Below are 115,343 nucleotides of genomic sequence, written 5' to 3'. Positions count from 1 at the left end.
GGTGGCGCACGCGCTGCGCGTGCTTGCCGGCGAAAGCCGCGACATGCGCATGAACGCTGCCGAGAAGAAGGCCGCGGCCTTGCCGCCGAAGCTCACCGTGCCAATGATTCTGTTCTTCCTGCCGGTGCTGTTCGCCATCATCCTGGGCCCCGCCGGCATCCAGGTGAGCCAGCGCGGCATCTTCGGCGACCAGCCGACATCGAGCAGCCAATAGCCAAGGCGACAATACATGCGAAAGCCGCGATGCTGATGCAACGCGGCTTTGTATTTCCGGCATGTGATGAATTGAGGGAACTGGCCGGTTCGAAGCAAGGCCGGCGTAGTTAGTTGGTGGCAGGCTTTGCCTTGTCCTGGTCCTTGAGCTGGCTCCAGGCGTTCTGCTGGGCGAGCATCTGGCGAAGGTAAGCCACGTTCGCCTGCGCCTGGTCGGGCGAGAGCTCCTGCGAGGCGATCTTCTCGGCCTCGTCGAAGCGGCCCTGCAGGCCGACGACCAACGCCAGGTTCTGGCGGACGCGGCTGTCGGCGTTCGGCTGCTGGGCGGCCGAGCGCATATAGGTTTCGGCCGTGCGCAGATCACCTTCCAGCACATAGGACATGCCGAGATTTGAAAGGATCGAAGGTTCGTTCGGCTTGAGGTCAAGCGCCTTGCGGTAATTCTGGCGCGCCTCGTCTCTCTGGCCAAGCTGGTCGAGAATCGCGGCTTCCGCCGACACCAGCTTCCAGTCGGGATATTCCGGTGTCTGCGCGCGGCGCACCGCATCGAGCGCCGGCTCGAACTGCCCATTGGCGGCCAGTGCCTTACCATAGGCGGCGAGCACGTCGCGGTCCTTCGGCAGGGCGATCGCCAGTTTGCGCATCACGGCGAGCGATTGGTCGGCGTCGCCGTCCATTTGCAGCGCCGCGGCATAATTCGTCGCGATCCGCTTGTCGTTGGGGTTCTTGGCGTAGGACTGACCGAGCGCGATCGTCGCCTTGTGCAACTCGCCGGCCGACATGGTTTCCAAGGGTTTGCCGCTGGTACGTCCGATCGAGCCGGTTATCAACTTGCTGGTCCCGCAGCCTGCAACGCTTGCAGCGAGCGCTATTATGAGCGCCGTGGTGATCAGCCGCTTCCCCGTGGCGTTCGTCATGCGGTTGGTCGGCATCTGCACCAGGGCCTCCATTCGTGTACGTGGCCATTGCATGGCCATCTTCCCTCCCGCAGAAATATTCTGTTAACCCTAACGGACAGTTAAAAAAGCGCCGACTCGGAACCCGGAGGCCATCGAATGCCAGTCGAACTCATCGAGGGAAAACTGAAGACCACGCTGCCGGTTCACCTGGTGGCGAAGGATAGACTGGATGCAGCGGGCCTTGCCTCGTCCTCGCTCGCCTGGGCCAAGGCCAACGGCTTTTCCGGTGAGGCCGGCAGGACGCTGATCCTACCCGACGAAAACGGCGCGCTTGCCGGCGCCCTGTTCGGCACGGGCGATGGCGAAGGCGCGCTTGCCATCGGTGCGCTGGCGAGAGCCTTGCCCGAAGGCGACTGGCATTTCGCCTCGGCACCCGCCGAACCGGAATTGGTGGCCGTCGCACTGGCGCTCGGCGGCTATGTCTTCACCCGCTACGGCAAAAAACCCAGCAAGGCGCTGCGTTTTTCGCTGCCGTCCGGCGCCGATGCGGCGCGTGTTCGACGAACTGCCGATGGTGTCTTCCTGACGCGCGATCTGGTCAACACGCCGACCAGCGACATGGGACCTGACGAACTGGAGAAAGCGGTGCGGACGCTGGCCAGGACGTACAAGGCCGAAGTGTCGGCGACCAAGGGCGACGATCTGCTCAAGAACAACTTTCCGATGATCCATGCCGTCGGCCGCGCTTCCGTCGGTGCGCCGCGGCTGATCGACATGATTTGGGGACCGAAGAACGCCCCGAAGGTGACGCTGGTCGGCAAGGGCGTCTGCTTCGACACCGGTGGCCTCGACATCAAGCCGTCCTCGGGCATGCTCCTGATGAAGAAGGACATGGGTGGCGCGGCCAACGTATTGGGCCTCGCTTCGATGATCATGGCCGCCGGGCTGAAGGTCCGGCTGCGTGTGCTGATCCCGGCGGTCGAGAATTCGATCGCCGGCAACGCCTTCCGGCCCGGCGACGTGCTGGTGAGCCGCAAGGGCATCACCGTCGAGATCGGCAACACCGACGCCGAGGGACGGCTGGTGCTGGCGGACGCCTTGGCACTGGCAGACGACGACGAGCCGCAGCTGCTGATCGACATGGCGACCTTGACGGGGGCTGCTCGCGTTGCGCTCGGTCCCGATCTGCCGCCTTTCTACACCGGCGATGAAGCGCTGGCGTCCGACCTGACGGCGGCCTCTGTCGCAGTCGAGGATCCTCTGTGGCGCATGCCGCTGTGGAAACCCTATGACGCAAAGTTGTCGTCGAAGATCGCCGACATCAACAATGTCACGTCAGACGGTTTCGCCGGCTCGATCACTGCGGCGCTATTCCTGAAGCGCTTCGTTGAGAGGGCCGCCGCTTGGGCGCATTTTGACATCTTCGCCTGGAATCCGTCCGATCGTCCGTACGGTCTCGTCGGCGGCGAGGCGCAAGGCATCCGCGCGCTCGAAAGGGTCATATCGAAACGCTACGCTTGACGCTAGCGGTCCGACAGGAAGGTATCGAGACTGAAACGGAACCGAAACAATTTTCCGCCATGCTGGCCGGATGTCGATTTCGATGCGCCCGAGCCAGGCCTTGCGACTGTGGCAGCAGGTGATGCTGTCTCAGGTGCGCGACGACGCACCGGACCTCACCATGCGCCAGACAGCGATCCTGTTCACCATCTATCTCGATCCGCCGCCGCACACGGTGCGCGGGCTCGCCGCCCGCCTCAATGTCACCAAGCCGGTGATCACCCGCGCGCTCGACACAATGGGCGCGATGAAGCTGGTGTCGCGCCATCGCGATGAACTCGACAAGCGCAACGTGCTGGTCAAGCGAACCGTAGAAGGTGCTCTCTTTGTCGAGCGCTTCGGCGATGTTATCATCGCCAGAGCCCAGGAATTGCCCATCTGACCGAAACGCCATTCTGAACGAGTTGCCGATTTGACCGCCAGGGATGCTCGCCTTCACGCCTTCCGTTCCGATCTCGCCGATGCCAGGCTGGAGGGCGAGGTCGCCGCCGATCGCTTCGTCGCCGGGCGGCCAGCGCGGGTTTCAGCCGCAGTGGCCGATATCCGCAAGGCGCCGCGGCCGGATGCCGGCGTCAACACGCAAGCCCTGTTCGGCGACGATGTCCTCGTCTTCGAAGACGCTGAGGGCTGGGCCTGGATCCAAGCCGAACGCGACGGCTATGTCGGCTATGTCGCCGACACCGTGCTAAGCGCGCGGGACCATGCGCCAACCCATGTCGTCTCCGTGCCGCGCACCTTCCTCTATCCCGGACCGGATTTGCGGCTTCCGCTGAGCGGGCAGCTGTCGATGGGATCGGCGGTGACGGTGGAGGGCGCGGCCGAAACCCGCGGCACGCATTATGCGCTGCTGCCGTCCGGCGAGGCTGTCATATCAGGCCATCTCAGGCCTCTAGGAGAGCCGGCTGCCGACTATGTCGCGGTCGCGGAGGCTTTTCTCGGCACGCCCTATCTGTGGGGCGGCGCCTCCGGCTTCGGCATCGATTGCTCCGGCCTCGTGCAACTGGCGATGCACATGGCCGGCAGGCAAGTGCTGCGCGATTCCGACATGCAGGCGGCGACCATCGGTGAGCCGCTCGACCCGGGTCCGGACTTTGCCGGGTTGCGGCGCGGCGACCTGGTGTTCTGGAAAGGCCATGTCGCTGTCATGACCGACCCGAAAACCATGATCCACGCCAACGGCCACACCATGCTGGTCTCGCGTGAAGGGTTCAAGGAAGCCGTCGCCCGCATCGGCTACCTCTATGGCGGCCTGACAGGGTTTCGCCGGCCGTAGCGCCACAGCGGCCCTTCTCAAGCGAGGGGGAGGCGCTTCGATCACCTTTTGTTCTGATTCTTCTTGGCGATTGCGCGCCGCCGCGCTACCTCTGGCAGGTGACAGAGCAGCCGCGCCTTGCCGATCAGAATGCCGCCGTGCACTTGCCCGAGCCATTCCTCAAATGGTTCGCGGAAAAAGGTTGGTCGCCGCGCGCCCATCAGATCGAGCTGCTGGCAAGGGCCCGGGCCGGGCAGTCGGTTTTGCTGATCGCGCCGACCGGCGCCGGCAAGACGCTGGCCGGATTCTTGCCCTCGTTGACCGAGCTGGCAGGCCGGCCAAGGAGAAGGCCGGGACAGGCTCATCGCGGCATCCATACGCTCTATATCTCGCCGCTGAAGGCGCTGGCCGTCGATATCGAGCGCAATCTCGGCAGGCCGGTGGAAGAAATCGGCCTGTCGGTTACCATCGAGACTCGCACCGGCGACACGCCGGCGCACAAGCGCCAGCGGCAAAAGCTGGTGCCGCCCGACATTCTCCTGACCACGCCCGAGCAGCTGGCGCTGCTGATTGCGGCGCCCGACGCCAGGCGCTTCTTCGAGGACCTGCACTATGTCGTGCTCGATGAACTGCATTCACTGGTGACGTCGAAACGCGGGCATCTTCTGGCGCTCGGGCTGGCGCGGCTGCGCAGCTTCGTACCCGGCCTGCAGACGATCGGCCTGTCGGCAACGGTCGCCGAGCCCGACGACTTGCGCCGTTGGCTGGTAAGCCAGAATCCACCCAGCGCGATGGCAGGTCTGATCACCGTTGCCGGCGGCGCCAAGCCCGACATCTCCATCCTCGATTCAGAACAGCACGTGCCGTGGTCCGGACACTCGGCCCGCTACGCCATTCCCGAAATCTACGAGGCGATCCAGCGCCATCGCACGACGCTCCTGTTCGTCAACACACGCAGCCAGGCAGAGCTGCTGTTCCAGGAGCTGTGGCGGGCAAACGAGGACTCGCTGCCGATCGCCCTGCATCACGGCTCGCTCGATGTCGGTCAGCGCCGGCGGGTCGAAAAGGCGATGGGCGAGAATGCACTGCGCGCCATCGTCGCCACTTCTACGCTTGATCTCGGTATCGACTGGGGCGACGTCGATCTGGTCGTGCATGTCGGCGCGCCGAAGGGCGCGAGCCGGCTGGCGCAGCGCATCGGCCGCGCCAACCACCGCATGGACGAGCCGTCCAAGGCGATCCTGATCCCGGCCAACCGCTTCGAGGTGCTGGAATGCCGGGCGGCGCTCGACGCCAACTATCTCGGCGCCCAGGACACGCCGCCGCTTGTCAATGGCGCGCTCGACGTGCTGTCGCAGCACGTGCTGGGCAGCGCCTGCGCGGCACCCTTTGACGCCGACTTTTTATTCGAGGAGGTGCGCGGTGCCGCGCCCTATGCCGAGCTGGAGCGCGCAACCTTCGACCGTGTCATCGATTTCGTCGCCACCGGGGGCTACGCGCTCAAGAGTTACGATCGCTACACTCGCATCCGAAAGACAAGCGGTGGGCTGTGGCGCGTCTCGCATCCGCGCATCGCCCAGCAGTACCGGCTGAATGTCGGCACCATCGTCGAGATGCCGGAGCTGAATGTGCGCTATGTCAGGCAAGGGCGTGGCCTTGCCGGCCGCGGCGGGCCGGTGCTCGGCAAGATCGAGGAGTATTTCGCCGAGACGCTGCGCCCCGGCGACAATTTCATGTTCGGCGGCAAGGTGCTGCGCTTCGAGGGCATTCGTGAGAACGAGTGCATCGTCTCCAATGGCGCCGGCGCCCGCATCATCGTACCGTCCTATGCCGGCGGAAAGTTCCCGCTGTCGACCTATCTCGCCGACCAGGTGCGCGGCATGCTGGCCGATTCCAATCGCTGGCAGGCGCTGCCCGAACAGGTCGCCGACTGGCTGAGGTTGCAGAAGGAAAAATCGGTGCTGCCGAAGCGCGGTGACCTGCTGGTCGAGACCTTTCCGCGCGGCAACCGGCACTACATGATCGCCTATCCGTTCGAAGGCCGGCTCGCGCACCAGACGCTCGGCATGCTGCTGACGCGGCGGCTGGAGCGGGCAGGTGCGCGGCCGCTCGGCTTTGTCGCCACCGACTATTCGCTGGCCGTCTGGGCGCTGGATGACATGGCCTCGCTATTCAAGGCAAAGAAGCCTTCTCTGACTGCCCTGCTCGATGAAGACATGCTGGGCGACGATCTCGAAGCCTGGCTGAACGACAGCTGGATGCTGAAGCGCACCTTCCGCACCTGCGCTGTAATCGCCGGACTGATCGAGAAGCGTTTCCCAGGGCAGGAGAAGAGCGGGCGGCAAGTGACGGTGTCGGCCGACCTGATCTACGACGTGCTGCGCAGTCACGAACCGGACCATATACTGCTGCAGGCGACGCGGACGGATGCGTCGGCCGGCCTGCTCGATGTCAGCAGACTTGCCGAGATGCTCTCGCGTGTCCGCGGTCGAATCGTGCATAAGCATCTTGAGCAGATTTCGCCGTTGGCCGTGCCGATCATGCTGGAGATCGGCAAGGAATCGGTGAATGGCGGCGCCAACGAGACGCTGCTGATGGAGGCGGCGGATCTGGTCGAGGAGGCCATGGGTCCAGGAATGAGCTTGGTTTGATATGAATTTCGCGGCGAGGGCATCGGCATTCGCGGAGGCCGACCGGGTCGGCATCGCTGATGAGCGCGCGGTCTGTGATCCGCGCGGCGTGCTCTATTTCCCGGAGCTTCGGCTTCTGGCGGTGTCGGACCTGCATCTGGAAAAGGGCTCGTCCCTGGCCCGGCGCGGTACGTTGATCCCGCCTTATGACACGGGTGCGACATTGCTCCGGCTGCAGGCGGTGATCGCCGACTACCAGCCTGCGATCGTCATCAGCCTGGGCGACAGCTTTCATGACGGCGGCGGCGCGGCGCGCATGCACTCAAGCTTTCGCGAACGCCTGGAAGCGCTGATGGCCGGCCGCGACTGGTTTTGGGTTGCCGGCAATCACGACCCGGATGCGCCAGCCGACCTGCCCGGCGAGACGGTGCGCGAGCTGGCCGTAGGCTCTCTCGTATTCCGGCACGAGCCTTCGGCGGTGAGGGTGGAGGGCGAGGTCGCCGGCCATCTGCACCCTTGCGCCCGCATCGTGCAGCGCGGCCGCTCGGTGCGGCGGCGCTGCTTTGCCGGCGACGGCGGCCGCATGATCATGCCGGCCTTCGGCGCCTATACCGGCTCGCTTAATGTGCTCGACCGCGCCTATGCCGGGCTGTTCCGCCGCGAAACGCTGATGGCCTATATGCTCGGCGCTGAGCGCATCTTCGCCATTTCCCGCTCGATGCTGCGGCCAGGCTGAGCTGGTCTACCTGCCGTAGTAGAGAGTGACGGTGTGCTTGGCTTCGGCGAAGAACAGCCAGCGTTCGACCAGCATGCCGGCGAATTGGACGATTGCTGCTATTGCCGACAGCACCGCCGCATAGGGCCATGGCAAGGGGAACGCGGCAATCAGCAGCAAGACGGGCAGAGCGAAGGACAGCACTTGCGTGATCTGGCGCAGCCGCGCCTTGTGCTTGCGCGCGACGCGAAAGCCCATCTCCTTGAGCAGATAGTTTTCCTCGGTGTGCGGCCATTCCAGCGATCGCACCGTACCGCCGGCAAGCCCGGTGGCGGTGTTGGCGTTGGTCGGAATTTCCAGCCCGTCATTGTATCGCCAGGTTGCCAGCTTCCAGCCCCAGCCGAGCAATGTCAGCAGCACGCAAGCTGCCAGAAGGATGGTCGAGCCGAGGGCGAAACCCTGCAGCAGCGCGTTGAGAAGCACGCTGCCGCTCATCGCTGAAAAGATCAGATAGCCGGGCAGAGTGAAGCGGCTGTGCCACTGGGCGATGGGCTTCAGCGATGCATAGATCATGCCGGTGGTGCAGACGGTGGCGACCGCGCCGACCGCAGCCAGCAGCCCGGCGACGGCCACCCAGCCGTTTGTGCGGCCGAGGAACACCCAGCCGATGGCGAACAGTCCCGCCGGCACGAAGGTCGCGACCGACGCAATGCCTTCGCGCGAAAGCCATGAGCTGCGCCATTGCGAGAATGCCCTCCAGGCGCGTTCGGGCCGGCCGAGATGGCCGGCCGACGACAACAGGCCGGCCGAGATCAGGCCGAGCGCCAGGCCCATGCCGACGAGGCCGAGCCAGAAATCGGGCGGGACAAAACCTTGTCCGGCCAGCACGCCGAGCAGCGCGAGCAGGCCGTAGCCGGCGCCGGTGGCGGTGGTGAAAAAGACGACGGAGAAGGCTGGATGCATGGAGGCGCTGGTCAGTGCGAAAGCATGCGGTCGACCCAGCCGAGGAAACCGCCTTCGGCCCGCACCGGTTCGAGCGCCAGCGCCGGCACCGATGCCGCACGCTGCGTGTGGGCGCGCGGCGGCAAATATTTGTTGGTCGGGTGATAGCCGAGTTCGGGCATCAGGTCGACACCGCCGCGCTCGGCCACCAGTTGCGAGATCGCCGACGCCGGGTCGCCGAGATCGCCAAAATGCCGCGCGCTGGTTGGACAGGCGGCGACGCAGGCCGGCACCCGATCTTCTTCAGCCAGATTGTCGTTATAGATGCGGTCGACGCACAACGTACATTTCTTCATCACGCCGACATCGGTGTCGAATTCGCGGGCGCCATAGGGGCAGGCCCAGCTGCACAATTTGCAGCCGATGCACTTGTCCTCGTCGACCAGCACGATGCCGTCCGAGGCTCGTTTGTAGGAGGCTCCGGTCGGGCAGACGGTGACGCAGGCCGGCGTCTCGCAATGCAGGCAGGAGCGTGGGAAATTGACCGTGCGCCCGCCCATCTCCGTGATGTGCTCATAGCTGTGCACGCGGTTGAACCAGACCCCGTCGGCATCGCCGCCGTAGGGATCGATGTCGGTCAGCGGCGCCATGTGGCCGCCGGTGTTCCATTCCTTGCAGGCGGTAACGCAGGCCTGGCAACCGACGCAGGTGTCAAGGTCGATGACGAGGCCGAGCTTTTTGTCGGCATGGGCGGGGAGACAGGTCATGGTCTGGCGGCTTCTCTTTCCCGGCGAAACTCGGCGCCGAAACTGAGCTTGTCGGGCGAGGGTTCGAAATGCGGCGGCTGCCGGAAGCGCTCGAACTGCGGTTCGGTGAAGCCGGCTTCTTCAGCCGCGCATTTGACGATGCGGACACGCAGGTCGAACCATGCCGCCTGGCCGGTGACCGGGTCGGAATTCGAGTAGCGTTTGCCATTGGCATCGGCAGAGGTCTGGTCGCCGATAATGTGATTGAGCAGGAAACCGCGGTTGGATTCGGCGGCGTCGTCCTTCAGCCCCCAGCTGCCGCGCCGTTTGCCGATGGCGTTCCAGGTCCAAACCGTATCCGCGTTAACGCCGTCGACCAGCTTGATCTGTCCCTTGACCTTGCCGTTGATGCTCTCGATCCACACCCAGTCATCGTCGACAAGGCCGAGGCCGGCGGCGGTCCGGTTGTGCACGAACAGCCGGTTCTGGCTGGTGATCTGCCTGAGCCAGGCGTTCTGCGAGCCCCAGGAATGATACATGTGCATCGGCCGCTGCGTCAGTGCGTGCAGCGGGTATTTCTCGAGGTCGACAGCCGCCTCCTCGAAGGGCGTGTACCAGAACGGCAGCGGGTCCATATAGGTCTCGATGCGGCTGCGCTCCGCCTCCGGCGGCAGCACCCGCCCATGGCCGCGCGCGGCGAGGCGAAACCGCTGAATCGGTTCCGAATAGAGCTGGAAGACGATCGGCTCGGCTTTCGGGATGAAGCCCATGTTCTCGGCGAAGTCGAGATAGGAGCGGTTGGCCATTTTGTAGTAGCGCTGGTCGTCCGCAAAATCATGGTGCCAGAAGCCGCCATTGTCGATGTAGCGCTGAAGCTGATCAGGATTGGCCTCGCCTTTGCCGATCGAGGTTCCGTCCTTGCCGCGCCAGCCGGCGAGCGGGCCGATGCCCGGCGTGCGCTCATGATTGACGATGTAATCGGCATAGTCGCGGTATTTGGCCGAGCCGTCGTCGTCGACGAAGCCGGGCAGGCCGAGGCGCGCGCCGAGCTCGATCAGCACCGTCTGGAACGGCCTGACATCACGATCCGGCTCGACGACGGGATGGCGGATGGCGTCGCCCGGGCCGTCGGCGTGGCTGATCGGCCGATCGAGCAGGCTGATGCAGTCGTGACGCTCGAGATAGGTGGTGTCGGGAAGCACGAGATCGGCGAACGGCACGGTCTCGGAATAATAGGCGTCGGAATAGATGATGAAGGGGATCTTGTAGTTTCCGGCCTCGTCGCTGTCGGTCAGCATCGCCATCGTCTCGACGGTGTTCATCGACGAGTTCCAGGCCATGTTGGACATGTACATCATTAGCGTATCGATCCTGTAAGGATCGCCGGCCCAGGCATTACGGATGACCGTGTGCATGAGCCCGTGTGCTGCCAGCGGCGCATCCCAGGAATAGGCCTTGTCGATACGGATCGGCGTGCCGACGTCGTCGACCAGCAGATCGTCCGGACCGCAGACGAATCCAAGCGGCATGCCTTCGAGCGGCGTCATCGGCCTGACGTCCTTGCCCGCCGGCTTCGGCCCCGGCGGCGCCGACCGCGGATAGGGCGGCTTGAAGCGAAATCCGCCGGGCACGTCCACCGTACCCAGGAGTACTTGGAGCAGGTGGATGGCGCGGCAGCTATGAAACCCGTTCGAATGGGCCGAGATGCCGCGCATCGCGTGCATCGACACCGGCCGGCCCTTGATCGTCTCATGCCGGCGGCCGGCCCAGTCGGTCCACTCCACCGGCAGTTCGATCGCCTGTTCGAAGGCGACATGCGCCAGTTCGGCGGCGGTCCGGCGGATGGTGTCGGCGGGGACGCCGCAGCGTTCGGCGACCGCATCGGGAGAATAGCTCTCCTGCAGATAGCGGTCGGCAACGAGCTGGAAGACCGGAACGCAGCGGCGGCCATCGACCTGGAAGTTGCCGGTCAGCGCCGGCTTTGCGTCGGTATCGGTGACGCTGACGGGCACTTTCGCCACCCTGTCCCAGGCCAGCGGATTGCCGTTACCGTCGCGTGCGAACAGCCCATCGTCGGCAGCATTCGGCTCCTGGATGACGAGGACATGAGCATTGGTGTAGCGCAGCAAATAATCGAGATCGACGCGGCCGGCCTTCAGCAGTTCATGGATGAGGGCTAACACGAACAGTCCGTCGGTACCGGGCCGGATGCCGATCCAGTCATCGGCAATGGCGTTGTAGCCGGTGCGGCACGGATTGATCGAGACCACCTTGGCGCCGCGCGCCTTGAGCTTGCCGAGACCGATCTTGATCGGATTGGAATCATGGTCCTCGGCAACGCCGAACAGCATGAAGTATCTCGTGTTGTCCCAGTCGGGTTCGCCGAACTCCCAGAACGAACCGCCGATCGTATAGAGCCCGCCGGCCGCCATGTTGACCGAGCAGAAGCCGCCATGGGCGGCGAAATTCGGCGTGCCGAACTGGCTCGCCCACCAGCCGGTCAACGATTGCGACTGATCGCGCCCGGTGAAGAAGGCGAGTTTCTTCGGATCGGTCCGGCGGATTTTCGAAAGTCGTTCCGTCGCGATTGAGAAAGCCTCCTCCCACTCGATCTCACGAAATTCTCCCGAGCCGCGCGGACCTGTGCGCAGCAATGGTTTCTTCAACCGGGCCGGACTGTAGTGCTGCATGATGCCGGCACTGCCCTTGCCGCACAGCACGCCGCGATTGACCGGATGGTCCTTGTTGCCGTTGATGTAGCGGACCTTGCCGTCCTTGATGTGGACGTCGATGCCGCACCGGCAGGCGCACATGTAGCAGGTGGTCTTGGCGATGCTGTCGGAGATATCGGGCGAAGTATCGACGCCATCGCCCTCGTCGGGCGCGCGCGTGTCGGCAAGCGACCGTTGGGACGGTGCGGAATTGGCGCCGCGCAGCGGTCCGTGGCTCATGATCTGCTTTTGTGGTCCGAGTATTTGGCTCGCGTTTTCGGCCCGGGGCCGCGCATGTAATGCTCTTCCGGATGATAGCCGTTGCCGGTGAGCCGCCGCCGCAAGCTGCGCGTCCAATGGGAAAACAGGGATTTGAACCGCCCGATCACTTTCTGCCTTTTGCGGACTGGCCGCGATATTTTTCCAATTTCCTGCAAAAACTTAGAACAAAACGATCGATCTGTCTAACAAGTTGCTCTTGTAATTCCAATCGAATTTCTTTCTTAATTCTCTCATGACCCTGGACCAATTGCGGATCTTCGTTGCTGTCGCCGAACGAGGACACATGACCAAGGCAGCCGAGCTGCTGGGTATTTCCCAATCGGCCGCCTCGGCCGCCATCCGCTCGCTCGAACGGCAGCATGGCGTCCAGCTATTCAACCGGGTCGGTCGCAACATCGAGCTGGCGCAGACCGGGCGCCGGTTCCTGCCCGAGGCCAAGGCCGTGCTTGAACGGGCGACTGCCGCCCACGACGTGCTGGAGCACGTCTCGCAGACGATCACCGGCAGCCTTTCCATCGCCGCCAGCCAAACCATCGCCAGCTACTGGCTGCCGCGCCGGCTGGCCTCCTTCCACGAGGCCTATCCCGCCGTCAGGCTGAGCGTGACCATCGGCAACACCAGGCAGGTTGAGACCACCGTACTGGACGGTACGGCTGATTTTGGCCTGGTCGAGGGGCGCACTGATTCGGACATATTGCGGCGCGCCAAGGTCGATGTGGATCGCCTGATGCTGGTCGTGGCGCCTTCGCATCCCGAGATCGCTGAAGTCTCGCGCGGGCATCCCGATATCAGCGAGCTCCGCTGGATCATCAGGGAGGGCGGGTCGGGCACCCGCGAGGTGCTGGAAGATCTTGCCCGCCGCGAAGGGATCTCGTTCGCGGAACTGCGAATATTCCTGGTGCTGCCGAGCAACGAGGCGGTCCGTCAGGCGGTCGAGGCTGGCGCCGGCGCCACCATCATTTCGGAACTCGTTGTCGAACGCGCCGTTGCCGAAGGCAGCTTGCGTTCCGTGCAGATCGATCTGCCGAAACGTGATTTCGCCATGATCACGCACCGTGACCGGCAGGCAAGTCTGGCCCAGATGGCGCTCAAGGCGCATCTGGGCGCGAAGGCCGGCGAGACCGTCCGTGGGTAAGCCGGGTCAGCCGAATTTCCGCTGCGCATCGAGCGCCAGCCCAAGCCCGACCGAGCCGAACATATCACCTTCGATGACGGACGCCTGCGGCACCAAGGCTAATATCTGCTGCCTTGCCAGCGGGATGGCGGTCGATCCGCCGGTCAGGAACACCGCGGTGATGGCGGATGGTTTCACCTGCGCATCGCGGATCGTCTCGCCAACCGTCGCGGCCACCCGTTCGATATCCCTGGCAATCGTGGCCTCGAGCCCGGCGCGGGAAATTTCTGCCGCGAAACTCGCTCCGGGCAGCGCGACTACGACATCACCAGAAAGTTGCTGCGTCAGCGCGATCTTGGCCCTCTCGACCAAAGCGGCCAGTGCGTGACCGTAACGATGCTCGACGATGTGGATGAAACGGTCGACCAGGTCGGCGCGTTCCGCCTCGTAGCGGATCTGGCGCAGATGGGTCATCGCCCTGGCAGTGTAGACCAGATTGATGCGTTGCCATGTCGCCAGGTCGATGAAGTAGCTGGCCGGCAAGTTGCGCTTGCCGTCCTTGGTCGGCGAGAGGTAGCCGAGCTGCGGCATCACATGGGTGATGCTCAACAGCCGATCGAAGTCGGTGCCGCCGATGTGGATGCCTCGGCTCGCCAGGATGTCGTCCTTGCGATCGAGGGAGCGGGCGCGCTGCGGCGAGACCCGCACGATCGAGAAGTCGGACGTGCCGCCGCCCATGTCGACGATCAGCGCCAGTTCTTCCCGCGTGACCTTCTGCTCGTAGTCGAGCGCCGCCGCGATCGGCTCGAACTGGAAGGCGATATGCTTGAAGCCCTGGGTGCGGGCCGCGTTTTCGAGTTCACCTTCGGCCTTGGCATCGGCCTCGGCATCGTCGTCGACGAACTGCACGGGACGACCGAGCACCACGCTTTCAACCGTGTCGTCCGCATCCCCTTCCAGCCTTTTCCTGAGATGGCCGACGAACAGACCAATGATCTCGGTGAAGGCGATCGATCGGGACTTGATGCGCGTCTTTTCATGGACAAGCGTACCGCCGAGTACGCTCTTCAGCGAGCGCATCAGACGACCATCGATGCTGTCGGTATAGTTGGCGATGGCGCGGCGCCCAAAATAGGTGCGGTTGTCCTCGAAATTGAAGAACACCGCGCTCGGCAGCGTCACCTCGCCGTCTTCCAGCGCCACCAATCGCGGCTGCCCGTTCCTGATCACGCCGACGGTGGAATTCGAAGTGCCGAAGTCGATACCGCCGAATGCTGGTCGCATGGCAAAGTCCTATATTTTTGATTTGGGGAGCGACAGCCGGTGTTCGGCCTGGCCGGGGTCGCGGTCTAACCCACGAGCGTAAAAAGGGGAACCGCCTTTTTGAAGAGAGTTTAATCCTTCCGGAAGACGAGCCTTCCGAGCCACCCTGTCAGCATGGCCAACGACACCGCGAAGACGCCATACAGGAAAGAATAATCGTGGGCGACGCGGAAGATCGACTGTTCGAAACCGGACTTGCGGATTTCGAGCTGGGCGGAGCTTTCCTTGATGAACAGGCCGCTCTTGAACAGGAACGCGCGGGCCTTGTGGGTGCCGACCGGAACGTTGGGGGCGAGCCTGACGGTGGCGCGGAACAGGTTCTGCGACAGGAACTGCACGCCGCCGACATTCACGCTGTAGAGGCCGGTCGCCGTCTTGCGCTCGCGCAGCGCTGCGGTGAACTCCTGGATGGTCGCCGGACTGTCGTCATCGTCGGCCGGCTGCATGTAGATGTTGGCGGCGCCGAGCGACAGTTGCCTGTAGCTGTTGGGGTCGGTGACGTCCTGCAGCGGCCGCGTCGTCGCCACCGAATAGGACACCGGCACATTCTTGAAGGTTTCGGACTCCAGATTGATCCAGATGCCGAGCACCCTGTCCTTGCGGCGCACGACGACCTTCCGGGCCGGACCCTCAAGCACGACGACGATGTCGTAGCGCCCTTGGCGGGCGACACGCGGGTCGGCATTTTCCAATGAGCCGAAGATGGTAAGGTCGGCACCGGAAAACCCGGCGGTGATTGAGACATAGTCGGTGGACAGGCCGATCTGGATGTTTTCGGTAGCCGGCGTTTGCGCTCTTGCCGGTGACGAGGCGGCGAACAGCGACAGGGAGGCAGCGGCCAGGAACGGCTTAAAGCGCGCCATCAGGTCGGATCCGCGCCGGACAGGGAATACAGGCTGGGCGGTGTCACGAACAGATCGATGGCGAGCCGGAAGGCAACCGCCAGCACCAGCAATGCGAGCAGCGCCCTGAGCTGCTCGCCGCGCAGCCTTTGGCCGGCCTTGGCGCCGTATTGCGCGCCGGCGACGCCGCCGGCCATCAACAGAAAGGCGAGCATGACGTCGACCGTCTGGTTGGTGGTGGCATGGACCAGCGTGGTGTAGGCCGAGGTGAAGATGATCTGGAACAGCGAGGTGCCGATGACGACGTTGGTCGGCACTTTCAAGAGATAGATCAGCGCCGGCACCATGATGAAGCCGCCGCCGACGCCCATGATCGACGACAGGAAACCGATGCCGGCGCCAAGGCCGAGCACCGGGATGACGCTGACGAAAAGCTTCGAGGCCCTGAACCGCATTTTTAGCGGCAAGCGGTGGATCCAGTTGTGCTGGCCGGATTTCTTCAGCACCGGCGCCGCGCCGCTGCGCGTGGCGCGCAGCGCATTGACGCTCTCGACCAGCATCAGCCCGCCGACGGTGCCGAGCAGCACGACATAGAGCAGCGAGATGAACAGGTCGAGTTGGCCGAGCCGGCGCAAGAAGCCAAAGACAAAGATGCCGCCGGTCGAGCCGACGATGCCGCCTGCCAAAAGCACACCGCCGAGCTTGAAGTCGAGCGTGCCGCGCTTCACGTGCGACAATGCGCCGGAGAAGGAGGAGGCGATGACCTGGTTGGCGCCGGTAGCGACCGCGATCGCCGGCGGAATGTTGTAGAAGATCAGCAGCGGCGTGATGAGGAAGCCGCCGCCCACTCCGAACATGCCCGAAAGGAAACCCACCGCCGCGCCCATGGCCAGCAGCACGAAAATGTTGACGGAAATTTCCGCGATCGGGAGATAGATGCCCACCCGTCAGTCTCGATCAGTTTGCCTCTCGACGAATGCAACCGTTGCGGGCATTTCGCGCCTAAAAGCCTATCTCGTTCTTGCGCCGGCCGGGCGGCGAAGTCAAACCTCGCCACGCCGCCGAAACAAAAAACAACTCAATCAGTTAACAGGCAAATGTGTGGCAAAGGCGTCGCGGAAACGACGCATCTGACGTTATTTGCGCGCAAGCAGCGCCTTGACCAGTTTTTCGTCGACCGCGCCCGTCGGCTTCAAGTCGTTGTCGGTCTGGAAAGCCATGATGGCATCCTCGGTTTTCTGGCCCATCACGCCGTCGGCATTGCCGGCCTCATAGCCGTTCTTGTTGAGAATGCGCTGGATGTTCTGAACGACCTTCTTCATGTCGACGCTGGCGGTTGTCTGCGGCGTGCCGTCCTGCCACGATTCGGGAATGTCGGCCGAATTGGCCGCAGGATCGAGCGGCTTCGCCTTCCACAGTTCGGCGGCGGTACGGGCGCGTTCGAGCTGCTCGGGCTTGAGCGCCCTGGCGATCTCGTCGCGCTTTGCCGCCGCATCCTTGTCGCCGGTCTTGGCAACGAGCGCGAACCATTTGTAGGAATCTTCGAGATTCTGCTTCATGCCGACGCCCTTCGCCGCCAGGATGCCGAGATTGAATTGGCTGTCCTTGACACCGAGATCGGCGGCCGCCTGGAACCAGTGCGCGGCCGATTCATTGTCGGTCACGCCGTCCGCAGCCATGGCAAAGAGCACGGCGAGATTGTGCATGGCGCTGGCGTTGCCTTGCTCCGCGGCGAGCTGGTACCACGTCTTCGCCTTCTTGACGTCGCGCGCGACGCCGGTGCCCTTCTCATAGAAGTTGCCGATGCGGTATTCCGCCGGCGCGAAGCCGAGCTCGGCGGCCTTTTCATACCATTTGGCGGCCGCTGCCATGTCTTGCTTGACGCCGCGCGATTCGGCGTAACGCGAGCCGATCTCGAACAACGCCTTGGCGTCGCCGCCGGCCGCTGCGTCACGCAAGGCAGCCGGGCCGGCATCGGCTGGGATGTCGATCTTGGCAGCGGCCGCCGTCGTCGAAGCATCCGCGGGCGTGACCGTGCCGGTCATGTCCGGGGTCGCGGGCGTGGCGGCCGGCGCTGTGGCCATTGGCTCGGTGTCCGCAGCCGTCGGGCCCGCATGTGCCGAGGCTGTCACGTTCGCCGCCGCCTGATCGGGCGACGCCGTTGGAGTGATGGGCGCAGGAACAGGTTCGGCCTCGGGTCCGATTTCCATCGGCGTTTCGGCGTCCGACGGCGCGGCGAGGGCGGTCTGCGCCGGCATGTCGTCTTCGGTTACCGATTCGGACGGCTCTGCCTGCCGGACGACGCGGGCCGGCGCGCTGTCCTGCGCTGCAGTTTGCGCGTCCGTCTTCGGCTCGCTGGCGGTACCGGCCGACGCGGTTTTCGCTGGCTGCGCGGCCGCGATCGGCGCCGCATCGTTGCTCGCCATTTCGACGGGGTCGGAGAAAAAGGCCGCGCCCAGTTGCAGGCCGGCGAGCGCCAGCATGACTGCGGCGGCCGCCATCAGGATCGGCTTGCGCCGCGCCTTGAGCAGGTCGCCGATCCTGAGCGCCTTCACCGGGCCGCTCATCTTCGATTGCCGCTTGAGAGCGTCGGCCTCGGCGGCCGCCGCTTGCGCCGCGCGTCTGGCTGCGGCGATGAAGTCGGCTTTCGATGCATCGGCACTGCCGGGCCTGACCGGCGGTCCGCGTTCGTCGCGCACGCGTTTCATGATGGCGTTGAGGTCGGGTGGGCCGGAGCCGGGCTCCAGCGGCCGGTTGGCAACCTTCGGATCCAGCGGCTCGTCGAGATCGACGCTCGGTATCTCGACATCAGGCGCCGAGCCGGCAAGCGGTGGAACGTCTGCCTCCTTCTTACCCTTGAAGACGCGCGCCAGTCCGCCGAGCATCGACTTCCGGCCGCCGGGCTGCTCACTTTTCTCCGTCACAGTATCCGAACCAAGCGCCGCCATGGCCGCGGCCGCAGCGGCTTCGGCCGGCGTACGCGTGCCCGGTTCGCTACGCGAACCTGGTTCATTGCGCATGATGGCCGTGGCATGGCTGTCGAGGTCGGCCATGTCACCCGTCAGCGGCAATGGCTGGTCGATGTCCATGGACGGCGCGTCACGTACGGCCATCTTTGACGATCGCGCGCCGCGCCAGCTGTCCGGCTCGGCCGATTGCGTATTCAGAAGTTCGCTCACCGCGTCGGTCGGCTCGCCGGTTTCCAGTGAGCCCAGCCGGTCGACGATCTTGAGCAGGGTGTCGTGGATGGCCTCGAAGGTCCTCGAATTGCGCTCGTCGGAACGGCGCGTCAGTGATTCGAGCGTCTTCAGATCCTGGGCGAGGCCAGAAACGGCCGCCGTGTTGGCACTTGAGTCGGCCAGTGAGCGGACGGCGCTCTCGGCTGCCTCGCGCGCAGCGCTGAGGATGGAATCGCGGGTGCCAGCCAGCGACTTCTCGATTTCGTCGAGACGAGGGCTGATGTCCTCGAATTCCGGCAATGGCGTGCCGGGCTTCGAAAGATGCGCCGACAGAGCCGCGACTTGCGTCTCCAGGCTGCGGATCAGGGCCGGGTCGATGCCGGCGACTTGTGCCGCCGATGAATCCAGCCGGCTTGAAATATCTTCGAGGCGGCCTTCCAGGCCACGGATCGCCGCTTCGCTTGCGGAATCGGGAACGCGCGTTTCCATGCGCTGGGCCAGCGCGCTGAAGCGGGCGTCGATGGCATCCATGATGCCGGCGCCGTCGATCTGCGGCATGCGCTGGTCTAGCCTGTCGACGACTTCGTCCAGCCGGCGCTCGAGATCACGAAACAGCAAGTTGCCTTGTTCGATCGCGTCGCCTTGGCGGCGCTCCATCATGCCGGACAGCACGTCGAAACGTTGCTCCAGCCCCTGGAAGATATAGTCGGCATCCGGCATTGCAGGCGCCCTGTCGATCTTGTCGGCAATGAGCGCGATCTGCTTGTCGAGACGCTCCATCGCCTGCTCCGGCAAATTGGCCCGGCCGGCAAGATCGTCGACCCGGCTGGACAGCATGTTGAGGCGGTCGATGACCTCGCCGCTGGGGTGAACTTGCGTGACTTCCTCGATCTGCTGGGCAAGCGAGGCGATCCGCTTCTCGATGCGTTCGAAGGGTTCGGGGTCGAATGAATTGGCCTGCGCGGCGACGGTGGATGCGACGATAGCGCGGGAAATCTCGTCCAGCCGCTCGTCGATCATACCGAATGTGCTGCTGCCGCGATTGTCCTGCTGCCTGGCGAAATGATCGACGGCGCTGGCAAGCGTGCGGACCTTCTCTTCGATCGACCGCAGCGACAGCGACTCCGGCAAATTGTTGACGGCGTTGCTGATCTGCTCGAGCCGGTCGGTCAGAATCGAAAGACCGGGTGCGTCCGACCGCTTGCGGTGATCGGCATCGACACGATCCTCGAACGCGGTCCAGCGGCGGTCGAAATCGTCCCAGCGGCGGCCAACCGCCTGCACGCTCTCCTCGCGCGCCAGCGTGTCGAGCGCGGCCTTGACCTGCTCCAGTTCGAGCCGGAGCATGTTGACGCTTCTGTCGTCGCTCCTTTCGGCCAGAGTCTGGATGGCGCCGGAAAGCCGCTCAAACTCGACGCCGCGTTCGGCGCTGCCTTTGCCGCCTCCCGATTGACCACCCGGCTCGGCGCTTGCCTGGAAAGCCCGCTCGATGTCCTTGCGCAGCGCTTCGAATTCGCGCTGCAGGCCGGCGGTCATCTGGTGGCGCAGTTCCTCGCGCAGGCCGCGCAATTCGCCGGCGATCTTGCCGACCACGGCGACGCCGTCTTCTTGGCCGCGCACACGGTCGATATCGCGGGCGATCGCCTGGTAAGTCTGGTCAAAGGCAGCCGGCTCCGGGCTTTTCGGCGGCTGCGCCGGGCGCGGATCCTCATAGGGCCGGGCGCTGGCATAGCGCGGCTCCGCGCTCGGCCGGCGCGAATCGGGACGCTCGCTCAGGTCCTCGCGCGTCCGCTCCAGCCGCTGCTCCAGCGTTTCCAGGGAACGGTTGAGCTGTTCAAGCGTGGTGTGCGGCCTGCGCTGCCTGCCGACGTTGAGTGTATCGAGATAGGACCGCTTGCTGTTCATCGATGCGCCCGTTCAGAATTACTGCTGGCTTATGACCAGTTTCCCAAAGTCCTGCCGGAAACGAAGGCGGCCGCGCGGCTTGCTGCGGTGGAAGACGAGCTTCCCGGGTTTCACCCACGCTCCGAAAAACCGTGAAAAATTCGCTACAGGATAAACACGGGTAACCGACATGCGCACATTTCGCCCAACGTGGTAAACAACGCGTTAACCAAGCTTAAGAAGTTGCAACGTTGTTGGCGGGCTGCCTAAGCGCCGCCGGGCCATGCGCTGGCGGATGCGGCAAAAAGTTCCTCCCCCACAACGCCCTTGCTTCGTGAGGCGGCTATCGGTATAGAATTGACGTAAACGTAAAGGTGCACAGACTGTGCCGTTTGCGATTTGTTTGTTGAAACCACGAGTGGAAGCACGCCCCCGCTTCCGCTCAGGCGACGCAAGGTCCGGGACCGCGGCGCCACCAGATGGGGAAAGCCAGTGACCATGAAACTTGTTTCGCCCGGCGAAGCCGCGGCCAATACCAATGACATGTCTGACAAAGCCGGCGAGGATCTTGTCCGCATCGGCGAGATGGCCAAGAAATACGGAGTAACGCTGCGCACGCTGCGTTTCTACGAGGACAAGGGTCTTCTCACTCCGCAGCGCGACGGCTCGACCCGTCTCTACACGCGACGCGACAAGGCTCGGCTGAAGCTGATCCTGCTCGGCCGCAAGGTCGGATTCTCGCTGCGCGACGTCAAGCAGATGATGGATCTGTATGACCCGACTGGCTCCAACACCAAGCAGTTGCGACTGGCGCTCGACAAGTCGGAGAAGCAGCTTGCCCGTCTGCAGAAGCAGCGGGCGCTGATCGACGATGCCATCAACGAGTTGAGCAACTCGATGGCGGCGGTGCGTCAGATGTTGATCGAACGTTCGGCGCCGCAGGCCAGCGCCGCCGGATAATTCGGCCTCGCCGGCTTCCGGTGAACGGCCTTCTGACGAAAGAGAGCCGCGGGGCGTTGGCCGCGCGGCTCTTTCTGCCATCCGGCTGCGTCGGGATGAATACACATTTCAATCGTTCCGCACTGGCTTCAATGGTGTAGCGCCGCTACGCTCGCGGGTGAGGCCCCGGAAAAATTTGCGACATCGAAAAGTTGACGTTTACGCAAACGTCAACTTTTGCTATCCCGACCTGAACATTGGTCCGCATGCTGTCCCTGATTCATTTTTTGGGGCTTGATTTCGGAGCCAAGGCCGCATGGTGGAGGAAACGCATGCCGATCTACAGGGCGCCGGTCCAGGACACGCTGTTCGTGCTGAACGAGGTGCTGGGCTACCAGCGCTATTCCAATCTTCCCGGATTTTCCGACGCGACGCTGGATGTGGTCGAGGCCATCCTCGCCGAAGGCGCCAAGCTCGCCGAAAACGTCATGCAGCCGCTGAACCGCGTCGGCGATATGCAAGGCTGCGTGCGCCATGACGACGGTTCGGTGACGACGCCGAAAGGCTTCAAGGAGGCCTTCGACCAGTATCGCGAAGGCGGCTGGATGGGGCTGGCCGCACCCGTCGAATTTGGCGGCCAGGGCCTGCCTTACGCGGTGCATACCGCTGTTTCCGAATATATGATTTCGGCCAACATGTCGCTGATGATGTATCCCGGCCTGACGCAGGGCGCGATCGCGGCGATCATTACCCATGGCACCGACGAGCAGAAGGCGACATGGCTGCCGAAGCTGGTCGAGGGCATCTGGACCGGCACCATGAACCTGACCGAGCCGCATTGCGGCACCGATCTCGGCCTGCTGCGCACCAAGGCGGTTCCCAATGGCGACGGCACCTACAGGATTTCAGGCCAGAAGATATTCATCTCGGCCGGCGAGCACGACATGTCGGACAACATCGTCCACCTCGTGCTGGCCCGCATCGAGGGCGCACCGGGAGGCGTGAAGGGCATTTCGCTGTTCATCGTGCCGAAGCTCAAGCTCGATGCGTCCGGCAATCCGGGCGAGAAGAACACCGTCTCCTGCGGCTCGATCGAGGAGAAGATGGGCATCCATGGCAATTCGACCTGCGTCATGAACTATGACGAGGCGCAAGGCATGCTGCTCGGCGACGCCAATGGCGGGCTGAAGGCCATGTTCACGATGATGAACGAGGCCCGGCTCGGAGTCGGCCTGCAAGGGCTTTCTCTGTCGGAAGTCGCCTACCAGAACGCTGTGTCCTATGCCAAGGATCGCCTGCAGGGCCGCTCGCTGTCCGGGCCGAAGGCGCCGGACAAGAAGGCCGATCCGATCATCGTCCATCCCGACATCCGCCGCAGCCTGATGACTATGAAGGCCTTCAACGAGGCCGGCCGCGCGCTGGCGCTGTGGACGGCGATCAAGTCGGACATCGCGCACCGTGCCAGTGACGACAAGGACCGCCAGGCCGCCGACGACTACACCGGCCTGATGACGCCGGTGGTCAAGGGCGTGCTCACCGACAAGGGCTTCGACCACGCGGTGATGGCGCAGCAAGTGTTCGGCGGCCACGGCTATATCGAAGAGCACGGCATGAGCCAGTTCGTACGCGATGCCCGCATCGCCATGATCTACGAGGGCGCCAACGGCATCCAGGCGCTCGACCTCGTCGGCCGCAAGCTGGCCTTGAATGGCGGCCGCGCCGTGCAGGCCTTCTTCAAGGAGGTCGGCGAGTTCTGCGAGGAGAAGCGCACTGATGAGAAGATGGCGCCCTTCACCAAGGCGCTGAAGAAGGGCCTCAACGATCTGCAGGCGGCGACGATGTGGCTGATGCAGAACGGCATGGCCAAGCCCGACAACGCCGGTGCCGCCTCGACCGACTACATGCATCTCTTCGGCTTGGTGGCGCTGGGCTATATGTGGGCGCAGATGGCCAAGGCAGCCGGGGCGAAATTGGCGAATGGCGCCAACGGATCTTCGGCCTTCTACGACAGCAAGCTGGTGACGGCGCGCTTCTTCATGGAGCGGATCATGCCGGAAACGTCGGCGCACCTCGCCCGCATCTCCAGCGGCGCGGACACGCTAATGGCGCTGCCGGCGGAAGCGTTCTAAGCTCGACGTTCCCCTCCCCCTTGAGGGGAGGGGAGCGTTGGCGCGGGAGAAATAGCATGACCAACCCCGCCGAAATCCTCGGCCTCCCCAAACCCGCCTGGGCGGCGGACGAGGTGGGCATGCTCTACGACATGGCGCACCGCTTCATGTCGGAAGAGATCGCGCCGCGCTATGAAGAGTTCGAGAAGAACGAGATGGTCGACCGCGAGAGCTGGCTGAAGGCAGGTGCGGCCGGTCTGCTTTGTGCCTCGATGCCGGAGGAATATGGCGGTTCGGGCGGGACATTCGCGCATGAGAGCGCCATCATCGAGGCGATCGGCCATGTCGGCGTCGACGGTTTCGGCATTGGCTTGCACAATTCGATCGTCGCCCCTTACATCCTCCACTACGGCTCGGAGGAGCAGAAGAAGAAATGGCTGCCGAAACTGGCGACCGGCGAGTTGATCGGCGCCATCGCCATGACCGAGCCCGGCGCCGGCTCCGACCTGCAGGGCGTCAAGACGCGAGCCGAGAAGGATGGCAACCAATACAAGGTCAACGGCTCGAAGACCTTCATCACCAACGGCCAGCTCGCCAACTTCATCATAATCGTCACCAAGACCGATCCGGAGAAGGGCGCCAAGGGCACTTCGCTGATCGTCATCGAGACCGACGAGGTGGAAGGGTTCGAGCGCGGCCGCAACCTCGACAAGATCGGGCTCAAGGCCAACGACACGTCGGAACTGTTCTTCAACGATATGCGCGTGCCGACCTCCAATCTGCTCGGCCACGAGGAAGGCCAGGGCTTCGTCCAGCTGATGCAGCAATTGCCGCAGGAGCGGCTGCAGATCGGCACCGGCGCCATCGCCATGATCGAGCGGGCGCTGGCGCAGACCATCGACTACGTCAAGGAGCGCAAAGCCTTCGGCAAAGCGATTATCGAATTCCAAAATACCCAGTTCAAGCTGGCCGAACTGAAGACCGAAGCGACCATCGGCCGGGTCTTCTACAATGACTGCGTTGCCCGCCATATCGATGGAGGCCTCGACCCGGTGACGGCCTCGATGGCCAAATACTGGCTGTCCGACCTGCAGGGAAAAGTCGTCGACGAATGCCTTCAATTGCATGGCGGCTATGGCTACATGAATGAGTATCCGATCGCCCGCATGTTCCGCGACGCCCGCGTCCAGCGCATCTACGGCGGCACCAACGAGATCATGAAATTGCTGATTGGACGCTCTCTCTGAGAGACTTTCAGCAAACCAAGGAGCAAGAAAATGGCCGAAGCTTATGTCTATGATGCCGTGCGCACGCCGCGCGGCAGGGGCAAGAAGGATGGCTCGCTGCACGAGGTGCCGGCGGTGCGGCTCGGCGCCAAGGTGCTCGAGGCGATCCGCGACCGCAATGGGCTGGATACCGGCACCGTCGACGACATCATTTTCGGTTGCGTCGACCCGGTCGGCGAGGCGGGGTCTGTTATTCCGCGCGCCGCCGCCTTCGAGGCGGGCTACGACACGAAAGCGCCCGGCATGCAGATCTCGCGCTTCTGCGCCTCTGGCCTGGACGCCATCAATTTCGGCGCAGCCAAAATTGCGCAAGGCGCCGACGAGATTGTCATCGCCGGCGGCGTCGAATCGATGTCGCGCGTCGGCATGGGCGCATCCGGTGGCGCCTGGTTCATGGACCCCTCCGTTGGCCTGCCGGGCTGGTTCGTGCCGCAAGGCATCTCGGCTGACCTGATCGCCACGAAATACGGCTTTTCGCGCGACGACGTCGACGCCTATGCGGTCGAGAGCCAGAAGCGTGCTGCCAAAGCCTGGGGCGAGGGCCGCTTCAAGAAATCGGTGATCTCGATCAAGGACCAGAACGGCCTGACCATCCTCGACCACGATGAGCACATGCGGCCGGCGACCGATATGCAGTCGCTGGCGGCACTCAACCCGTCTTTCGTCATGCCCGGCGAAATGGGCGGCTTCGATGCCGTCGCGGTGCAGAAGCATCCCGAGGTGGAAGAGGTCAACCACGTCCATCACGCCGGCAATTCGTCCGGTATCGTCGACGGCGCGGCGGCCGTTCTGCTCGGCTCGAAAAAGGCTGGAAAGACGATCGGCCTGAAGCCGCGCGCGCGCATCCGTGCATTCGCCAATATCGGTTCGGAACCGGTGCTGATGCTGACCGGTCCGGTAGACGTGACCGAGAAGCTGCTGAAGCGCGCCAGGATGAAGCTGTCGGACATCGATCTGTTCGAGCTCAACGAGGCTTTCGCCTCGGTGGTGCTGCGCTACATGCAGGCTTTCGATATTTCGCACGACAGGATCAACGTCAATGGCGGTGCCATCGCCATGGGCCATCCGCTCGGCGCCACAGGTGCGATGATCTTCGGAACGGTGCTGGACGAACTTGAGCGTCGCGACCTCGATACCGCGCTGGTGACGCTCTGCATCGGCGCCGGCATGGGCACCGCAACGATCATCGAACGCGTCTGACGGGAGAGAGACCGATGAGCTATACCAATTTCACGCTGGACATCGACGCCGACGGCATCGCGCTGGTCACCTGGGACATGCCCGACCGGTCGATGAACGTTTTCACCGAAGAGGCGATGCTGGAGCTGAATTCCATCGTCGACAAGGTGGCGAGCGATGCAGCAATCAAAGGCGCGGTCATCACCTCCGGTAAGGATACGTTTTCCGGCGGTGCAGACATCACCATGCTGCAGAAGATGCTGTCGAAGTTCGCAGCCGACAAAGCCAAGGACCTGGACAAGGCGACCAAGGCGCTGTTCGACAATGCCGGTTATATGACCGGCCTGTTTCGCAAGCTGGAAACCTCAGGCAAGCCATGGGTGTCGGCGATCAACGGCACCTGCATGGGCGGCGCGTTCGAGCTGTCGCTTGCTTGCCATGGTCGTGTCGCGGCCGATTCCGACAAGGTCAGGATGGCGCTCCCCGAAGTGAAGATCGGCATCTTCCCAGGCGCCGGCGGCACCCAGCGCGTGCCGCGGCTGACCGACCAGCAGCAGGCGCTGCAGATGCTGACCTCCGGCCAGACGCTGTCGCCGCAGAAGGCCAGGTCGATGGGCCTGATCCACGAGATCGCCGAGCCGCAAAAGCTGGTCGAAACCGCCAAGGCCATGATCAAAAATGGCTTGAAGCCAGTGGCGCCGTGGGACGAGAAGGGCTTCAAGCTGCCCGGCGGCCCGATCTATTCGGTGGCCGGCGCCAATCTGTGGCCACCGGCCATCGCCATCCTGCGTCGCGAGACCTATGGCAACTATCCTGCTGCCGCCGCCATCCTGAAATGCGTCTATGAAGGCCTGCTGGTGCCGTTCGACACCGCTTTGCGCATCGAGCAGCGCTATTTCACCGAGATCATGCAGACAAGAGAAGCGGCGGCGATGATCCGCTCGCTGTTCGTGTCGCTGCAGGAACTGAACAAGGGTGCGCGCCGCCCGGCCGGCGTGCCGGAAACCAAGTTCAAGAAGATCGGCGTGCTCGGCGCCGGTTTCATGGGCGCCGGCATCGCCTTTGTTACGGCCAAGGCCGGCTTTCCGGTGGTGCTGCTCGACCGCGACATGGAAGCTGCCGCCAATGGCAAGGCGCATTCGGACAGCTTGATCTCGGATCAGGTCAGGAAGGGCCGCGCCAAGCCGGAGGACAAGGACAGGCTGCTGTCGCTTATCACGCCGACGGCCGACTATGCCGACCTCGCAGGCTGCGACCTGGTGGTCGAGGCGGTGTTCGAGGATTCGGGCGTCAAGAAGGACGCCACCGAAAAGGCGGAGGCCATGCTGAAGCCGGCGGCGGTCTTCGCGTCGAATACGTCCACCATCCCGATCACGTCGCTGGCGAAGAATTCGGCGCGGCCGAAGAATTTCATCGGCATCCATTTCTTCTCGCCGGTCGACAAGATGATGCTGGTCGAGATCATTTTGGGCAAGAAGACGGGCGACAAGGCGCTGGCCACAGCGATCGACTTCGTCCGCGCCATCAAGAAGACGCCGATCGTCGTCAACGACACGCGCGGCTTCTACGTCAACCGCTGCGTGCTGCGCTACATGTCGGAAGCCTACAAGATGCTCATCGAGGGCGTTCCGGCGCCGATGATCGAGAATGCGGCGAAGGCCGCCGGCATGCCGGTCGGTCCTTTGGCGCTCACGGACGAAACGGCGATCGACCTCGCGCAGAAGATCATGAAGCAGACCATGCGCGATCTCGGCGAAAACGCGGTCGACCCGAAGCAGATGGCGCTGATCAACACGCTGGTCGATACTCATGGCCGCTTTGGCCGCAAGAACGGCAAGGGTTTTTACGACTATCCGCAAAAGCCTGCCAAGAAGAAGTTGTGGCCGGGCCTGAAGGATCTCTATCCGCAGTTGGCGCCTGAAAAGGTCGACTATGAGGAACTGAAGCAGCGGCTCCTGGCCACCATTGCATTGGAGGCGGCCCGGGTGATGGAGGAGGGCATCGTCACCGATCCGCGCGAAGCCGATGTCGGCTCGATCCTCGCCTTCGGCTTCGCGCCCTTTACCGGCGGTGTGCTGTCTTACATCGACGGCATCGGCGCAAAGAAATTCGTCAAGATCGCCAAGGGTCTGCAGAAGAAGTACGGCGCCGAGTTCAAGGCGCCGAAGCTCCTGCTCGATATGGCGGAAAAGGGCGAGACTTTCTACGAACGCTTCGATCCCTATGCCAGGAGTGAGGCCAAGAAGGCGGCGTGACGCCGCCTTCTTGGTGGACAAGATCGCGGCCACCGGTTAGAACAGAAAAGGTATTTTTTCCTGTTCTGAAGGAGAGCAAAAGTGCTCTCGCATGACCGCGTATGGGCCGCAATCGATGCTCTCGCCGAGCGCTATTCGCTCTCGGCCTCGGGGCTGGCGAAGCGTGCGGGCCTCGATTCGACAGCCTTCAACAAGTCGAAGCGGCTGTCCTCGGACGGGCGGCCGCGCTGGCCGTCGACCGAATCGCTGGCCAAGATCATTGAGGCGACGGGCGCCTCGCTCGACGAATTCACGGGACTGGTCGAAGGCCGGGGCAAGCCCGGCCCCGGACCCCTGCCCGCACGGCGGTCTTCGGTGCCGCTGCTCGGCTTCGCCCAGGCCGGCGCCGGCGGTTTCTTCGATGATGCCGGCTTTCCGGCGGGGCAGGGCTGGGACCTGATCGAGCTTCCGGCACAGGCGACCGGAACCTCCTATGCGCTGCAGGTCCAGGGCGATTCCATGCTGCCGCTCTACCGCAACGGCGACGTGCTGATTGTCGAGCCGGGCGCTGCCACCCGCAAGGGCGACCGGGTCGTCGTCAAGACCAATGCCGGCGAGGTGATGGCCAAGGTGCTGGACCGTCAGACGGCGAAGTCGATCATGCTGGTCTCGCTCAATCCCGATCACCCGGACCGCGACATCCCCATGCGCGATGTCGAATGGGTGGCGCGGATTGTCTGGGCAAGCCAGTAAGGGCCGCCGGTGCGCCCGCTTCATGCAGTCGCCGCGGTGTTGACGATCCTGGCAATGGGGGCTGCGATTGCCGCAGGTGGCCGCGCCGTGCTGCATGACGAAAATGGGCGCGCCACGGCTCGGGCGCAGGCCGGCATCGCGGCGCAATCCCAAGCGCCTGCTACATCAGCAATTCCGCGACCCAAGGCGGCGGGGCCAGAGGCGCATTCCAGGGCCATCGATCCCAAGGTCGTCGCGCCGCCGCAGCTTCAACCCGAAGAGCTTGAACGGGTCGAGCCGCGCGCGCCGCTGAGTGATCTGGCGCTGGCCAGACCGCCCAAATCGAAAATGCCCGACGACTGGAACGGGACAAAACTGTTCCAGCCGATTGCAACTGCCGCCGGTGTGATCGAGGCCAAGGGCTACTCGGTCGCGGTTTCGGGTATCGACATCGTCACGCAGGACGAGACTTGCGCCGACGGCGGCAAGTCCTGGACGTGCGGCAGCCGGGCGCGAACGGCGTTCCGTGCTTTCCTGCGCGGCCGGGCGGTGGTTTGCGCGGTGCCGCCCGAAGGCGGCCGCGACCTGATCGCCGCCGAATGCCGCGTTGGCAACCAGGATGTCGGTCAGTGGTTGATCGAAAACGGCTGGGCGCGCGCAGCCAAAGGTGGCCCTTACGTCGAGGCCGGCGAGAAGGCGCGTACGGCGAGGAAGGGCATTTTCGGGCCGGCGCCCAGTCTCTCTGGCCTGCCTCCAGCACCAGCCCCTGTCGCGGCAACGCAGCCGACGCAGCCGATTCTCGATCCGTCTGCGACGACTACGCCGCCAACCGAGACGACGGCTACGCCGCCAGCTGACCAGCCAGCGCCTTCTGAATGAGCGCGCGGGTTTCTGCGATGCCGTAAAGGGCGGCGAAGGAACCGAAGCGCGGGCCGCGCTCCTGTCCGATTAAAACCTGGTAGATCATCTGGAAGAAGGCGACGGAGACGCCCGGCCCGCCCTCCGGGCTCTGCTTCGAATGGTCCTGATAGCGTTCGATCTTTCGCGCAACGTTGAGGGCGGCATTCTGGATCACCTCGCCATCGGCATCTGGCGGCAAAGCGGCGAGCGCGTCAGAGAGTTTCGTCAGCGCCTCGCGCTCGACCGCGTCGGCGGCCCGGTACACCTTGGCCGGCTTCACGAAATCGTCGAAATAGCGGATCGCATACTCGGCCAGCCGGTCGAGCTCGGGATGGGTCTTCGGCGTCACGCCTGATGTGTGGCGCGAAATGAACCCCCACAGCACGTCCTTGTTCTGGGCGTTCGAGGCACTGACCAGATTAAGCAGCAGCGCGAACGACACCGGCAGGTCGACGACAGGCGGGTTACCGTCATGCATGTGCCAGACGGGATTTCCCAGCCGCTCCTTCCACTCCTGCCGGCGATAGGCGGACAGAAAGGCGTAATACTCGTCCACCGCCTTCGGAATGACGTCGAAATAGAGCTTCTTGGCCTGCCGCGGCCGCTGGTACATGTAGAGCTCGAGGCTTTCGGTCGGCGCGTAGGTCAGCCACTCGTCTATGGTCAGTCCGTTGCCCTTCGACTTCGAAATCTTCTGGCCGTTTTCGTCCAGGAACAGCTCATAGACGAAATGCTCAGGCGCGCGCCCGCCCAGGATATTGCAGATACGGTCGTAGATCACCGCATTCGTCTGGTGGTCTTTGCCGAACATTTCGAAGTCGACGCCGAGCGCCGCCCAGCGCATGCCGAAATCCGGCTTCCACTGCAGCTTCACCCTGCCGCCGGTTATGGGCAGCGTGGTTTCGGTGCCGTCATCATCGAAGGTGATAGTGCCGGCCTTGGCGTCGACATGCTTCATGGGGACGTAAAGCACGCGGCCACTTTTGGGGGAAATCGGCAAGAACGGACTGTAGGTCGCCTGACGCTCCTCTCCGAGCGTCGGCAGCATCACGTCCATAATCTTATCGAAGCGTTCGGCAGCGCGCAGCAGAACGTCGTCGAAACGGCCAGCCTTGTAGTATTCCGTCGCGCTGGCGAACTCGTAGTCGAAGCCGAACGTGTCCAGGAAACGGCAAAGCATTGCGTTGTTGTGGTCTGCGAAGCTCGCATAGTCGCCGCCGAAAGGATTGGGGACGGACGAGAGCGGCTTGTGCAGGTGCGGCTCGAGTGCGGCGCGATCGGGGACGTTGTCCGGAATCTTGCGCATACCGTCCATGTCGTCGGAAAAGCACAAGATCTTGGTCTTGACCGTGTCCCGGGTAAGGACGCGGAAGGCGTGGCGCACCATCGAGGTGCGTGCGACCTCGCCGAAAGTACCGATGTGCGGCAGCCCCGACGGACCGTAGCCGGTCTCAAACAGGACGGTCTCGGGAAAGTCAGTGTCTTTGTAGCGCTCGACGATCTTCCTGGCTTCCTCGAACGGCCACGCCTTGCTTTCAGCCGCTGCCGCAAGCACCTCGGGATTGAGATCGATGATGTTTGATCCCGCCATGTCACTGTTTTCCAAATTGTTCGCCGGCATCGCCGCAAATAGGGGGCCGGAAGAGATTTTTTCCACCGGTCTCTAGGCGTGCCTGCCGTAGGCGTCAACGATCGCGGCTCTTTTTCCTTGCAGCGTCGGTGCCGCGTTCCTAACTTCGGAGCCCGTTTGAGGAGTTTTAAATGTCGTTGCCGCCGCATGAAGCCCTGATCTATCTGATGGTCATCACCTCCGCGTCCGATCGCGACATGACCGATGTCGAACTGGCGCAGATCGGCGACGTCGTCCGCTCATGGCCGGTGTTCGAGGACTTCGACAATGACCGGCTGGTCGGCGTCGCCCAGGACTGCCAAAAGATGCTGCACGAAAAGGACGGGCTGGAAGGCGTTTTGGCGCGCGTCGCTGAAGCACTGCCCGAACGCCTGCTTGATACCGCCTATGCCGCAGCCTTCGAGGTTGCGGCCGTCGACCTCGAAATGCGCTTGGAGGAGGTGAGGGTGCTGCAGCTTATCCGTCGCCAGCTCGATCTCGACACGCTCACCGTCGCAGCCATCGCCCGCGCCGCCAAAGCCCGCCTTCGCACGCTGACTTGATCCGGGCCCTGAAGGGTCAGAAGAAGCTGACCGGACCGGATCAGAAAAAACTGACCGGGAAATAGCGCAAATAAAATTCGGCGAAGATGCCCTTCACTGAGATCTGCTGCAGCGCGTAGTTGAATGCCGCGGCCAGCGCCGGATCGTTGGCCCTGGTGGCGATGGCCATTCCCGAGCCCAGATATTCTGGCGCCAGATAGGGGCCGCCGGCGAAGCGGCAGCATGCTGCGGCATCCGAACCGCCCAGCCAGAAGGCGAAGCGCATGCCGTCGCCGAAGGCGGCGTCGACCTTGCCGGCCTTAAGATCATCATAGAGTTCTTCCGGCCGGCCGAAGGGTACGACCTGAACGGTGCTGAAATAATCGCGCAGCATGCGCTCATGCGCGGAGCCGGCCACCACGCCGACGCGCCTGCCGCGCAGCCTGTCGAAGATCGGTTCCGCGAGCGCCTTTGTCTTCGGCATGATGAAGCGTGCCGGAAACTGCAGGTAGGAGCGCGAGAAGGCATATTTCGACCGCGACTCCGGCGTGGCGGCGATGCCGGCAATGATCGCTTCGCCTTCGCCCTTCTGCAGCGCCCCTTCGAGCTCGGCCCAGGGCAGTGCCTGGATCTGGCATTTTTCCGCGATGCCGAGTTCGGCGCAGATGGCGCGCGCCAGATCGACGTGGAAGCCGGACAGGCGGCCCGCCCCGTCGAGGAAGTTGAACGGCGGGAAATCGGTGGTGGTCAGGAATCTCAGACGCGGCAGCGCGGAAAGGTCAGGCTTCGGCAGCCGCTCCTTTGCATCCCACAGCACCGGCACTTGCGGCTCCGCGGCACGCGCTGCCGTGAGCCACTGTGCCCCCGTCATTGCCAGCATCAAGACGACGGGTATCCACCGAATTGCCACGATCGAGCTCCGCCCTGTCCTGTCCAATGTGGCTTTTGGTACGAAAATGACACAGGCACAACGGTTTTTGATTTCATCACGCCGATTTAGGGTTATGCTTGAGCGAGCTTGCAAACATGTGTGGCGTCGGCTGGAGGGTAGCTGCAAGGCGCTGCAAACAGAGAGGAGCAGGTTTGTAATCCGGGGTCGATGGCAAAGTGCAGGTAGCACTGGACCGTTGATCTTAACGCGGAAGGCAACATGGGGTAGATGTTGCGATGGGCCACTTCGATCGTACACTGGAATTCATAGATCAGCTGCAGCACGCCAACACGGCGGCCGCGGTCTGCGAAAAACTGCTTGGCATAACCTCGGAGTTCGGCCTGACGGCGCTGATGGCCGGAACGGTTCCGCAACCGGGCACGCCAAGAGGCCAGCAAAAGGACCATGTGCTGCTTTGCGAGTGGCCGGGAGAATGGCTCGAGCGCTATGTGGCGCGCAACTATGTCGACCACGACCCCGTCGTCAGCCACATGAAGCAGCTTCAGGCGCCGTTCCAGTGGCGGGAGGCGTCCCAGAGCATCCGCATCGACAAGAGCAGCGGCGAAGTGATGGGCGACGCCGGCGAATTCAAGCTGCGCGACGGTTTGGCCTTCCCGCTGGTTACGCTCGATGGCCAGATCGTCATGGTGTCGCTCGGCGGCGAAGCCGTCGAATTGTCTGGCGCCGATTTCGGACTGGTGTCGCTGGCCGCGACCTATGCGATAGGCCGTGCCATGCAACTCCACACGATGGCGGCCCAGACCATCGACCACGTCGAACTGACGCCGCGTGAGCGCGAATGCATGCAATGGGCCGCCGTCGGCAAGTCCGAATGGGAGATTTCACAGATTCTCGGCATTTCGGAACACACGTCAGAGAAACACCTTCTTAACGCCAAAAGCAAACTCGGTGCCGTCAACCGGGTGCAGGCGGTCGCGGAAGCGATAAGGCGCGGCTATATTAGCTAGCTCGGCCGTGCCGGCCTAGAAATTCTTGCCTACGTGATCGCGTAATTTTCTCGGGACAGCCCGGCCGTATCTTCCTATTGAACCTAGGAGACGGCAGATGCTTTTTTCCCTTACCACACAGGAACTTATGGAACGTCCCGACCTTTGGGAGGCCGTTCATCGTTTGCGCTACAAGATTTTCGTCGAGGAGATGGGCTGGACCGACCTGCAGCGCCCCGATGGCCTTGAGATCGATCAGTTCGACCATGACGAGGCGGTGCATCAGCTCGTCGTCCGCAATGGCGAACTCGCCGGTTATCAGCGGATGTTGCCGACAACGCGGGCGCATCTTCTGACCGAGGTGCTGGCGGACCTCTATGAAGGGACGCCGCCGTCCGGCCCGAACGTCTGGGAATTGACCCGCTACGCGGTGGCGCCGGGCTTTCGTGACGGCAAGCGCGGCGTCTCGACGGTCGGCACCGAGCTCATTGCCGGCTTCGTCGAGTGGGGGCTGAAGCGGAACGTCAACCAGGTGATCATCGAGTTCGAGCCGATGTGGGTCCTGCGGGCGCTGCAGTTGCACTTCCTGGCGAAGCCGCTTGGCTACCAGCGCACCTATGGCAACCAGCAGGTCGTCGCCACACTGCTCACCTTCAACGAGCATACGCTTGAGGTGGTGCGTTCTCGTCGCAGTCATTTCGCGCCGGTGCTGGCCAGGGGATATCCCGACAGGCTCGGAATGAGGCAGGCCTCGTGAGAATTGGAGACAGCCATGAACATCCACCCGCAAACAGAGTTTCGGAATCATACCCTGATTGTCACGGTGTCGTCGGAAGACGGCCGGCCAGTGCTGGACGGGCGAGCTTATGAAAGCCTGGCCAAGATCTTCCACGAAGCCGCAATCGACGATGATGTGCGCGTCGTGGTGCTGCGCGGCCTCGCCGGCTGCTTCTGCCTCGGCGGCGATTTTTCCGAATTCCTCGACGCCACCAAGCATCAAAGATTGATCGCCGCCGTCACCGACATGTTCCGCACGTTGGCGACGTTCCCGAAACCGGTCCTTGCCTGTGTCGATGGCGACGCCGTCGGCGTCGGCTGCACCATCCTGTTCCATTGCGACATGGTGATCGCATCTGATGAAAGCACGTTCCGGGTGCCGTTCGTCGATTTCGGCCTCGTGCCGGACGCGGCGACCAGCATCCTGGCGCCGCAGAAACTCGGTTATGCCGGCGCTTTCCGCTTCTTCTGCCTTGGCGACACGCTCAGTGCCGAGGACGCCAGGTTGCTTGGCCTGGTCACGGAGATCGTGGTGGGCGATGTCGAGGAAGCCGCACTTGGCAGAGCCAGGCAACTCGCCAAGAAGCCGGTCGCCGCACTGCTGCAGACGCGCGACCTGCTCAAGGGCGACACGGGCGCGCTCTGCGATCGCATTGACCAGGAGATTTCGCTGTTTCAGCAGGCTTTGCAGGACGATACCACGCTGCGGCGGCTGCAGCGGATTGCTCGGCTGGCGGCATGAGAAGTCATTCGGCAGAATGACAGGAACATCTGGAATCGTGCCGCGCGTCCTTGGGGCGCGCGGCACTGCTTCAGGCCTGTATTCCCAGGAACGAAGGCCCTTCCCCGATGATCTTCTTGTCTTCCTTGCCGATGGCGTCGAGATCGCGGCCGTCATAGGGAAGCGACAACAGGATGCGCCGGATGATGGCAAGTCGCGCGCGCCGCTTGTCGTTGGCACGCACGATGATCCAGGGCGCGAATTCCTCGTGCGTGCGTTCGAACATGACATCGCGCGCCTTGGTGTAGTCGTCCCATTTGGTGATGCCGGCAATGTCGATCGGCGAGAATTTCCAGCTCTTCAAAGGACTCCAGCGGCGATCGTGAAATCGCTCAAGCTGTGTTTCCCGACCGATGTTTAGCCAGAACTTGAAGAAATGGATGCCCTCGTTGCAGATCATCCGTTCAAAATACGGCGTCTCGTCCAGGAATTTCTCGTGCTGCTCCGGCGTGCAGAAGCTCATGACCGGCTCGACGCCGGCGCGATTATACCAGGAGCGGTCGAAGGTGACGAACTCGCCGGATGTCGGGAAGTGCGCGACATAGCGCTGAAAATACCATTGCCCGAGTTCGGTTGGGCTAGGCTTGGTCAGCGCTACGTTGCGCGCTGTCCTGGGGTTCATGTACTGGCGCAGCGCGAAGATCGTGCCGCCCTTGCCTGCGGCATCGCGTCCTTCGAACAGCGACATCACCCGCTTGCCCGTCGATTGCAGCCATGCCTGCGCCTTGACCAGCTCGATCTGCAGCCGCTCGAGCGTCTCGTCATACTCGTCGCTTTTCATTTTCTTGTCGTAGGGGTAGCCGCCGGCGCTCAGCTTGTTGTCTTCGACCCAGTCCGGAAGCTTTGGATCCTCGATGTCGAACTCGCGCTCCTTGCCGTCGATGCGGATCTTCAGCGGACCTGGAACGGGCGCGGCGGCATCTTCCTTGGGGTTTTTCATCGAGACGAACCTTTCCAGTTTCCGGACTCATGCTATTGGGAGCCTTACTGCATCGGCCTGAAAATCGGAATCGTTTTCGGAACGAACGATGCCGCAGATTAACAGTGGTAGGGCGTCCACTGTGCGTCCAATTGGACGCACGGCGCTCTAGGCCGGTCCAGCGGGAAGTTTGCACCCGGCCGGACCGGGTGGAGGAGTGCGCGCGAATGGCTGACATGGGCGGCACAGAACAGCGAAGCACGGCGCAACTGGTCGCCACTCGGTTGTGGAACAGCCGCTGGCTGCTGGCGGCCGGCATCGTCGCGGTCCTGACGGTCTATGGTTTCGCAGACATGACCGGCTACGTGGTGCTGCTGGCATGTGCCGTGCTGTTTGCCGCCGCGATGCTGCCGGCCGGCGTTGCGCGCCAGCCCGCGGAGGATGCCGCGGCGATCGAGGCGGGCGGGCTACAACAGCTGTCGGGAGAATATCTGGCGGCCGCCGTTGCCGATCCGCTGATCATCTTCGATCGCACCGCCACGATCGTCCATGCCAACGCCGCCGCCTTCGCCGCCTTCGGTGGCATCGCACCGGGCATGTCGCTGTCGCTGAAATTCCGGGCGCCCGAGATGCAGGCCTTGCTGGACAGTATTTTATCGGGCGCCGCCGCTTCGGATGTCGTTGACTATACCGAAAAGCTGCCGGTCGAACGGGCCTACCGGGTGAGTGCGTCTTCGGTCGGTCACGGTACCGACTTCTATGTGCTGGTCTTCAAGGACCAGAGCGAGGCACGCCGCATCGACCGGATGCGGGCCGACTTCATCGCCAATGCCAGCCATGAATTGCGCACCCCGCTCGCCTCGATCTCCGGTTTCATCGAGACGCTGCGCGGCCCGGCCCGCAACGACCCGGCGGCGCGCGAGCAGTTCCTGCAGATCATGCAGAACCAGACCGGCCGCATGGCGCGCCTGATCGACGACCTGCTGTCGCTGTCGCGACTGGAAATGAAACCTTATCTGAAGCCGGGAACTGAGGTCGATCTCCGCCAGACCCTCGACAGCGTCATCGATTCGCTGGGGCCGCTTGCCAGGCAGAACGGTGTTGCCATAGAGCGGGATTTCGCGGAAGGGCCGCTCAATGTGCCGGGGGATCGCGATGAACTTTTCCAGGTTTTCGAGAATCTGCTGGAAAACGCCTGCAAATACGGACAGTCGGGTGGACGTGTCGTGGTGACGATTTCTCATAGCGACGACGGTCCCGAACCGGGCATCGACGTCACCATCCGGGACTTCGGTCCCGGCATTCCCGAGGAGCACATCCCGCGCATCACCGAACGCTTCTACCGCGTCGATGTCGAAAACAGCCGGACCCAGAAAGGCACCGGGCTTGGCCTGTCCATCGTCAAGCATATCCTGACGCGCCACAACGCCAGGCTCTCAATCAAGTCGGAGGTCGGCAAGGGCGCAGCTTTCACGGTGCATTTGCCGGCGCACTGACGCCTCACTACCTAAGAACGCGTCGGCCGAAAACCGGAAGATTTTAGGACAGCCGGATGCGTGGATACGGGACTTAGGGCGTACTCTGTCTCCAAGTGGACGCACGTCGCTCTAACGGTTTCTTTTTTCTGTCATCCGGTTAGCGTATCAGCGGGGATTCGAGGAAACGACTCGGACCAGAAGACCCCGGGAAGGCATCTCTATGCAGTCCGTGCACATCGTCAGCGCCTATGACGAGGAGCTGAAATATCTGTCGAAGCGCATCGCCGCGATGGGCGGGCATGCCGAACGCATGGTCGAACAGGCGATCGCGGCCCTGGTCAACGCCGACCCCGGTCTTGCCCAGAAAGTCATCCGTGACGATGCCGTTCTGGACGAAGGGCAGCGCGAGATCGACGACAAGGCGATCATCATCATCGCCAAGCGCCAGCCGATGGCGACGGATTTGCGCGAGATCGTCGGCGCGATCCGCATCTCGGCGGACCTCGAACGGGTCGGCGACCTCGGCAAGAATGTCGCCAAGCGCGTGGTTGCCGTCATAGAAGGGCGCCAGCCGACCAGCCTGTTCCGCGGCATTGAGGCCTTGGCCGACCTGGCGTTGACGCAGCTCAAGGAAGTGCTCGACGTCTACGCGTCGCGCTCGGTGGAAAAGATCGGCTTGGTGCGTGATCGCGATGATCAGATCGACGCCGTGTACACCTCGCTGTTTCGCGAGTTGCTGACGTACATGATGGAAGATCCGCGCAACATCACGCCTTGCACGCACCTGCTGTTTTGCGCCAAGAATATCGAGCGGATCGGCGATCACGCCACCAATATCGCCGAGACGATCTACTACATCGTCACCGGCGACCAGATGCCGGCCGAGCGGCCGAAGGGCGACAAGACAGACAAGATTGTGCTTCCCGTAACGCTACCGGCGAAGTGAACGGCTGCCTCTCGAACCCATTGCTGATTTAGGCTAAGCTTTACCGAACGTTCCTGATCCTGACCCGAGGCCATGCCTCCAGGAGGTAGCGATGGAAACCGTTCGGAACCTGACGCCGGCCCCGCCGACATCGGCCATCGTCGCTTCCAGCGTCTATACCGCCGGCCGGCGTGTCGCCGACATTCCGATCGAGGAAGCTGGCGAATGGGCCAAGAAGCCAGGCCATGTCGTCTGGATCGGCCTGCTCGAGCCGGACCGCAACCTGTTGCTTCGCGTCCAGGCGCAATTCCACCTGCACGATCTGGCGATCGAGGACGCCGAGCATCCGCATCAGCGGCCGAAGATCGAGCAATATGGCGATGCGTTGTTCATCGTTGCCCGCACGGCTCAACTGATCGACAGGCGCGTCACCTTCGGCGAGACGCATCTGTTTGTCGGCGCCGGCTACATCGTCAGCGTCAGGCACGGTCCGTCGACTTCTTATGCCGCCGTTCGCCAGCATTGGGAAAGCTGCCCGCATTCGCTAGCCAAGGGCGAGGATTTCGTCCTCTATGCCATTCTCGATTTCATCGTCGACAACTACATGCCGGTGCTCGAGCAGATCGAGGACGAGGTCGAGGTGATCGAGGACAGGGTCCTGCTGAAGCCGATGACCGGCTCCGACATAGAGCGGCTCTACATGCTGCGCCGCGATCTCTTGCGCCTGCGCAACGCCGCGCTGCCGCTGGTGGAAGTCTGCCGCCGGCTGACCAGCGCCGACCTGCCGCAGATCCATGCGGCCATGCACCCGCTGTTCCGCGACGTCACCGACCACATCCGCACCGTCCAGGAGAAGATCGACAGCTTGCGGGAGGTGCTCGCATTTGCCTTCGAGGCGAGCCTCCTGGTTGGCCAGAGCCAGGAAACGGCGATCACCAAGAAGCTCGCCTCATGGGCTGCAATCCTGGCGGTGCCGACGGCGCTCGCAGGCATCTACGGCATGAACTTCAACGACATGCCGGAACTTAGGATGGAATATGGCTACCCGGTCGTTCTGGGAGCGATTATTTTGGTCTGCTCGGTTCTCTACTGGCGCTTCCGCAAGAGCGGCTGGCTGTGAAGAAAGCGAATAGGGAATAGGGCAAGAAACGACTTGCGCCTTTCGCAAAGGCTATTCGCTATTCAGCGACTGCGCCGCCGCTCCGAAGCGGGCTGAAACGCAATGCGAGCGTGGTACTTGCAATAGGGTCCGGTTTCGGCCGCGTCGTTGCCGCAGAAATGGAACTCTTCCGAAAGCGGATCGCCATTCGGCCATTTGCATGTCCGCTCGGTCAACTCGACGAGTTGCAAATGCCGCGAGATCGGCACGACGACGTTCTCGACCGGACGGACGTAATGACGCGCCACCGGTACGGTGTCGAATTGCGCCTGCAGCGCGGTCGCGCCGATCGACGTGGTGATATGCCGCGCGGTGCTTGCCGCCCGCGACACCGATTTCTGGACGCTCGATCCTTGCACGCTCTTCTTCTGGCGTGCCGGCGTGGCGGTCGAGCGTCCGCGGCCCGACAGTTTCAGCCGATGCACCTTGCCGATGACGGCATTGCGGCTGACGCCCCCGAGCTGTGCGGCGATCTGGCTGGCGCTCAGTCCCTCCGACCACAATTTTCTAAGAAGTTCGACCCGCTCGTCAGTCCAATTCATGAGACCGCGCTCCTGCTGAAATGTGCGGCGATCGGAATCCTTCCACGATCCGGCTTCCGCCGGGCAGACACCACATATATCGGGTGATTAGGTCCGCCGCACGAAATCTAGTTATTTCTCGACTACAATTACCTTATGCGCTGACTCAGTGACAAGAGTCTGAGGGCCAACACGAATCAGTTTTTTCGGTTTTCCCCAACTTGCCCGGTCGCTGATGAGCCGGCGTCTCGCTGGAGAGCTTGCCGCGCGTCCTTGCGCGACCTTTTCGTTGACTTCATGGCCGAAAAACACGATAAGCCGCAAGGCCGCCGCTTTGGCGGCTTTTTGATTTTCCGGTTCCGGAGACGCATATAATGAGCGGTTCGGCGCTTTTCGAGACCTTTACCCGCGCACCCCTGGCCTTCGACCATGGGGAAGGCACTTGGCTGGTCACCGACAAGGGCGAGCGATATCTCGATTTTGGCGGCGGCGTCGCCGTGAATTCGCTGGGCCATAGCCATCCGCATCTGGTCTCGGCACTCACCGAGCAGGCGGCCAAGGTCTGGCATGTCTCCAACCTCTACGAGATTCCGGGGCAGAGCCGTCTGGGCGAGCGGCTGGTCGACGCCACCTTCGCCGACAAGGTGTTCTTCACCAATTCCGGCGCCGAGGCGCTGGAATGCGCCATCAAGACGGCGCGGCGCTATCACTTCGTCAAGGGCCATCCCGAGCGCTTTCGCATTATCAGCTTCGAAGGCGCCTTTCATGGCCGCACGCTGGCGACCATCGCCGCCGGCGGCCAGTATAAATACCTGGAAGGCTTCGGACCCAAGGTCGAAGGTTTCGACCAGGTCGGCTTCGACGACATCGACGCCGCCGAAAAGGCGATCACATCAGAGACCGCCGCGATACTGATCGAGCCGGTGCAGGGCGAGGGTGGCATCCGCCCCGTGCCGACGCAGTCGCTGAAGCGGCTGAGGCAGCTCTGCGAACAGCATGGCCTGCTCCTGATCTTCGATGAGGTCCAGTGCGGCATCGGCCGCACCGGAAAACTGTTCGCGCATGAATGGGCTGGCGTCACGCCCGACATCATGGCGGTTGCCAAGGGCATCGGCGGCGGCTTCCCGATGGGCGCCTGTCTCGCCACCGACGAGGCGGCCGTCGGCATGACCGCCGGCGTGCACGGCACGACTTTCGGCGGCAATCCGCTGGCGATGGCGGTCGGCAACGCCGTGCTCGACGTGGTGCTGGAAGACGGCTTCCTGGAGGAGGTCCAGCGCAAGGCGTTGCTGCTGAAGCAGGGGCTGGCGGGCGTCGCCGACGAGTTTCCTGACATCATCGAAGACATCAGGGGCACCGGCCTGATGCTCGGCCTGAAATGCGCCGCACCCAACACCAAGGTGAACATGGCGTTGCGCGACCAGCATCTGCTTGCGGTTCCGGCCGGCGACAACGTTCTTCGCCTGCTGCCGCCGCTCACCGTCACCGACGCCGAGATCCATGAGGCGCTCGACCGCATCCGTGCCGGCGCCCGGGGCCTGGCCGATGCCATCGCCGCGGCTGCCGCGAAGTAACAGTCGAAAGACCCCAAATGAGCCTTCGCCATTTCACTGACCTTTCCGCTGTTTCCGAGGGCGATCTGCGCTTCATGCTGGACGATGCCGTGGTGCGAAAGGCAAGGCTCAAGGCGGGCGAGCGGACAAAACCGCTCGAAGGCAAAGTGCTGGCGATGATCTTCGACAAACCGTCGACGCGCACGCGCGTGTCCTTCGACGTCGGCATGCGCCAGCTCGGCGGCGAGACCATCATGCTGACCGGCACCGAGATGCAGCTCGGCCGCTCCGAAACCATCGCCGACACGGCCAAGGTGCTGTCGCGCTATGTCGATGCGATCATGATCCGAACCACATCGCATGACCGGCTACTGGAGCTGACCGAGAACGCCACCGTTCCCGTCATCAACGGGCTGACCGACGATACCCACCCCTGCCAACTGATGGCCGACATCATGACCTTCGAGGAGCATCGCGGTCCGGTCGCCGGCAAGACAATCGCCTGGACCGGCGACGGCAACAACGTGCTGCATTCCCTGCTGGAGGCATCGGCGCGGTTCCGCTTCAACCTCAACGTCGCCGTGCCGGAAGGCAGCGAGCCGGCGCAGAAGCATGTCGATTGGTCGACGGCGCATGGCGGCAAGTTGCACTTCACCCGCTCGCCCGAGGAGGCGGTCCACGAGGCCGACTGCGTCGTCACCGACTGCTGGGTGTCGATGGGCCAGGAGCACCGTGCTCGCGGACACAATGTTTTCTCACCCTACCAGGTCAATGCGGCGCTGATGGCGAAGGCAAAGCCGGACGCATTGTTCATGCACTGCCTGCCGGCGCATCGCGGCGAGGAGGTCACCGACGAAGTCATCGACGGGCCGCATTCGGTAGTGTTCGATGAGGCCGAGAACCGGCTCCACGCCCAGAAGGCGGTTTTGGCCTGGTGTCTGGGCGCTTGATCCGGGCCACCTTGATCCGGCACTGCGTGGTGCCTATCTCAGGCGCATCACGCAAATCGAGCGCGTTTCGACGCATGCGCCCCGGAGGGCGGCATGGCCGCGCCCTGGAGCTTTGTCATGTTGGAAACTCATCAATTGGCTGAACAACAACCCAAACTCGGCGAATTCGGCTACGCCGGCGACGATCATGTCGTGCCCTTCGAGGTCGGCCCGCTCGACGTGCGCGGCCGCACCGTCCAGCTCGGACCGATGCTCGACGCGATCCTCAGCCGTCATGACTATCCCGAGCCGGTCGCTCGCCTGCTGGCGGAAGCCTGCGTGCTGACGGTGCTGCTCGGCACCTCGCTCAAGTTCGAAGGCAAGTTCATCCTGCAGACCCGCACGGACGGACCGGTCGATATGCTGGTGGCGGATTTTTCGACGCCGCATGCGCTACGCGCCTACGCGCGCTTCGACGCCGACCGGCTGGAGGCTCTGACGTCTGCCGGCGAGACTTCGCAGCAGACGCTGCTCGGCAGCGGTGTCCTGGCGCTGACGATCGACCAGGGCGCCCACACGCAGCGCTATCAGGGCATCGTCCAGCTCGACGGCGAGACGCTGGAGGAGGCCGCGCGCACCTATTTTCGGCAGTCGGAACAGATTCCGACCGATCTCAGGCTCACCGTGGCCAAGCTGTTGACGCCCGGCGTCGGCGGCGCCCGCGAGCAATGGCGTGCCGGTGGCATCCTGGCGCAGTTCCTGCCGCAATCGCCGGACCGCATGCGCGTGCCCGATCTTCCGGGCGGCGATGGCGATCCGCGCCAGGAGATCCACGATCCGGCCGACAATTCCTGGCAGGAACTGCTGGCGTTGCTTGGCACCATCGAGCCGACGGAACTGATCGACCCGACGATCGGCGCCGAGCGGCTGCTTTACCGGCTGTTCCACGAGCACGGCGTGCGCGTCTTCGGCGGCGTACCGGTTGCCGACCTGTGCTCATGCTCCAGGGAGAAGATCCGCGGCATTCTCGGAGGCTTCTCCGCCGACGAGATCAGGGACAGCACCGAGGATGGCGGCATTCACGTCGCCTGCGAATTCTGCTCGAAACAATATGACTTCGACCCGGCGGAATTTGCCGCCGCGCAATAACGAGCGTCAGTGCTGCCTATCTGCCCGCTGGCATTCTTCCAATGGAAGTAGGAATCGCCAAATACCGAGTGCGGTGCCTTCGCAGAACTTGGGTTCCTCGCCCCACGGAGTGGAGCCACCTCTCCCCCCGCTTCGCGAGGGCGAGGAACCCAAGTGAGCGTCAATTGACGGTGCGCCGCGTGCCCGGCAGGTCGAGCGAAAAGGCGGGGATGGCGACGTCGAACGTCTCGCCCTGCTTGTTGCGCATCGTGTAGTGGCCGACCATGATGCCGGATGGCGTTGAGAGCGGGCACCCAGACGTGTATTGATAACTGTCGCCGGGGTTGAGTTCGGGCTGGTCGCCGACAACACCGGCGCCGCGCACTTCCTCGACCCGGCCGGTGCCGTCGGTGATGTGCCAATAGCGTGACAGAAGCTGCACGAATTCATCCGACTGGTTGTCGATGGTCACCTGGTAGCCCCAGACATAGCGGTTCTCCGACGGGTCGGAGCGATCTTCCAGATAGAACGGCCTGACCTGTACTTCGATGTTGCGCGTAACGGCGCTGTACATAGACTACTCCACAATATGTAGACGGAACTTTCGACCCTCTCCGCAGTCTGGTCAACGGGGTGCTTCCCGTCGCTGCCCGCCTCCTTTGCGCGCAGGTGCCGAAGAACAATGTCATTTAAGTGACACATGACAATGATGGTGTGCAGGGCCGGGCGACTCAGCATTCTGTCGAACTGTTGAAACGGCTTTCATGCGGCCGGTTTTTTTTCTGGAGTGACCAGATATCGATGGAATTGACAGTCACAGCCGCCTTCCTTTCCACAGCTCTGCTTCTTGTCAATCTCGCCAGCATCCTGCTCGCTTCGTTGAAGCTGAAGCGGCCTGGCAGGATCACGCCGCCAGCCGGCAAGGCGCCGCCGGTGTCGGTCGTCGTGCCGTCGCGCGGCGTCGAACCGTTTGCCGAGGAAACGCTCGAGCGCGCCTTCTCTCTCGACTGGCCGCGCTATGAGCTCATCTTCTGCGTCGCCCACGCCGACGACCCGGTGGTCGGGCCGATCACCGACGCGATCGCCCGCTTTCCGGCCGTGCCGGCCCGGCTGCTCGTCGGCGACGACCGCATCAGCGGCAATCCGAAACTCAACAATTGCGTGAAGGGCTGGGAGGCAGCGCGCCACCGCTGGGTCATCCTTGCCGATTCCAACGTCCTGATGTCGAGGGACTATGTCCAGCATCTGATGGCGGCATGGCGGCCGGACACTGGCCTTGTCTGCTCGACGCCGATCGGCTCGCGGCCGGACGGGTTCTGGGCGGAAGTCGAATGCGCTTTCCTCAACACGCTGCAGGCGCGCTGGCAATATACCGGCGAGGCGCTCGGCCTCGGTTTCGCCCAAGGCAAGAGCATGTTGTGGAACAAGCCCATGCTCGACGCCAATGGCGGCATCCGTGCGCTTGCCGCTGAGATCGCCGAGGATGCCGCCGCGACCAAGCTGGTCAACGGGCTTGGACTACGCGTCAATCTCGTCGCCTCGCCCTTCGAGCAGCCGCTCGGTTTGCGCACGTTTGGCGAAATCTGGTCGCGCCAGGCCCGCTGGGCACGCCTGCGCCGGGTCACCTTCCCCCTGTTCTTCGCGCCCGAAATATTGGTCGGCGCGGCGCCGCCGCTGGTGCTTGCGCTGATTGCTGCGGCCGGCGCCGGCTTCAGCCTGTCGGCAACCGCCGTCGCCGTGCTGGTAGTCGCCTATCTCCCGGAATGCGCTCTCGCCTCGGCCAAGGGCTGGCACCTGTCGCTGCGCATGATCCCGGCGATGGTTGCGCGGGACGTGATGCTTCCCGCCATCTGGGTGCGCGGCTGGCTCAGCGGTGCCGTCGACTGGCGCGGCAACACGATGACCATCCACACCAGCGCCGGTGTGGAATTGGAAGAGACCCCGTCGGGCGCCTGACCGCGCTTGGCTTGATGATTCGAGCGAAGCCGTTCGGCGCGTATCTCTATCTGGCGGCTTTCAGTGCCTGGTCGATGTCTTCGATCAGGTCATCTGTGTCCTCCAGGCCAACGGACAGCCTGAGCGTGCCTGGCCCGATGCCGAGTTCGGCACGCGCCTCATCGCTCAGATTCTTGTGCGTCGTCGTCGCCGGATGGGTGATCAGGCTCTTGGCATCGCCGAGATTGTTAGAGATCAGCACGATATCGAGCGCGTTCTGGAAGGCGAAAGCCGCCTGTTTGCCGCCCTTGACGTCGAGGCAGATCAGCGTCGAGCCGCCCGACATCTGCTTCTTGACGACCGCCGCTTGCGGGTGATCGGCGCGGCCGGGATAGATGACGCGGGCGATCTCCGGCTGCTCGGCGAGGAAGTCCGCGATCCGGCCGGCACTTTCCGTCTGCTGGCGCACGCGCAGCGGCAGCGTTTCCAGGCCCTTCAGCAGCGTCCAGGCATTGAACGGCGAGAGGCTGGGACCGGTGTGGCGGAAATAGTCGTGCAGGTTCTCGTCGATCCACTTCTTGTCCGACAGGATGACGCCGCCGAGACAGCGCCCCTGGCCGTCGATGTGCTTGGTCGCCGAATAGACGACGATGTGGGCGCCGAGCTGCAACGGCTTCTGCTGTAAGGGCGTGGCAAAGACGTTGTCGACGATCAGCCGCGCTCCGATCGAATTCGCAAGTGAGGCGACGGCTGCGATGTCGACGACTTCCAGCGTCGGATTGGTCGGGCTTTCAAGGAAGAACAGCTTTGTGTTGGGCCTGACCGCCTTTTCCCAATTGGCGATTTCGGTGCCGTCGACCAGCGTCGCCTCGATGCCGTATTTCGGCGCAAGCGTTTCGACCACCCAGCGGCAGGAGCCGAACAGCGCGCGCGCCGCCACGATGTGGTCGCCGGCCTTGGCGCTGCACAGCAACGCCGCTGTGACCGCCGCCATGCCGGATGCTGTGGCGCGGGCATCTTCGGCACCTTCCAGCGCACACATGCGCTTCTCGAACATGTCGACCGTCGGATTGGCATAGCGCGAATAGATGAAGCCCGGTTCCTCGCCCTTGAAGCGGGCTTCCGCCGCCTGCGCCGTGTCGTAGACATAGCCTTGCGTGAGATACATCGCCTCGGACGTTTCGCCGAAGCCGGAACGCAGCGTTCCTGCATGCACGAGGGCGGTCTGAGGCTTCCAGTTGCGCTTGTTGCTCGTCATCACCTTGTTCCAAACACCAAAAATGGTCCAAACACAAAAAAACCGGCCGCGAAAGTCGCAACCGGTCCATACGGCCTTTCGGCCCGACGGTCCTTTAGCGACTTGTTTAACGTGGCTGCAAGCCGACCGGCCAAATCACCACGGGATAATGACCCTTTAGACCTGCACCGCGCTTGCGTCAATTGCCGGCATGATTAAGAGGTTGTACCAGCAGGTTCCGTGGCAAGGACCTGCAACAAAACGAGACCTCGCCCGGCCTTCGAGCGGAGCCAGACTTTGCGGCAGACAGGCATTCTTCCTGATCAGGACATTTCCGCGCTGTTCCAGTCGGGCGCGCTGAAGTCGCCGCGCGCGCTTGATGCCGACCAGGTCCAGCCGGCCAGCCTCGACCTCAGGCTTGGCGACAAGGCTTGGCGGGTGCGCGCCTCCTTCCTTCCCGGCCCCAACCACAGGGTTGCTGAAAAACTCGACCGTCTGAAGCTGCACGAAATCAATCTCGCCGATGGTGCGGTGCTGGAGACGGGCTGCGTCTATATCGTGCCGCTGCTCGAGAGCCTGGCGCTTCCGGCAAGCATCTCCGCCTCCGCCAACCCGAAGAGCTCGACCGGACGGCTCGACATCTTCACCCGCGTGATGACCGATCGTGGCCACGAGTTCGACAAGATCGCTGCCGGCTACGACGGCCCGCTCTATCTGGAGGTCAGCCCGCGCACCTTTCCGATCGTCGTCCGCGCCGGCTCGCGGCTGTCTCAGATCAGGTTCCGCACCGGCAATGCGCTTTTGTCGGAAAGCGAGCTGCACGAATTGCACCGTGCCGAGACGCTCGTCGCCACCGAGCCACCGAATATTTCCGGCGGCGGTATTGCGCTGTCGATCGACCTCGATGGCGACAAGGACGGGCTGGTCGGCTACCGCGGCAAGCACCACACCGGCCTGGTCGATGTCGACAAGCGCGCGGCACAGGATGTCGTCGATTTCTGGGATCCGCTCTACAAGAGCGGCGCCGGCGAACTGGTGCTCGATCCGGACGAATTTTATATCCTCGTCAGCCAGGAAGCGGTGCATGTGCCGCCGCTCTACGCCGCCGAGATGACGCCCTTCGATCCGCTGGTTGGCGAATTCCGTGTTCACTATGCCGGTTTCTTCGATCCGGGCTTCGGCCATTCGGCGGCCGGCGGTACCGGCAGCAGGGCGGTGCTCGAAGTGCGCAGCCACGAAGTGCCGTTCATCCTCGACCATGGCCAGATCGTCGGGCGGCTGGTTTACGAGCACATGCTGAAGCGGCCGCAGGCGCTCTACGGCACTGATCTCGGCTCGCACTACCAGGCACAGGGCCTGAAACTGTCCAAGCATTTCCGCGTCGCACGCTGATCGCCGATTAAATCAGACTGTGCTTGCCTGACCTTGTAGGCCGTGCTTGGTTGTGCCCAACCGTCAAGGTGGTTGGAACCAAGGGAACAAGAAATGCAGATTTCAAGATGGATCGCATCGGCAGCAGCAGCTGCCATGCTGGTGATGGCTGCCGGGGCCATGTCGGCGCAAGCACAGGAAAAGTTGAAGATCGCCACCGAAGGCGCTTATCCGCCGTTCAACACCATCACCGCGGATGGCAAGCTCGTCGGCTTCGACATCGACATTGCCAATGCGCTTTGCGCTCAGATGAAGGTCGAATGCGAACTTGTCACGCAGGACTGGGACGGCATGATCCCAGCGCTCCAGGCCAGAAAATTCGATGCCATCATCGCGTCCATGAGCATCACCGAGGAGCGCAAGAAGCAGGTCTCCTTCACCAACAAATACTATACGACGCCGCTTTCGCTGGTGGCCTTGAAGGACAGCGATATTGCCTCGACCGAACCCGCAGCACTCGCCGGCAAGACAGTCGGCGCGCAGGCTTCGACCACCCAGGCCGACTATGCCCAGGATGTCTATAGCAAGGCCGGCGCCGAGGCGAAGCTCTACCCGACCCAGGAGGAGGCGGTCGCCGACCTGATGAACGGCCGTCTCGATGCCGTCCTTTCAGACAAATTCGTGCTGATGGACTGGATGAAGAAGTCGAGCGACGGCTGCTGCAAGATGGTCGGCGACGTCAAGGGCACCGAGACCGAAGCCGGTATCGCCGTGCGCAAGGAAGACAATGCGCTGCGCGAAAAGCTCAATGCCGCGATCGATGCGATCGTCGCAGACGGCACCTACAAGAAGATCCAGGCCAAATATTTCGATTTCGATATTTATTGAGAGGTTGAAGGGTGTGCGTTCTTCCTTCTCCCCTTGTGGGAGAAGGTGGCCGAGCCCACGGGTCTTGCCTCCGGCAAGCCCGAGGACAGGCTCAGCTCGGTCGGATGAGGGGGTGTTCCAACACCTCATTCCGTCCAGCACCCCTCACCCGTCTCGGCGCCGCGCGCCGATCCACCTTCTCCCACAAGGGGAGAAGGAGAGGTGCCACCTTACAGCGCCTTCACCGCCACCTTCACCGGCTGCTCGATTTCAAGCGGGTTGCGTAGCGGCAGGCCGAAATCCTTGGCCTCGATCTCGAACACGTCGCCGGCCTCGGTCCTGACGCCGTCGGCGAAGGACAGGGTTGCCGTGCCGAACATGTGCACATGCACGTCGCCCGGCTGGCGGAAGGCCGAATATTTGAAGTGGTGATGTTCGAGATTGGCGATGGTATGCGACATGTTCGCCTCGCCCGACAGGAATGGCTTTTCCCACAGCAGCTTGCCGTCGCGGACGATGCGCGAGGTACCCCTGACGTCGGACGGCAGTTCGCCGATCAGGATCTCCGGCCCGAACGAAGCGTTGCGCAGCTTGGAATGCGCGAGGAAAAGATAGTTCACGCGCTCGGTGACATGGTCGGAAAACTCGTTTGACAGCGTGAAGCCGACGCGGAAAGGGGCGCCGTCGTCGCCGATGACATAGATGCCGGCGACTTCCGGCTCCTCGCCGGCATCCTCGGCGAAGGCGGGCGACAGAAGTGCCGCACCGGGCGCCACCGCCATGGTGCCGTTGCCCTTGTAGAACCATTCCGGCTGCACGCCCGTCTGGCCCTTGGCCGGCTTGCCACCTTCCAGCCCCATGCGGAACATCTTCATGGAATCGGTGAGCTGCTCCTCGCCGTCGGTGCTGAGCTTCTTGTGCATGGAATCGCGGGTCGCGGCGGAGCCGAGATGTGTCAGCCCGGTGCCGGTGAGGTGGAGATGCGCCGGGTCGGGATGGTTGATTGGCGACAACAGCCGCCCCTTCTTGTAGGCGGCATCGAGGTCGACCGCTTCACCGAAGCCCTTGCGCTCGATGAGGGCGACAAGTCCGGTGCCCGTGCGCGCGGCCTCCATCGCCAGCGAATAGACGCTGCGGGCGCCGTTGATGATTCGGGTCTTGCCGCCGTTGCGGGCAACGACGCGGATGGTCTCTGCGTCGTCGAGGATCTGGGAGATCAGCATGATGTACCCTCTCTCAATTGCCTTTGGCCTGGCTGCCGGGTTGGCAAACCTTGACCAGCGCGGCTCGGATGGTATCCGCGCCACTGGTGACTCTTCGTCCGGATTGCGCTCGCGGGCCCGGTCCCTGAGGGACTTCTTTGCGCCGCCCGGCAGCGCCGCGATGTGACCCGTGCCTCCTAAAAGCGCGCCGCGTTTGAAAGGGGCCCCGCTTTAATCCTTGTTTTTATGCATGTTGTTGTCCCAACAGGCTGCACACGTTTGGCGACATGCATGTGTTCCCTCGCCCCTCAAGCCTTGTTCTTGTTGTAGACGTCGAAGACCACGGCGCCGAGCAGCACCAGGCCTTTGACCACCTGTTGCCAATCGACATTGACGCCCATGATCGACATGCCGTTGTTCATGACGCCCATGATGAAACCGCCGACCACCGCGCCAATAACCTGACCGACGCCGCCCATCGCCGAAGCGCCGCCGATGAACACGGCGGCGATGACGTCGAGCTCGCTGCCGAGGCCGGCCGCCGGCACCGCCTGGCCAAGGCGCGCCGCAATGATCAGCCCGCCGAGCGCCGAGAGCACGCCCATATTGATGAACACCATCAGGGTCAGCCGCTCGGTCTTGATACCCGATAGCTGCGCCGCCTTGGCATTGCCGCCCATTGCGTAGATACGGCGGCCGACCGTCATGCGTTTGGTGACGAAGACGAACAGCGCGATCAGCACGCCCATCACCACGAGAACGATTGGCAGACCTCTGTAGGTGGCGAATTGGTACACCAGAAACAGCGCCAGAGCGCTGGTCACCAGGGTCTTGACGACGAACAGCGTGAAGGGTTCGGCTTGGTAGCCATGCCGCTCGCGGCTGCGCCGTGCCCTGAGTCCGAAATAGGCATAGGCGAGCACGGCAACGAGGCCGATCACGATCGTCGTCATGTGCAGCGTCAGCCCGCTGCCGACGATGGTCTTGCCGGCGGCGTTCACGACCGGCGGGATCAGCGTCAACGAGCCGATCACGTCCGGAATGAAGCCGGAACTGAGCGCCTTGAAGCCGGCTGGAAGCGGCCCCACGGAAGACCCGCCACCCAGCAGCGCCTGGCAGATGCCGCGAAAGATCAGCATCCCCGCCAGCGTGACGATGAAGCTCGGTATTCGGTGATAGGCGATCCAGTAGCCTTGTCCCGCGCCGATCGCGCCGCCGATGATCAGGCAGATGATCGACACCACCAGCGGATTGCTGAAAGGGCCGAGAGGCCAGATGACCATCATCATCGCCGCCAGCGCGCCGATGAAACCGGCGACGGACCCGACGCTGAGATCGATATGGCCGGAGACGATCACCAGCAGCATGCCCAGCGCCATCACGATGATGAAGCTGTTCTGCTGCACCAGGTTACTCAAGTTCACCGGCTTGAACAGCGTTCCGGACGTCGTGTACTGGAAGAATACCATGATGGCGATAAGCGCCAGGATCAGGCCGTATTCGCGCAGGTTGGTGACCAGCGCCGAGACGGCAACGCGCGGCCCCTGCTGCACATCTTCGGCGACGCCGCTTTTCGGGACGGGAGCGCTTTCGGTGCTCATGATGCTTTTCCTTCTCCGCGAACGATGGCGCGCATGATCTTTTCCTGGCTGGCATCGCTCGCCGCCATTTCGCCGACGATACGTCCTTCGTTCATGACATAGATGCGGTCGGTGATGCCGAGCAGTTCGGGCATCTCCGACGAGATGACGATGATCGCCTTACCCTCCGAGGCGAGACGCGCGATGATCGTGTAGATTTCATACTTGGCGCCAACGTCGATGCCGCGCGTCGGCTCGTCGAGGATCAGCACCTCCGGATTGGCGAACAGCCACTTCGACAGCACCACCTTCTGTTGATTGCCGCCCGATAGATTGCCGGTCATCTGATAAACGCTGGACGAGCGGATGTTGGTTTTGGCCTTGTAGTCGTTGGCGACGGCGAGCTCGCGCATGTCGTCGATCACGCTATGGCGCGACACGCCGGGAAGATTGGCCAGCGTGATGTTGTGCTTGATGTGATCGATCAGGTTGAGACCGTAGGTCTTGCGGTCCTCGGTGACGTAAGCAATGCCGTGTTCCACTGCCTTGCTGACAGAGGAGACATCGATGGGCTTGCCCTTGAGCAGTACCTCGCCCGTGATGCGGCGGCCATAGGAGCTGCCGAACAGGCTCATCGCGAATTCGGTGCGTCCGGCGCCCATCAGCCCGGCGATACCCACCACCTCGCCCTTGCGGACGTCGATGTCGATGCCCTTGATCACTTGCCGCTCGGCATGAATCGGGTGATAGACCGACCAGTTCCTCACCTGGAGCACGATCTCACCGATCTTGGGCTCGCGCGACGGATAACGGTCGTCTAGCGAGCGGCCGACCATCGAGGTGATGATGCGGTCTTCCGAGATGTCTTTCTTGGCCAGCGTCTCGATGGTCCGCCCGTCGCGGATGATCGTGACCTTGTCGGCGACCCGGTTGACCTCGTTGAGCTTGTGCGAGATCAGGATCGAGGTGATGCCGTGCCGCTTGAATTCGAGCAGCAGGTCGAGCAGCGCCTGGCTGTCCTTTTCGGACAGGCTCGCCGTCGGTTCGTCGAGGATCAGCAGCTGCACTTCCTTGCTGAGCGCCTTGGCGATCTCGACCAGTTGCTGCTTGCCGACACCGATATTGGTAATCAGCGTCTTGGGGTCTTCCTTAAGGCCCACCTTCTTGAGCAGAGCGCTGGTGCGCGTCTCGTTGGCGTTCCAGTCGATGACGCCGTATCTGGCATGCTCGTTGCCGAGAAAGATGTTTTCGGCGATCGACAGCATCGGCACCAGCGCGAGTTCCTGGTGGATGATGACGATGCCGCGGCGCTCGCTGTCGTGGATGCCCTTGAAATGGCACTCATCGCCGCGATAGATGATTTCGCCGTCATAAGTGCCGGATGGATACACGCCCGACAGCACCTTCATCAGCGTCGACTTGCCGGCGCCGTTCTCGCCGACAACGGCGTGAATCTCGCCTTCCTCGACGCTGAGGTTGACATTCGACAGCGCCTTGACGCCGGGAAACGTCTTGGTGATGTCACGCATCTCCAAAATCGTCGAGGCCATCAGGAATACCACTCCTCCGAGGTCCGGAAACAATACCGGGGTCACTCGCTAACGAAAAGGGGTCCTGCGTTACGCAGGACCCCGGTTTTACAACTGCGGTTACTTCAGTTCTTCGGCCTTGATGTAGCCGGAATCGACCACCAGCGCCTGGTAGTTCGACTTGTCGACCTCATGCGGCGTCAGCAGGATCGAGGGGACGACCTTGACGTCGTTGTTGTAGGTCGTGGTGTCGAGGCCTTCCGGTTTGCCACCCGAGAGCACCTTGTCGACGAGTTCGACCGTCGCCTTTGCGAGTTCACGGGTGTCCTTGAACACCGTCGAGTACTGCTCGCCGGCGATGATCGCCTTGACCGAAGCGGTTTCGGCGTCCTGGCCGGTGACGATTGGCCAGGGCTGATCGGCCGTGCCGTAACCGACGGCGCGCAACGAGGCGATGATGCCGCGCGACAACCCGTCATAAGGCGAGAGCACGCCATCGACGCGGCTGCCATCCGAATAGTTGGCGGAGAGCAGATTGTCCATGCGGGCCTGGGCCGTCGCCGCCAGCCAGCGGAGCGTGCCGACCTTGTCCATGCCCATCTGGCCGGACTTCACCACGAGGGTCTTGTCGTCGATCAGCGGCTGTAGAACCGACATCGCGCCGTCGTAGAAGAAGAAGGCGTTGTTGTCGTCCGGCGAGCCGCCGAACAGCTCGACGTTGAACGGACCCTTGTTTTCCGGATAGCCGAGGCCCTTGAGCAGCGATTTGGCCTGGATGACGCCGACGCCGAAATTGTCGAACGTGGTGTAGTAGTCGACATTCGCGGTCTTCTTGATCAGCCGGTCATAGGCGACGACGACGACGCCGGCGTCAGCCGCCTTCTGCAGCGCGTCCGACATCGTGGTGCCGTCGATCGAGGCGATGATCAGTGCCTTCGGGCCCTTGGTGATTTCATTTTCCAGCTGGCTGAGCTGATTGGGGATATCGTCCTGCGCATATTGCAGGTCGACAGTGTAGCCCAGAGCCTCGAGCTGGGACTTGACGGCGTCGCCGTCGTTGATCCAGCGCTGCGAGGTCTTGGTCGGCATCAGCACGCCGATGAGGCCTTCGCCTGCCTGCGCCGGGCCCGCCATGGCCGCGATGCCAAGGGCCGCGACGGCGGCCAGTGTCTTGATGATCTTCACATTAACTCTCCCTGGTTGATGGACGCGCACCCTGGGTTTCGTGGGCCGCGCGATCGTGCAGGAGCGCCAAAACGCGCCGCTGCCGCCATATCGATCTCCGGTATCCTCCCAATCGGCCCTGAGACTCCGGTTCCAGTCGATGCGATTTTTCTCGCTGGCGACGGTCAAGCCTCAGGACGCGCCAAGGGTGTGGCTCTTTGCCATAACTGTCAAATGCGATCTTTGGTGGTTGCTATACCCAAACTGATATACTGAAAGTGGACAAAGATCTGGCCGGATTGCCGGCCGGCCACGAGCGAGGAGCAAACGGAGATCATGGCGGCGCTACGGGATCCTACTGGACTTTCAGATGGTTATGGCGAAAGTCCCGGCAGGAGTGAGACCCTGCTGCGCAGCGGCCTCAGTCTTCGCCACATGCGCATGATCGCAGCCCTCGATGACCATGGCCGGGTCAGCGCGGCAGCCCAGGTCATGAACATTTCCCAGCCCGCCGCCTCGCGCATGATCGCCGAGATGGAGGCGGTGCTCGATGTCAAGCTGTGCGAAAGGCTGCCGCGCGGCATCACGCTGACGCCCTATGGCAAGGCGTTGGCGAGGCGCGCGCGTTCGATCCTGCTCGAGATGCGTGAAGTCGACCGCGAGATATCGGAGCTCAAGGCGGGCAAGGGCGGCTCGGTGTTCTTGGGCGCGGTGACGGCCCCTGCGATCGAGCTCGCCGTGCCGGCGATCCGCGAAATCCGGCGCATCTATCCGCGTATCGAGATCACAATGCAGGTCGAGACCTCCAATGTGCTGGCGCGCGAGTTGATCGCCACACGTCACGATTTCATCATCGCGCGCATCCCCGACGACCTTAATCCACGGCTGTTCGAGGCCCGCGTCATCGGCGTCGAAAAAGCCTGCCTGATCGTGCGCCGCGGCCACCCGCTGGCTAAGGGCAAGGCGGTGCGGCTGGAGGAGACCGCCGCCTACGACTGGGTTTTCCAGTCGGGCGGCTCGCCGCTGCGCCAGGCGATGGAGAGCAATTTCCTGAACCGCAACATCGCGCTGCCGGACCGCATCCTCAACACCAGCTCGCTGCTCCTGACCCTGGTCATGGTCGCGCAGTCGGACGCCATCGCGCCGGTGTCGATCCAGGTGGCGAAATTCATCCAGAACCCCGAGGGGCTGGCCGGCGCCATCGACGTCGTCCAGACCGAGTTCGACATCGAGGTCAGGCCTTATAGCCTGATCACAGTAAAAAATCGCGCGCTGTCGCCGGCAGCCAAGATGCTGCACGACTTCATTTTGAGAGAGGTAGGCTGACGGCGTTAAATCAAGCAATCCATTGCCGATCCACTGCATAGCTATCGCAGCTGCACGGTCTTCGGTCATGTCGCTTCAATTCAGAATATCGCTCGAGCGAAGGAACCACACAGGGCCGTGCCGCGTCATAGAAGCGGGCTCCTGTTGCAGCCCCAGCGAGACCATCGATGATCAGGCTCCTCCTCGTTTTCGCCGCGATGCTTGCCCTGGCTTGCGGCGGAGCGCGGGCAGCCAAGCTGGACCTAACCACCGTCAATCAAGCCCAGTTCGCCGCCGGCGAACCGAAGGATGCCGATCCGACCGTGTTGAAGGCGCAGATTCTCTTGGATCGCGCCCGCTTCTCGCCGGGCCTGATCGACGGCCGGCTTTCAGAGAACTTCGCCAAGGCGATCGGCGCCTTTCAGGCGGCGAACGGACTCCATTCCGATGGCAAGCTCACTCGGGAGACCTGGGACAAGCTCATGGCAACTTCCACCGACCCGGTGCTGGTCACCTATGAGGTGACGCGCAAGGATGTGCGCGGACCCTTCACCAGGCGTATCCCGGCTCGCCTGGAGAGGATGGCCCGTCTGCGGCGGCTCGGCTATCGCACCGCGGCAGAGAAGCTGGCGGAGCGCTTCCATGTCAGCGAACAGTTGCTCAGGATGCTCAATCCGGGCATCGGCTTCAGGAAGCCCGGCACGACCCTGGTGGTGCCTGATATTGGCCGGGGCGATCCTCCCGCTGGCGTCGCCCGCATCGAGGTCGACAAGGGCGCTCGCCTGGTGCGCGTGCTCGACCATTCCGGCAAATGGCTCGCAGTCTACCCCGCCTCGATTGGGAGTGATGAAAACCCGGCGCCAAGCGGCATGGCGGAGGTCAAGCGCGTGGTGCACAACCCCACCTATCACTACGATCCGGACTTCGCTTTCAAGGGAGTCCGGACCAAGCGGCCCTTCACCATCGCTGCCGGGCCGAACAATCCCGTGGGATCGGTCTGGATCGATCTCTCCATCGAAAGCTACGGCATCCACGGTACCCCCGACCCGGGCAAGATCGGCACGACCTTCTCGCATGGCTGCATCCGACTGACCAATTGGGATGCCGAAGACCTTGGCTCTATCGTGCAGCCGGGCACGAAAGTCGAGTTCAAGAACGAGATCGCCCATGCCGTCGACGAGATCGCTCCGTAGCAAAATGGATTGGCCACCCTCAAGATGCCAAGTCGATAGGAGTTCCAGATCCATTGAACATCGGCTTCGGGAAGAGAATTTGATCGAGGAAAGTCCGCTTTTGGTGGTTTGCAGTAGTCTGCCCTGCCATGTCGCCAATTGGATAAATCGAGTTCCACCGAGACTTTGGCAGGGTCAGGCTTCATGCTAATTTGATCCACCCTTCGTGGAGGTCAGTGCGTGTCGCAATTGGCAACTTTGCTGCTGGGATCGTGGAGGATGATTTCCTGGACTTATGAGGTCCTTGAATCCGGCGAAGTCAGAGACGCTTTGGGAAAGAATCCCAGAGGCGTTATCACCTATGCTGCGGATGGCCGAGTGATGGTCCTCGTGCTTAATGAAGATCGCATTACACCCAACGACCTTGTCCCTACTCCTGAAGAAAAGATCGAACTCTACGATTCGATGTTTGCCTATGCAGGGACATACACGGTCGAAGATGATCGAGTTATTCACCATATTGACATGAGCTGGAACGCGACGTGGGAGGGCACCCAGCAAGTTCGTTTCGTCGATACGGACAGTCGAATGCTGACTTACAAATCAGCCCCAGCGAAAAACCCCCTTGACGGTCGCGACTGCATTCACACCGTCAGGTTCGAGAAGATCGTTTCGCCTCATGACTAACGGTGCAACTCGCATAAGTCCGCCCGCGGGCGACGATAATGGCCCATCCGCATGACGACCGGAACGGTGAGCGGTCGTTTGGATCGTGTGCACCTGAAGGCGCGCAAGGGTGGACATGCGACCTCGCCGAAGCGCCGACGGCGATTCCAGGAACCGAAGCAAAACTAAAACCGTAAAACTGCCTGTAAAACTGGTGGGTTTCAGCTCTTGCTAAATCAGTCACAAACCTTTGCGGAACAAGCTGGAGCGGGTAGCGGGAATCGAACCCGCGCGTTCAGCTTGGGAAGCTGACAAGCTACCATTACATCATACCCGCGCAGCAGCCTCGTTACCACGCAAGCCGGCGTTCGGGCAATGGTTAAGCGTGCACTCGTGCCTTGCCGGCCGCCCGACTGTTACTCCGTCGTGGCAAGGGCATCGTCTGCGGCAAAGGCCGGCCAGTATTTCGAAATTGCCAGCGTGGCCCCGATTGAAGAGAAATGGCCATAGTCGAAATAAAGAAACTGGCCTGCGTCGGCGTAGGAGCAGCGTCCTGCACTACAGAGGAAATTCAGCGGATCGATAAAGGTGGCGCCTTTGGTAAATGCGCGCACACGGTTGTTGATGCCGGGATCCATGGCCATTGGCCACGATGTATCATCGAGATTTTCGCGCTTTGCGAAGAACGCGATTTTTCGAACATCGGTTATGAACTGCGGGGACTGGCCGATGACAAACACGCGCACGCCCAGACCACGAAGCGTATCGATCGTTTGCTGGAGACCGTCGAAACTTCTGGCCTCGTAGTCGGTCCACCGACCGCTGAGTACAACCGTCTTGATGCCGGCGTCCTGGACGATCTTCAGGGCTTGCTGATTGAACGGCATGCAATCCGGGCGTGCATAGGAGAAGTAAGAGAGGATCGGTGGACAGCCTGCGTAAGTATACTCCACGATGTTGGCCTGGAGCTGATTTATGTTGGCGTCCAGGCCTGAAACATAGTGGGCGGCGAACGAGTCGCCCCACAACAAAACGGTTGTTGGGAAGCCGCGAGTGCGCGTGCAATCCTCGATATTCCAGCTTTCGATCCGGCTGGAGCCCTCGTTGAAACAGGTGCCATTGCCCCAGTCCCCGACAGGAATCCGCTGTTGGGCATAGTCCGGAAACCGTTGCGGAAAGCCGTTGCCGAGCGCCCCGGCCGCCCCGCCAACGCAAAGAAGAGCGATTGCGCCCGCTGAAAAGGCGAAGATCGGCACCGGGGCGGTGAAGCTCCTTTTCTGCCGAAACGGCTGCTCGATGTACTTCCAGGAAAATGCAGCCAATGCGAAGCTTGCAACCGTCATCGCAACGGTCATCGACAGGTCGAGTTTTTGTAACGAAAGATAGTGCGCGAACGCATTGATCGGCCAGTGAACAAGATACAGCGAATAGGAGATGAGGCCGATCCAGACCAGCGGCCGAATTTCGAGTATGCGGCTGGCGATCGTCGAGGGGCTATTTTGGCCGACATAGATAAGGAGGGCCGTTCCGAGGCAAGGATACAAAGCGTTGTAGCCCGGGAACGGGTCGCTCTCCGAGATCGCAAAGAACCCGATGGCGAGAAGGCCAAATCCGGCAAGCCCGACCAGTTCCATAAGGAACCGGTTGCTCAAGGGCGGGGGCCGTTTCAGCATGAGCACCGCGCCCAGCATGAGTTCCCAGACTCGTGTCGGCAGCAGGTAGAATCCCGCGTTTGGCGCCAGCCATGTCGCCATGACCGCCAGCACGAAGCTGCCGAGAATGATCGGCAGGAGTATCGTCAGCCAGCGCTTGGCAAAATAGCGATAGATCAGGAACATCAGGATTGGGGCAAAGATATAGTACTGCTCCTCGACCGAAAGCGACCAGGTGTGCAACAGCGGTCGGAGCTCGGCATCGATGGAGAAGTAATTTGACGTCTTCCAAAAATAGATGTTCGACCAGAAAGTCGAGGCCGCTACGACGCTGAGACTGAATTCGTGCAGATCTGACGGCAGAAGAATGAACAATGCCGCAATGCAGCTGAGAAGCGTGACAAAGATCAGAGCCGGCAGGATGCGCCGGGCACGGCGCCAATAGAAGCTGATGATCGAAAACTGGCCGCGTTCAAGGTCGTCCAGAAGGCTTCCGGTGATCAGGTAGCCGGATATGACGAAGAAGATATCGACGCCGGTAAAGCCGCCTGGAATTGCCGAGATTCCGAAATGGAAGAGTACAACCGGCAGGACCGCAACGGCCCGAAGACCATCGATATCGCGCCTGTACTTCATTCAAGAAGTCCTGTGTTCGCAGGTCACGGCGAGACAGCGCAGTCCGTCCATCACCGGGCGATACGAGTGGGTCTGGCAGATCGATATCAACGGGTCACCCTCTGTCGCCTAATTTTGCTGCACTGCAGCATCGGTGTCAAGACTGGCGAGCAGACAATCCGGCCAACCCGCTGTCCGGGGCAACTGGAGTTGGTGACCGCCTTGATGCCAGCGCGGCAAGTGCGTATTTCTGGGCCTGTAACCGAATCTGGAGACACGCCTTGTCCGCACTAACGCGCTTTCTCGGCGATACGCCGCTCCGGGTGCTTCTGAAGCTGTTGGTGGTGTCGTTCCTCGTCGGCCTTGTCATGAACGCATTCGGCTGGTCGCCGATGGATGTGCTCTACGGCATCCGGAATTTCTTCGTCGATCTCTGGAATCTGGGCTTCCGCGCCATTGAGCGTTTCCTTGGCTATATCCTGCTGGGCGCGGCGATCGTCATTCCGGCCTTCATCCTGCTCAGGATCGCCAATTATCGGAAATAGAGCATGATCCCGAACCGAAGGTCAGCGTAGCAAAAAGTGGAAACCGGTTTTCGGAAAGGATCATGCCCAAACGATAGGCGCTCAGGCGAAGCCTGAGGCCACTTCGAACAGGATGGCATGGCGCGCGGCGAGGGCCGCTACGTCAGTCGAATAGCCGCCGCCGATAACGCCGCAGACCGGGATGCCGAGCGCGCGAAAATGACGGATCACCACCTGGTCGCGGGCGCGCAGCCCCTCGTTCGAGAGCGACAACCTGCCAAGCCGGTCCTCGGCATGGGCGTCGACCCCGGCATTGTAGAAAACGATGTCCCAGTGCGCCCTGGCGGTGAGTTCCGGCAGGATGCCGCGCAACCTTTCGAGATAGGCCGCATCGCCGGTGCCGTCGGGCAGGGCGATGTCGAGGTCGGAAGCGATCTTGCGCGCCGGATAGTTGCGGTCGCCATGCATGGAAAAGGTGAACACGCGCCGTTCATCGCCCAGAATGTCCGCCGTGCCGTCGCCCTGATGCACGTCGAGATCGACGATCAAAATGTTGTGGGCAGCAGCTTCGGCGAGCAGCACCAGTGAAGCCACGGCAACATCGTTGAAGGTGCAGAAGCCGGCGCCTTGCGCGCGCCGCGCATGATGGCTGCCGCCGGCGGTGTTGCAGGCGATGCCGTCCAGCAACGCCAGCCGCGCCGCCAGCACGGTGCCACCCGTTGCGAGCTGCGCCCTGAGCGAGACGCGCGGGCTCACGGGAAAGCCGATCTCGCGCTCGATTTTTTCAGGCACTTCGCAGGCCAGCACCTGGTCGACATAGCCGGTGTCATGGGCAAGCTTCAGCCATGATGCCGGCGCCGGTTCGGGCACGTTGAGCGCGTCGGGGCCGGTCAGTCCGCGCGCGCCCAAGGCTTCCATCAGCAGCTTGTATTTGCTCATCGGGAAGCGATGGTTGACGGCGAAGCCGGCGTCGTAGTCGGGATGATGAACGATCTGCAGGAGCATGAGCGGCAGGTGAGCCAGAGGCGGGTTTCGGTTGGCCGTAGTGGGATAAGTGGTTGCGCGGCGTCCGGAAACTGGGGCACATCGGCTGTTCGATCAAGCCGCAATGGGGAAGCGGGATCCTGGATCAGGTGTCAGCAACGGCCAACAGCCGGTCTTTCGTCGTCACCAATCGCTCGGTGCTCGCCATCGCGGTGCCGATGACGCTCGCCTATCTGACGACGCCGCTGCTCGGCATCGTCGACACTGCGGTGGTCGGGCAGTTGGGCGACGCTGCCCTTCTCGGCGGCCTGGCGGCTGGCGCCCTGGTCTTCGATGTCGTCTTCACCTCCTTCAATTTCCTGCGCTCCGGCACCACAGGCCTCGTCGCCCAGGCTGTCGGACGCGGCGACGAACTGGAGGAACAGGCGGTGTTCTGGCGTGCTGTGCTGATCGCGGTCGTCGCCGGCATCGTGCTTGCCGCACTTGCGCCACTGGTCGCCATCGCCGGACAATGGTTCATGAGCGCTGAGCCGCGCGTCAGCGAAGCGATGGCCGTCTACATCCGCATCAGGCTGCTTGCAGCACCGTTCTCGCTGATCAACTACGCCATCCTCGGCTATGTGCTGGGGCGTGGCGAGGGCGGGCTGGGACTGATGCTGCAATTGGTGCTGAACGGCATCAACATTGCGCTCTGCATCCTGCTAGGGCTGGAACTCGGCTGGGGCGTTGCCGGCGTCGCCTGGGCGACCGTCACCGGTGAATTCGTCGCCATGCTGCTTGGTCTGGCGATCATCGGCCGGCGTTTCTGGGCAGCGCCCCGGCTGCCGCGCCATCGCATCCTCGACCTGTCGGCATTCCTGCGCATGATGTCGCTCAACCGTGACATCATGATCCGGTCGTTCTCGCTGCTCGCCGCTTTCGCGCTGTTCACCCGCCAGGGCGCACAGTTCGGCACGGTGACGCTGGCCGCCAACGCCGTGCTGATGAACGTCTTCCTCATCGCCGGCTATTTCCTCGATGGTTTCGCCACGGCAGCCGAACAGCTCGCCGGGCGGGCCGTCGGTGCGCGTGCCGCCATGCAATTCCGGCAGGCGGTTCGGCTGACCCTGTTGTGGGGCTTCGGGCTGGCCGCCACGGCGACGCTTGTCCTTTTGCTGGGTGGAATTGATCTGGTCGCCCTGATCACGACCTCACAAGACGTTCGCGCCATTGCTGACATCTACCTGCCTTGGGCGGCGTTCACCGCGCTCAGCGGCGTGCTGGCGTTCCAGATGGATGGCGTCTTCATCGGCGCGACCTGGTCGCGCGACATGCGCAACATGATGCTTTTGTCGTTCCTTGTCTTCAGCGCGGCCTTGCTCATCCTGGCGCCGGCCTTCGGCAATCACGGCCTGTGGGCGGCGCTGCACGTCTTCCTGCTGGTGCGCGGCTTCAGCCTGCTTATCATTTTGCGTGTGCGGATGCGGACGGCGTTTTAGAGCGACTTCGGGTCAGAGCGGCTTGGACGACCATTGATCGAGGCTGCTATCGCGCAACTCGCGCAGCGACTTGAGCCGTTGCATATCCGCAAAACGCGCCATCCCCGCAAGAATGCGGCCCGGCAGTGCCGGCCCGGCATAGATCATGCCGGTGTAGAGCTGGACGAGATCGGCGCCGGCGCGGATCTTTTCAAGTGCCGTCTCAGCGGAATCGACACCGCCGACGCCGATGATGGCGCGGTCCGGGCCAAGCAGTTTGCGTATCTTGGCCAGCACGATGGTCGAGCGCTCGAACAGCGGCTTTCCCGAAAGCCCGCCTGTCTCGCCGGCAAGATCGGCTCTGCGCAGCCCCGGCCGCGCGATGGTGGTGTTGGAGACGATGACACCGTCTATTGCCTTCTCGGTGACCTCGGCGGCGATATCCTCCAACTCGGCCTCGACCAGGTCCGGCGCTATCTTCAGGAAGACGGGCGGCTGCGCTGCAGCTGCCGTACGTGCGGCCATGACGCGCGACAGGAGTTCGCCGAGCTGTTCACGCGCCTGCATGTTGCGCAGACCCGGCGTGTTCGGCGAGGAGATGTTGACCGTCAGATAGCTGGCGTATGGCGCAAACCTGACAACGCCGCGTTCATAGTCGCTGATGCGGTCGGTGCTGTCCTTGTTGGCGCCGATATTGACGCCGACGATGCCGGCGCGGCCCTTGCGGGCGGCAAGCCGTTCTTCGGCGGCCTCGTGACCCTGATTGTTGAAGCCCAGCCGGTTGATCACCGCTTCGTCCGATGTCAGCCGGAAAATGCGCGGCTTCGGATTGCCGGCCTGCGGCAGCGGCGTGATCGTGCCGACCTCGGCAAAGCCGAAGCCGAGGCCAAGCAGCGCATCGGGAACCTCGGCGTTCTTGTCGTAACCGGCAGCCATGCCGAGCGGATTGGGGAAGTCGATGCCGCAGACGCTGACTTTCAGCCTTTCGTCGCGCACAGGGCGCCGGGTGACCGGCAGCCCGCATTTCAGCGCGGCGATTGACAGGCCGTGGGCGGCTTCCGGATCGAATGCGAACAGGAACCTCTGGCCGAGCCGGTCGAGCACGCTCATTCGGCCTCCAGCGCCGGGAATTGGTGCAGGCCATCGGTGCCGAGCGGCAATGATTGCACCCAGACGACGGCCTTGAGGTCGAGCGGGCCGTAAAGATGCGGGAACAGCGCACCGCCGCGCGAGACCTCGTATTTCAGCGCATCACCGAGTTTGGCTCCATCGATCGCGACCAGCAGCAGCCCGGTTTGGCCGGCAAAGTGTTTTGCCGCCGTTTCCTTGGCTTGGCCGGCGGTGGAAAAATGGATGAAGCCGTCGGCGACGTCGATCGGCGCGCCGGTGAAGCGGCCATTTCTTTCGGCCTCGCGCCACAACGCTTCAGGCACTATCTTGTAGATAATCTGAGACATGGTTGCGCTATAGTCCGAACCAACCATACGGGAAAGAGCGGGCCAGGGTTCTTCCCCATTTCCGGCGCAAACATGCGATAAATTGCGCTTACTGGCCATGGAGGACAATATGCGTCCGCAGCACGTCTTGATTCCCGCAGCACTCGTCTCGCTCGTCGCGGCATCAGCCTTTTCGGAGGAGACCGAACGCTTCCGGCTGGAAAAGTCGGCCACCGGCTATGTCCGCATGGACACGCAGACCGGTGCGATGTCGATCTGCGAGGAGCGTTCCGGCCAGCTCGTCTGCAAGATGGCGGCCGATGAACGCGCCGCCTTCCAGGACGAGATCGACCGGCTGCAAAATTCGGTGAAGGCGCTCGACCAGCGCGTCGTCAAGCTCGAAAACTCGCTTGCCGCCCGCTTTGAGTCGACATTGCCCAGCGAGGAGGATTTCAACAAGACGATGAGCTATATGGAACGCTTCCTGCGCAGCTTCATCGGCATCGTCAAGGACATGGAAAAGGATAGCGGCGAGGATGCCGCCAAGCCCAATCCGCAAAAAACCTGAGCAACCGTTCACCGGGGAAACCCGGCGCATAGCTTTGCGCTTGAAAACGGCTGATATCGCCGCATAATCGTTCGACTGATCCCGTAAGAAGCAGACAATCATCAATGGGATTTGGGGAGGGCCATGTGCCGTCGGGCTACACTTTCGTCATCGCCGACGATCATCCGCTTTTTCGCGGTGCGCTGAGAGAGGCGCTTGCCGGCATCGGCAACGTCGCCGGCATTCACGAGGCCGGCGATTTCGAAAGCGCCAAGGCGCTGGTCGTGGCCAATGAGGACGTCGATCTGGTGCTGCTCGACCTGTCGATGCCGGGCGCTAGCGGCCTTTCCGGCCTGATCTCGCTGCGCGGCATCCATCCGACGGTGCCGCTGGTGGTGGTGTCGGCACGTGACGACCCGGTGACTATCCGGCGCGCGCTCGACCTCGGCGCTTCGGGTTTCATCTCCAAATCGGCCAGCATGGAGGAGATCCGCAGCGCCGTGCAGTCGGTGCTTGCCGGCGACATCGCTGCGCCAGCGGGCATCGATCTCGGCGTCGAGCGCGATCCCGAGATATCCGATCTGATCAAGCGGCTGCAGACGCTGACGCCGCAGCAGACGCGCGTGCTCGGCATGTTGGCGGAAGGGCTGCTCAACAAGCAGATCGCCTACGAACTCGGCGTCTCCGAGGCGACGATCAAGGCGCATGTCTCGGCCATCCTGCAGAAGCTTGGCGTCGACAGCCGCACCCAGGCGGTGATCCTGCTGTCGAAGATCGGCAGCGATCCGCTGCAGGCGACGGGTTGACCCCTTCCGGCTCTACTCTGCCGCCGACGCCAGCGGCCTGACCCTGGCCATCATCGAGCGCAGCACCGCCGGCTTCAGCGGCTTGTTGATCACCGGCACGTCGAGCCTGCCGGCGCTGGCGCGCACCTCGCTCGAGCGGTCGGCGGTGACCAGCACGGCCGGCATGTCCTGGCCGTGGATGGCGCGCAGTTTGGCGATCGCATCAAGGCCGGTCTCGCCGTCGAGATGGTAGTCGGCAAGCACGATGTCGGGTCGACGCATTCCGGATCGCTCGAGATCCCCCGAGCCGGCAAGCGTGTCGACGCTGCAGCCCCAGCCTTCGAGCAGCAGGCGCATGCCGTCGAGGATACGGGCATCGTTGTCGATGCAGAGCACGCGAAGCCCGGCAAGCGAAGCAGCAGTGCGGACCGGCGCTTTCGCCGTGACCACGCGCCGTGGCTCCTGCGCTGCCGCGACCGGCAGGATGACGGAAAAGCGCGTGCCTTTGCCCGGGCTTGAAAAGATCCGGATTTCGAGGCGCAAGACGCGAGCGATGCGGTCGACGATGGAGAGGCCGAGGCCGAGGCCTTCAGCTTCGCGTGCGCCCTCATCGAGCCGGGTGAATTCGTGAAAAACCGTGTTTAGCTTGTCGCCGGCAATGCCGATGCCGGTATCGATCACCTGGATCTCGACCAGTTCGCCGCGCCGCCGCACACCGACCAGGACGCGGCCGCGGCGCGTGTATTTGATGGCGTTGGACACCAGGTTCTGGATCAGGCGGCGTAGCAGGTTGCGATCCGTCATCACGCTGAGTGACGAGGGCATGATCGTCAGGCCGAGCTTCCTCTCGGCGGCAAGCGGCTGGAAGTCGTTGCCGATCTGCCGCAGCAGCTCGTCCAGGCTGAACACGGCGTCGTCCGGTTTCATCGCGCCGGCATCGAGGCGGGAGATGTCGAGCACCGCGCCGAGAATGGTCTCGACCGATTCCAGCGAGGATTCGATGTTGTTTGCGGCCTTGCCGGTCGAGCCCTTGCCGGCCTTTTCGATCAGCGACGAGCAATAGAGGCGGGCGGCGTTCAGGGGCTGCAGGATATCGTGGCCGGCGGCGGCAAGGAACCGCGTCTTGCCGAGATTGGCCTCCTCGGCCAGCATCTGCGCCTGTGCCAGTTCCTCGTTGACGCGGGTCAGTTCGACGGTGCGGTCCTTGACGCGTTGTTCCAGCGATTCATTGGCGCGCTTGAGCGCCAGATCCTGCTCGACGCGTCCTGAGATGTCGGCATAGGTGGCGACGATGCCGCCATCAGGCATTGGGTTGGAGCGCAACTCCAGGATGCGGCCGCTGGTCTTCAGCTCCATCTGCCAGGGGCTGACGAAACTGGTGAGGCGGTTGAGCATCGCCACCCGCTGGTCGGCCGGAATGTCGCCGCGCTCGGCCAGGTGGCGCAGGATGCGGTCGAGCGAGACCCCGACCTGGCCCATCTCGTCGGGCAGGTCGAACAGCGCCCGATACTGGCGATTCCAGCAGATCAGCCGGAAATCCCTGTCGAAGACGGTGATGCCTTGTTCCATCTGGTCGAGCGCGATCTGCAGCAGGTCGCGATTGTGCTGCAGCGCCTCGGTGGCGTCGTCGAGCAGGCGGAAGGCATCCTTGGATTCGCGGTCGTTGCGGCGCAGCAGCAGCGACAGGATCAGCCGCGCCGAGGAGGAGCCGACAGCACTCGCCAGAAGCTGCTCGGAGAAGCGGATGACGTCCATGCTGGCTTGTTCGTTGCCGTGCAACGAAGCGCCGCTGCTCTCTTCAAACGACTGGAAGGACCGCTCGGTGCGTTCGACGCCAAGATAGCGCGCGATGGTGTCCTTGAGGTCGTTGAGGGTGACGGTGGTGCGGAAGCGGCGCAGGCTCGGCATCGGGCTCGCCTCGCGCGGCACGAAGATCGACGCCTGGATGCGTTCCAGCGGCACCGACGCGCGCGACAGCGAGCCGAGCACGAAGAACAGCGTGTTGATCGACAGGCTCCACAAGACGCCGTGGTTCAGCGGCTCGGCGATGGTGCCGAACAGCGCTTGCGGCCGCAATGCCTCGAAGCCGAACAGGCCGTGGACGACAATGCCGGTGTCGGACGCGGCGAGCGAAGGAAGCAGCAGCGTGTAGCTCCAGACGACGATGCCGGCGACCATGCCGAGTGCCGCACCCCTGCCGTTGGCGCCGCGCCAGATCAACCCGCCGATCAGGGCCGGCGCAAACTGCGCGATCGCGGCGAACGACATCAGGCCGATCGAGGAGAGCCGCGCGCTGTCGGTGCTCTCGCGATAGTAGAGGAAGGCGACGAACAGCATGATGAAGATCGCCGCCCGCCGCACGTTGAGGATGAGCGTCGACCAGTCCTCGTTCTCGGATGTCGTGGTCTTGAGCAGGCGGCGAACAAACAGCGGAATGACGAGGTCGTTGGAGATCATGATCGACAGCGCGACGCTTTCGACGATCACCATTGCGGTCGCCGCCGAAAGGCCGCCGATAAACGCCGCCATGGCCAGCACATCGTGACCGCTGAGCAGCGGCAGCGACAGGACATAGAGGTCGCTGCTGGTTCTGGTACCGACCAGCGCCAGGCCGGCGAGCGCGATCGGCAGCACGAAAAGGTTGATCGCAACCAGATAGAGCGGAAACACCCATGTCGCGGTGCGCAGTTCGGCCTCGCTGCGGTTCTCGACGATGGTGACGTAGAACTGGCGCGGCAGCATGATGATGGCGAAACCGCTCAAACATGTCAGCACCAGCCAGGTGGCGAGCGACGTGCGGTAGCCCATCGCCTGCTGAACTTGCGAATTCTCGGCGAGCTTGTCGACCATATCGCCTGGGCCGCCGAAGATCAGGAAGGTGACCATCAGGCCGATCGCCAGGAAGGCGGCGAGCTTGACCACGGTTTCGACCGCTACCGCCAGCACCAGCCCATCCTGGTGTTCGGTGGCGTCGGCATGGCGCGTGCCGAACAGAACCGCAAACAGCGCCAGCAGCATGGCGACGACCAGCGAGATGTCGCTGACGAAGGGATCGAAGGAAGGCGGCGAGCCGGTATAATGCTCCACCATCAGGCTGACCGAGCCGGAAATCGCCTTCAACTGCAGCGCCATGTAAGGCACCGCGCCGATCGTCGCGATCAGCGTGGCGATCGCTGCAACGGCGAAACTCTTGCCGTAGCGGGCGCCGAGGAAATCGGCAATCGAAGTGATCTTCTCTGTCTTGGCCAGCCTGACGATGCGCCGAAGCAGCGGAAAGCCGAACACGAACACCAGCACCGGGCCGATATAGATGCCGAGGAATTCGAGGCCGCGCTCGGAGGAAAGGCCGACCGAACCGAAGAACGTCCAGGAGGTGCAGTAGATCGCCAGGCTGAGCGCATAGATGAAAGGCCGGGCCCGGTCAGGCCCGGATGTCGTTGAGCGCCGGTCGCCGAGGCTGGCGATGACGAACAGCAACGTCACATAGGCGATCGCGATGATGACGATGAACCAGCCCTGCACGGCCCGATAATCCTCCCTTGCCGGTTTTGCATCCGGCCTGCTGAGACGCAATCACAGCTTGGCGATCAAGTCCATCGCGGCTTTCGGCGCAGGATGGCTGCGGCTTCGGGAATTTTGGTCGGCGGAAACGGTCTTTTGTCCATGCTGCAACCGCAGGTTTTTGCTATTGTGCCAGTGGGCCGGGGCCGAAAGGCGGGGGTGGGGGCGGCAGCTTGGCCCGTTGTGACAAGGAGGGTCGGATGCTGAAAGAATTCCAGGAATTCATTTCCAGGGGCAATGTCATGGACCTGGCCGTCGGCGTCATCATCGGCGCCGCCTTCGGCAGAATCGTCGATTCCCTGGTCAATGACATCATCATGCCGATTATCGGAGCGATTTTGGGCGGACTCGACTTCAACAATTATTTCCTGCCTTTGTCCTCAGCCGTCAACGCCACATCGCTGGCGGACGCCAAGAAGCAGGGCGCAGTCTTCGCCTATGGCAGTTTCATCACCGTGGCGCTGAATTTCCTCATCCTAGCCTTTATCATCTTCCTGATGGTCAAGGCGGTGAATAATCTGCGCAGGCGGCTGGAACGGGAAAAGCCCGCCACCCCTGCCGCTCCGCCGGCCGATGTCGCGCTGCTCACCGAAATTCGCGATCTCCTCGCCAGGAAATAATCCAGGGGCAAGATCTCTGGACCAAAGCCCCGGTCGGTTTCGACCGGGGTTTTCTATTTTCGCCCGTCGCAAAACACGCTAGCTGTCCAGAAGACGGAAACGGATTTTTCCATGACCTTGATCGAGAATTTGCGCGCCGAGGCCCGGGCCGCGCCGGAAAGCGGCATTGTCGCCGTCATGAACCGCGGCCGCGACCGCGACGGCATGATCCCGCTCTGGGCCGGCGAGGGCGACCTGCCGACGCCCGCCTTCATCACCGATGCCGCTGCCCGGGCGCTGGCCGGCGGCGAGACCTTCTATACCTGGCAGAAAGGCATCCCCGAGCTGCGGCAGGCGCTCGCCCGCTATTACATCAGGCATTTCGGCAAGAGCTTCGCCGAGGAAGAATTCATCGTCACCGGCTCGGGCATGCATGCCATCCAGCTGGCGATCGACGCGGTCGCCGGCAACGGCGATGAGGTCGTCTATCTGTCGCCGGCCTGGCCGAACTTCGCCGCAGCCGCCGGCGTGGCGGGCGCGGTCCCGGTCGCTGTGACGCTCGACCAGTCCGGCAATGGCTGGTCCTGCGACGTCGGCAAGATCGAGGCGGCGATCACGCCAAGGACAAAGGCGCTGTTCGTCAACTCGCCGTCCAACCCGACCGGCTGGACCGCCGACAGGGAGACGCTGCAGGCGATCCTCGACCTTGCTCGCGAAAGGGGCCTGTGGATCATCGCCGACGAGATCTATTCGCTGTTCCACTATGGCGATAGTCGCGCGCCGTCCTTCATCGATATCATGGCCGATGAGGATCGCATCCTGTTCGTCAACAGTTTTTCCAAGAACTGGGCGATGACCGGCTGGCGGGTCGGCTGGATCAAGACCCATCCTTCGCTGCAGCAGGTGTTCGAGAACCTGGTCCAGTATTCGACCTCCGGCGTTGCCCAGTTCATGCAGCGCGGCGCGGTCGTCGCCCTCGATGAAGGTGATGCCTTCATCGTCGAGCAGGTGGAGCGGGCGAGGGCGGCGCGTGACCTGGTCTGCGGCATCCTGGCTGCGACCGGCAGGGCACGCTTCACCGTGCCGCAGGGCGCGTTCTATCTGTTCTTCGCGGTCGACGGCATCACCGATTCACGCGCCGCCGCCTTCGACATCGTCGAACGCGCCAATGTCGGCCTGGCGCCCGGGACCGCATTCGGTCCCGGCGGCGAAGCCTTCCTCAGGCTGTGCTTCCACCGCCGCCTCGACCAGCTCGAGGAAGCCGCACACCGGCTGGCGAAGTGGATGAAGAGTGTGTGAGAGTCAGGTCCGCCCGAGTGTGCGCAAGCGAAGCGACGTCGCGTAGGCCCTAGGAACCATGCCGTGACCTTCGAATGCCGCGGCGTCGAAGAACAACACGGCACCGGGAGCGGAGACCGCCATCATGCCCTCGACTGAAGATCAACCGCCGGACTTCGGTACCAGCAGCGGAATGACGCGGTCGCTTTCCCTCACGGCCGGCCGGCCCGCAGAACCGTAGGAGATACCCAAGGCATCCCAGGTCTCGACCAGCGCATCCTGAAGTTCCGCGATCAGGTGATCCGAATGGAACGGCGTCGGCGTGATCCGCAGCCGCTCGGTGCCGCGCGGCACGGTCGGGTAGTTGATCGGCTGGATATAGATGCCGTGGACGCCGAGCAGGCGGTCGCTGGCCATCTTGCAGAGCTCCGGGTCGCCGACGAGCAACGGGACGATGTGGGTAGCGGAGTCCATCACCGGCAGGCCGGCGGCGGTAAGAACCTGCTTGGTCCGCGTCGCCTGGCGCTGCTGCGCGTCGCGTTCGGCCTGCGAGCGCTTCAGATGGCGGATCGACGTGGTCGCCGCGGCGGCGATGGCCGGCGGCAGCGCCGTGGTGAAAATGAAGCCCGGCGCATAGGAGCGCACGGCATCGATCACGGCACTTGTGCCGGTGATATAGCCGCCGAGCGTGCCGAACGCCTTGGCCAGCGTGCCCTCGATGATGTCGATACGGTCGGCCAGCCCTTCGCGCTCGGTGATGCCGCCGCCGCGCGGTCCGTACATGCCGACCGCGTGGACCTCGTCGATATAGGTCATGGCGTTGTAGCGCTCGGCAAGGTCGACGATCTGCTTGATCGGCGCGATGTCGCCATCCATCGAATAGACGCTCTCGAAGACGATCAGCTTGGCGCGTTCGCGGCCCGCCGCCTGCAGCAGGCTTTCGAGATGCGCAACATCGTTGTGGCGGAAGATCTTCTTCTCGGCGCCCGAACGCCGCACGCCTTCGATCATCGAGGCGTGGTTCAACTCGTCCGAAACGATCAGGCAGTTGGGCAGGAGCCGCGCAATCGTCGAGATCGAGGCTTCGTTGGAGACGAAGCCGGAGGTGAAGACCAGTGCGGCTTCCTTGTCGTGCAGGTCGGCCAGTTCCAGTTCGAGTTCGACCAGTGGATTGCTGGTGCCGGAAATGTTGCGGGTGCCACCGGCGCCGGATCCCATCTTGCCGGCGGCGTTCTGCATCGCGGCGATGACGTCTGGATGCTGGCCCATGCCGAGATAGTCGTTGGAGCACCAGACGGTGATTTCCTGGGCGCGGCCGTTGGCGCGCCAGATGGCGCGCGGAAATTTTCCCACGATGCGCTCGAGGTCGGCGAAGATGCGATAGCGACGCTCCGCATGGAGCTGGTCGATCGCGTCTTCGAAGAACCGCTGATAGTTCATTTCGGCTTCCCAATTTTTGCGTGGGATCATAATCATTGCCCTATTCGACGTCTACTTGGCCTTTTTGGTCAAAATGCCACGCCCCAAGCCTGTTCCTAACGACCATGGATCATGGCCTATTCCCTTGATGTGGATCAATTTTGTTTCAGGACGATGCCACGCGGCCGATGAGACTGGTTACCGCAGACACTAATGGTACTAATGGCCTAGTGGCAGGCTTTCCAGTAAGGGGGTGTTGAGACAGTTTCCGATAAATCTTGAGCAGCGAGGACACGGATGACGGTTTTGGTGACAGGCGGCGCCGGCTATATCGGCAGCCACATGGTCTGGGAACTGCTGGACGCGGGCGACAGCGTCGTCGTCCTCGACCGGCTCTCGACCGGGTTCGAGTGGGCCGTGGCGCCAGAGGCAAAGCTCGTCGTCGGCGATGTCGCCGACAAGGAGCTGGTCGGCTCGATCATCCGCGACAACAAGGTCGACGCGATCATCCATTTTGCCGGCTCCATCGTGGTTCCTGAATCGGTCGCCGACCCGCTCGGTTATTACGAGAACAACACCTGCAAGACGCGCACGCTGATCGAGACCGCGGTGCGCGAGGGCGTGCCCAATTTCATCTTCTCCTCGACCGCCGCCGTCTATGGCGGCGCCGGGCTGGAGCCGGTGCGCGAGGATGCCCGCCTTGCACCGGAATCCCCCTACGGCCTGTCCAAGCTGATGAGCGAATGGATGCTGCGCGACGCCGCAATTGCCTATGGTTTGCGCTATACGGCGCTGCGCTACTTCAACGTCGCCGGCGCCGATCCGAGGGGCCGCACCGGCCAGTCGACGCCGGGCGCCACGCATTTGATCAAGGTTGCCGCCGAGACGGCGCTCGGCAAGCGACAGTTCATGCAGGTGTTCGGCACCGACTATCCGACACCGGACGGCACCTGCATGCGCGACTACATCCATGTCAGCGATCTGGCGGCGGCGCATCGGCTGGCGCTGGAACGGCTGCGCGCCGGTGGGGCAAGCCTCGTCGCCAATTGCGGCTACAGCCACGGCTATTCGGTGCTCGAGGTGATCGACAGCGTGCGGCGCGTCTTTGGCCATGATTTCGATGTGCGGATGGGCGAACGCCGTCCGGGCGACGCCGCCGCGGTGGTCGCCAATTCCGAGCTGGCGCGCCGCGAACTCGGCTGGACCCCGCAGCACGACGAACTCGACCGGATTGTCGCCGACGCGCTGGCGTGGGAGCGAATCCTGACCGGCAAGAATTCGGCGCGGAGCTGAAGTCCCGCTTTTCCCTCCGTGGGCTCGTAGATCGAGCGTAGAAGCGCTATTGAAGGAGCTGCGCGGCTGAAACGTGGAGGCGTTTCGGCCGTATTTGATCCTTTGGGGGCGGCATGAAGATATTGGTCCTTGGCGCTGGCGTCGTCGGCACGGCCGCCGCCTATTATCTGGCGAGCGACGGCCACGAGGTGACCGTCATCGAGCGCCATCCGATGGCGGCGCGCGGCACCAGCCAATCGAATGCCGGGCTGGTGTCGCCCGGCGACGCCACCGCCTGGGCCTCGCCCGCTGCGCTGAAGACGTTCCTGCGCGCGCTTTACAACCACGATCTCGGCATCAAGGTGCGGCTGCGCTTCGATCCCTTTTTCTTCGCCTGGAGTCTGCGCTTCCTGCGCCAGTGCACGCAAGCGCGCCTGCGTGCCAACACCGATATCAAGCTGCGCCTGGCGCTTTATTCGCGCGACTGCATCAACGCCATCTCGGCCGACACCGGCATCTACTATGACGAGCGCAAGAGGGGCATTCTTTATTTCTTCCGCTCGCAGCAGAGTTTTGATACCGGCACCGACAATTATCGCTATCTCGCCGAGCACGGTTTGCCGATCGAGATCGTCGGCCGCGACCGGCTGGTCGAGCTCGAGCCGGGCCTTGCCGGGGCCAGGGACAGAATAGCCGGCGGCGTCTATTCGCCGATCGACCAGACCGGCGACTCCAGCCAGTTCACCCAAAGCCTCGCTGCCTATGCCGCCGAGAAACTCGGCGTCCAATTCCTCTACGGCACGATGGTCGAAGGCCTCGACATCGAAGGCGATCGGGTGCGCGCGGTGATGACTTCGGCCGGTCCGATAACAGGCGATGCCGTGGTCATCTCGATGGGACCGGAAAGCGGCCTGCTCGGCCGCCGCTACGGCCTCGACCTGCCGGTCTATCCCGTCAAGGGCTATACCGCGACCGTGCCGCTGGAGGACGAGAGCAAGGGTCCGACCATGGGCGGCGCCGACGAGGATCAGCTCATCGCCTATTCCAGGCTCGGCAACCGGCTGCGGCTTGCTTCGACCGCCGAGTTCACCGGCTTCGACCGCAGCCACAAGCCGAGCGATTTCGCCGCCATGTTCAGAACCGGCAACGAGCTTTTCCCCGGCGCCTTCGACGAGAACAAGGCCGAGCTCTGGGCCGGTCTGCGGCCGATGATGCCGAACTCGGTGCCAGTCATCGGCCAGGCGCGCTACAGCAATCTCTACCTCGACACCGGCCACGGCCATGTCGGCTGGACAATGGCCTGCGGTTCCGGAAAATTCCTTGCCGATGTGGTCGCCGGCCGCAAACCGGAGATCGACCCGCAAGGTCTGGTCTACAAGGGCTAGATCATGTCCGGACCGCAAGTCGCCATCGACCTTGGCCGTATCGAGCGCAATGCGCGCACCATCGTCGACCGCTGCGCCCTGTCCGGCATCAAGGTCTTCGGCGTCACCAAGGGAACTTGCGGCATGCCGCAGGTGGCGCGCGCCATGTTGCGCGGCGGCGTCGCCGGCATCGCCGAATCGCGCTTCGAAAATATCCGCCGGCTGCGCGACAGCGGCATCAATGCGCCGATCATGCTGCTGCGCAGCCCGCCGATGGCGCGTGTCGAGGAGGTGGTGCGCACCGTCGACATCAGCCTGCAATCCGAGCTCGCCACCATCCGCGAGCTATCACGCATCGCCGAGCGCATGGGCCGCGTCCACGACATCATGCTGATGATCGATCTTGGCGACCTCAGGGAAGGCATCTGGCCGAACGACCTCATCCCGACGATCGAGCAGATATTGGCACTCAGGGGCGTGCGCATCGCCGGCATCGGCACCAATCTCGGCTGCTTCGGCGCCATCATGCCGACGGAGGAAAATCTCGGGCAACTCGTCGCCCATGCCTACAAGACCGAGCGTCTGTCCGGCGCAAGGCTCGACTGTATATCGGGCGGCGCGTCATCGTCGCTGACGCTGCTGCTCGAAGGCAGGCTGCCCGCGGGCATCAACAATCTGCGGGTCGGCGAGGCAATCCTGCAGGGTGGCGTCGAAACCTTCCGCGAGACGCCGTGGGCCGAACTGGAGCCCGATGCCTGCCGGCTGACCAGCGACATCATCGAGGTCAAGCTGAAGCCGTCGCGGCCGATCGGCCAATCCGGCTACGACGCTTTCGGCAACCAGCCGGTATTTGCCGACGATGGCGACAGGTTGCGCGCCATCGCCAATATCGGCCGCGAGGACGTCTTGATCGAAGGTTTGACGCCAATCGCCAAGGGCGTGCGGGTGCTCGGCGCCTCCAGCGATCATCTGCTGCTCGACGTGACCGACGCCGAGCCGCCACCCGCCGTCGGCGACCGTGTCGCCTTCCGCATGAGCTATGGCGCCATGCTGCTGGCGATGACCTCGGAATATGTCGAAAAGGCCCCGATGCACGACGTCGAGGATTTCTCCGGCCGCAGGATGGTGTCGATATCAGCCGAACCGGCGGCCGCCGGCATCCTGGCCAGGGAAGCGACCGGCGCCCGGCTGGAGGCGATGAATTTCGACGTCGTCGAGCTGGCCGATATCGAGCGGCCACCATCCGGTCTGGTCCGGTTTACCGCCGGCGGTGACCGGCGCATCGCCCACAAGGCGCTGACGACGACGGCGCGGGCGACACACTCCTTCGGTTTGATCTGGATCGATTCCATCGCAGCACTTATGCCCGAGGACGAGGACGGCATCGATCTGCCGGAACGTTCGGTGCTGGCGCGGGCGCTCGGCCTCGATCACAAGTCCGGCGCGCTGCAGCCGCAGCTGTCGCCGGAAAACGTCGTCATCGTCGGGCTGCGCCATGCCGATCCGGCCGAGGCCCGGGTGCTGAAAGATTCGCGCGTCTCCGCCTTCACCATGACCGACATCGACGCCATGGGCATGCGCGACGTGATGCACGAGGCGATCCGCATTGCCACCTCCGGCACGCAGGGCTTCCATGTCAGCTATTCCCCTGATGTCACCGAATTCGCCGGCTGGGCGGCTGGCTCCGGCGGCATCACGGTGCGCGAAACGCATCAGGCGATGGAGGCCATCGCGCTGTCCGGCGGGCTGTTGTCGATGGACGTTTCCGGCCTGACATCAGGTTTGGAACCGCGGATTGCGTTAGACACCGTCAACTTCGTCATGTCGGCTTTCGGCAAGCGGATTTTGTGATCAGCCTCGCGCCTCGACCGCCGCACGCCACGAGCGCGCATAGTTTGCCCAGGCTGGGTCGGCTGGCGGTTCGACCCTTTCGCCTTTGCCTTGGATTTTTCCTTGGTCCGACGCCAGCAAGGCAGCGCCGATGCTGGTGCCGGTGGCCGCATCGGACGCAATGACGGCACGCGCCGTTGCTGCAGCCAGCATGCGCGTGAAAAGCCGGTTGCGGGCGAAAGGGCCCTCGACGATGGCCGGGCCTTCGGCACCGATCAGATCGAGGCAGGCAGCGGTCATCAGCGCCAGATAAAAAGAGATAGCGGCGAAGCGCTGGCCATTGTTGATGCCGTCGGCGTTGAGCCATGCGGCGGTGTGATGAGGAAACGGCCCCGAACCCTGTTGGATCGAAGGCAGCAAGGACGTCTCCCGCGCGAGCACTGTGGCGACATCCTCTTCGGTCCAGCCTTTCGATTGGCCTTCCATCAGCAGCGAAAACTCGCGGCCGCCCATGAAACGCGCCGAGGGCACGGGATCACCGAGCGCGTTGACGTTGACCAATGTGTCGCGGGCCGGGTCGAGCGCGATCTTGTTGCCGCCGACCGCCATCGACACCACCCAGGTGCCGGTCGAAGCGACGGAGAAAGGCGGTCTGTCGGATAGGAGATGTGGCAGCAGCGATGCATTGGAATCGTGCAGGCCGCAAAACACCGGCGTCTGCGGATCGAGCCCCGTTTGCCGCGCAAGCGCGGGCAGGATCGGGCCGAGGCGATCCTTCGCCGGCCGCACCGGCGCCATCAGGCGGCGCCATTCCATCCGGTCGACCAGCGACGAAAAATCCGCTTTCCATGGGTTCCACAGATCCGTGTGGCAGCCGAGCGAGGTCACTTCATTGGCGGCGACGCCGGTCAGGCGCAAGGCCCAGTATTGCGGGTACGTCAGGATCGCGGCGGCCCTGGCGAACTCAGCCGGAAAGTTCCTCTGCTGCCAGAAGAACTGCGCGCCGAGATTGAGACCGACCGGCAGGCGCGGCGTGCCCGTCTCGGCGAAGGGCGGACGGATCGCGTCATAGTCCTTGGCGAGGGCGTCGGGCCCGGCGAATTCATAGTCGAGCACCGGCAGCGCCAGCTCACCGGTAGCGTCCAGCAGCACGCCCGTCGCGCCATGGGTGGTGATCGATATCGCATCGATGCGCTGTTCGCGATTGATCCCGGCGAGGCTGTCGAGGATGAACGACCACAGCAGCTCGACATCGTGGTGCGGGTAGGGACCGTCGGCAACGGGCGCGTTCGCCGTGCGGCGCAGCGCAACTTCGCGCAGATCGGCAAGATCGACCAGCGCCAGCTTAGCGTTGGTCTTGCCGATATCGATGACGGCGACGTGGCGGGTCATTCCATATGGAACATTGTTTCCAGCGGCACCGCCACCGGCTCGTTATCAGGCTTGGTCTCCATGATGTCGGCCATCTCGGCCCACCAGCGCTGCATCACGGGATGCTTCGGCAGTTCGTCCATGCCGTGGTCGTCGCGCCGCCACAGCACGCCGAACAGTATGTTGGGCTCATCGTCGAGATGGATCGAATAGTCGGAAACGCCGGCCTCTTTGAGCAGCGCCACCAGCGACGGCCAGATGTCGTCATGGCGCCTTTTGTATTCGGCCTTCATGCCGGGATTGAGCTTCATCTTGAACGCGAATTTCTCGGCCATCAGGTAAAACGCTCCCGCCGCACCCGCCGCCAGACGATGGGCAGCGCGATGACGATGATCAGCAGCAGGCCGATGAAGATCGACATGACGATCCCTGGCACATTGAGCAAGCCGAGGCCGAAGGTCACCAGCCCCATAATGAAGGCGGCGAGCACCACGCCCACAATGCTGCCGGCGCCGCCCAGGATGCTGACGCCGCCCAGCACCACCATGGTGATGACTTCCAATTCATAGCCTTGCGCGATCGACGGCCGGGTCGAGCCGAGCCGCGAGGTGATCAGCACCGAGGCGATGCCCGCCATCAGCCCGGTCAGGCAGAACAGGATGAACTTGATGCGGCCGACGCGCACGCCGGAAAACTGCGCCGCGACCGGGTTGTTGCCGATGGCGAAGACGCGGCGGCCGAAGCTCGTCCTGTGCAGAAGGAGCCAGTAGATGACGGCCGCGACAAGGAACAGCGTCAGTTCGAACGACACCACCCACCAGACATAGCCCTGGCCGAAGAACGCGAAGCTCGAGGGATAGCCCTTGTAGGCCTGGTCGCCGAGGACGATGAAGGCGATGCCGCGAAACAGGCTCATCGTGCCGATGGTGACGACGATCGACGGCAATCCCAGCCTTGTGACGAGCAGCCCGTTGAAGGCGCCGCAGCCGAGCCCGACAACGATGCCGATCGCCGCCAGCACCGGCGTGCCGGCGCCAGCCTGCACCGCCATGCCCATCATCGTCGAAGCCAATGCAATGATGGCTGCGACCGACAGGTCGATCTCGCCGGAAATGATCAGCAGCGCCATGGCAAGCGCGATCAGCGCCTTTTCGGTGAAGTTGAAGGTCAGGTCCGACAGCGACCACGCGTCGAGGAAATAAGGCGAGGCGAAGCTGTTGACGGCAAAGATGGCGACCGCCACCGCGACCAGCAGCGCCTCCCAGGAGAAGATCGCCGAGTTGAACGGCTTGTCGAGCCGGTCGGGAATGTGGCGTGGGGCAGGGGTGTCGGTCATGCCGCTTCCGCCTTCTTGAGAATGATGCGGCCTTGCCGGCGTTCGCCGCGCGCATTGAGCACCACGGCCAGGATGATGGCGCTGCCCGAAATCGCCATCTGCCAGAACGGCGAGATGTTGATCACTGGCAGCGCGTTGGAGATGATACCGAGGAACAGCGCGCCGAGTACCGCGCCGCCGACCGAGCCGATGCCGCCGGCGATCGAAATGCCGCCGATAACGCAGGCGGCGATGATGTTGAGCTCGTAGCCGTTGGCGACCTCGACCGAGGCGATGACGTAGCGCGAAATCCAGAGATAACCGCAGAGACCGCCGATCATCCCCGAGATGCAGAAGACGATGAACTTGGTCCGGCCGACATCGATGCCGGCATAGACCGACGCGGTCGGGTTGACGCCGATGGCGTAGATCGAGCGGCCAAGCGCGGTGCGCGTCATCAAGAGGAAGAACAAGGCGATGACCAGTATGGCGATCCACGACAGGACCGGAATGCCGAGGAAAGCCGCACGCTGCAGGCCGATGAAATCAGGGCTCATCTGGTCGGCATTGACCCAGGCGCCGCCTGAAATGACGAAGGTGGCGCCACGGTAGATGGTGAGCGTGCCGAGCGTCACCACGATCGGCGGGATGTTCAGCCGCCATACCAGCAGGCCGTTGATGGCGCCCAGCACCAGTCCGACCAGCAGGGCTATGACGATCAGCAGCGGGATCGGGATTGCCGGATGCGCGGCGTTCAGCATCGCCACCACCATGCCGGTGAAGCAGAGGTTGGAGGCCATCGACAGGTCGATCGAGCGGGTCAGGATCACCACCATCTGACCCAGCGCCAGGATCATCAGGATCGAAGTGTCGTTGAACACCTGGCGCAGATTGCCGAGAGCGGCAAAACCCGGAAAGCGCATCGAGATCAGCCCGATCAGCACGACGATTGCCGCGAGCAGCCAGACTTCGCGATATCTAGGAAAAGCCTTCATGCTGCGATCCCCGCTGCTGTCTTGACCAGCGTCTCGGCGTCGAGCCCCTTGTTGTCATAGACCGCGGCGATGCGGCCCTCGCGCATGACGACGACGCGGTCGGACATGCCGAGGATTTCGGGCAGTTCGGACGACACCATGATCACCGACAGGCCCTGCGCAACGAGCTCAGCCATAAAGCCGTGCACGGCGGCCTTGGAGCCGATGTCGATGCCTTTGGTTGGCTCGTCGAGGATGATCACCTTGGGCGCGGTCGCCAGCCATTTGGCGATGACGATCTTCTGCTGGTTGCCGCCCGACAGCGTGCCGACATCCTGGCTGAGCGACGAGGCGCGCAAATCGAGCCGCTCGGTGTAGGAACGGGCCAGCGCGAACTCCTCCGCCAGCCGCAACATGCCTGATTTGGACGTGCGCTTGAGCGAGGGCAGCGAGATGTTCTGGAAGATCGGCAGGCCGATCACCACGCCTTGCTTGCCGCGTTCTTCCGGCACGTAGACGATGCCGGCGTCGATCGAATCCGCCGCCGATTTCGGTACGATCGCCTTGCCTTCCAGCGTGATCGTGCCGCTGCTGGTGCGGGTAATGCCTGATATTGCCTGCATGACCTCGCTGCGTCCAGCGCCGACAAGGCCGTAGAAGCCGAGGATTTCGCCCTTGTGCAGCTCGAAGCCGATGTCGTCGAACTCGGTCGGATGCGACAGGCCGGAGACAGTGAGCACCGGCGCGCCGATCTCGGCCTTGCGCTGCGGAAAAATGTGATCGACGGCACGGCCGACCATCATGCGCACGATCTGGCTCTGGCCGGCATCCTTGATCAGGCCTTCGCCGACCATCTCGCCGTCGCGGAACACCGTATAGCGGTCAGCGATGCGGTAGATCTCGTCGAACTTGTGGCTGATGAACAGGATCGCCTTGCCTTCGCTCTTGAGGAACTCGACCAGCAAAAAGAGCTCCTCGATCTCCTTCAGCGAAAGGGCTGCGGTCGGCTCATCCATGATGACGATCTGCGCATCGATCGACATGGCGCGGGCGACGGCGACGAGGTGCTTGTTGGCGATGCCGAGATCCTTCAGCCGCGCATCGGCGTCGATGTGGCCAGCGCCCATGGTGTCCAATACTTCACGGGCTTGTCTGCGCATGGTGCGCCAGTCAATGGTGCCGAAGCGCGATCGCGGCGCATGGCCGAGAAAGATGTTCTCGGCCACCGTCAGATCGTCGAACAGCACGGTTTCCTGATGGATGGCCGTGATGCCATGCCCGAAGGCGGCATGGGCGCTGGGCAGTGTGACGGCCTGGCCATCGATGCTGATGGTACCCGCGTCGGGCTGGTAGATACCGGTCATGATCTTGACCAGCGTCGACTTGCCGGCGCCGTTCTCGCCGATCAGCGCGGTCACCTGGCCGGGGTAAAGCGACAGGCTGACATCGTGCAGTGCGCGCACGCCGGGAAAACTCTTCGAAATGCCTGACAGGGTCAGGCGCGGAACCGGAGCCAGAGGCTGCTCGGTCGTCGGGCTGAGTTGGGCTGTCGTGTCCATAGTCGTATCAAGCCCTGAAGCAAGGTTCGTTTGAAGGCGCGGCGGAACCTCTGCCCCGCCGCGCCGGCTTGAAGGCTCCAGGATCAATAGATCTTGGAGAACTCTTCGATGTTCGACTTGTCGAACTTGAAGGGCGGAGCCATTGCAGCCGAATTGGTATCGTCGAGCGTGACCTTGCCGACGCGGCCGATCGACAGCGTCGCACCCGGCTTGGCTTCCTCCTTCTTCACCGCCAGGTCATGGGCGAGGTAGACGGCCGAGTAGCCGAGGTCGATCGGGTTCCACAGCGCGACCGCTTGGCTGGCACCGTTGTCGATGAACTTCTTGAACTCCGACGGCAGTGCCAGGCCGGTGACGTTGACCTTGCCGATCAGGCCCTGGTCGGTCACCACCTGCGCGGCGGCAACGACGCCGACGGTGGTCGGTGCGATGATCGCCTTGAGGTTCGGATAGGATTTTAGCAGGCCCTTGGCCTCGTCCGTGCTCTTGGCCGAGTCGTCATCGCCATAGACGGTGGCGACGAGATTGATCTTGGGGAATTTCTCCGGCAGCACCTTCTTGGCCGCGTCGATCCAGGCATTCTGGTTGGTCGCGGTCGACGAAGCCGACAGAATGGCGACATCGCCGCCTTCCGGCAAATAGTCGGCGGCAAGCTTGATGATGGTCTCGCCGATCAGGTTGGTGTCCGAGGGGTTGAGGTGGAGCTGGCGGCCTTCCGGAGCGACACCCGAATCCCACGAGATGACAGTGATGCCGCGATCCATCGCCTTCTTCAGCGCCGGAACCAGCGCGTCGGCGTCATTGGCCGAAATGGCGATGGCGTTGACCTTCTGGGCGATCAGCGAATTGATCACTTCGATCTGGGCTTCGGCGGTCGCCTTGGTCGGGCCGGTGTAGATGATGTCGACGTCGCCGAGCTCCTTGGCCGCCTCTTCGGCGCCCTTGTTGGCGGCGTCGAAGAAGCCGTTGCCGAGCGACTTCACCACCAGCGCGATCTTGACGTTCTCGGCATAGGCCGCATTTACGAACATAGCGGCGGAGAACGCCGCCGTGACCATCAATTTCTTCAGAAAGCTCATCGAATATCCTCCCTTGAGCGTTGCATTCCATCGCCGCTGCGGGCCTCAGGCCTGCAGCGAAGATTCTTCCTTATTGCCTAGCGTTGTGCGGGCGACGATCAGCGTCACACCGGCGGTCTCCAACATCTTGGCCTCGCGGTCCTCGATGCCGTCGTCGGTGATGACGGTCGCGATGCGCGACAGGCCGCACAGGATCAGGCTCGAGCGTTTGCGGAACTTCGACGAGTCGACCAGCACCACCAGTTCGTCGGCCTGATCGATCAGTTTCTGCTCGGCCTGGATCAGCAGCGGATCGCCTTCCATCAGGCCCAACGGCCCGAGCCCTTGCGCGCCCATGAACATGCGGCGCGCATAGAAATTGCGCGTCACGTCATTTTCGAAGGGGGACAGGATGATGTTCTGCTCGCGGTAGATGGTGCCGCCCGACAGCATCACCGTGTTCTTGGAGTGCTTGAGCAGGTGCTCGGCGATCGGAAAGGAATTGGTGAAGATCGGCATCCGGCGGCCGGTCAGGAAATGCACCATCTGGAAGGTGGTGGTGCCGCCATTGATGATGATCGGCTCGCCGTCCTTGCACAGTTCCACGGCGTCCCGCGCGATCGCCCGCTTCTGCGCAGCGTTGATCGTCTCGTTGACGGAGAAAGGCCGGCCGGCAAGGCCGATGAACTGCGGTGGGGTGATCGCCTCGGCGCCGCCACGCACGCGGCGCAGGCGCTTTTGCACATGCAATGCGGCGATGTCGCGCCGGATCGTCGCCTCGGACGAGTCTGTCAGGTCGACCATCTCCTGCACCGTCACCACAGGCTTTTCCTGGACGGCGGACAAAATGATCCTGTGGCGCTCTTTTTCGTGCATGGTTCCTCCCTGCCAGCACATCTAGGCACTCAAAACGCGCAGTGTCAATCATTTCCGATCAGATAAATCCATTGTGCAGTGCAATATGATCGATGTTGATCGTTTGTGATTGACAACGCCGCCGCTTGCGTAGAAATTCGGACCAAAGGGACCGCGCCTTTTTGCGCGTCTCACGTCACGGGAGGATTACCTATGCTCGACAAGCGCTCCGGCACGCGCCTCGCCAATCTTTGGAATGAGGCGAAAGCCCTGGGGATGAGCGAGCCGGAACGTCTCGTCTATCGCTCGAATGTTCTTGGCTCCGACAAGCGCGTCACCAACTATGGCGGCGGCAACACCTCTTCCAAGATCTGGCAAAAGAATCCGCTCACCGGCGAGAGCGTGGAAGTGCTGTGGGTCAAGGGCTCGGGCGGCGACAGCGCCTCGATCAAGCTCGACGGTTTCGCCACGCTCTACATGGACAAGCTTAGGGCGCTGAAGGGTCTCTACCGCGGCCTCGAGCATGAGGACGAGATGGTCGGCTATTTGCCCCATTGCACCTTTAATCTTAATCCACGCGCGGCCTCGATCGACACGCCGCTGCACGCCTTCGTGCCGAAGCCCCATGTCGACCACATGCATCCCGACGCGATCATCGCGATTGCCGCCGCCAAGGATTCGAAGGCGCTGACCAAGGAGATCTTCGGCGACGCGATCGGCTGGTTGCCGTGGAAGCGTCCGGGCTTCGAACTCGGCCTGTGGTTGGAAAAATTCTGCCTCGAGAACCCTGAAGCCAAAGGCGTTGTGCTGGCAGGCCATGGCCTGTTCACCTGGGGCGACACCCCAAAGGAATGCTACGAGACGACGATCTCGGTGATCAACCAGGCGATCGAATGGTTCGAGCGCAAGTCTGAAGGCAAGCCGATCTTCGGTGGGGAAGTCGTCAAATCGCTCGACGCGCCGGCGCGTCGCGCCGTGGCGGCAAAGCTGATGCCGAGGATCCGCGGCCTGATTTCAGAAAAAAGCCACAAGCTTGGCCATTTCGACGATTCGCCCGCCGTGCTCGAATTCGTCAATTCGAAGGATTTGCGCCCGCTCGCGGCGCTCGGCACATCCTGCCCGGACCATTTCCTGCGCACCAAGATCCGGCCGCTGGTCATCGAGTTCGATCCTAAGGACCCCGATGTCGATGCTGTCATTGCCCGCCTCGCCGATGACGTGGCGGAGTATCGCGTTGGCTATCAGGCTTATTATGACAGGTGCAAGCATGCTGATTCGCCACCGGCGCGTGATCCGAACGCCGTGGTCTATCTGATGCCCGGCGTCGGCATGTTCACCTTCGCCGGCGACAAGGCGACGGCGCGCATCTCAAGCGAGTTCTACGTCAACGCCATCAATGTCATGCGCGGCGCCTCGACGGTGTCGACCTATGTTGGACTGCCCGAGCAGGAAGCGTTCGACATCGAGTACTGGCTGCTCGAAGAGGCAAAGCTGCAGCGCCTGCCCAAGCCGAAGGCGCTTGCCGGCCAGATCGCGTTGGTCACCGGCGGCGCCGGCGGCATCGGCCGGGCGACGGCCAACCGGCTGCTGCGCGAAGGCGCCTGCGTCGTGCTGGCCGATATCGACGAGACAGCCCTTGCCAGCACCAATGACGAGTTGGCGAAAGCCTATGGCAAGGATTTCGTGCGACCGGTGGTGATCAACGTCACGTTAGAGGACCAGGTGATCTCCGGTTTCGCCGAGACCGCGGTCGAGTTCGGCGGCATCGACATCCTGGTGTCGAATGCCGGCCTGGCAACCTCGGCGCCGATCGAGGAGACGACGCTGGCGCTGTGGAACAAGAACATGGACATCTTGTCGACCGGCTATTTCCTGGTTTCGCGGGAAGCATTCAGGCTGTTCCGTGCGCAAAAAATCGGCGGCAACGTCGTCTTCGTCGCCTCCAAGAACGGTCTTGCCGCATCGCCCAACGCCGCGGCCTATTGCACTGCCAAGGCCGCCGAAATCCATCTGGCGCGCTGCCTGGCGCTGGAGGGCGCCGACGCCCAGATCAGGGTCAATGTCGTCAATCCCGACGCCGTGCTGCGCGGCTCGAAGATCTGGACCGGCGAGTGGAAGGAACAGCGCGCCGCCGCCTACAAGATGTCGACTGACGACCTCGAGGAGCATTATCGCTCGCGCTCGATGCTGAAGCGTTCGGTATTCCCCGAAGACATTGCCGAGGCGATCTATTTCTTCGCCTCCGACATGTCGGCCAAGTCGACCGGCAACATCGTCAACGTCGACGCGGGCAACGCGCAGAGCTTTACGCGATAATAGTTTGAAGGCGGCGCTGCCCCTCACCCTTACCCTCTCCCGTGACGAACGGGGAGAGGGGGTCGCCAGCGCCGGCGCACTTCCCTTCTCCCCGTCTCTATACGGGGAGAAGGTGCCGGCAGGCGGATGAGGGGCAGCGCCAACCGAACGCATTTGGGAGGAAACGCAGTGTCCGAAACCATCATCTCAGCCGACATCGTCGACAAGGACAACGCCGCGCGCGCGGCCGACCTCAAGCGCGATTACGACTCGCTCGGCGAGCGCCTCGACCGCCGCGGCATCGCCATCGACGCTATCAGCGACAAGGTCGAAAAATTCGCCGTGGCGATCCCGTCCTGGGGCGTCGGCACCGGCGGCACCCGCTTTGCCCGCTTTCCCGGCGCCGGCGAGCCGCGCGACATCTTCGACAAGATCGAAGACTGCGCCGTGATCCGGCAGTTGACGCAGGCGACGCCGACAGTCTCGCTGCACATTCCGTGGGACAAGGCCGACCCGAACCGGCTGAAGCAGGCGGCCTCCCGCTTCGGCCTCGGCTTCGACGCCATGAATTCGAACACGTTCTCCGACGCCAGGGACCAAAAACTTTCCTACAAATTCGGCTCGCTGTCGCATGCCGATGCCGCAACGCGCCGGCAGGCGGTCGAGCACAATCTCGAATGCATCGAGATCGGCACGACGCTGGGCTCGAAGGCGCTGACGGTGTGGATCGGCGACGGCTCGAATTTCCCCGGCCAAGTCAATTTCGCCAAGGCCTTCGAGCGCTATCTCGACGCGATGAAGGAGATCTACGCCGGACTGCCGGACGACTGGAAGCTGTTCACCGAGCACAAGATGTACGAGCCGGCCTTCTATTCGACGGTCGTGCAGGATTGGGGCACCAACTACATCATCGCCAAAGAGCTCGGCGACAAGGCGTTCTGCCTGGTCGACCTCGGCCATCACGCGCCCAACGTCAACATCGAGATGATCGTGTCGCGGCTGATCCAGTTCAAGAAGCTCGGCGGCTTCCATTTCAACGATTCGAAATATGGCGACGACGATCTCGACGCCGGCTCGATCGATCCCTACCGGCTGTTCCTCGTCTTCAACGAACTGGTCGATGCCGAGCTTTCCGGTGCCGAAGGTTTTGATCCGGCTCACATGCTCGACCAGAGCCACAACGTCACCGATCCGATCGAAAGCCTGATGTTGTCGGCGGTCGAGGTGCAGCGCGCCTATGCGCAGGCGCTGCTGGTCGATCGCAAGGCACTGGAAGCCTATCAGGACGCCAATGACGCGCTGATGGCGACGCAGACGCTGAAAGCCGCCTATCGCACCGACATCGAGCCGATCCTCGCCATGGCGCGGCTGAACACGGGCGGCGCCATCGACCCGGTTGCCGCCTACCGCGCCGCCGGCTATCGGGCCAAGGTCGCGGCGGAACGGCCGGCGGTTGCGGTTGGCAGCGGCGGGATTGTTTGATACCGGCCTGAAACGAAAAAACCCGCCTGAGGCGGGTCGCGGCCCAAATCAGCACCGTGCGGAAACCACTAGCATAACTGCCGGCACAAAGCAAGAACAAAATGGCTGAAGGTTGAGGTAGGGGCTTGCCATCGACGCTGCGACGCTGAGAGGTCACGGCATGGATCCTAGGGTCTCCGCGACGTCGCTTCGCGACTGCTCGCCCTAGGATGACGAAGGGAAAATCGTATCGGCCAATCTCCAAGGTTGCCATTAGCCGCCAATCTCCAACATCCGCGATTAGCCACAAGCCAACACGCTTTCGTCATCCTAGGGCGGAGCAGGAGCGAAGCGACGTCGCGGAGACCCTAGGATCCATGCCGTTACATCAGCCGAAGATCGCAACTGTGGTTACGAAGCGGCCGGTGAGGGCTGCACCAATCCCTTTCCGTTCTATTGCCATGGACTCAGCCTCTCCAAGTGGCTTTCCTACGGCGCATCCCCACGCCTCGGAGAACGGCCATGCATCGCCGCACCCTAATCGCGATCAGTCTTTCCCTCACCTTGGCCTTTGTGCCGCTGACGGCCATCTTCGCCGCCTCGCCGCAGCCGGCGAAGGGCGAGCATGGCATGGTGGTCACCGCCCAGCATCTTGCATCGGAAGTCGGCGTCGAGGCGCTGAAGAAGGGCGGCAACGCGGTCGATGCGGCGGTCGCCGTCGGCTATGCGCTGGCTGTGGTCTATCCGAACGCCGGCAATATCGGCGGTGGCGGCTTCATGACCATCCGTTTCAAGGACGGCCGCTCGACGTTCCTCGATTTCCGCGAACGCGCGCCGCTCGCTTCGACCAAAACCATGTATCTCGACAAGGACGGCAAGCCGGTGAAAGGCGCCAGCCTCGATGGCTATCTCGCGGTCGGCGTGCCGGGCTCGGTGGCCGGTTTCGAGACCGCACGGGAAAAATACGGCACACTGACGCGGCAGGACTTGATGGCGCCGGCCATCCGCTATGCCAAGGACGGCTTCGTGCTGGAGCAGGGCGATGTCGCGTCGCTCGAAGGCGGCGCCGAGCGGCTCGCCAAGGACCCGGCCGCCGCCGCCATCTTCCTGAAGCCTGACGGCAAGCCTTATGGCATCGGCGAACGCCTTGTCCAGGCCGATCTCGCCGCCTCGCTCTCGGCCATTTCGGAGCGAGGCCGCGACGCCTTCTACAAAGGACCGATCGCCGACGGCATCGTCAAGGCGAGCGCGCAGAAGCGCGGCATTCTGGCCAAGGCGGATTTCGAGACCTACGCGGTTCGCGAGCTCGAGCCGGTGACCTGCAACTACCGCGGCTATGAGATCACCTCCTCGCCGCCACCGAGCTCGGGCGGCGTCATCATCTGCGAGATCCTCAACGTGCTGGAATTCTATCCGCTGTCCTATCTCGGCGCCGGTTCTGCCGAAACCGTCAAAGTCATGGTCGAGGCGATGCGCCATGCCTATGTCGACCGCAATTTGGCGCTCGGCGATCCCGACTTCGTCGACAATCCGGTCGAAAAACTGCTCGACAAGAATTACGCGGATGAAATCCGCGAAAAGATCGATCCGTTCCGGGCCGGCGTGTCGCAGGAATTGATGCCGAAGGGCTTTGGCGAGAGTCAGGAGACGACGCATTATTCGATCGTCGACAATGACGGCAACGCCGTCGCGGTGACCTATACGCTGAACGGTTCGTTCGGCGCCGGCGTCGTCGCCGACGGCACCGGCATCCTGCTCAACAACGAGATGGATGATTTCACCCAGAAACCGGGCGTGCCCAATCTCTACGGCCTGGTCCAGGGCGAGGCGAATGCGATCGCGCCGAGGAAGACGCCGCTGTCGTCGATGAGCCCGACCATCGTCGCCAAAGACGGCAAGCCGTTCATGGTCATCGGCAGCCCCGGCGGCTCGCGCATCATCACCATCACGCTGGAAGCGATCGTCAATGTCGTCGATCACGGCATGAACATCCAAGAGGCGATCGACGCGCCGCGCATCCACCACCAATGGCTGCCCGACACGGTCTATATCGAGCCGTTCGGCCTGTCGCCGGACACCGAAAAACTGCTTGCCAGCATGGGCTACCACCTCGATCTCGCCGACGCGAGCTGGGGTCAGGCGGCCGGCATTCTGGTCGGCGGAAAGAGCCTGGCGGAAATCGAGAAGGGCGGCGGCGGCCGCTACAACGGCGCCATCGACAGCCGCGCCGTTTCCGGCGAGGCCATCGGGTATTAGGTTATTCTCTTGAGTTAAGTGACCAGCGCAATGGTCGACGCGATCCCCCCGCTTCGCGGCGGGCGAGGTACCCAGGCCTTGAGAGGTCGAGGGACAGCACCCTGCCAATTTCCCCCGCGGGGAAATTGACAGCTTCGCGGAAGGTGCAAGCGGTGTCCAGTTCTCCGGCTCTAGCCTTCGAGGCGAGGAAAAATGCCGCCGCAATGACGACCAGGAGGCCCGTTCCCGATAATGAAGGATCCGCCTGTAGACCGTGCCAGCTTCCGTTGTCGGAGAAACGCCGCAAACCACCTGGGTCACTCACATCAGGGGTCACAGATGGCTCTCGTTGCGCCGACGCTCCTCTGGACAGTTGCGAAACGTAGGAGCAAGTTTGTCAGGCCGAAGGGTGATTAGCCAAGGAGCGCGACGATGTTCATGAAGCATGTCATTCGACTCGCACTGTTTGCCACGTTATTGGCCTCGATGGAGGCCAGAGCCGAGACGTTGCCACTGCCGGCAAATCTCATCGGGGCGGCTTCCGATGCCGGTGAAACGCTCCTGATCGAGGCCGATGCCCGGGAAGCCTATTTTCCGCTGGCCATAAATTTCGTCACCCAGAAGAACCAAGCTTTTTGTGGGGTGGCCAGCAGTGTCATGGTTCTGAATGCCATTGGCGTTCCAGCCCCACCAGTGCCCGAGTACGACCCCTACAGCACCTTCACTCAGGACAATCTTCTGGATGCCCGCAGCGAGCAGGTCATTCCGGCTGAGACAATCAAAAAGCAGGGCATGACCTTAGATGAATTGGGTGGCCTTCTTGCCTTGCAGCCCGTGCAGGTTGAAGTGCGACATGCTGCTGACAGCAGCCTGGACACCTTCCGTAAGGAAGCCCGAGGCTATCTCGCGACCAAAAAGCAGTTTGTCATCGTCAATTACTTGCGCAAAGCCATGGGCCAGGAAAAAGGCGGCCACATCTCGCCCTTGGCGGCCTATGATGCCGAGACCGACCGTTTCCTCATCCTCGACGTTGCCCGCTACAAATATCCCCCCGTCTGGGTGACGACAGCCGACCTATTTAACGCGATGAACACGCAAGACTCGGACAATGCCAACCGTACGCGGGGTTATGTTCTGATTGCTGCCAAGCCCTGATGTTGGCTAGCCCGGGTTGCAAATCGATTCTATGAGGGGTCGGAATAAGAACTGTTCCCCCCAGACACGCTAAGGTCGAACGGATCGTGAGCTTTCGTCACGAATGCTCATGATCGTCTGCCGGCTGGTCGCAAACCTTCTGGCGGCCGCCGAAACACTCATTCCCGTCGCCAGATCGTCGCGCACGTCCTGCTTCTGCTTTTCGCTGAGGGTCGAGGGGCGACCGAGAGCCTTGCCTTCCGACTTGGCGCGTTTGAGGCCGGACTGGGTGCGTTCGATCAGCAAATCCCGCTCGAACTGTGCGACAGCATTGAGCACGTTCATCGTCGCGTCCCGGCTGAGCTGGTAAGGTCGACGCCGCCAAGAGCGAGGCAATGAACGCGCTCGCCCATTTCGGCCAGCGTCCGGACCGTGGAGCTGACGTCGATGGCGTCGCGGCCGAGACGATCAAGCTTGGTCACGATCAGTACGTCCCCTGATTCCAGCCGATCGATAAGCCGCGTGAAGCCCTGCCGTTGCGCAATGGCCGTGCTTCCGGAAACCGTCTCGGTGATGCTGCGGCGCGGCTCGACGTGGACACTAGATTTCGTGCGCCCCGACTCTGTTGAGATTCAGGTCAGGCCTGCATCACCTGAATATCGGCAGACCCGTCAGATGACCAGCGTGATGGTGGACGCAATCAGCATCACCGCCGCGATGCCGACGAACAACGCATAGATGCGCGGCCGATCGAGCAGAAGCGCATTTCCCGATATCCACGCCGCGGTGGCGCCGCCAAGCGCGTACAGGAAGCCGTTACGGTGCCCCAAGGCCAGGGTTGCGGCCATCAAGCCGCCAATGATGAGAGCGCCGAACACGATGATCACGGCGACCGCGTATTTCTCGAAATCGTTACTGGCCACCCCCGGACCCATCACGTTCAACGTCGTCAGGTCGTCCGGGTCGAAGGGGTTGGCCGACCCATATTCGTCTTGACCGACAGGCTCGCGCATCATTCATTCTCCTTGAAGCGGCAACAAATCATCAAGCCTCGCCGAGCGCAACCGGATCGCGCCGCGTTCAATGCGACCGGCACGGTCTTCAACACTTTCTGGCCGCGGCTTGCTAGCGGTTTCTTGGATTTATGTCGGATCGTCCCGGAGTTCCAGGCGATCTGTGGGATCGTCCTGCCGTTCCAGGCGATCTGTCGGATTGGAATCGCCAGCCGGGCGTTTCGAGTTGAACGTCCGCCCCTCTGCAGGCGGATTCGAACCGCTGCCCTTGACTGTCGGGCCTGACGACGATCACGCGCAAGCTTCGCCATCGAACGGCGTGCCTGACGATATCGGTGTGGCGAAGATTGGGTCGGCGGGGAGGTTGGCCGGCGCCACTTTGGGGGGGCGTTGGGGTAGATTGCCTGATGGGCGCCGGCCAAGCGGAAATCAGGTCCGCCGCAAGAAAATATAACAGGAATGGCGCGGTATGGCAGTGGTGTGATCGCGGAAGATGGTTCGCGCTTTCCGGTGCGGTGACCCATTATGGCCAGTCGTCTGGCACCTGAATTGCACCGTAAGCAATGCCGGCCAACTGCCCGGAAGTTGTCCCCAAATATGGGGCCTCGCCGCTTCGCAAATGGCGCGGCGGGCCTTTTTGCTGGCGCATCGGGGCGGCGGCACGATTGGATTCAATCATCGGCACGCCGATATAAGCGCGGCGCCACCGGAACTCGATGGCAGGTTTCGCAGCACGCCGAGATTTTTAGGCTGCGGGAGCCGGCGGCAGTTCGAACAGGTTGGCGCCATTCTCCTGGCCTCGCTCGACATAGCCGATAATCCGGAACCATTTTGCGACGTCCGGTCTCTGGAGCCAGCTGCGCGAGTGAATGGGGAGGTTGCCGGCGAGCGCCTGGATATGGCGAATGTGCCGCTTGCAGAAGCGAACGGTCGCGGCGCTGAAGAAATCCTCCTGCGCGGCGAACAGCGTATCAGCAGCGTCGCTATTCTCGTGCCACGCGATGAGCGCTACCGTTTTTTCGCCCTGCACGAGCGCATGAGCACGGCCTTCTTTCAAGTTCATCATCAGATTGTCGTAGGCGATCTTGCTGTCCTTGCCGGCCGCGACGTACTCCTCCGATATCCGCTTGGACAGATCACTGAAAACATTTTCCAGATCTCCAACCGTTGCTGCGCGTGCTCTCATTTCGCCTCCTAGAGCCCCAGCAGGCAGTTTGCCCTAAGGATAGGGGATCACCAAGCAAATCAAATCCGTCATCCGCCCGATGCGAGCAAAGATGTTTCGCCGGGGGAAGAACGCTGCGCGGCATGCCGTGACACCGACGGGCTGATCCCTGCCAACTGATTAGCAAAGTCGGCGGCCATGGCATAAGCTGCTGAAATTGCTAGGTGCCCTTGAAGTGGATTCGAACCACCGACATGCGGATTTTTAGTCCGCTGTCGATGGTTGAAATCGTTGAGCTTTTTAGCTCCATGTCGCGTTCATGTCGCGTCAGGCCAAAGTGCCCGTTCGGCCGCAGCCAGTTCCTCGGCATCATCGCCGCGCGGGAACAGGTTGCCCGTAGACGTCCATTGTCATCATGATAGAGGAATGGCCGAGCCGTTCCTGAACCACCTTGGGTGGCAGGCCCAGGCCACCATCGGCAACCGCCGGACTGCAGCACGTCGGCCGATGACGCCAATAGCCCTCAGTGCGTGGTGACGCCGCCCACAGGAACCTTTTGGCGCTGGCGGGACAGCGCGCCCCTCTTCCGTTGTGCCGTCAAAAAAAGCCGCCGGGCGAAACCCGGCGGCTTGATCGTTCGACTGGGTCGTTTCAGGCGCGATCGGCTTTACGGCGCCGGAGCCAGCTTGGCGGCCGCCTGGTCGATCTTGTCGGCAAGCACACCCTTGGCCCAGTCCGTGACCTCGGCGTCGACGGGCTTGTTGGCCATGTCGGCCAGTGCCGCGTCGAGCGATGCATCGTCGGTGCCGACAGCGGCCTGGTCGGCAGCCGTCTGGGCTGCGGCAGCCGCTGCTTCGGCATCCGAGACCGTGGTTTCCTGGGCCGCGACCTGCGCTTCCAGATCCGCGATCTGTCCCGGCAGGGCCGCCTGTTCCTCGGGCGTCATGGCTGCAATCTGGTCAGGCGTAAGCCCGTTCAACGTGTCGAGCTGCGCGTTCAGGGCATCCAATTGGGCCTGAGCGTCGACCGCCGCCGCGGCCGCCTTGTCAACCGCGGCCTGTGCGTTCTGGGCGTTCGCGGACGCCACCGCAAAGGCCTGTACGGCAGCAAACTTCTTGCTCTTGGAGTTCATGTAGGCGTTGACGTTGCGCTGCAGCGAGTTCAACCGGCCGAGCTTGGCACGGATATTCTTTTCCTTGGACACAGGGGCGGTCTGCTCGGTGTCGTCAACACTTGCAACAGTCTCCGTTTCGGCCTTGGCCACCTGCCCCTTGGCTGACGCCGACTTGCCGTGCGACCCGCTATTGCCGGAATTGCCGCCAGCATTGCCGTTGCCGCCGCCGTTACCGTTGCCGCCACCATGGCCGTTACCGCCACCATGGCCGTTGCCGCCACCATGGCCGTTACCGCCTGCACCGGCCAGCGCCGGAGATGCCAGAAGCGCGAACACGGCAAACGCGGCGAAAAGAGTCTTTCGGGATGTCATAATTCCTCCTTTTGAATCGCACCTCCGCATATAACTGCCAAATATAACGAAGAGCTAATTTATATCTGAGAAACTTTATGCAAATGCGAAAGTCCGGCGGGTTGCGACGCCGACCTGCACCGAGGCCCTCGAAATTCCCCCGGGCAGAACTGTCTCAATCAAAGCCAAAAAGACTCTAACCGTTCGTTTCTGCTAAATTCCGGACGGAAGACCGTTCTTGGAATTGCGCTAGAGCGGATGCAGGATATCGGCGCCCGCCTGTTCGTCGAACAGAACCGCGCAGCCGCGCTTGAGTGCCACCGCTGAAAGGGCGTTCGCCATCGCATCATCCGGCGACACAAAATCCACCGGTCAGCACCCTCAGCTCTTCCACCGCCCTGACTATCGAGCGGCGACCGTCCTCTCACAACGTCTGGTCCGTAGGTCGCGCAGGCAATCGCCATCGGCCCGGCCTAGTGGCGATGATACGCCAGAACTGTACTGCCGCGTGGCGATTTGTGGCGATCAGATAAGGTGAACCCAGCACCCTCGATCAAAGACTGAAGCCGGATGTCGTCTTCGTCGGGGACTCGCGCCACAATCGTCTGTGCGCGGTTGATGATGTCGGTGAAGATGCGATCGGCCTCCTCCTGACCCAACCCCCTGCGGACATGCTGGTACACAGCGAGAAGAAGCACGATATCGTAACTGTCATTTAGAACAGATTGAAGCTTTCGGCTGCCTAGGTTCATGGCGTCAAATCGACTTTCTACGTTCGATCCTAGAAAGATGGAACGCGCCACGCGGGTGTGTGGCTTCAGAATGTCAATGCCGTGGATGTAGGCCGGTCTGCGTTTGGCGATTTCATAAGCGACGATGCCCATATTGCAGCCAACATCAAGGATCGTCTTACCGGAGTAGTTTACCCCGCATGAAAATAATCCATCGAGCCGATCGTCCCACGTTCCTGCGCTATATTTCTTGTGCGATTTCCAAAAAGGCACGACTATCCTTCCGTGTCCTGGACCAAAGTCGAATTTTATCTGCGCCCGTTAGCATTTTCCGGCAAAGTCCAACGAAACGTCTGTCGGACGGTTAAGCAATTGCCATGGAAAATGGTGCCCAGAGGCGGAATCCAAACGATGGAAAACTCTCTCTGTTTCCAAATCGTTAGGACTCACGCTATAGCAGGACTAGCCAACAAAAATACCAACAAAATATTTCTGTGGATTGTTTCGGTTCCCGGATATCGCTCTATTCGCTCAATGCCATCGCGTCCCAACCTTATCTCAAAAGCCCATTGCTGTCGTTACTCGAGCTTGGTCCAGATAAGTCCTCTCGATCGCATTCCATGGTGCGTGAGCAAATCGCAGGTCCGCTGCCTCCGATTTCCCGACCTCTGATCGCTCCACCAACTGAAGATGGCGGAGCAAAGCGGCAATTCAGGATATGCGTCGTCCATAACTTTGATGTTTATAACACACAGATGCGGAACGGTACGGCGGAAAAGTCCCCTTTTGTCCTGGTCGGAAGCCTCATCTGAGGTGAAAGCGAGCTTGGGGGTGTGACGGTGCGGGCGTGAAGAGCATCGTCAGATTGTGCAGATTGCCCCCTATCATCGCCCCGCATAGGACATGATGGTTGCGCAACCGCACGCAGCAGCAATGCGCCTCATTGAGCCATGGCCACAATCACTTCTGATACCGTATCGGACATACTCGCGTTTGGGTTTAGTGAGCGATGGTTGAACCCGACCCCTATGTACACGACCCCTTCTTCAAGATGGTGGACGATTCTGAATGGAATGCCTGCATTGGCAGGCAGGGCGAGGAGGCAAACTATGGCGATGGCTACAATCGAGGCAGCGATGGAGCTTGCTGACGCGGTCATCGAGAAGCAATTGTTTGGCAAACGCGACACGCTTGTCCTGCCCATCCTTTACAATGCGCGCCATGCCATCGAGCTGGCGCTGAAATTCGCGACCGATCGACTGGTCGCCGCGCAAATTGTCCGCGGTGACAGGAAGCGCGATCACCACATCAAGGCCCACTGGGAACGCCTTCACGCCACCGCGATTGGCGACGAGGCGCTTTCCAAGACGATCGCCGCGCTTGAGCGTTTCATCGAAAATCTGTCGCGCATCAGACGGGCAGGAACTGCGCTATCACAGAAACCGTGACGACGATTCCGGCCTAGCGGACTACGCGCTAGCCAATTTGAAGGTTAGCCAGACCAGCCCTCAGCAAACTGAAAACGCTCATCGATGATTCGCAGTATCGTCTGGACGAAGCTACCGGCACGATGCGGGCCAGGGCGCGCTTCGACAACAAGGACGGCGTGCTGCAGCCGGGCATGTTCGGCCGCAAAGGCGTTCAGCCGCGACCCGATCGGGGCGCTCGGTCGCAGGATTTTATCGCCTCCGGGCCGCGCAGCCCGCAATTTGGCACGCCTTACACCTACGTCACGACCAAGACCTTCCTGTTGCACTTCGGCCTCGCCACACTGCGGGACTTGCCCGATTTCGAGGCGCTTGAGGTTGCCGCGCTGCTCAGCAAGGAGAAGCTGCTGGCGGGCGATATTCCCGTCGGGCTGGTGAGTGGTGGAGGAGGTGAGGAGCGACACTCCAACGCCAGGATTGGGATAGCGCAGCAGATACATGGAAGTAATCGCTTGATATGAGCGGTTAAGAGTCGAATCAGCGAACTATTCGATCGATATCGATAAGAGGTCATTATCGATAGTGAGCTTTCTCAACAGCATCATCGCCTGTGACAGAAGTGATTAGTAAGATAGCTTCCGTTACGCGAATCGGCTACAATAGAATCAATGGCTTACGACCTTTCGAAATTGGCCTTGAACACCCTGCTGGGGCCGCTCGCCCGCGCCGAAGACCTTTTGGCGCGGCTCGACGAGCGCGTGCACAAAAGCCCGGTCCGCGACGGCTTTATCCAACGCCAACATTTTGCCGACGCGGCGTCGGCGCTGTGGCTCGACGGCGAACTCGTCCATGTCGAAGACCTCGTCCTGCACGACGCCCACATGGACATCCGCACTCCGACCCACGAGCTCACCCGGGCCCACGCCGTGTTGCGCGCCCGGCGCCGCATTCTTTTGCACCCACCCGACTGGGCGCTTTCTCGCGTTGGCATTTTGGCGTTGCGCGGCCGTGAAGGGCAGGGCGGCGACGGGGCGAGTCCGGGACGGGCTGGCTCCCGACCCGATGCGGCGACGGCGGCCGGTGGGGCGGACGCCGATGCCGGCGAGAGCCTTTTCGAAGACACCGACCAGGAGGATGCTCATGCCGAAGAACTGGCGGAGATCGACGCCGTGTTGGCCCGCTCCAGCCGGCTACTGGCGAGCGAAAATTTCGCGCCGCGCGCGGCGGACAGCCCAGACGTCGACACGGCAGGGCATGGGGCAAATGCGCGGGAGGCCTTGCCGAACAGTCTCGGGCCGCTGATCCGCGATCTCGACTGGGACGAGGACCAGCGGCTGGCCGACTGGCTCGCCGTAATCGACACGATGCGCGGCGAAAATATGCCGGCCGTACTGGCCGCGGCGATCGCCTGGGAGGCGTGGCAGGACCTCGAACCGCTGCAGCACCAGCATTGGCTCGGTCCGCTGCTGGTTGCCGCTCTGCTCAGGCAGCACGGCAAGGTCGTCTCGCATCTGTTTTGCCTGCATGCCGGACTGCGGACCGTTCCGCGCGACCGGCGCAAAAACCCGGTCCGGAGCATCCGGCTGCTGGCCGGCCTCGATGCTCTTGCGGAGGCCGCCGCGGCCGGATTGAAGGAGCTCGACCGGCTGATGATGGCCAAAAGCCAGATGGAGCGCCGGCTCAGGAATCGGCAAAAAAACTCGAGTCTGCCGGCGCTGATCGAGCTTGTCCTGGCGCGGCCAGTGGTGTCGGCGGGGTTGATCGCGGCCGAGCTGAAAATCAGTCAGCGCGCCGCGCTCGGCCTCGTGACCGAACTTGGCATCCGGGAGGTGACGGGCAGGGGACGCTACCGGGCGTGGGGCGTTGTGTAACGAAAGTCGTAAGCCACCAGCCGGAGCTACAGAGGCCGGCTCTTCCTATCAGATAGTAACGTCCGACTTAGGCCGGCCGCCTGTAGGACCGTTTACCGTGTCTCGGCTCCAACTGCCCCCGGCGCATCGATGGCTAGAACCTCGAGGCCCTCAATTTCCTGCATAACCTTCCCCGCGATGCCCTGCAGGTCGCCGTACATCCCGACGGTCGACTCGATCACACCCTGTATCTGAGCCTCCCGCTTGGCCCACAGGCGTATCGTGGCTTTGCGTTCCCTGGCCAGATCGTCCTGCATATCTGAGAACTTTTCGACGATCGCCTCGACCCGGTGACGAAACCGGGGGCCGGTCAGATAGCCGTAGACCTGCTCCATCTTGGTGGCCTGACCGTCCTGCGCCAGGCGGGAGTTGGCGAGTTCGATCAGGGATAGCCGGAGCATGATCGCGATCGGAATCGCGCATTTGGGATGGGCGATGTAGACGCCATCCACGAGATCGAACGTTTCCACGCCCGCAGGCAGCGCTTCCGAGATCATCAGCGCGATGTCGGCCTTGGCGGCGCGCTGGTCCGCCCGGAGCTTGCCCAGCCAGCCCTGGCTCCAATTCTTGGTGCGTTTTGATTCCCACAGGATCGCGCCGCAGGGCTGGCCGGCCGGCCCCACCACGCGCTGCAGCACATCACCACCGAACTCGCCTTTCGCGACCGGTTCGATGATGTCCATTGGGAAGCGGCTGCCGATCAGCGATTCCAACTCGAGCTCAAGCACCTCGCCCTGAAGCTGCTGGGAGCCTTGCTCGGCGCGGCGCTTCAGCTCCTCGATCTGACGCTGCATACCGGCGATCTGTTCCTCTTTCTCGGCCACCTTCATCTTGAGACCGTCTTCGGCTTCGGTCCTGGCCTTAACGCGAACGGCATCCAACCCTTCCTGGATTTTCTTTTCAACGGTCAGCGTCATTTCCCGTTTTTCATCTTCGAGCGCCCGCTGCAGCTTCATAAACTCGGCCTGTTGTAACTGTGCCGCTGCGAGCTTCTCGTCCCGCGCCCTCAACGTCGTCTCCATCTCGCCAAGCTTCCTGTCCTTGTCCTCAAGGTCCGTCGAGATCAACAGTTTTGCCTTGCGGGCCTCTTCGGCGACTATGCCAGCACGCTCAAGCTTGAGTTTTTCGGCGACCTGCCTGTCGATGTCATCCCGGGCTGCATCGATTGCTGCCTGCTTGCGTTGAAGCTCTTCCTCCCGGGCCGTCATGACGGCGTTGCTCTGCGCCAGGCGTCGTTCGTATTCCTCGCGCGTGGCCGCAATGAGCGGCGCCGCGAGCGACTCATTGAGCTTGATGTCCGTCTTGCAGCTCGGGCAGCTGATTGTCGGCTCATTGAGAGTCCTGGGCTGGACAGTCATCAGGCACATCCTCGCGAAGGAACGTGGTGCAAAAAGAACGTCCCAAAGTATACAGGATTGCACGGCCACCGGAAAGAACAAAGAGTGAACTTTTCAGTTATCCCCGGCAGAGGTGGCCAGACCGGAAACTAAGTCGAAAGGGCCGATGTCGATCGGGCCATTGGCCTTCTTCCGTTGCGGTCCGGGCACCTATGGCTCTAAGGACATGTTCAGTGGCCGTCGCTATCGCGGTGGGCCATCAAAGATAGACAGGGAGGTAGCAATGGAACGATCTCCAGGCATCCGGCAGAAGCCGAAAGCCGACGAATACACCGCATTCGCCGAGCTGGCAGCCCATGAGAAGCAGGGCGTCGACTTCGATTTCTCGGTTCTGGATCGAGCTTCGGCCGTGGCAATTGTCGCCCCGCATGGCGGCTGGATTGAGTATGGCACGTCCCAATTGGCCACCGCCGTCGCGGGAGATGATTTCTCGCTCTACCTGTTCGAAGGGCTCAAGCCGAAACGACCGCATCGCGAGCTGCATATATCGGATCCGAATATTTTGACGAAGACCAATGCGTCGAGCTGGTCACCAAGGCCCAGATCGCGATCGGCATGCACGGCCGCGCGGACGGCGATGACCCAGAGACGATTTGGCTCGGCGGGCGGGGCAGGGAATTGCGCGACGCTATTGCGCTGGCTCTAAGGAGCGTGGGCTTCAAGGCCATCACGTCCGGCCATCGCCTCCCTGGCGAGCACAGCAACAACATCTGCAACCGCGGAATAGGCCGGGCGGGCGTGCAGCTCGAGTTGCCAAAAACACTGCGGGACGTGCTCATCGCGAATTCCGAACGGCGCGCGCTGTTTTCCGGCGCGGTCCGCAAGGCAATTTCGAATCACCTCGGCAAGCAGGGCATTGCTTGAAAATCTGGTGGCGGCCAAACCTTCCAAGGCAACGCTTGTGCGTGCTTCCCTGGCCGACTCGACCGCCAAAGGCGCCCGGTTCAACAGAATCGAGGCCTACAGGACCGACTTCAGCCGTATGGACGCGCAGGGCGCGGTGTTTGCGAGCGCGGAAATGCAGCGCTCGAATTTCCAGGACGCCAATCTGACCAACGCTGATTTCACAAAGGCAGAATTGGGGCGTGCGCGGTTCCATGACGCCGATATCAGCGGCAGCCGCTTCTCGTTTGCCAATCTCGCACGGGCGGACTTCCGAGGAGCGACGTTCACCGCGCCGATAGACTTTGACCGCGCCTTTTTCTTTCTGACCCGTATCGAGGGCGTCGACCTTTCCAATTCGGCGGGTCTGTCCCAGTGGCAGCTCAACATGGCTTGCGGAGACGCCCGGAGCGAGTTGCCTTCTGGCTTGACGAGGCCTGAAGATTGGCCCTGTCAATTCCAGCAGGAATAGTTGTCGGCAAGCGAACTGCGGCAATGCTGCGCCGGAGAGGATGAAATTGGGCACCGCTATGTCATTGTGGGGACGCTATGTTTTTTTGGAAACGCCATTCCCTTTGGGCCTCCCGCCAGATCGGTGTTAGCGAAGCCGCTTTGCCCCCAGTGCTCGTGGGCGACTATGTCGCCTGGTTTCGGCGCGAAGTCGGGGTGCCAGTCGCCGCCTCACTCACCGCGTGAGAAATGGTGGCCTTGCATGATCCGTTGCTGCGAGGGGTTTGGATGGTCCCAGTCTTCATAGTCACCCGGCTCCCACCGCCGGTGCGGCACGATGACCACTTGATGCCCGCCGTCCGGACGGCGCTATCCAGCCGGCGCAGATTATCAAGCAGGCCGACTTCATCGGCGATCGGTTTCAGGTGTGGATAAGACTTTCCGCCCTCAGACAGGAAGTCGTTATTGGGATCGACGAGCAGGAGTGGGGTCCTCTCGCGAGGGTAGCCAGTCGCGCAACTGGTCGATGACGCGCTCTTTGCCGGTGTTAGGTAGGAGTCTCATTCTCGTCTCGCGCAGCAGAAATCAAAACACCGGCTGCTGCGGATCGCGCGGCTGGCCCTTGAACGGCGCAACCTTGATTTCGCTCTCCCGCTTCCGGGTTTGGGCGATGTCATAGCTGTTCTGCATCCGCATCAGCGTGTCCATCGATACGCCGAAGGCCTTCTCGATCCGGAGCGCCATTTCCGGCGACAGGTGCGCGCGTTCATTCAGAAGCGCCGACAGGGCCGGGCGCGTGACGCCCAGCACATGCGCCGCTTCAGTCACCGACAAGCCCAGTGGCTCTATGATCTCGCTCTTGACGAACCCGCCGGGATGGGCGGGATTCTTCATCCTCAGTCCTTGCGTCGTCGCCATGTCCAACTCCTAGTGGTAATCCTCATAGTCGAGGTCGATGATCTCGATTTCGGCCTGATCAATCTGAAACGTGATGCGCCAGTTTTTGGTGACGAATAGGCTCCAGGTCCCTTTGCGATCACCGGTCAGCTGATGCGCTTTCCAGCTCGGGACGGAACGCAGCTCGTCTTCCCGTTCCATATCCTGCAGGAAGGAAATGATACGGCGCAATTTCGGGATGACGGCGGCCTGCAATCCGGCCGTGTCGTCGTCTTCGATGAACTTGCGCAGTCCCTTGTGGACCACATTCCTGATCTTCATTCCATGCTACCACTCGGGGCTGTATAGTGTCAAGCTACACTTTACGCCGCCTTTCCTGATAGCCGAACCTGCTGGGCAGAGGGAAGGAAATTCGCAATGCGCTCGAAGGCTGCCTCGAAGCGGGCGAGCGATTTTACGAGATGCTCGCCCTTGCCCTGCAACATCTCCGGATGCTGCAACAGGTACATCGACGGGTCGAAATGGCTGAACTCGGGGATTTCGGCGGGCAGAAGCCGGAAATAGGCTTCAGCCTTCTTCACCAGCCGTTCGGTCGTCGTGTCGGCGTCAATCAGTTTCTGAACGGTGAGCGCATGCTGCTTGGGCAGCTGATACGTCTGGTTGACCAGATCAACAAACAGTTCCGGCTCAAAGAAGTCCTCGATGTCGGCTTCATCCTTGCCCGCAATCTCGGTGGCGAGGATGATGCGCTCGTGATCCAGAAGCGCCGCCTTATAAAGATCGTCTAGCTTCCGCTTCTGTCCGCGCTCATAGTCGGTGAGGACTGCCACATTCAGCTTGTTGCCGTAGAACAGCCGGACGAACGGCAGGACCTTGTCAATGCCGCCGGACGGGCAGATCGCCCATTGCGGGGAAAGATGCGGTCTTCCTGCGGCTTTCAGCGCGGACGAGGCTGCCTGCAAATACAGAATGTCGCTCGGCCCTTCGACCAGCAGCGTGTTCGTCCCGATGATGAGCGTCTGCGTGACCTCGAACCCCATCGCGCCGAAAACGGGGAAGTTCGTTTGCGGATCGGTGGTCAGAACATCCGCGCGAATCTTGGTGCCCTTTGATTGCTTCCGTCCACGGTCGTCACGCACCACTACGTCTTCGACCGTCCGGACGCTGGCGAGGTCATCGGCCGGGACCAAGAAGGGCGAATGCGTCGAGAAGATAAGCTGATGATGCGGCGCTATCTGCTCGGCGAAATAGCGCAGCAGGTCTTTCTGCGCCGTGCCGTGCAGTGTCAGTCCGGGCTCATCAAGAAGGAGGATCACGTTGCCATGGCTCTTTTTGATCTGGGCAAATTTGACCAGAAATGAGAAGAACCAGATGAATCCGGCGGACCGCTCGGAAAACGGCACGGTCACGCCGTGCAGCGCGTTCTTCACACGGGCGCGCGCCACCGGCCCGCTGTTGAAGGGAGCCGGATCGCCCGTCTTACCCTCCGAGAGGACGACGGTGATTTCCAGGTCGTCGTTCTGCGTCCAGTATTCGAAAATCTGCTCGGTGATGCGCAGCGCCGCCGCCTCGCATTTGGCGTTCAGTTCCTCGAACCGGTTCAGACCCGCCAGCTCATCAATCGTGGTCCCCGCATATTCGAGAAAATCGAGGAAGACGCGGTCCCCGCTTTCAATCGCTTTTCCCGCCTGCTTGTCGGCATTCAGCTTGTTGATCGAAAGCGCGCCGCTCATGCGGTCGTAGTGAGAGAAATAGAGAAATTTCGGTGTCCGCGGATTGAGGATATCAATGGCGCGAAGGTGAGCCGACCCGTCCCGGAATTTCTTGATTGCGGCAAGAAGTTCATTCTGCCGCTCGGTCCGTGCGGCAAGCCCTTCAAGAGCCGTAGCGGCCTTTTTGGTGGTGTTGGCTCCGCCAAACCCGGCCCGCTCCTCCTTGTTCAGGGAATAGCGTTTGACCAAGCTCTCAAGCACCTTGGCTTCATCCAGCGGCACGGTCCACGTGGCGATTTTCTGCTCGTAGGTTTTCTTAATCAGGACGGTCCTGCCGCTGAGCGCGCCGTCTCCCAGCTCCGCCTCGATAGCTGCCGCGTCGTCGTCGCTCATTTCCCATTCGGTGCGCATGACGACGGCCTCACCATCTGAATGGCGCGTGGCGTAATCGGCAAGGAACCGGCGGGGGTAGTTCTCGGTCTTGCCATAGTCATCGAAATCGGGATTGGTTGATCGAAGGCATTCGAGTGCCTTCAGAAATGCGGTCTTTCCCGCCTCATTCTTTCCGACAAGGCAGGTTGATGACCCGATCTCGACCGGATTCGAATCGACAATGTTCCGATAGTTCGTGGCGTGCGCTTTAACGAGCTTCATGTTTGGCAACTTTCCCCAGCAACCCTAGAATCGTGCGAACAGAGTAAGAACATTGGGCGACGCCAGTCAAGTGACGCGCGACGCTTTACGGGTGTTATCCCCACTCGGGGGCTTGGCATCCGCCGGCGCCGCCCCCGCGCAGCGCGCCGCCGATTTCCTGACCGGCTTGCACGCGTCCGCCGACCTGTCCGCCGAAGCCTCGGCGAAGGGGGAAGCCTCGGCCAAGGAGGAGGCGCAGGACAGCCGGGCGGCCGCCTGAAACGCAAGAGCGCCGGGATCGGGCGGCGCCCTAGCGGATTGGGGTCCGCCGCCTTGATACTACCGAGCTTGGGGAGATCCGAGTCATTCCGTGATCGCGGAAGTCATTGTGGAGGAACTCAATCCAAATGGTCGCGTTACGCTACCTAAGGATTTTTTCCGATGGCTGACGATAGGGACAGAACACCCAGCAGGGCCCCTGACGACTCTATCGTTCAGCGCTTGGTTAAAGAGGCGAATATAACCGAAGAGCAGGCTCGCGAGCTTATCGCTCTTCTGGGGTCCGACTGGCCGTCACTTATGCGGGAAGCCCGATTTCTAACTCGAAAACGCTAGTCGCAGTGAGTTACGGCAATGGACCCGTCCTAAATCGATAACGTGTATGTTGAGTGTGCGCGGTTCCAGGTAAAGGCCACGCGGACCTCGATTGCGGACCTTCGCTCCACTATTGAAGAGAGCCGGCGCATTCTCGCTCGATCCCAAGAACTGTTGCGCCGCATCCATCAAAAGGAAAGTTCCGCCGCAGATGCCGGCGACAACCTACATCGTTGAGCGAATTCGAAAAGCCGCATTGGCGCACGGTCTCGAACAGATCACGCCGAAGCCGAAGCGCTTATACCTTGGGTGCGGCCAACTAGGGGCAAACGACCTCTCTCGTAATTCCTAGGGCTAGATCCATAAGCTGCCCACCGACGGCTGGGTAGCGCTGGCTACTTGCGCACGATCCATTCCAGCAAGTCAGGATCGACGTCATCGCTCCCGGTAAAGTCGCTGATCAAAAGCGCGGCAACCGACCGCCATTTGTCTTCAGGGATGATCTCAATGCCTCTATTCGGTACGGACGACTTAGGGATTGTACGCTTTATTGCTAATTTCGCGAGTCCGGCCTGTCTAGGATCAACCTCGGAGGGCGTCCGGCGGTAGTCCTGGATCAAGTCAATTGGTCACGGCCGATTCACGCTGTTCGTCAGCCCATTGACGTACATGACCAGGTTAGGCGGATCGAACCTGAGGCCGTGGAACTTGGCCGCGAAGCGCCCGCCGCGGTCGATCACGTGCGTCACCACCCCGTGCATCTGCTGGCCGCCTTCGAGCGGATCGAATCGGACGTTGTATTGCTCGGACAGCTTGCGCGTCGCATCCTCCGCCTGCTCTTCGCGGGTGGTCAGGAAGGTCCAGTTGCGCGGGTCGAGCCCGTGCGCTTCACCATATCCCTTCATGACCTCGGGCGTGTCTGACTTCGGGTCTGTCGTCACCGTCAGGAACTGCGACAGGCGGCGGCAGGCCCAGGGTATCCAGAAGGCCAAGCAGGAAGGGCGCTACCGGGGGCGGCCTGAGGACCAGGAGCGCAATGCGGCCATAGTGAAGATGCTCAAGGCGGGCCAGTCCTGGAACAACATCGTGGCCGCAACCGGGGCCTCCAGGAGCACCTTGGCTAGGCTGGCGAAGCGGAGCCATCTAGCCCTCCCCTCGCCACGTCATAGGCAGGTGGTCCGTACCGTCTGCCCTACTACTGTACTGGAGCAGGTAACTGGTCTCCGCTGGTTGGCACGTTTTTCAGCCGCATTCTGGAGACCACGGCCTACCTCACGCACGGCAGCGCGGTTGTTGAGCCGCTTGTCTATCTCGCGATAGCTTTCGTGCTTCGTGCAAACATCCATTTCGGTAGTGCCTGGGTCCACGCCTTGATCCAGACAACGCTGATAAATCTGCTGAGCAAGTTGTTTTGCCTCGGTGTGGCTCATCTCCGAAGGAAGTGTTGTCTCGCAGCCCGCAAGCGCAATGGCTGAGACCACTATCACCGCGACTCTCATCCGATATTCCACAGCAGCTGGCACCAAATACTTCTCCATTTCCAATCCCCCTATCGCCAAAGACCCAATCCAGGAAACATTACCTCAGTGGAGCCATACTTGGCATGGACCTTTGCCGTGGCCGGCGCACTATGACAAGGCTGGCGAAGCGGAGTTCCATCCAAAGCCTCCGCCCAAATTGGCCGCTTCGTTTTATGTGGCCTGATGGCGTTTTGCCGCCCGCTAGGGAACGATGCACCGGGGGCCTGTGTCTGCGGGCCAGACCGGCATGGCAAGCACCGCCCGAGATCCGCCAACGATCACTAACAGCCATGCAATGACCCGCCCCAGCTTTGTAAAAAACATAGACCCCTCCATTTCGTTACCCGGTAGCTACGTTGCACTGACGACAACCGCAAGTAGGCGACCCGATTGGTATGCCCTACGCACACTCCGCCTCCAACCGCTGGACAAGGATAGCCCCGCCAGCGCGTGCTCATGTCGGTCTGAGGTACCGCCACCGGGCAGCCTCTCGGCGTCTGGCGGTCGTCTCACTCGGGCCTGTGTGGTGAAACCGAAGGGGGCACGGGGGTGCCACGCATGAGCCTGTTATCCGATGGGTCGTAAGAAAATTTGACCCGGATATTCCGACCCCTCCTTTTGACCCCGTTGAACCCGCTCACCCGAATTGTCTATCCGAGCTAGCTCAAGCGGCCGATTTGGGGGCGATCTATATCGGCTACTAATGACCTGTCGCTTGACGCTGGGGTAGATTGGGTGGGCACGCGCGTCAGGCCGGAGTGTAGGCTGGGGTACGGAAGTCGCAATCTTTGAAGGTCCGTCCCCGGCCGCACTCTTGAGACACCCGCCCGGGTGGCCTTGGGGGCGGCCGCTCAGTCACTATTTAGTTGTGCTGCCACTGCACCCTGCGAAGGCAGCTCAAAGCAGCGGGGACTAACCCCAAGCCCCCCACCCGGTCCCCGCTGCTCATTTACCGTCACGGAACCCCGAAGGTCTAGCCGACCCAGAGCGCCATCTTCAGCGCCCGTTCAGCGACCTTCGGCCGTGCCTCCTCCTAGTCCTCCCCGACGCTGCCTGAGGAGATCACCGACGCAAAGGCAACCCGTCAGGCACCCGCCCGTCGACCACAAACGCCCTCCGCCCAAGCCTGACGATCCACTTCGGCCGCTCCGTCAAGGCGACCGCATTACCTGACTGGGCGATCCGATGTTGACCGCAACGGCAACCACCGCCGTTACCTGAAGCTCGCAGTCATCCCATTGCTCAACGACCCCACGAAACAGCATTGGCGCTACCGCGAGACGAGCTCTGGCGCGTCAACCGTGGGGTGAAGCGAGGCTGCCTAAGCGTTCCTGAGGGTGGCGTGTGGTGGAACCGAGGGGGCACGGGGGTGATCCCGCGCTGCCCTCTATCTGATCGGTCGGGCGGATTTTTCCGTCAGATATTCCCGCTCTCAGCGCCTGTCTTAATTACTCTTGGCGTTGTCCTTCAAGGTCTTCACCAATTCCAATACCCCAAGGTCGAAGGTCCCTTCGGGATGTTTGGTACACCAGCTGTCTATGAAGACAATTGATTTGGCGGACTTTTGATGCCTCCCCGCTGTCGGACCAATGCCATGCCGTCTACGAGTTCCGGACAACTCACGGAACCAATCCCGCCACCCGTCACGAACATGCCTTGTTCGTCCGCCGCCAATCCAGATTGCGACATTGCAGCCATCACCATCAAAAGACAAATCCAACGCACCCCTGCATCCTCGCCGTTTCCTGCCACCATACATACAGCACTCACAGGGTGTGCCAAGAGAGGGGCTGGGAACGACTGTCGGCGCGGCTCTATGCCAGCGCCTTCCGCATCGCCCCTGTGCGCAACCTCCAGCCGCCTCTCAGGCCCGCCGTATCGTTCCCTACGTCGCCAAGCGCGTGGCCCTCTCCCCAGCATAGTGCCTAGGCCCTCGCCTCTACCAAACACATGAGCATCCCCTAAATTACCCTCATGGCTCTCCATTGGTTTCACCCTCCGGTCAACATCGAGACAGACCGACCTGGGCTCACCTATAGGCTGCAACAACGTCGAGGGTGCCGCCGCGGAACTTATGAAGTGGCGCATGGGGGGCAGGGTGACGGAAAAAAATAACGTCAACCTCATGAACCTAGCGCCTCGGTGTCATGCTCGGTCGAAGCGGACGGGTTGCCAGTGTCGATCGCCAGCGGTGAGGGGCAGCGCAGTCTGTCGCATGCACGGTGCGGGCGGTGGCGCACCTGAAGGCAAGCGGAACGGCAACTATCGCAACGGAGGCAGGACCAAACGCACAATGGCAGCCTTGGCGGTTGTCCAGGCAATGGCGCTATGTCGGCAGACGATCGATGATCTACCGGATTAACTGGGAACTAGTCGCGATGCTGCTCGCCGGTTGCGAAGGGGCGCTGTCCCAACATTAGGGGGATGTGAAATGTCCGGCTCTTCTGCAGGACGTCGTTGCCGATCGCACCGCAATCGGCAGCGGCCGGCGAAGCAGGCCGAAGTGCACTTGTCACTGACCAGGGAACGATATCGGCCCCCATGTGTTAGAAATCCATGGACACTTTGGAACCCCAGGGCCACGGGACGGTGGCCGACATTTTGACATCGGAAGTTGCCAATGCCAGGCAGCGCATCCACCGGACTGAGCTCGCGCTTCAACGTACTGAAGAAATGCTGGCCGAGAACCTCGCGCTGCGCAACAGGATACGAACTGCGGTCGAGGCCGCAGACCGCTTGGTGAAGATCGATCCCCCCAGCTTTGAAGGACGTCGCGCGGGTTGAACTGGGCCGGCGTTTCATTCGTCGCGACCTTCAGGCCACCGGCGCCACCACTCTCGCTCCAGAACTGTGCCAACCATATCAACGTCTGGGCTGCACGCTCGCGAACAGCCGGAACCAACAGCGACCACAAGCGGTTTACCAATCGAAGGGACCGCAATGGATTCGGAATAATGGAACTTTTAGATATGGAGCTGGCGCGAGCCCGACAGCGGCTTAATCGGGCCGAGCGCTCCCTTGAGCGTGCGAACGAGATGCTGGATGATGACTGCGGTGTCGGCATCAATATCGCGCTGTGCAGCAGGATACGGGCTGCGCAACAGCGCGTAATTGAGGCCAGATCGCGGTTGACGAAGATCGATCCCACCAGCGCTGACGGAGTTCGCACGGGTTGAACCATCCGGCCCGTCGACGTGCCGCCTCGGGCATATAGGACGATCGGTTCGGCACTCCGGCGGTCGCGCACCAAGCAAGCCAACGCACTGCTTGAGGCGACGCGTTCGGTCCTAATGCCTACCATTTTGCTTGGCGATCTCAGCGAATGGCGCGGGCACAGCAGATCCTCGTTGCTGGCGCTACTGCCGCATTTTGGTCCAATTCACACCGTGCTGCCCAGTTTCCCTTCGCGATTCCCTTTGCTTGCGCTCGATCGGATCCTGGCCAAACCACCAAGTCTGATTTCCAGCCTCGAAGTGCACCATACATCGCTATCTCGGATCGCCTCCGATCATCTACCGATCATGGCACGATTAAATCTCCAGGGGATTCGACAGCTACATTTGCAACCAGATTACCTTTGAAGGGTTCTTGCTACGATTTTGAGCGAGGCCGGGTTTCTATCGCTGAAGGGTAGAAAATTTTATGGAAGTATCCATTACGCGGATTGCGCACGACAACATCAAAGCAGGCAAGAGCGGCTTGCTGCTGGTCCCGGACAATTATGACGCCTTTGCAGTGCGCGTCCTGGCGGCAAGGAGTTCCGTTCGCAGTCTCGATCTCATGTACTACCTTTGGCACGATGATCACACTGGCCGCTTGCTCTTGCAGGAAGTTTTCCGGGCCGCTGAGCGCGGCGTGCGAGTTCGCATGCTCCTTGATGACGCCAATCCGCGAAAGAACGATGCTGCCTATCTGGCCTTGAGCAATCATCCAAACATTGAGTTGAAGTTGTTTAATCCGAGCGGCGTCAGGCAACGCAGCGTCATGCGCGCTGTGGAAATTGTATTGCGACTATTTGCGTTGACCCGGAGGATGCACAACAAGGCATGGATCGCTGACGACAACGTCGCTGTCGTAGGCGGGCGCAACGTTGGCGATGCCTATTTCGACGCAGCAGAAACCAATTTTCGCGACTTAGACGTGCTGCTCCTCGGTCCTGCCGTGCAGCAAACCGCCGAAATATTTGAGGCATTCTGGGCTTGCGAGGACGCGAAACCAATCAGTGTCCTGGGTCCAGCCGCGGGGAACGAGCATTCCGTTTTTTTTCAGGAAGCGATCTCGAAACCGAATCAATGCTTTTGAACGGGATCGGTGACCGAGGGTCCATCGCAGAGTTCATCGCGGCCAGCAACGACGTGCATTGGGTGGATCGAGTTCGGGTGATTTCCGATCCTCCAGAGAAGGTAAGAGGTTGGAGACGTCGCAGCTGGCTTACCAAGGAGTTGCTTCCCCTCATTAAGTCGGCGCGCAACAATCTGGAAATTGTATCTCCCTATTTCATCCCTGGCAAAAGGGGCTCCGCGGTCCTGATGGACCTCGTCAGCAATGGGGTTGACGTTTCCGTTTTGACCAATTCCTTGGCCGCTACAGACGTCGCCGCGGTTCATGGGGCTTATGCAAACTATCGCAAGCGATTGCTGAGGAATGGCGTAAGACTGTTCGAGCTCCAGCCCTTCACTCGCGGTCAGGGAATTTCGGTGTTTGGCTCCAAGGGTGCCAGTCTGCACACCAAATCGTTCACGGTTGACGACAGGGCTGGGTTCGTCGGTTCCTTCAATTTTGATCCCCGGTCAGTGTCTTTGAACTCGGAGATGGGCGTGCTCTTTGAGGATGCCGAATTAGTCGGTGAACTTCGGCGCTTTTTTCAAGCGGAGATATCACCAGAAACCAGCTATCGGCTGGAACTAAAGAACAATGTGCTGCACTGGCATGGATGCGACGAAGGCAAACTCCAAGAATACACACACGAACCAGAGGCCGGAATATTTCGCCGGGTTCTGGCGGCCTTGGTCCGCCACCTTCCAGTTGAGTCTCAGCTTAAGCCAGACCCACTAAGATAGCATAGGTGCAACGGCGGGATCGACGCGGCGTTCTTGCCGCGCCGGGTACGGCATACCTGAAGAACGGCGACGTGAATGTGCCAAGCACAGCGCCCGGGGGCCGCGGCGGAAAGGCCGGGAGCATGAAGCATCCGCCCTCTGGCAATTGTCAGCTTGCTGCCGCCGATCGCGTGAAGACGATGGTGACCTTCGTCCCTTCGCTGGCGCTCGAGGCGACGTTGAACTTTGCCTTGGCGTTCTCTGTCAGCGAGCGCGCGATCAGCGCGCCGAGCTTGCCGGGCTTGGGCCATGTCTCCCCTTCCGGCAGGCCGATACCGTCGTCCGCGACTATGACCAGGCAGCCGTCGCCATCGGCGATGCTGTGCAGCTTTATCGTCCCGCCTTCACGCCCTTGGAATGCATGCTTGAGTGCATTTGTGAGCAACTCGTTCACGACCAGTCCCGTTGGCATGGCGACGTTGATCGATACCGGATAGGTATCCACCTTCATGTCGAGGCGGATCCCCTCAACTGCATGCGACCCCATCACCGCGGAGGCGATCTGGCTAAGATAAACGCCGAGATCGACATCATCCTTCTGCTCGTCTGCCGATAGCGTCTGGTAGAGGATCGCCAGAGCATCGACGCGCCCGGCGAGCCTCTCAAACCTTTTCTGGTCGGGCTCGGTAGCGTTACGGGTTTCTAGACGGATCAATGCGGTGATCATCTGTAAGTTGTTCTTCACCCGGTGCTGCAGTTCGCGCAGCAGGGTGTCCTTCTCGCGGACGCGCTCCTCCACCAAGCGCGCTTCTTCAGATTCGCCATGGGATGAGACGTCGACCAGAGCCACCAGTCGGAAGCAGTTCGTGCCATTATCGTCCACGATGATGTTTGAATAAACGTCGACAAGAGCCGGGTTGGCCCCGACGCGCTCCAGCCGGAAGGTGCCGACGAAATCGGTTTCCTCGACCAAGGCCTCGGGCAGAGGCCGGCCCTTCTGCTGGTGGATGCCAATGCCGGAAAGTGCTCCCCAGTTTTGCCGGGTAAGCTCGGCTGCCTTCAGGCCTGACACTTTTTCGAATTCTGGATTAGCATAGACGACGCGCTCCTTCGCGCCCAAATCCGACACGGCGATAGCGATCGGCACCTGGTCAAGGAATTTTTTGAACTGCTCGCTTTCCAGCGCGGTGGCAAGGTCAGGCGTATCGAGTAATTGCTCAACTGCCTCGGCCTTGTCTGAATCTGATGTCATCTTGGTCGCCTGTGCTTTGCGTGGGAGCCTCAGTCTCAGTCATGCACTTCGCTCGACACCGCCAACGCTGGAAGCGGCTGCGCGATATCAGGAGTATGGCTGCCGGTCCGGAGCATCTTCTTCGCGGGGCAAACGTATAAATGCGCTAAAGGATGCAGGTGCAGACCTGCGCTCACAAATAAACATCCACCGACTGCAGAACACTGCGCCATCCACATGCGACGAGTTTATTTAATAGCAACACTGCCCTGTTCAGGATCTTCAGTGGCTTGTTCGAGCAACAATGAGAATACGCCAGCTTTCCACAAGGTCGGCCATTCGCGGTAGTCGGCTGACTGCGTTTTAACATTTCGCGGCCGGCCGGCCCGGATCTTGGCGCGGGCAATCGCGAGCTGCGCCTCGACCTTGGCGTTTTCCTTTTGCGTCATGTTGTCGGCGGCGATCAGCCGGCGCATGATCTCGCCGCGCGTCCAGCCGGCATCCAGCATGCAATCGACGATAGCCTGAAAGCCGGGCTCCATGGCCTCTTGGCAATCGATCTCCCGATCCGCGTATTCGCCCTGTCGTCTTGGCGGTCTGATCATCCAGGCTTCCTCATTGATATTCCCTCGCCGTCGGCGCGGTGCTCGAAACAGAACCAATGCGGCGTCTGACTCGGCTTGGCAAAGCCCCATCCAGCATTCTTGCCACAATCGGGATGCTCGCACCGATGGTGCTGGATGCCGGGGCGCGTGACGGGCTCCATTACCCCGGGGAGGCGGATCAGTTCGTCGCTCATAAAGCGCTATCGGCTCGATCGTATGTTGGCTGTCGTTCGGCTTCCCGTTCTTTGACAGTCGCGTTTACGTCCCGGCTCACCCATAGAATTGCAGTTGGCCATCTAGGTGAGTTCAAGGAAGTTCTTTCGTCGCGAGGACTGGCGTCGCCGGATCAAGCCAGGCCGATGCGCCCTCACTATCCAAAGCGAAGCCCATTCGCCTCCTGTGTCTTTCAACCAGCTCGCGGTCGCATTCGGGCACGCAGCGGTCGCTGCAACCGACATTTACAACTACCTGTGCGAAAGCGACGGCGAGCGCCCACCGCGCGGTCAATCCGCAGGCATCACCGCTGGTCGTTGTTCCTTGGTCTTCCCCAGCGCGCCAATTCAAAAAACGACCGGACGTCTATTCCGCCGTGGGCATTGTTGGCCGCCTGGAGCAACCGGATCGGAGGCCAGGCGGCGTCACGATCGGCGGGAGACATCGTTCTCGCAGAGAATTCTTTTAGGTGGAAGGGCTGATCTCGCCGCCGGCGACTTTGGCGAGCAGCATCCGCAAGGTCAGGCGCGCTCGTTCATGGCTGCGCCGACAAAAATATTCTCAAGAATCTCGATAGATAGAGACGCCAAGTATCAGAGCATCACGCGATCCCTCGATAGCGAAATGGCTGGCGGAGTGGGAAGTGAATTGAACCAGGGGTTGACCCACGAAGTCAGAGTGACGTGCAGCGAGACGTCTCAAAGGAACCTTTCCGGCGTTGCGAGCTTGTTGAGCATGCGTTTCACAACCCCGTGAACGACAACAAAAAAACGCTGGAACCAAAAGGAAATCCGCCATGGCGAAAGAAAAGACATTGGATGATCTCTTCCTCGATACGCTCAAAGATATCTATTACGCGGAAAAGAAGATCCTGAAGGCGCTTCCCAAGATGGCGCGCGCCGCCTCATCGGCCGATCTGAAGGCAGCCTTCGAGAAGCACAAGGACGAAACCGACGGTCATGTCGAGCGCCTGCAGCAGGTT

At 62.2% G+C, this 115,343-nt stretch carries 96 protein-coding genes, 1 tRNA gene, 6 pseudogenes and 1 riboswitch (1 of these 104 running past the window's edge); of the genes and pseudogenes, 56 read left to right on the top strand and 47 right to left on the bottom strand.

All coding sequences use genetic code 11. The annotated features are described in order from the left end of the window. Positions 1 to 214 carry the 3' portion of a type II secretion system F family protein gene (locus tag AC0L3I_RS04010; RefSeq protein ID WP_123146545.1) on the top strand. 803 nt of this gene lie to the left of the window's left edge, so 214 of the gene's 1,017 nt are visible here — the last part of the coding sequence; its start codon lies off the left edge, out of view; the stop codon is at positions 212 to 214. A 109-nt stretch (positions 215 to 323) separates the two neighbouring features. Here AC0L3I_RS04010 and AC0L3I_RS04005 read toward each other — a convergent pair whose 3' ends face one another. Next, entirely contained in the window at positions 324 to 1,145 is an 822-nt protein-coding gene (locus AC0L3I_RS04005; protein ID WP_123147396.1) for a tetratricopeptide repeat protein, read from the bottom strand. Between the two features lie 123 nt (positions 1,146 to 1,268). Between AC0L3I_RS04005 and AC0L3I_RS04000 the strand changes: the two genes are divergently transcribed. From AC0L3I_RS04000 to pdeM, 5 genes are all read left to right on the top strand, one after another. Continuing rightward, positions 1,269 to 2,633, top strand: coding sequence for a leucyl aminopeptidase family protein (locus AC0L3I_RS04000; protein WP_473526064.1), 1,365 nt, complete (start codon positions 1,269 to 1,271; stop codon positions 2,631 to 2,633). A 70-nt stretch (positions 2,634 to 2,703) separates the two neighbouring features. Further along, positions 2,704 to 3,054, top strand: a complete 351-nt coding sequence (locus AC0L3I_RS03995) for a MarR family winged helix-turn-helix transcriptional regulator (protein WP_095493569.1) — start codon at positions 2,704 to 2,706, stop codon at positions 3,052 to 3,054. A gap of 30 nt (positions 3,055 to 3,084) precedes the next feature. Beyond that, the gene (locus AC0L3I_RS03990; RefSeq protein WP_473526063.1) at positions 3,085 to 3,945 is read left to right on the top strand and encodes a C40 family peptidase; all 861 of its coding nucleotides are present in this window, start codon (positions 3,085 to 3,087) and stop codon (positions 3,943 to 3,945) included. Between the two features lie 98 nt (positions 3,946 to 4,043). Next, the gene (locus AC0L3I_RS03985) at positions 4,044 to 6,575 is read left to right on the top strand and encodes a ligase-associated DNA damage response DEXH box helicase (protein WP_473526062.1); all 2,532 of its coding nucleotides are present in this window, start codon (positions 4,044 to 4,046) and stop codon (positions 6,573 to 6,575) included. Position 6,576: 1 nt separating this feature from the next. After that, the gene (gene pdeM, locus AC0L3I_RS03980) at positions 6,577 to 7,290 is read left to right on the top strand and encodes a ligase-associated DNA damage response endonuclease PdeM (protein ID WP_473526061.1); all 714 of its coding nucleotides are present in this window, start codon (positions 6,577 to 6,579) and stop codon (positions 7,288 to 7,290) included. 6 nt (positions 7,291 to 7,296) lie between these two features. On the opposite strand, the gene AC0L3I_RS03975 is transcribed toward pdeM, so the two are convergent. From AC0L3I_RS03975 to AC0L3I_RS03965, 3 genes are read right to left on the bottom strand one after another with little or no spacing between them, the layout of a single operon-like run. Beyond that, positions 7,297 to 8,232 carry a dimethyl sulfoxide reductase anchor subunit family protein gene (locus AC0L3I_RS03975; protein WP_473526060.1) on the bottom strand — a complete coding sequence of 312 codons (936 nt, stop codon included), beginning with the start codon at positions 8,230 to 8,232 and terminating at the stop codon, positions 7,297 to 7,299. A gap of 11 nt (positions 8,233 to 8,243) precedes the next feature. Then, a complete protein-coding gene (locus AC0L3I_RS03970; RefSeq protein ID WP_473526059.1) occupies positions 8,244 to 8,978 on the bottom strand; it encodes a 4Fe-4S dicluster domain-containing protein in 735 nt (244 codons plus the stop codon). After that, complete coding sequence (locus AC0L3I_RS03965; RefSeq protein ID WP_473526058.1) at positions 8,975 to 11,908, bottom strand: molybdopterin oxidoreductase family protein; 2,934 nt, start codon at positions 11,906 to 11,908, stop codon at positions 8,975 to 8,977. The genes AC0L3I_RS03970 and AC0L3I_RS03965 overlap by 4 nt, the downstream gene beginning before the upstream one ends. 274 nt (positions 11,909 to 12,182) lie before the next feature. Between AC0L3I_RS03965 and AC0L3I_RS03960 the strand changes: the two genes are divergently transcribed. Continuing rightward, the gene (locus tag AC0L3I_RS03960) at positions 12,183 to 13,085 is read left to right on the top strand and encodes a LysR substrate-binding domain-containing protein (protein WP_473483774.1); all 903 of its coding nucleotides are present in this window, start codon (positions 12,183 to 12,185) and stop codon (positions 13,083 to 13,085) included. A gap of 6 nt (positions 13,086 to 13,091) precedes the next feature. Here the strand turns inward: AC0L3I_RS03960 and AC0L3I_RS03955 are convergent, their stop codons facing one another. The 4 genes from AC0L3I_RS03955 to AC0L3I_RS03940 all read right to left on the bottom strand — a co-directional run bounded on the left by AC0L3I_RS03955 (position 13,092) and on the right by AC0L3I_RS03940 (position 20,313). Continuing rightward, entirely contained in the window at positions 13,092 to 14,348 is a 1,257-nt protein-coding gene (locus AC0L3I_RS03955) for an Hsp70 family protein (RefSeq protein WP_473526057.1), read from the bottom strand. 110 nt (positions 14,349 to 14,458) lie between these two features. Further along, the gene (locus AC0L3I_RS03950) at positions 14,459 to 15,250 is read right to left on the bottom strand and encodes a TIGR02186 family protein (protein ID WP_473526056.1); all 792 of its coding nucleotides are present in this window, start codon (positions 15,248 to 15,250) and stop codon (positions 14,459 to 14,461) included. After that, complete coding sequence (locus AC0L3I_RS03945; protein ID WP_292404561.1) at positions 15,250 to 16,173, bottom strand: sulfite exporter TauE/SafE family protein; 924 nt, start codon at positions 16,171 to 16,173, stop codon at positions 15,250 to 15,252. The genes AC0L3I_RS03950 and AC0L3I_RS03945 overlap by 1 nt, the downstream gene beginning before the upstream one ends. 192 nt (positions 16,174 to 16,365) lie before the next feature. After that, entirely contained in the window at positions 16,366 to 20,313 is a 3,948-nt protein-coding gene (locus AC0L3I_RS03940) for a peptidoglycan-binding protein (RefSeq protein WP_473526055.1), read from the bottom strand. A 477-nt stretch (positions 20,314 to 20,790) separates the two neighbouring features. Between AC0L3I_RS03940 and AC0L3I_RS03935 the strand changes: the two genes are divergently transcribed. The 7 genes from AC0L3I_RS03935 to AC0L3I_RS03905 all read left to right on the top strand — a co-directional run bounded on the left by AC0L3I_RS03935 (position 20,791) and on the right by AC0L3I_RS03905 (position 29,649). After that, entirely contained in the window at positions 20,791 to 21,252 is a 462-nt protein-coding gene (locus AC0L3I_RS03935) for a MerR family transcriptional regulator (RefSeq protein ID WP_095493558.1), read from the top strand. A 311-nt stretch (positions 21,253 to 21,563) separates the two neighbouring features. Next, a complete protein-coding gene (locus tag AC0L3I_RS03930) occupies positions 21,564 to 23,360 on the top strand; it encodes an acyl-CoA dehydrogenase (protein ID WP_473526054.1) in 1,797 nt (598 codons plus the stop codon). A 56-nt stretch (positions 23,361 to 23,416) separates the two neighbouring features. Then, complete coding sequence (locus AC0L3I_RS03925) at positions 23,417 to 24,586, top strand: acyl-CoA dehydrogenase family protein (RefSeq protein ID WP_473483763.1); 1,170 nt, start codon at positions 23,417 to 23,419, stop codon at positions 24,584 to 24,586. A gap of 30 nt (positions 24,587 to 24,616) precedes the next feature. Then, positions 24,617 to 25,825, top strand: a complete 1,209-nt coding sequence (locus tag AC0L3I_RS03920) for an acetyl-CoA C-acetyltransferase (RefSeq protein ID WP_258120557.1) — start codon at positions 24,617 to 24,619, stop codon at positions 25,823 to 25,825. Between the two features lie 14 nt (positions 25,826 to 25,839). Continuing rightward, on the top strand, positions 25,840 to 28,059 hold the full coding sequence (locus AC0L3I_RS03915; protein WP_473526053.1) for a 3-hydroxyacyl-CoA dehydrogenase NAD-binding domain-containing protein: 2,220 nt from the start codon (positions 25,840 to 25,842) through the stop codon (positions 28,057 to 28,059). An 81-nt stretch (positions 28,060 to 28,140) separates the two neighbouring features. Continuing rightward, complete coding sequence (locus tag AC0L3I_RS03910) at positions 28,141 to 28,791, top strand: S24 family peptidase (protein ID WP_123146562.1); 651 nt, start codon at positions 28,141 to 28,143, stop codon at positions 28,789 to 28,791. A 9-nt stretch (positions 28,792 to 28,800) separates the two neighbouring features. Further along, positions 28,801 to 29,649 (top strand): thermonuclease family protein, encoded by an 849-nt coding sequence (locus tag AC0L3I_RS03905; RefSeq protein WP_473526052.1) that lies wholly within the window; start codon positions 28,801 to 28,803, stop codon positions 29,647 to 29,649. Here the strand turns inward: AC0L3I_RS03905 and AC0L3I_RS03900 are convergent. Beyond that, positions 29,612 to 31,261 carry a lysine--tRNA ligase gene (locus AC0L3I_RS03900; protein WP_123147398.1) on the bottom strand — a complete coding sequence of 550 codons (1,650 nt, stop codon included), beginning with the start codon at positions 31,259 to 31,261 and terminating at the stop codon, positions 29,612 to 29,614. The genes AC0L3I_RS03905 and AC0L3I_RS03900 overlap by 38 nt on opposite strands. 170 nt (positions 31,262 to 31,431) lie before the next feature. On the opposite strand from AC0L3I_RS03900, the gene AC0L3I_RS03895 reads away from it, so the two are divergent. Beyond that, positions 31,432 to 31,842, top strand: coding sequence for a tellurite resistance TerB family protein (locus AC0L3I_RS03895; RefSeq protein ID WP_473526051.1), 411 nt, complete (start codon positions 31,432 to 31,434; stop codon positions 31,840 to 31,842). 40 nt (positions 31,843 to 31,882) lie between these two features. Here AC0L3I_RS03895 and AC0L3I_RS03890 read toward each other — a convergent pair whose 3' ends face one another. Continuing rightward, positions 31,883 to 32,701 carry a transporter substrate-binding domain-containing protein gene (locus AC0L3I_RS03890; protein ID WP_473484515.1) on the bottom strand — a complete coding sequence of 273 codons (819 nt, stop codon included), beginning with the start codon at positions 32,699 to 32,701 and terminating at the stop codon, positions 31,883 to 31,885. 287 nt (positions 32,702 to 32,988) lie between these two features. Between AC0L3I_RS03890 and AC0L3I_RS03885 the strand changes: the two genes are divergently transcribed. The 3 genes from AC0L3I_RS03885 to AC0L3I_RS03875 all read left to right on the top strand — a co-directional run bounded on the left by AC0L3I_RS03885 (position 32,989) and on the right by AC0L3I_RS03875 (position 35,218). Further along, positions 32,989 to 33,720, top strand: coding sequence for a helix-turn-helix transcriptional regulator (locus AC0L3I_RS03885; protein ID WP_095493549.1), 732 nt, complete (start codon positions 32,989 to 32,991; stop codon positions 33,718 to 33,720). A gap of 97 nt (positions 33,721 to 33,817) precedes the next feature. Continuing rightward, complete coding sequence (locus AC0L3I_RS03880; protein WP_095493548.1) at positions 33,818 to 34,456, top strand: acyl-homoserine-lactone synthase; 639 nt, start codon at positions 33,818 to 33,820, stop codon at positions 34,454 to 34,456. Between the two features lie 15 nt (positions 34,457 to 34,471). Beyond that, positions 34,472 to 35,218: an enoyl-CoA hydratase-related protein gene (locus tag AC0L3I_RS03875; protein WP_123146566.1), complete on the top strand. Its 747-nt coding sequence runs from the start codon at positions 34,472 to 34,474 to the stop codon at positions 35,216 to 35,218. A 70-nt stretch (positions 35,219 to 35,288) separates the two neighbouring features. Here AC0L3I_RS03875 and ppk2 read toward each other — a convergent pair whose 3' ends face one another. Continuing rightward, complete coding sequence (gene ppk2 / locus AC0L3I_RS03870) at positions 35,289 to 36,197, bottom strand: polyphosphate kinase 2 (RefSeq protein WP_473526050.1); 909 nt, start codon at positions 36,195 to 36,197, stop codon at positions 35,289 to 35,291. Between the two features lie 206 nt (positions 36,198 to 36,403). On the opposite strand from ppk2, the gene AC0L3I_RS03865 reads away from it, so the two are divergent. The 3 genes from AC0L3I_RS03865 to AC0L3I_RS03855 all read left to right on the top strand — a co-directional run bounded on the left by AC0L3I_RS03865 (position 36,404) and on the right by AC0L3I_RS03855 (position 39,699). Continuing rightward, positions 36,404 to 37,672: a sensor histidine kinase gene (locus AC0L3I_RS03865; protein ID WP_473526049.1), complete on the top strand. Its 1,269-nt coding sequence runs from the start codon at positions 36,404 to 36,406 to the stop codon at positions 37,670 to 37,672. 202 nt (positions 37,673 to 37,874) lie between these two features. Beyond that, positions 37,875 to 38,600, top strand: a complete 726-nt coding sequence (phoU, locus tag AC0L3I_RS03860; protein ID WP_473483750.1) for a phosphate signaling complex protein PhoU — start codon at positions 37,875 to 37,877, stop codon at positions 38,598 to 38,600. Positions 38,601 to 38,691: 91 nt separating this feature from the next. Then, positions 38,692 to 39,699, top strand: coding sequence for a magnesium and cobalt transport protein CorA (locus tag AC0L3I_RS03855; RefSeq protein ID WP_473526048.1), 1,008 nt, complete (start codon positions 38,692 to 38,694; stop codon positions 39,697 to 39,699). A 62-nt stretch (positions 39,700 to 39,761) separates the two neighbouring features. On the opposite strand, the gene AC0L3I_RS03850 is transcribed toward AC0L3I_RS03855, so the two are convergent. Beyond that, the gene (locus tag AC0L3I_RS03850) at positions 39,762 to 40,280 is read right to left on the bottom strand and encodes a GcrA family cell cycle regulator (RefSeq protein ID WP_095493542.1); all 519 of its coding nucleotides are present in this window, start codon (positions 40,278 to 40,280) and stop codon (positions 39,762 to 39,764) included. A gap of 353 nt (positions 40,281 to 40,633) precedes the next feature. Between AC0L3I_RS03850 and AC0L3I_RS03845 the strand changes: the two genes are divergently transcribed. The 3 genes from AC0L3I_RS03845 to AC0L3I_RS03835 all read left to right on the top strand — a co-directional run bounded on the left by AC0L3I_RS03845 (position 40,634) and on the right by AC0L3I_RS03835 (position 43,890). Beyond that, positions 40,634 to 41,833: an acetylornithine transaminase gene (locus tag AC0L3I_RS03845; RefSeq protein WP_473526047.1), complete on the top strand. Its 1,200-nt coding sequence runs from the start codon at positions 40,634 to 40,636 to the stop codon at positions 41,831 to 41,833. A 17-nt stretch (positions 41,834 to 41,850) separates the two neighbouring features. Next, positions 41,851 to 42,762 carry an ornithine carbamoyltransferase gene (gene argF, locus AC0L3I_RS03840; protein ID WP_123146572.1) on the top strand — a complete coding sequence of 304 codons (912 nt, stop codon included), beginning with the start codon at positions 41,851 to 41,853 and terminating at the stop codon, positions 42,760 to 42,762. 93 nt (positions 42,763 to 42,855) lie between these two features. Further along, the gene (locus AC0L3I_RS03835) at positions 42,856 to 43,890 is read left to right on the top strand and encodes an Hsp33 family molecular chaperone (RefSeq protein ID WP_473526046.1); all 1,035 of its coding nucleotides are present in this window, start codon (positions 42,856 to 42,858) and stop codon (positions 43,888 to 43,890) included. A 160-nt stretch (positions 43,891 to 44,050) separates the two neighbouring features. Here the strand turns inward: AC0L3I_RS03835 and apaG are convergent, their stop codons facing one another. Then, positions 44,051 to 44,443: a Co2+/Mg2+ efflux protein ApaG gene (apaG, locus tag AC0L3I_RS03830; protein WP_473526045.1), complete on the bottom strand. Its 393-nt coding sequence runs from the start codon at positions 44,441 to 44,443 to the stop codon at positions 44,051 to 44,053. A gap of 227 nt (positions 44,444 to 44,670) precedes the next feature. On the opposite strand from apaG, the gene AC0L3I_RS03825 reads away from it, so the two are divergent. Next, the gene (locus AC0L3I_RS03825; protein ID WP_473526044.1) at positions 44,671 to 45,825 is read left to right on the top strand and encodes a ceramide glucosyltransferase; all 1,155 of its coding nucleotides are present in this window, start codon (positions 44,671 to 44,673) and stop codon (positions 45,823 to 45,825) included. 46 nt (positions 45,826 to 45,871) lie between these two features. Here AC0L3I_RS03825 and AC0L3I_RS03820 read toward each other — a convergent pair whose 3' ends face one another. Next, positions 45,872 to 47,062: an O-succinylhomoserine sulfhydrylase gene (locus AC0L3I_RS03820; RefSeq protein ID WP_473526043.1), complete on the bottom strand. Its 1,191-nt coding sequence runs from the start codon at positions 47,060 to 47,062 to the stop codon at positions 45,872 to 45,874. 74 nt (positions 47,063 to 47,136) lie between these two features. Continuing rightward, positions 47,137 to 47,214: riboswitch (SAM riboswitch) on the bottom strand. Positions 47,215 to 47,338: 124 nt separating this feature from the next. Here AC0L3I_RS03820 and AC0L3I_RS03815 point away from each other — a divergent pair. Together AC0L3I_RS03815 and AC0L3I_RS03810 are read left to right on the top strand one after the other, a co-directional pair. After that, positions 47,339 to 48,433, top strand: a complete 1,095-nt coding sequence (locus AC0L3I_RS03815) for a 2'-deoxycytidine 5'-triphosphate deaminase (RefSeq protein ID WP_473526042.1) — start codon at positions 47,339 to 47,341, stop codon at positions 48,431 to 48,433. A 93-nt stretch (positions 48,434 to 48,526) separates the two neighbouring features. Continuing rightward, complete coding sequence (locus AC0L3I_RS03810; protein ID WP_473526041.1) at positions 48,527 to 49,300, top strand: ABC transporter substrate-binding protein; 774 nt, start codon at positions 48,527 to 48,529, stop codon at positions 49,298 to 49,300. A 209-nt stretch (positions 49,301 to 49,509) separates the two neighbouring features. Here AC0L3I_RS03810 and araD1 read toward each other — a convergent pair whose 3' ends face one another. From araD1 to chvE, 4 genes are all read right to left on the bottom strand, one after another. Continuing rightward, the gene (gene araD1, locus AC0L3I_RS03805) at positions 49,510 to 50,502 is read right to left on the bottom strand and encodes an AraD1 family protein (protein ID WP_123146576.1); all 993 of its coding nucleotides are present in this window, start codon (positions 50,500 to 50,502) and stop codon (positions 49,510 to 49,512) included. A gap of 287 nt (positions 50,503 to 50,789) precedes the next feature. Further along, positions 50,790 to 52,082, bottom strand: coding sequence for a multiple monosaccharide ABC transporter permease (gene mmsB / locus AC0L3I_RS03800; RefSeq protein WP_123146578.1), 1,293 nt, complete (start codon positions 52,080 to 52,082; stop codon positions 50,790 to 50,792). After that, positions 52,079 to 53,611 (bottom strand): multiple monosaccharide ABC transporter ATP-binding protein, encoded by a 1,533-nt coding sequence (gene mmsA / locus AC0L3I_RS03795; protein ID WP_473526040.1) that lies wholly within the window; start codon positions 53,609 to 53,611, stop codon positions 52,079 to 52,081. Before mmsA ends, mmsB begins: the two co-directional genes overlap by 4 nt. 99 nt (positions 53,612 to 53,710) lie before the next feature. Further along, positions 53,711 to 54,775: a multiple monosaccharide ABC transporter substrate-binding protein gene (gene chvE / locus AC0L3I_RS03790; protein ID WP_473526039.1), complete on the bottom strand. Its 1,065-nt coding sequence runs from the start codon at positions 54,773 to 54,775 to the stop codon at positions 53,711 to 53,713. A gap of 315 nt (positions 54,776 to 55,090) precedes the next feature. Between chvE and AC0L3I_RS03785 the strand changes: the two genes are divergently transcribed. The 3 genes from AC0L3I_RS03785 (at position 55,091) to AC0L3I_RS03775 (ending at position 57,918) form a co-directional block, all read left to right on the top strand. Next, complete coding sequence (locus AC0L3I_RS03785) at positions 55,091 to 56,080, top strand: LysR family transcriptional regulator (protein WP_095493531.1); 990 nt, start codon at positions 55,091 to 55,093, stop codon at positions 56,078 to 56,080. Between the two features lie 167 nt (positions 56,081 to 56,247). Then, complete coding sequence (locus AC0L3I_RS03780; protein ID WP_473526038.1) at positions 56,248 to 57,252, top strand: L,D-transpeptidase family protein; 1,005 nt, start codon at positions 56,248 to 56,250, stop codon at positions 57,250 to 57,252. 219 nt (positions 57,253 to 57,471) lie between these two features. After that, positions 57,472 to 57,918 (top strand): lipocalin-like domain-containing protein, encoded by a 447-nt coding sequence (locus tag AC0L3I_RS03775; RefSeq protein WP_133254697.1) that lies wholly within the window; start codon positions 57,472 to 57,474, stop codon positions 57,916 to 57,918. A gap of 242 nt (positions 57,919 to 58,160) precedes the next feature. On the opposite strand, the gene AC0L3I_RS03770 is transcribed toward AC0L3I_RS03775, so the two are convergent. Further along, a tRNA-Gly gene (locus AC0L3I_RS03770) sits at positions 58,161 to 58,234 on the bottom strand. 79 nt (positions 58,235 to 58,313) lie between these two features. Further along, on the bottom strand, positions 58,314 to 60,185 hold the full coding sequence (locus AC0L3I_RS03765) for an acyltransferase family protein (RefSeq protein ID WP_473526037.1): 1,872 nt from the start codon (positions 60,183 to 60,185) through the stop codon (positions 58,314 to 58,316). Positions 60,186 to 60,445: 260 nt separating this feature from the next. Between AC0L3I_RS03765 and AC0L3I_RS03760 the strand changes: the two genes are divergently transcribed. After that, positions 60,446 to 60,709, top strand: coding sequence for a DUF6460 domain-containing protein (locus AC0L3I_RS03760; RefSeq protein ID WP_192364333.1), 264 nt, complete (start codon positions 60,446 to 60,448; stop codon positions 60,707 to 60,709). An 81-nt stretch (positions 60,710 to 60,790) separates the two neighbouring features. Here the strand turns inward: AC0L3I_RS03760 and AC0L3I_RS03755 are convergent, their stop codons facing one another. Beyond that, positions 60,791 to 61,693, bottom strand: coding sequence for a histone deacetylase family protein (locus AC0L3I_RS03755; RefSeq protein ID WP_473526036.1), 903 nt, complete (start codon positions 61,691 to 61,693; stop codon positions 60,791 to 60,793). 128 nt (positions 61,694 to 61,821) lie between these two features. Between AC0L3I_RS03755 and AC0L3I_RS03750 the strand changes: the two genes are divergently transcribed. Further along, entirely contained in the window at positions 61,822 to 63,150 is a 1,329-nt protein-coding gene (locus AC0L3I_RS03750) for an MATE family efflux transporter (RefSeq protein ID WP_473483720.1), read from the top strand. 12 nt (positions 63,151 to 63,162) lie between these two features. Here AC0L3I_RS03750 and AC0L3I_RS03745 read toward each other — a convergent pair whose 3' ends face one another. Beyond that, a complete protein-coding gene (locus AC0L3I_RS03745; protein WP_473526035.1) occupies positions 63,163 to 64,239 on the bottom strand; it encodes a quinone-dependent dihydroorotate dehydrogenase in 1,077 nt (358 codons plus the stop codon). Further along, complete coding sequence (locus tag AC0L3I_RS03740; protein WP_473483715.1) at positions 64,236 to 64,586, bottom strand: DUF952 domain-containing protein; 351 nt, start codon at positions 64,584 to 64,586, stop codon at positions 64,236 to 64,238. Before AC0L3I_RS03740 ends, AC0L3I_RS03745 begins: the two co-directional genes overlap by 4 nt. A gap of 109 nt (positions 64,587 to 64,695) precedes the next feature. Between AC0L3I_RS03740 and AC0L3I_RS03735 the strand changes: the two genes are divergently transcribed. Beyond that, positions 64,696 to 65,133: a hypothetical protein gene (locus AC0L3I_RS03735; RefSeq protein ID WP_473526034.1), complete on the top strand. Its 438-nt coding sequence runs from the start codon at positions 64,696 to 64,698 to the stop codon at positions 65,131 to 65,133. 125 nt (positions 65,134 to 65,258) lie between these two features. Then, positions 65,259 to 65,918 carry a response regulator transcription factor gene (locus AC0L3I_RS03730; protein WP_473526239.1) on the top strand — a complete coding sequence of 220 codons (660 nt, stop codon included), beginning with the start codon at positions 65,259 to 65,261 and terminating at the stop codon, positions 65,916 to 65,918. Positions 65,919 to 65,930: 12 nt separating this feature from the next. On the opposite strand, the gene AC0L3I_RS03725 is transcribed toward AC0L3I_RS03730, so the two are convergent. After that, complete coding sequence (locus AC0L3I_RS03725) at positions 65,931 to 69,419, bottom strand: PAS domain-containing hybrid sensor histidine kinase/response regulator (RefSeq protein WP_473526033.1); 3,489 nt, start codon at positions 69,417 to 69,419, stop codon at positions 65,931 to 65,933. Between the two features lie 239 nt (positions 69,420 to 69,658). On the opposite strand from AC0L3I_RS03725, the gene mscL reads away from it, so the two are divergent. Both mscL and AC0L3I_RS03715 read left to right on the top strand, forming a co-directional pair. Further along, positions 69,659 to 70,078 (top strand): large conductance mechanosensitive channel protein MscL, encoded by a 420-nt coding sequence (mscL, locus tag AC0L3I_RS03720; protein ID WP_473526032.1) that lies wholly within the window; start codon positions 69,659 to 69,661, stop codon positions 70,076 to 70,078. Positions 70,079 to 70,189: 111 nt separating this feature from the next. Beyond that, a complete protein-coding gene (locus tag AC0L3I_RS03715; RefSeq protein WP_473526031.1) occupies positions 70,190 to 71,356 on the top strand; it encodes a pyridoxal phosphate-dependent aminotransferase in 1,167 nt (388 codons plus the stop codon). A gap of 141 nt (positions 71,357 to 71,497) precedes the next feature. On the opposite strand, the gene hemA is transcribed toward AC0L3I_RS03715, so the two are convergent. After that, a complete protein-coding gene (gene hemA / locus AC0L3I_RS03710; protein WP_473526030.1) occupies positions 71,498 to 72,775 on the bottom strand; it encodes a 5-aminolevulinate synthase in 1,278 nt (425 codons plus the stop codon). Positions 72,776 to 73,051: 276 nt separating this feature from the next. Here hemA and galE point away from each other — a divergent pair, with 276 nt between their 5' ends. The 3 genes from galE to AC0L3I_RS03695 all read left to right on the top strand — a co-directional run bounded on the left by galE (position 73,052) and on the right by AC0L3I_RS03695 (position 77,241). After that, on the top strand, positions 73,052 to 74,047 hold the full coding sequence (gene galE, locus AC0L3I_RS03705; RefSeq protein WP_473526029.1) for a UDP-glucose 4-epimerase GalE: 996 nt from the start codon (positions 73,052 to 73,054) through the stop codon (positions 74,045 to 74,047). Positions 74,048 to 74,160: 113 nt separating this feature from the next. Beyond that, on the top strand, positions 74,161 to 75,411 hold the full coding sequence (locus tag AC0L3I_RS03700; protein WP_473526028.1) for a D-amino acid dehydrogenase: 1,251 nt from the start codon (positions 74,161 to 74,163) through the stop codon (positions 75,409 to 75,411). 3 nt (positions 75,412 to 75,414) lie between these two features. Beyond that, complete coding sequence (locus tag AC0L3I_RS03695) at positions 75,415 to 77,241, top strand: alanine racemase (RefSeq protein ID WP_473526027.1); 1,827 nt, start codon at positions 75,415 to 75,417, stop codon at positions 77,239 to 77,241. Here the strand turns inward: AC0L3I_RS03695 and AC0L3I_RS03690 are convergent, their stop codons facing one another. From AC0L3I_RS03690 to AC0L3I_RS03660, 7 genes are all read right to left on the bottom strand, one after another. Continuing rightward, the gene (locus tag AC0L3I_RS03690) at positions 77,242 to 78,612 is read right to left on the bottom strand and encodes an FGGY-family carbohydrate kinase (RefSeq protein WP_473526026.1); all 1,371 of its coding nucleotides are present in this window, start codon (positions 78,610 to 78,612) and stop codon (positions 77,242 to 77,244) included. It abuts the gene before it with no gap. Continuing rightward, positions 78,609 to 78,926, bottom strand: a complete 318-nt coding sequence (rhaM, locus tag AC0L3I_RS03685; protein WP_473526025.1) for an L-rhamnose mutarotase — start codon at positions 78,924 to 78,926, stop codon at positions 78,609 to 78,611. The genes AC0L3I_RS03690 and rhaM overlap by 4 nt, the downstream gene beginning before the upstream one ends. Continuing rightward, positions 78,926 to 79,927 carry an ABC transporter permease gene (locus AC0L3I_RS03680; RefSeq protein ID WP_473526024.1) on the bottom strand — a complete coding sequence of 334 codons (1,002 nt, stop codon included), beginning with the start codon at positions 79,925 to 79,927 and terminating at the stop codon, positions 78,926 to 78,928. The genes rhaM and AC0L3I_RS03680 overlap by 1 nt, the downstream gene beginning before the upstream one ends. Then, positions 79,924 to 80,901 (bottom strand): ABC transporter permease, encoded by a 978-nt coding sequence (locus AC0L3I_RS03675; protein WP_473526023.1) that lies wholly within the window; start codon positions 80,899 to 80,901, stop codon positions 79,924 to 79,926. Before AC0L3I_RS03675 ends, AC0L3I_RS03680 begins: the two co-directional genes overlap by 4 nt. Next, positions 80,898 to 82,439 carry a sugar ABC transporter ATP-binding protein gene (locus AC0L3I_RS03670; protein ID WP_473526022.1) on the bottom strand — a complete coding sequence of 514 codons (1,542 nt, stop codon included), beginning with the start codon at positions 82,437 to 82,439 and terminating at the stop codon, positions 80,898 to 80,900. Before AC0L3I_RS03670 ends, AC0L3I_RS03675 begins: the two co-directional genes overlap by 4 nt. Positions 82,440 to 82,522: 83 nt before the next feature. Continuing rightward, complete coding sequence (gene rhaS / locus AC0L3I_RS03665) at positions 82,523 to 83,518, bottom strand: rhamnose ABC transporter substrate-binding protein (protein ID WP_029356748.1); 996 nt, start codon at positions 83,516 to 83,518, stop codon at positions 82,523 to 82,525. A gap of 45 nt (positions 83,519 to 83,563) precedes the next feature. Beyond that, entirely contained in the window at positions 83,564 to 84,373 is an 810-nt protein-coding gene (locus tag AC0L3I_RS03660; protein WP_473483688.1) for a DeoR/GlpR family DNA-binding transcription regulator, read from the bottom strand. Positions 84,374 to 84,565: 192 nt separating this feature from the next. Here AC0L3I_RS03660 and AC0L3I_RS03655 point away from each other — a divergent pair, with 192 nt between their 5' ends. The 4 genes from AC0L3I_RS03655 to AC0L3I_RS03640 all read left to right on the top strand — a co-directional run bounded on the left by AC0L3I_RS03655 (position 84,566) and on the right by AC0L3I_RS03640 (position 91,498). Further along, positions 84,566 to 86,668: a bifunctional rhamnulose-1-phosphate aldolase/short-chain dehydrogenase gene (locus AC0L3I_RS03655; RefSeq protein WP_473526021.1), complete on the top strand. Its 2,103-nt coding sequence runs from the start codon at positions 84,566 to 84,568 to the stop codon at positions 86,666 to 86,668. Positions 86,669 to 86,836: 168 nt separating this feature from the next. Continuing rightward, positions 86,837 to 88,129, top strand: coding sequence for an L-rhamnose catabolism isomerase (rhaI, locus tag AC0L3I_RS03650; RefSeq protein WP_473526020.1), 1,293 nt, complete (start codon positions 86,837 to 86,839; stop codon positions 88,127 to 88,129). Between the two features lie 501 nt (positions 88,130 to 88,630). After that, a complete protein-coding gene (gene ggt, locus AC0L3I_RS03645) occupies positions 88,631 to 90,364 on the top strand; it encodes a gamma-glutamyltransferase (protein ID WP_473526019.1) in 1,734 nt (577 codons plus the stop codon). A gap of 411 nt (positions 90,365 to 90,775) precedes the next feature. Beyond that, positions 90,776 to 91,498: a phytochelatin synthase family protein gene (locus AC0L3I_RS03640; RefSeq protein WP_244602620.1), complete on the top strand. Its 723-nt coding sequence runs from the start codon at positions 90,776 to 90,778 to the stop codon at positions 91,496 to 91,498. A gap of 69 nt (positions 91,499 to 91,567) precedes the next feature. On the opposite strand, the pseudogene AC0L3I_RS03635 reads toward AC0L3I_RS03640, so the two are convergent. From AC0L3I_RS03635 to AC0L3I_RS03610, 6 genes and pseudogenes are all read right to left on the bottom strand, one after another. Then, positions 91,568 to 92,070: pseudogene (locus tag AC0L3I_RS03635) on the bottom strand (recombinase family protein); the annotation flags it as partial. A gap of 78 nt (positions 92,071 to 92,148) precedes the next feature. Beyond that, complete coding sequence (locus tag AC0L3I_RS03630; RefSeq protein WP_036267505.1) at positions 92,149 to 92,493, bottom strand: hypothetical protein; 345 nt, start codon at positions 92,491 to 92,493, stop codon at positions 92,149 to 92,151. A gap of 742 nt (positions 92,494 to 93,235) precedes the next feature. Continuing rightward, on the bottom strand, positions 93,236 to 93,676 hold the full coding sequence (locus AC0L3I_RS03625) for a hypothetical protein (protein ID WP_473526018.1): 441 nt from the start codon (positions 93,674 to 93,676) through the stop codon (positions 93,236 to 93,238). Between the two features lie 296 nt (positions 93,677 to 93,972). Continuing rightward, positions 93,973 to 94,132, bottom strand: a pseudogene (locus tag AC0L3I_RS03620) (site-specific integrase); the annotation flags it as partial. A gap of 190 nt (positions 94,133 to 94,322) precedes the next feature. Then, on the bottom strand, positions 94,323 to 95,105 hold the full coding sequence (locus AC0L3I_RS03615) for a hypothetical protein (protein WP_473526017.1): 783 nt from the start codon (positions 95,103 to 95,105) through the stop codon (positions 94,323 to 94,325). A gap of 488 nt (positions 95,106 to 95,593) precedes the next feature. Then, complete coding sequence (locus tag AC0L3I_RS03610) at positions 95,594 to 96,124, bottom strand: class I SAM-dependent methyltransferase (RefSeq protein ID WP_133254699.1); 531 nt, start codon at positions 96,122 to 96,124, stop codon at positions 95,594 to 95,596. 836 nt (positions 96,125 to 96,960) lie between these two features. On the opposite strand from AC0L3I_RS03610, the gene AC0L3I_RS03605 reads away from it, so the two are divergent. The 4 genes and pseudogenes from AC0L3I_RS03605 to AC0L3I_RS03590 all read left to right on the top strand — a co-directional run bounded on the left by AC0L3I_RS03605 (position 96,961) and on the right by AC0L3I_RS03590 (position 99,149). Continuing rightward, positions 96,961 to 97,299: a hypothetical protein gene (locus tag AC0L3I_RS03605; protein ID WP_473526016.1), complete on the top strand. Its 339-nt coding sequence runs from the start codon at positions 96,961 to 96,963 to the stop codon at positions 97,297 to 97,299. A gap of 68 nt (positions 97,300 to 97,367) precedes the next feature. Next, positions 97,368 to 97,472, top strand: a pseudogene (locus AC0L3I_RS03600) (hypothetical protein); the annotation flags it as partial. A gap of 13 nt (positions 97,473 to 97,485) precedes the next feature. Then, positions 97,486 to 97,799 (top strand): annotated as a pseudogene (locus AC0L3I_RS03595) (hypothetical protein); the annotation flags it as partial. Positions 97,800 to 97,946: 147 nt separating this feature from the next. Beyond that, positions 97,947 to 99,149 carry an RHE_PE00001 family protein gene (locus AC0L3I_RS03590; RefSeq protein ID WP_473526015.1) on the top strand — a complete coding sequence of 401 codons (1,203 nt, stop codon included), beginning with the start codon at positions 97,947 to 97,949 and terminating at the stop codon, positions 99,147 to 99,149. 92 nt (positions 99,150 to 99,241) lie between these two features. On the opposite strand, the gene AC0L3I_RS03585 is transcribed toward AC0L3I_RS03590, so the two are convergent. Beyond that, entirely contained in the window at positions 99,242 to 100,546 is a 1,305-nt protein-coding gene (locus AC0L3I_RS03585; protein WP_473526014.1) for a DUF2130 domain-containing protein, read from the bottom strand. A 262-nt stretch (positions 100,547 to 100,808) separates the two neighbouring features. Here AC0L3I_RS03585 and AC0L3I_RS03580 point away from each other — a divergent pair, with 262 nt between their 5' ends. From AC0L3I_RS03580 to AC0L3I_RS03570, 3 genes and pseudogenes are all read left to right on the top strand, one after another. Continuing rightward, positions 100,809 to 101,231 carry a poly-gamma-glutamate hydrolase family protein gene (locus tag AC0L3I_RS03580; RefSeq protein ID WP_473526013.1) on the top strand — a complete coding sequence of 141 codons (423 nt, stop codon included), beginning with the start codon at positions 100,809 to 100,811 and terminating at the stop codon, positions 101,229 to 101,231. Continuing rightward, on the top strand, positions 101,129 to 101,449 hold the full coding sequence (locus tag AC0L3I_RS03575; protein WP_473526238.1) for a poly-gamma-glutamate hydrolase family protein: 321 nt from the start codon (positions 101,129 to 101,131) through the stop codon (positions 101,447 to 101,449). The genes AC0L3I_RS03580 and AC0L3I_RS03575 overlap by 103 nt, the downstream gene beginning before the upstream one ends. A gap of 19 nt (positions 101,450 to 101,468) precedes the next feature. Further along, positions 101,469 to 101,939 (top strand): annotated as a pseudogene (locus AC0L3I_RS03570) (pentapeptide repeat-containing protein); the annotation flags it as partial. A gap of 116 nt (positions 101,940 to 102,055) precedes the next feature. Here AC0L3I_RS03570 and AC0L3I_RS03565 read toward each other — a convergent pair. From AC0L3I_RS03565 to AC0L3I_RS03550, 4 genes and pseudogenes are all read right to left on the bottom strand, one after another. Continuing rightward, positions 102,056 to 102,399: pseudogene (locus AC0L3I_RS03565) on the bottom strand (isochorismatase family protein); the annotation flags it as partial. Positions 102,400 to 102,502: 103 nt separating this feature from the next. Next, positions 102,503 to 102,835, bottom strand: a complete 333-nt coding sequence (locus AC0L3I_RS03560; protein WP_473526237.1) for a HigA family addiction module antitoxin — start codon at positions 102,833 to 102,835, stop codon at positions 102,503 to 102,505. A gap of 9 nt (positions 102,836 to 102,844) precedes the next feature. Beyond that, on the bottom strand, positions 102,845 to 103,135 hold the full coding sequence (locus tag AC0L3I_RS03555; RefSeq protein WP_473526012.1) for a type II toxin-antitoxin system RelE/ParE family toxin: 291 nt from the start codon (positions 103,133 to 103,135) through the stop codon (positions 102,845 to 102,847). A 41-nt stretch (positions 103,136 to 103,176) separates the two neighbouring features. After that, positions 103,177 to 105,180, bottom strand: a complete 2,004-nt coding sequence (locus tag AC0L3I_RS03550) for an AAA family ATPase (protein ID WP_473526011.1) — start codon at positions 105,178 to 105,180, stop codon at positions 103,177 to 103,179. Positions 105,181 to 105,292: 112 nt separating this feature from the next. Between AC0L3I_RS03550 and AC0L3I_RS03545 the strand changes: the two genes are divergently transcribed. After that, complete coding sequence (locus AC0L3I_RS03545) at positions 105,293 to 105,439, top strand: hypothetical protein (protein ID WP_473526010.1); 147 nt, start codon at positions 105,293 to 105,295, stop codon at positions 105,437 to 105,439. 943 nt (positions 105,440 to 106,382) lie between these two features. Here the strand turns inward: AC0L3I_RS03545 and AC0L3I_RS03540 are convergent. Then, positions 106,383 to 106,745: an SCO family protein gene (locus AC0L3I_RS03540; protein WP_473526009.1), complete on the bottom strand. Its 363-nt coding sequence runs from the start codon at positions 106,743 to 106,745 to the stop codon at positions 106,383 to 106,385. Positions 106,746 to 106,916: 171 nt separating this feature from the next. Beyond that, the gene (locus AC0L3I_RS03535) at positions 106,917 to 107,291 is read right to left on the bottom strand and encodes a hypothetical protein (RefSeq protein WP_473526008.1); all 375 of its coding nucleotides are present in this window, start codon (positions 107,289 to 107,291) and stop codon (positions 106,917 to 106,919) included. Between the two features lie 2,571 nt (positions 107,292 to 109,862). Between AC0L3I_RS03535 and AC0L3I_RS03530 the strand changes: the two genes are divergently transcribed. The 4 genes from AC0L3I_RS03530 (at position 109,863) to AC0L3I_RS03515 (ending at position 112,333) form a co-directional block, all read left to right on the top strand. Next, the gene (locus tag AC0L3I_RS03530) at positions 109,863 to 110,057 is read left to right on the top strand and encodes a hypothetical protein (protein WP_031256726.1); all 195 of its coding nucleotides are present in this window, start codon (positions 109,863 to 109,865) and stop codon (positions 110,055 to 110,057) included. 170 nt (positions 110,058 to 110,227) lie between these two features. Beyond that, complete coding sequence (locus AC0L3I_RS03525; RefSeq protein WP_091591673.1) at positions 110,228 to 110,449, top strand: hypothetical protein; 222 nt, start codon at positions 110,228 to 110,230, stop codon at positions 110,447 to 110,449. 466 nt (positions 110,450 to 110,915) lie between these two features. After that, complete coding sequence (locus AC0L3I_RS03520) at positions 110,916 to 111,575, top strand: phospholipase D-like domain-containing protein (protein ID WP_473526007.1); 660 nt, start codon at positions 110,916 to 110,918, stop codon at positions 111,573 to 111,575. Next, positions 111,566 to 112,333, top strand: coding sequence for a phospholipase D-like domain-containing protein (locus AC0L3I_RS03515; RefSeq protein WP_473526006.1), 768 nt, complete (start codon positions 111,566 to 111,568; stop codon positions 112,331 to 112,333). Before AC0L3I_RS03520 ends, AC0L3I_RS03515 begins: the two co-directional genes overlap by 10 nt. Positions 112,334 to 112,481: 148 nt before the next feature. On the opposite strand, the gene AC0L3I_RS03510 is transcribed toward AC0L3I_RS03515, so the two are convergent. Beyond that, positions 112,482 to 113,564: a sensor histidine kinase gene (locus tag AC0L3I_RS03510; RefSeq protein WP_473526005.1), complete on the bottom strand. Its 1,083-nt coding sequence runs from the start codon at positions 113,562 to 113,564 to the stop codon at positions 112,482 to 112,484. Positions 113,565 to 113,791: 227 nt separating this feature from the next. Next, on the bottom strand, positions 113,792 to 114,085 hold the full coding sequence (locus tag AC0L3I_RS03505; protein WP_473526004.1) for a hypothetical protein: 294 nt from the start codon (positions 114,083 to 114,085) through the stop codon (positions 113,792 to 113,794). 1,072 nt (positions 114,086 to 115,157) lie between these two features. On the opposite strand from AC0L3I_RS03505, the gene AC0L3I_RS03500 reads away from it, so the two are divergent. Then, positions 115,158 to 115,343 (top strand): YciE/YciF ferroxidase family protein (locus AC0L3I_RS03500; RefSeq protein ID WP_473526003.1); only part of this gene is annotated, 186 nt, incomplete at its 3' end.

This window comes from Mesorhizobium sp. WSM4840, from assembly GCF_055811755.1.
The sequence above is the reverse complement of the archived record's forward strand: the minus strand, read 5'-3'. Positions and strand labels throughout refer to the sequence as shown.

Coding starts and splice junctions, on each gene's coding strand:
- AC0L3I_RS04005 (WP_123147396.1), bottom strand. CDS start 1,145: ATGCCGACCAACCGCATGACGAACGCCACGGGGAAGCGGCTGATCACC.
- AC0L3I_RS04000 (WP_473526064.1), top strand. CDS start 1,269: ATGCCAGTCGAACTCATCGAGGGAAAACTGAAGACCACGCTGCCGGTT.
- AC0L3I_RS03995 (WP_095493569.1), top strand. CDS start 2,704: ATGTCGATTTCGATGCGCCCGAGCCAGGCCTTGCGACTGTGGCAGCAG.
- pdeM (WP_473526061.1), top strand. CDS start 6,577: ATGAATTTCGCGGCGAGGGCATCGGCATTCGCGGAGGCCGACCGGGTC.
- AC0L3I_RS03975 (WP_473526060.1), bottom strand. CDS start 8,232: ATGCATCCAGCCTTCTCCGTCGTCTTTTTCACCACCGCCACCGGCGCC.
- AC0L3I_RS03970 (WP_473526059.1), bottom strand. CDS start 8,978: ATGACCTGTCTCCCCGCCCATGCCGACAAAAAGCTCGGCCTCGTCATC.
- AC0L3I_RS03965 (WP_473526058.1), bottom strand. CDS start 11,908: ATGAGCCACGGACCGCTGCGCGGCGCCAATTCCGCACCGTCCCAACGG.
- AC0L3I_RS03960 (WP_473483774.1), top strand. CDS start 12,183: ATGACCCTGGACCAATTGCGGATCTTCGTTGCTGTCGCCGAACGAGGA.
- AC0L3I_RS03955 (WP_473526057.1), bottom strand. CDS start 14,348: ATGCGACCAGCATTCGGCGGTATCGACTTCGGCACTTCGAATTCCACC.
- AC0L3I_RS03950 (WP_473526056.1), bottom strand. CDS start 15,250: ATGGCGCGCTTTAAGCCGTTCCTGGCCGCTGCCTCCCTGTCGCTGTTC.
- AC0L3I_RS03940 (WP_473526055.1), bottom strand. CDS start 20,313: ATGAACAGCAAGCGGTCCTATCTCGATACACTCAACGTCGGCAGGCAG.
- AC0L3I_RS03935 (WP_095493558.1), top strand. CDS start 20,791: ATGAAACTTGTTTCGCCCGGCGAAGCCGCGGCCAATACCAATGACATG.
- AC0L3I_RS03930 (WP_473526054.1), top strand. CDS start 21,564: ATGCCGATCTACAGGGCGCCGGTCCAGGACACGCTGTTCGTGCTGAAC.
- AC0L3I_RS03925 (WP_473483763.1), top strand. CDS start 23,417: ATGACCAACCCCGCCGAAATCCTCGGCCTCCCCAAACCCGCCTGGGCG.
- AC0L3I_RS03920 (WP_258120557.1), top strand. CDS start 24,617: ATGGCCGAAGCTTATGTCTATGATGCCGTGCGCACGCCGCGCGGCAGG.
- AC0L3I_RS03915 (WP_473526053.1), top strand. CDS start 25,840: ATGAGCTATACCAATTTCACGCTGGACATCGACGCCGACGGCATCGCG.
- AC0L3I_RS03900 (WP_123147398.1), bottom strand. CDS start 31,261: ATGGCGGGATCAAACATCATCGATCTCAATCCCGAGGTGCTTGCGGCA.
- AC0L3I_RS03895 (WP_473526051.1), top strand. CDS start 31,432: ATGTCGTTGCCGCCGCATGAAGCCCTGATCTATCTGATGGTCATCACC.
- AC0L3I_RS03890 (WP_473484515.1), bottom strand. CDS start 32,701: ATGCTGGCAATGACGGGGGCACAGTGGCTCACGGCAGCGCGTGCCGCG.
- AC0L3I_RS03885 (WP_095493549.1), top strand. CDS start 32,989: ATGGGCCACTTCGATCGTACACTGGAATTCATAGATCAGCTGCAGCAC.
- AC0L3I_RS03880 (WP_095493548.1), top strand. CDS start 33,818: ATGCTTTTTTCCCTTACCACACAGGAACTTATGGAACGTCCCGACCTT.
- AC0L3I_RS03875 (WP_123146566.1), top strand. CDS start 34,472: ATGAACATCCACCCGCAAACAGAGTTTCGGAATCATACCCTGATTGTC.
- ppk2 (WP_473526050.1), bottom strand. CDS start 36,197: ATGAAAAACCCCAAGGAAGATGCCGCCGCGCCCGTTCCAGGTCCGCTG.
- AC0L3I_RS03865 (WP_473526049.1), top strand. CDS start 36,404: ATGGCTGACATGGGCGGCACAGAACAGCGAAGCACGGCGCAACTGGTC.
- phoU (WP_473483750.1), top strand. CDS start 37,875: ATGCAGTCCGTGCACATCGTCAGCGCCTATGACGAGGAGCTGAAATAT.
- AC0L3I_RS03855 (WP_473526048.1), top strand. CDS start 38,692: ATGGAAACCGTTCGGAACCTGACGCCGGCCCCGCCGACATCGGCCATC.
- AC0L3I_RS03850 (WP_095493542.1), bottom strand. CDS start 40,280: ATGAATTGGACTGACGAGCGGGTCGAACTTCTTAGAAAATTGTGGTCG.
- AC0L3I_RS03845 (WP_473526047.1), top strand. CDS start 40,634: ATGAGCGGTTCGGCGCTTTTCGAGACCTTTACCCGCGCACCCCTGGCC.
- argF (WP_123146572.1), top strand. CDS start 41,851: ATGAGCCTTCGCCATTTCACTGACCTTTCCGCTGTTTCCGAGGGCGAT.
- AC0L3I_RS03835 (WP_473526046.1), top strand. CDS start 42,856: ATGGCCGCGCCCTGGAGCTTTGTCATGTTGGAAACTCATCAATTGGCT.
- apaG (WP_473526045.1), bottom strand. CDS start 44,443: ATGTACAGCGCCGTTACGCGCAACATCGAAGTACAGGTCAGGCCGTTC.
- AC0L3I_RS03825 (WP_473526044.1), top strand. CDS start 44,671: ATGGAATTGACAGTCACAGCCGCCTTCCTTTCCACAGCTCTGCTTCTT.
- AC0L3I_RS03820 (WP_473526043.1), bottom strand. CDS start 47,062: ATGACGAGCAACAAGCGCAACTGGAAGCCTCAGACCGCCCTCGTGCAT.
- AC0L3I_RS03810 (WP_473526041.1), top strand. CDS start 48,527: ATGCAGATTTCAAGATGGATCGCATCGGCAGCAGCAGCTGCCATGCTG.
- araD1 (WP_123146576.1), bottom strand. CDS start 50,502: ATGCTGATCTCCCAGATCCTCGACGACGCAGAGACCATCCGCGTCGTT.
- mmsB (WP_123146578.1), bottom strand. CDS start 52,082: ATGAGCACCGAAAGCGCTCCCGTCCCGAAAAGCGGCGTCGCCGAAGAT.
- mmsA (WP_473526040.1), bottom strand. CDS start 53,611: ATGGCCTCGACGATTTTGGAGATGCGTGACATCACCAAGACGTTTCCC.
- AC0L3I_RS03785 (WP_095493531.1), top strand. CDS start 55,091: ATGGCGGCGCTACGGGATCCTACTGGACTTTCAGATGGTTATGGCGAA.
- AC0L3I_RS03780 (WP_473526038.1), top strand. CDS start 56,248: ATGATCAGGCTCCTCCTCGTTTTCGCCGCGATGCTTGCCCTGGCTTGC.
- AC0L3I_RS03765 (WP_473526037.1), bottom strand. CDS start 60,185: ATGAAGTACAGGCGCGATATCGATGGTCTTCGGGCCGTTGCGGTCCTG.
- AC0L3I_RS03755 (WP_473526036.1), bottom strand. CDS start 61,693: ATGCTCCTGCAGATCGTTCATCATCCCGACTACGACGCCGGCTTCGCC.
- AC0L3I_RS03745 (WP_473526035.1), bottom strand. CDS start 64,239: ATGAGCGTGCTCGACCGGCTCGGCCAGAGGTTCCTGTTCGCATTCGAT.
- AC0L3I_RS03740 (WP_473483715.1), bottom strand. CDS start 64,586: ATGTCTCAGATTATCTACAAGATAGTGCCTGAAGCGTTGTGGCGCGAG.
- AC0L3I_RS03735 (WP_473526034.1), top strand. CDS start 64,696: ATGCGTCCGCAGCACGTCTTGATTCCCGCAGCACTCGTCTCGCTCGTC.
- mscL (WP_473526032.1), top strand. CDS start 69,659: ATGCTGAAAGAATTCCAGGAATTCATTTCCAGGGGCAATGTCATGGAC.
- AC0L3I_RS03715 (WP_473526031.1), top strand. CDS start 70,190: ATGACCTTGATCGAGAATTTGCGCGCCGAGGCCCGGGCCGCGCCGGAA.
- hemA (WP_473526030.1), bottom strand. CDS start 72,775: ATGAACTATCAGCGGTTCTTCGAAGACGCGATCGACCAGCTCCATGCG.
- galE (WP_473526029.1), top strand. CDS start 73,052: ATGACGGTTTTGGTGACAGGCGGCGCCGGCTATATCGGCAGCCACATG.
- AC0L3I_RS03700 (WP_473526028.1), top strand. CDS start 74,161: ATGAAGATATTGGTCCTTGGCGCTGGCGTCGTCGGCACGGCCGCCGCC.
- AC0L3I_RS03695 (WP_473526027.1), top strand. CDS start 75,415: ATGTCCGGACCGCAAGTCGCCATCGACCTTGGCCGTATCGAGCGCAAT.
- AC0L3I_RS03690 (WP_473526026.1), bottom strand. CDS start 78,612: ATGACCCGCCACGTCGCCGTCATCGATATCGGCAAGACCAACGCTAAG.
- rhaM (WP_473526025.1), bottom strand. CDS start 78,926: ATGGCCGAGAAATTCGCGTTCAAGATGAAGCTCAATCCCGGCATGAAG.
- AC0L3I_RS03680 (WP_473526024.1), bottom strand. CDS start 79,927: ATGACCGACACCCCTGCCCCACGCCACATTCCCGACCGGCTCGACAAG.
- AC0L3I_RS03675 (WP_473526023.1), bottom strand. CDS start 80,901: ATGAAGGCTTTTCCTAGATATCGCGAAGTCTGGCTGCTCGCGGCAATC.
- AC0L3I_RS03670 (WP_473526022.1), bottom strand. CDS start 82,439: ATGGACACGACAGCCCAACTCAGCCCGACGACCGAGCAGCCTCTGGCT.
- rhaS (WP_029356748.1), bottom strand. CDS start 83,518: ATGAGCTTTCTGAAGAAATTGATGGTCACGGCGGCGTTCTCCGCCGCT.
- AC0L3I_RS03660 (WP_473483688.1), bottom strand. CDS start 84,373: ATGCACGAAAAAGAGCGCCACAGGATCATTTTGTCCGCCGTCCAGGAA.
- AC0L3I_RS03655 (WP_473526021.1), top strand. CDS start 84,566: ATGCTCGACAAGCGCTCCGGCACGCGCCTCGCCAATCTTTGGAATGAG.
- ggt (WP_473526019.1), top strand. CDS start 88,631: ATGCATCGCCGCACCCTAATCGCGATCAGTCTTTCCCTCACCTTGGCC.
- AC0L3I_RS03640 (WP_244602620.1), top strand. CDS start 90,776: ATGTTCATGAAGCATGTCATTCGACTCGCACTGTTTGCCACGTTATTG.
- AC0L3I_RS03630 (WP_036267505.1), bottom strand. CDS start 92,493: ATGATGCGCGAGCCTGTCGGTCAAGACGAATATGGGTCGGCCAACCCC.
- AC0L3I_RS03625 (WP_473526018.1), bottom strand. CDS start 93,676: ATGAGAGCACGCGCAGCAACGGTTGGAGATCTGGAAAATGTTTTCAGT.
- AC0L3I_RS03605 (WP_473526016.1), top strand. CDS start 96,961: ATGGCGATGGCTACAATCGAGGCAGCGATGGAGCTTGCTGACGCGGTC.
- AC0L3I_RS03590 (WP_473526015.1), top strand. CDS start 97,947: ATGGCTTACGACCTTTCGAAATTGGCCTTGAACACCCTGCTGGGGCCG.
- AC0L3I_RS03585 (WP_473526014.1), bottom strand. CDS start 100,546: ATGACTGTCCAGCCCAGGACTCTCAATGAGCCGACAATCAGCTGCCCG.
- AC0L3I_RS03580 (WP_473526013.1), top strand. CDS start 100,809: ATGGAACGATCTCCAGGCATCCGGCAGAAGCCGAAAGCCGACGAATAC.
- AC0L3I_RS03560 (WP_473526237.1), bottom strand. CDS start 102,835: ATGGCGACGACGCAAGGACTGAGGATGAAGAATCCCGCCCATCCCGGC.
- AC0L3I_RS03555 (WP_473526012.1), bottom strand. CDS start 103,135: ATGAAGATCAGGAATGTGGTCCACAAGGGACTGCGCAAGTTCATCGAA.
- AC0L3I_RS03550 (WP_473526011.1), bottom strand. CDS start 105,180: ATGAAGCTCGTTAAAGCGCACGCCACGAACTATCGGAACATTGTCGAT.
- AC0L3I_RS03535 (WP_473526008.1), bottom strand. CDS start 107,291: ATGGAGAAGTATTTGGTGCCAGCTGCTGTGGAATATCGGATGAGAGTC.
- AC0L3I_RS03525 (WP_091591673.1), top strand. CDS start 110,228: ATGGAACTTTTAGATATGGAGCTGGCGCGAGCCCGACAGCGGCTTAAT.
- AC0L3I_RS03520 (WP_473526007.1), top strand. CDS start 110,916: ATGGAAGTATCCATTACGCGGATTGCGCACGACAACATCAAAGCAGGC.
- AC0L3I_RS03515 (WP_473526006.1), top strand. CDS start 111,566: ATGCTTTTGAACGGGATCGGTGACCGAGGGTCCATCGCAGAGTTCATC.
- AC0L3I_RS03510 (WP_473526005.1), bottom strand. CDS start 113,564: ATGACATCAGATTCAGACAAGGCCGAGGCAGTTGAGCAATTACTCGAT.
- AC0L3I_RS03505 (WP_473526004.1), bottom strand. CDS start 114,085: ATGGAGCCCGGCTTTCAGGCTATCGTCGATTGCATGCTGGATGCCGGC.